We start from the raw sequence: 105,756 nt of genomic DNA on the forward strand, positions 1-105,756 counted from the left end.
CTTGGCGGCGATCAGCGCCAGGATCTGCTGCTTCTTCTCGCGGTTCGCCGCGGTCTCGGCAGCCTTCTCGGCCTCGGCCTTCTTCGTCTCGACGACGTGCTTGACGATGTCGAAGGCGAGCTGCAGCTCGTTGTCGGCCTTGGATGAGCTGCTGAGCCAGGGCAGGTCATCGTCGGTGCTGCTGTCCTTGAGCCGGCGGTTCAGCTCGCGGGCGATGCTGGTCAAGTCCGCGCTGTTCTTGGCCCTGCTGCTGATCTGCAGGTCCCACAGCTGCTCGACCGTCAGGCCGCCACCGCCGAGCGGGGAGGGGAAGCGGAGCTTCAGGCGAGAGGCCTTCTCGAACAAATCTGACATTCAGTTCTCCTTCAGAATACGACCTTGACGGTCCGGGTGAAATTGCCCTTCACTTTGGCCAGGATCTCGTTGCGCTGTGTGCTGGAGAAGCCGAGGCCGCTGATCTGGTCGGCCGACTCGGCCGTCCTCATCTTCGAGCCGACGATCTCGATGACCTTCCGATGCTTGGAGAGATCTTCGCGGAGGAACTCGTTGAAGAACCCGCGCGCCTGTCCGTCGTTCAGGCAGCCTTCGAGCATGAAGAAGTAGTGTTTGTTGCCGACGCCGTGACCGTCCCAATAGTTCGGTGACAGCATCATCAGGTTGACGGGGTGGAAGGTCTGGGTTGCGATGTTCCAGACCGTCTTCGTCGACTGCGTGGATGGCATGGAAGAGACGATCTCGATGCCCTTGGCTCGGGAGTATTTGAGCTTCGCTACGGAGATCTTCTCCTTGTGGCGAACCGCCTTGGGATAGGCGAACCGCGTGATCTGGCCGAGCCAGTCGATCTCGACCTCGAAGCCGACATCAACCGACTCTCGCTTGCAGAAGTTCTCCACGATCAGCTCGTAGACGCCCTCCCGCATCGTCGATTGCGAGCTGTAGAAGATGTTCTCGACCGGATGTCGGCTCTGCCCGCCGCCGGCATTCATATCGACGTCCAGCATGCCGCCGCAGCGGGATCGCTGACCCTTGTTGCCGAAATAGATCTCGTTCCCATCCGGCTCGCGCATGTGGAAATCGAGATCGTCATAGTTGGACCATGCGAGACGGCAACACAGGTCACCGCTGACGTTGCCGCCGGCCTGCTTGACGCGCTCACGAACGCCGTCCGCCATGTCGCCGTTGTAGGACCAGGAGAAGTTGTTGTCCCACTTGAACAGTCGGGCTGCACCTGGATCGACCGGCGCGATCAGGCTGACCAGGTTCGAGATGTGCTTGTTCTCGAACATCACCTCGATCGACTGGGCGCTCGGAACGACCTGCGAGATGAACTTCTCGATCGGCAGCTCTTCGACTTTGTCGATCTTCCGGGTGCTTGGCTTGACCTGGATGGAGTCGAACACGTCACCGTCGATCACCTTCCTTGTCGCATTGTCTGCGAACAGGATGTTGGCCGTCGAGATGTCCGACGTGCGGGCGTAGCGCCGCTCCAGGGCGCCCGTCAGCCCCAGCTCGGTGATCGTGGCCTTGGCCTTCTCGATCATGGCCTTGGTCACCAGGGCAGTCGGCCGCTTGTAATTGGCCGGTGCCACCATGGCCTCGAACTTGCGGACCGCGCCGTCCATGTCCATGCCCTCGGACAAATCGATGAGCAGGGTGCCGATCGAGGTGTTGCGGATGCCCGTCACAGACCCCGGATTGGCCTTCACAGCGAGCCAGACGAACGGGTCGCGCTGATCTTGCGGCAGCCGATCGAACGCCACCTTGGCCTTCCGGAAGGCCTCCACGGCGAACTTGTGCTCGTGGCCGCGATAGAGCGAGTTCTGGCCGATCAGCTCCAGAACGGTGTCGATCGAGTCCATGGAGAGGGTGGTCAGGGCGCGCTGGAACACGTCGTGCGACGAGCGGATCTCGGAACGCTTGGTCGCCAGCATGTCGCCACGCATGACGCGGCCGGCCGGCAGGTGCAGGTGGAAGTGCTCCCAGGTCTGAACCTTGCCGAGCACGTCCTCGAAGTTCTTGTCGGTTCCGACCGACGCCTCGTAGTGGAAAAACTCGTCCGCGATCGCCCGGGACTTCACGAGCCGCGACATCGCATCGGCGACGGTCTGGTAAACCGGGTCGGACACCTTGCCGTCCCAGATCGAGACCAGCTTGCCGTCGACGATCGCGACCACGTTGCCGACTGCACGGATGAACTGACGACAGCAGCTGCAGTCATGCTCCCTGCGCTCGCGAAATACCGGATTGGACCCGGCGGGGAAGCTTTCGAGATAGGCGTCCCACAGCTGGTCCTTGTCGACCGCCGTGCAGAACAGATGGCTGTCGCGCATCTTCTTGAACTGTGCCGAGACGGCGTGCTTGAACAGAGAGAAGTCCATGTGGTTTCTCACTCCTTGATGATCTCGATGATGGAGGTATTGGCGACGAAGCCGAAGAAATCCTCGTCGCTCTCGACGTAGACGCGCTTGTCGGCATCGGCATTGTCGACATCGCCGACCGTGTAGATGCCATCAGGCGCATCGGGATCGCCCTGGACGCGAACCCGGTCTCCCGGGCTCACGAGCAGGACTTTCATCGCATCCGGAGCCGCCTGAGCCTTTTGCTCCCACGCCTCCGAAAGCTTCTCGCCGTTCAGGAAAAGACCGTCCTCATTGAGGACGGCCGCTCCATCGGTGGCCGCTTCGACCGCCACCCGAACGTCAGCGAGACAAACGAGCTTGTTCGCGTCGGCCTCGCCGGCCTGCAACAGCTCCTTGACCTCGCAGAACTTCGGATGGTCCATCGCCAGGACCCACGGCCGGCCCTGTGCGATGAACGTGATCGAAGTGTCAGTGATGATGCTCGGGATCATGACGGTTTCCGTTGGTTTCAGGCCGCCTCGTCGAGGTCTTCGTCGAGGTCGAGATCGAGGTCTTCGTCGTCTTCGACCACGACCTTCTTGTCCTTCGGCGGCGCGACCTTCGCGAACTCCTGGCTGTCAACGAGGAGGCCGAAATAGTGGTCGAGCTGGCGATAGGTGTCGGCATCGAAGGTGTAGTAGCCGGCGCGATTGACGATCGTCCGGAGCAGCGGGTACTTGCGACACAGGTCTGCGTATTCCCGCTCCACCACAACCACGGGATCATCTGCCCTCTTCACCTCGACAGAGATGCCGAGCTTCTTGAGGGCGCCATGGGCGATGTCGGACGGCGTCGTCGTCCGGCTGCCGCGGTTCGCGAGCATGGACTGGGTCTGGCGCAGCTTGGCCCAGAACGAACCGACATCGTCCGGCATCCGCTCGATCTGACGGCTTTTGGCCCAGACCGAGAGGTTGTTGTCCATCGATGTACGGTTGTCCTTCTCGGTCAGATGCTCCGGATCGACCTTCGCCTTCAGGTCGGAGACGATGTCCAGCTCCGACCAGTTCTCCGGGGTCACCGCATCCTGACCCTTGATCAGGAACATCTGACCAACTTCCAGGATGCCGAGTCGCACGCAGTCAGAAACCACGCCGTCGAGATCGTAGAGGCTGATCGAACGACCGTTGACATAGAACCAGCTGTCGTGGCGCCGCCGCCGGCCGTAACCCGCGGTCGACTCCTCGATGTACTCGCCGCCATCGGCCAGATCGACGTCCTGTGTCATCTTGGTCAGACCGCTTGTGCTGACCACGAGGGTGCGGCGCTTGCGGACCGTCTTGCCGCGACGCTTCTCGACCGGAACCTTGAAGCTGTCGAGGTCGACAACGTTCTCGGGATTGCCGAGGCGAGCGAGCGTGGCATCGCGGTTGATCCGCTTGCAGCGGACCCAGAGCACCTTCTTGCCGACCAGCTCCGCCATCATGAAGCGGCTGAGCGAGTAGTTCGGATTGTGCTCGATGACGATCGTGGCGTCAGCAGCCCAGGAAGAGCGAACCTCGACGTCCTCGAACTTGTCGAACGTCCGCCAGTCCTTGCCCAACTTTGCCGTCTTGAAGTCCTGCTTCAGGATGTGCTGGTGGAGCCGGCGGCCGTTCCAATCGATCTGGCTGCGCAGCTTCTCCAGCCGGGTCATCCCCAGCTCTTCCTGCTCGGTCTCGAACACCTGGCAGGCCTCGAACAGCGTCTTGGCCGCATTCACCTTCCGGCGGACCTGGTTGATGAAGTTCTGCTCGAACGACGCGACCAGGCTCTTCAACGTCCCCTTGGTGTTCTCGTCGTAGGCCAGTTCCTCGCGGGACAGCGTGACCTTCAGCGAGCCGATCGGCGCGTCGAATAGCACGGTGTCGTCGTGATGCAGGAAGCCGGTGGTCTCGATCTGGCGCAGATCGATGGGGTACATGACGCAGCCCATACGGACCTGCGGACCGTAGAACGGCACCGTATCATCCTTGTACCAGGTCCAGCCTTCGCCAGAGGACGACACCTCAGCCTCGTTCCACTCCGGCGCCGGGGTGATCCTGGGGCGTGGATTGAACGACCACAGGATCTGGTGAGCCCGGTTGTTGAAGGCGTGGATGTCTTCACGGCGGACCGGGAACGACACGTCCAGTCCTGACGGCTCGTCGGACGGAAGCTCGGCGAGCAGGCGCAACACCGGAAAGCCGCCGGCGGCCAGCGACATCACGTAGGCCCGCATCATGCCGTCCGTGTAGGAGACGACGTTGTAAGAGCCAGCTCCGCTCTCGCCGATCAGATAGGCGAAGGGCGAGAAGCGACCGAGACCCCAGCCGCCAACGTCGTTGTTGCTCTCGCGCTTGGTCGACGCATACATCTTGGCGTAGACCTCCTGCATCTGCTCAGGCGTCATGCCAGGACCGAAGTCGCGGACGCGGAACACCGGGTTCAGACCGGTCGGCAGATAGACCTCGTAATTGCCGCGGGAGGCGTCCCAGGCGTTGGTCGAGATCTCGCGGATGGGGTAGCCGATCTTGTCCTTCGCCAGGCCCGACATCTGGGCGTAGAAGGCGACCGCGTTCATGTCGAACGTGACCTTGATCTCCGACTGCACACCGGACGCAACGTCGACGTGATCCTGCATTCCAAGCTTCATGGCGTGGTCTCTCTGTTTTCAGTGGTGTTGGTGTGGGTTGATCAGGAGGCGATCTTCGAGCCCAAGCCGAAGCCGAAATCGTTGTCGTCATCGAACCGGTCGGAGATCGAGAGATTGCCGCCTTGATCGATGTCTGGCTTTTGGTTCTGGCATTCGATGATCGTGCTCACCTCCTTGAAGGTGAGACCGACCTCATCCTGCAGAAAGCGAGCGATCGGACCCGGATTGTGATAGACTAGGTCATAGACCGTGGACGGTCGCTTGCTCCGGTAGTTGGACAGCTTGCTCAGGATCTGGCTGGGCAGCTCGGGCTTCTTCGGATCACGCTCGACCACGAACTTGCTCTGGTCGATCTTGATCATGTGGTCGCGCAGTTTGACCAGGTGATCAACATCCTGCTTCTCGGTCGGATGGTGCTCTTCGAAGTAGCCGACCGACAGGTTGCTGCACTCCGGCACCAGGTTGATGTATTTCTTAGTGTCGGTCAGGAAGCCGGTCGGGTCGAGCTTGTATCCCTCGGGCAGCTGAGCAGCGATCGAGTTGCCGAACGTATCCGAGCAGCAGCGCGGTCCCTGGTGAGTGATCACAGAGTGCGTGCGCCGACGATCGAACGCCACAGCGACTTGGATGCCTTCCAGGAACTTTGGGTTCTTCTCGGCGATCGCGCTGGAGCCGATGCAGCCGATCTCCTCTGCAGCATGGAAGATGTAGAGACCAGGCACCTTGGCCTTGATCATCTCCGTCATGATCCACACGCCAGAGGCGCAGTCGGCGCCGAGGCAGTTCGACTTCGATTTCTCCGGCAGGCGGAGGAACTTGCCGTCGTATTGGACCTTCTGGTAGCCGGTCCGATTGTGGACGCTGTCGGTGTGCGACGACCACAGGACAGTCGGGCTTTCCTCGCCGACGATGAGGAAATGATTGCCGAACTGGTCCTTCTTGACGCCGAGCGGCATCAGGAAGCGTTCGATGAACTCCGCTTCCGTTGGCGATCCCGCCGGCCGCCGATAGGTCAGCATCGCGGTGAGGGTTTCGAGGTCTTTGTTGCTCATTGCTCTGCTTTCTGATTAGGCGATGCGTCGACGGATCGTACGGCCATCGATCGTTTGGGCCGTCACGTACTCAACTTCGCGGGGTGGTGAAGCGGGAGGATCGAAGTGGCTTTCCATCAAGTCGCGGATGGTGAATTCCGGACGAGCCATGCGGCTGATCGGGAACTGCTCGTTCTCATCGACCCAGGCACGCAATCCGCGATACGGACTGAGACCGTATTCACGTCGAGCGCGCTCCTTCTCTCGCCGCACCCAATGGCGAGAGACCTTCTTGCCGTCGTGCTCGACGAGATCGGACTTTTTGCAAGGCCGATTTGACGCCTCGCAAATCGCTCCGTTCTCCTCGAACCACTTCTTGGAGACGCGCATGTCGTCGCCGTAGCGACCGCCGTCCGGGATGACGACCTTGTATTGCGCCTCGTCGGGCCACAGTTCCTGCGTGACTTCGCACCTGAAGGCGTAGCTCTCGATCGCTCCAGCCGACCATTGCTGCTCGACACCTTGGACCTGCTTGAAGGACCGCTTGCTGAAGTACCGAAGCATCTTCGGGCACCAGCGTTGGATCTCCGCATAGCCGTTCGTCCCGCCGCTCTTGACGATGTCGGGATGATCGGCCGCGTCGACAGACGGCTCCTTGTCCGCGGTGATCCAGTGATTTCCCGCATCGATGCAGACCTTGAGGTCGTCGAAGTAGGGCATCACCGCGTAGTTTTCGTCGTTGCGCAGGAACACCTTGAGCATCCTGGCGCCGACGAAGGTGGGGCCGTTGCCATCGGCGGAGTGATCCTCACGTGGCGTCTCGAAGCCATCTGCTTGAAGAGCAGACTCAAGACGCTGCACGTCGCCGTAGCAGCGGCCATAGACCTTGTTCGCCGGCCAGCAGACGGCACGGGACTGGATGCTGCCACGGCTATTCACCGTGTAAGCAACCGCCAGGTCGCCGGCCCCGTACACCGAGACCGGACGAACCGGAGTCGAGAACGAGTGGTCGCCGTCCATGCACGAGGAGGGGCCATTCGCGTAGACGTGGGCGATGTCTTCAGGAGAGGAGGCGAAGTGGATCTCGCCGCTGGGGTCGATCGCCGCGATCAGCTTGCGCCGCTGGTCGTCGGGGATCTTGCTGTCGCCGATATCGTAGTACCTGCTGATGTACCGGCCAGGGGTGATCGAGGTGAACTTGTCGAGGATCGCGTCCTCTTCGGTTGCGACGAAGGTGATCATGTTGGGGGCGCTCATCATCTGGATGTGAGCGAAGTGGTCGTCGATCGGCGGAAGATTCCATTTCGCCGGCAGCGCCTTGAGAATGCCGCGCTGGATGCCATCGGCGAGACGCTTGCGATGGCGCTCGCGCCAGTCTCCAGACTGGCTCATGCGCCGCGGTTGAACGCGGACGCCGAGATATTCCGCAACGCGCTTGGCCTCCTTGGCGGCCTCACTCCCCTTCTCGTAGGGGCCGTAATCCGGCAGCGGCACATCGGTGCAGACGCCGGGCTGGTTCGGATCCGGCTCAAGCCGGACGAGGTAGAAGGACATGCATTTCTCCGGTGTGCATGCAAATTGCATTCAAGCAAACGAGCTGACACACGTCTGCCGGCGAGGGGTCCTCTCCCGTTCGCTTTTTGCATTCAAGCAAACAAAAGAGCAAGCGAAAAGTTTGGGCGCTTCGAGCGCCTCTTATGGTCTGTCCCTAGATCGGTATCGAATGGTAGTCACGGGCAACGTCTCCTGTGTGCGGGATTTGGAGTTGTCGTTGTCCGATCCGGTCTGTCCCGTGAACGAAAAAGGCGGACCCGCCGAGCGAGACCGCCTGTCCTGTTGTGACGCATATCCTGTACTTTCTACTCTTCTCCGCCCGTCCTAGAAGAGTTCTCACTGTTGCTTATGTCCCTTCGTTACCGCGCTTTTCAGTCACCGGCCGCCAAGATCACGGCCGGCTTGAGTTCATTGTTCCTCCTCTATTCGTCCTTCCAGTCGATGAACAATTCACCGCCGAAGAAGTCGACGGCCTTGGCGATGTGCTTCATCACAGGGAGTCGGCGCTTGGCCTTCGATCCCAGGCAATGACTCGAGAAATACGCTCCTGTCTTCAGCTCGCGATCGAGGTCGCGGACGGCAATGCCGTCTTCCTCGCAGCGACGCCGGATTGCATCAACGAGCGCGTTGCCGGTCGTCGCATACTTCGAAACCTCGCTCTTGAACTTGATGCCGAGGGTTTCCGCTCGCGTCCTGACCGATCCTTGAGCGCGCCCCATCAGGCGAGCGATCTCGATCGCGCCCTTGGTCTTGGCATGTTCCATCAGCTGACGGTCGTCTGACGGATACCAATTCCTGTACTCACGCATGGCCGTGAGCCCCAGATCATTCCGCTTGCGCCTGATGGCCTCGACTGATCTGCCGGGGAGCTTCTTCCTCAGTTCTTTGACTGGCATCTGCGGATTGTCGCGCAGGATTTGCTGCTCGTGATCAGACCAGTATTTCACCTTCATAGCAGTCTCCGCGGATGGCGCGCTTCAGGCCGCCACCTTGCTCTCGTGCCGGTAGAACTGCGGCTTGGGTGCCTCGTACCAGAACATCACACGGGGCGGCTCCTCGAAGGCGACCACGACGGTTGGATCTGAGTCCTGGTAGCGTCGGGCCGCCTTTCGCAGCGTCCGGCCGCTCTCACGTGCGGTGTCGACGATCAGCAGCTTGAAGCCTGCCGGACAACGGGCGCCATACGGAATGTATGGGATGTGCAGGATATGAGAGGCATAAACGGCGGCGACGGCGCCTGATCGCCCGGGGCCGGTGACGGCGTTCACCTGGGAAAGATCGGTGCTCGACAGCGCCTCGCGAAGGCGAGCTGCGAAGGTCGGCTCGTCGATGACGCGGACTGGCTCTTTCATGCTATGGCCTCGTTGAATGGTCGAAGAGATGGTGGATGCCCGCCCTCCGTAGAGAGCGGGCAGGTCGCATCACCAGTTGCGGCTGATGTTCTTGTTCAGCGCCCAGTAGGGGTTCTCGCCATCCGCCTGGATGTAGAGCTGCTTGTGCGCCGGGTAGTGGCGGGTCTTGAGGATGGTGCAGGTACGCGAACCGCGGTTCTTGCGATACGCACGCACCTTGTCGCCGGCCTTCAGCGTCATGCCGGCGACGTACTTCGGGCCGGCATCGACAGCCTCGCCCTCGTCCTCCTCGTCGTCATTGGACGTGGCGGCGACCTGGACCGGCGGGATCTCCTGCTTGAGGGCAGGGATCGTGACCGGCAGGACTGCGAAGACATCGCTCTCGTTGCGCGCCACGTCGAACGCCGCCTGATCGGTGTCATACAGCTCGGCGCCGAGCGAGAACTCGCGACGGTCCTTGAAGATGATCACGAACTTCGTCTGCTCGACCGCGGGGCCGACGTTCTCGACGCTCAGGTCGCCGTTGAGGCTGTTCCCATCGGTGTCGAACTGGGTGACGACCTCCTCACTGCCGTCGTTCGAGACGACGACCACCGGATAGTTGTTGCCGGCCAGAACAGCCAGGACGCGAGCGTTGCTGTGCCGATCTTCGTCGTCGTTGGAGTCGAACACCTCGAACGGCTCATTGAAGTCGACGAGGCCGACCGGATAATTGGTCTCAGGAGCAGTTGCCGGCGACGCCGTAGTGACGACGGCGGTTTCATTCGCGAGCGCGGAAGCGGACTCGGAAACGTCGAAGGCGGTCTCGCCCATGGTGGGGTCCATTCAGTCTCTCCTTGGTGGTGGTTGGTGCGTGCCGTGCATTCCCACCCCCGTCAGAGGGCGGCGCGCTTTGCTCAACGGGGGTGTTGGTTAGGAGCAGCTGTAGTGGCTGCTCTGATAGAGCCGCCCGTGGTTGTCCCTCAGGATTCCGTTTTCAGGATCCTCGGAGAAGGCCTCGACGTCGTAGTCGCGGATCTCGACCGACATGCCGATCTTCATCTGCGCGACATGGGCGTTGCCGCCGAGCACGATGACGACCACGTCAGGGCCGACGTTGACGATGTCCCAGATGGACTGCTCTTCACCGCCGCGGTGGCACTTCGGATAGCGGCCGTCCTCCTCCCGGAAAGCGAGCCGCTCGATGCCGTCGTAATTGACAGCGAACAACAGCGGTCCGCAGTCGGGGCCATTCCAGAAGCCACGGCCGATGAGCCGGGCAGGGAGCCCCTCCCGGGTCTGCATGGGCTTGCTGAAGTCAAGCATCTTCGATCTCGAAGGACACATCGATGCCGCAAGCCTGCGGCCAATTCGGCTCGCCCGTGGAGAGGAAATTGTCGATCGCCGACAGCGCCGCGCCTGGCGTGATGTAGTCGTAGGTCATGCCGTTGAGGTCATCGAGCGGCGGATAGAACAGGAACTGAAGGCGATAGCTGCGATCATCCTTGACGTACCGTGATCCGTTCAGGCTCTCGGTGGCGCCATCTCGCTTCATGACAGCCCACATCCAGCCGCCGATGCAAGCGGTCGTCCCGCACTCGCGTTTGTCGAACAGGCACTCCATGTTGAAGCCGTTCGGCTGACCAAAATTCATCTCGTGGTCGTGGTGGAAGGCGCCGTTGGCGAACAGTTCCCGGACTTCGAGCAGCGCCTTGTGCTCGGCCGGCATGATCTGAAGGGCGTCAGCGGAAAGCACGGGCGGTCTATCGGTCATCTATCCCTCCTGAGTGGGTTTGATTTGCGTAATTTGCATTGTCGTCCGGCGCAAGCAAAATTTGCATTCAAGCGCACAAACCCCCATACTGGTGGAATGGGGAAATCTGAAATCGTAAACGGCCTGCCCTGGTTCTCGACGAAGCAGGAGCGCGAGATCTTCACGAAGCTGGGCTTCTGCTCCGTCTATGCGGTGGGGCCTGATGGCGGCCGGCCGCTGCGGATCGGCGTCTCAGCGAACTTGCAGAGCAGCCTAAAGACCATGCAGCTTGGCTGCTGGAAGGAGCTGCAGGTCCATCACATCATCTGGGTGGATGGGGAACTGCTCGCCAACCGGATAGCTGGCGACGTCTGCAGCGTGTTCGACAAGGGCAATCGCCGCCTCGCTGGCAGCTGGTTCGATGTCACGGCGGAGTTCGCCGTGCAGGCCATGCGTCTCTCCACGGACAAGTCCCAGATCAGGTTCCTGTCGCATGGCGAGATGCTGGAGCAAGTTCGGTTGGTGCGGAAGCGGAAGATCGAGGAAGCTATCGCTCGGGCTTGACCGGCGCGCAAACCTCGAACGGCCAGCCATTGTCCTTCTGACCGCAGGCTTCACCAGTCCAGGGTTGTCCGCAAGCGACGCAAACCGGCTCGCTCTCACCCTTGCAGTCCTCGATCGCAACTTCCCGGGTGCGCCGAAGCAGGAACTCCAGCGCTCCCTCGCCATCGTCCGGCCAACCCAGAGACTTGGCGGTCTCCAGCACATGCGCTCCGGTGCGCCGCTCGTGATCCCTCTGCTCTTACCGAGCAGCATGACGCGCCTTCACGGCATCGATCTGCGCTTGCGCCTGCCTCAATGCGGCGTTGCGCCGATCATCCATGGCCGCCTTGAACCATCGTCCCTTGCCGCTGTAGCTGACCCAGCACGCGGGATCGAGCGTGTAGGCCAGCTGCTTGACGTCGTGATCGAATGGCATCACAGAACCTGCTTCAGGTCGTCCGTGATGGACAGGATGCGGTTGTAGTCGTCACCGTTCGGTGGCCGGGAGTCGTCGCCGCGAGGCGGTTTGCCGTTAAGCCGACAGTCGTACTGGTCGATCTCGAGTGTAACAGCCCTTGCTGCCTGCTCAATCCGCATCAGCTGCCTGATGCGGAAGAGCGCGCGGATTGTGCGGAACATGCTGCAGGTCTCCTTTGTGCTGCGATCTGCAGCTCGAACCTTGCCTTCTCGACCTCATCGAACGCTGCGCGCCACAGCGGGTAGCAGAAGTTCCTGGCGTTCACGAGGACCGGCACCAAAGCTGTCTTCTCCGGGATGTAGACCTCGCGAGCGAACCTGTGATCGTGTTCGGCGATGTCGCGGGTGTTGCTGATAGTGTCGGCGCACTTGATCATCTGGCCGAAGGCGGAGGCTCCGGCCAGATATTGTCGATCGAGCCTCTTGCGCACCGGGCGCTTGCCGTGCTCGGGACGGCTCACGTCCGTCACCTCCAGCACCAGTTCGGCGATCGTGGCGTCGAACTCCGCAACCAACTGCTCGTATGTGGTCGAGGTGTCTTCAAGCGTGTCGTGCAGCCAGCCAGCGGCGACGACCTGCGGGTTCTGCGAATGGCGCAACAGGATCCCAGCCACCTCTTCCAGATGGTGCCAATACGGCACGCCGGTATACTTGCGGAGCTGCGCGCCGTGAGCGTGCTTGGCGAAGTCTCTGGCTTTGTGGATCCAGTGCAGGTCCATCAGGCGACCCTCTCGTTGTCGTTGTTGGCGGGGTGAATGGCGGCCAGGTCCAGCGCCGGAACGCTGACGCTCAGGTCCATCGGCTCGGTCCAGCTGAGGCTCTGGACGTCGCGATGCACATGGTTCTTCCGGAAGCGACAGATGGTGAATGTGCCGAAGGGCAGGCGGTACTCCGGACCGGTTACGAAGGCGAACATGAGCTTCTCCTGCCCTCAGTTTGCATCGCAATTCGTGCAAACGCAACACAAAACAAACGCAACCCGGGAGGAGATTGCTCCCCTCCCGAAAGTCACGATCAGCTGATCAGCGCGCCGAGGGGCTGAAGATGTACCAGGTCGACGGATCGCTCTGGACGACGGTGCTCTTGGCGTAGGCCTTCTTCGAGAAGTTGTGCGAGGGCCGGCTGTCGACCGAACCAGCGCCGATGCTCGGCCAGGTGTTGATGTCGCTCTCGACGATCGTCGACGGCGCCGTGTACTCGAGATGCAGGTTGCCGGTGCCGACCTGGCCGGTCGCCGAGTTGTAGACGGTGTAGTCGCCGGCAGCGGCCGGGGACGACATCACGGACAGCGCAGCGAGCATGGTGGCAGCGGCAAGAAAGGCGAACTTCTTCATGTAGTAGACTCCTTGTGATAAAACCGGAGGTTGTCCGGTAGAGCAACGCATGTCGCTCCGTGCTGCGCTCCGTGATGAAGCGCAGTGCGGAAGGTCAGCGATGTCGAGTGGATCGCAGGGATTGCACCGGGCGAGGGGTGACGTCCCCACGCACGCTTGTTGGCTACCGAGCCCAATTGGACTCGCCTGATCTCCGACGATCAGATCCGTCCCTCGGCCGATGCAATCTGCTTGCTAAGCGTTCTGGCGCTCCCGGAAGGAATCGAACCTTCCTTTCCACCTTGAGAGGATGGCGTCCTTACCGATAGACGACGGGAGCTTGCTCAGATCAGAAGCGGGAGACGAACGTCAGAGCACGAACGATTGACGATCAACGAGGAACAAACCACAAGCAACGAGCGCTCATAGGACCGGACGATTGACGAAGCTCCACACGATGGGGAGCGGGTTCAGCCGGGTAACGAGGAGCGTTGCGACCTCGGGTGAGGGCGATGTGTTTGCCAATGATGATCTTTCGATCGGTGTGCCTTCGGTAAGTCTCCCGCCCACTTGCGTCAGATGAGGCCTGTCTGCCGGAGCAGGTTGGCATCACCTTCTGCGAGTTCCAGATGCACCGCGGCGTTCAGCCCGGCGCGATTGTCTTCGATCGCTTCGAGCGACCGCTTGGCTTCGATGTAGCCCGCGGCGGCCTTGTCCCGCAGCTCGGGCAACACCACTGACACGTTCACAGCGCGGGTCACGCCATAGCTGCGCTCCGCGCTCTGCAGGGCGTTGAGGCTGAAAGACAGCTCAGCCTTCAGCTGCTCCTCGGCCGGCGTGACCCCAGCGGACGCCAGCTTCTTCAGGATCGCCATGACGCGGTTGTGGTGCGCCGCCTGGGCGAGGGCAGCCTCGACGCCCTGCTCGACGTTGGCCTTCGCAATCGCCTGGCGCAGGTTCGCCAGCACCAGCGAGAGCGCCATGTATTCGTCGATGCGCTGCGTCAGCGCCCGGACGCCGGGGACGATCACCGTGTCCGCCGGCTGATCGACGTTCTGCTGGATCAGCAGCGACACGCTGACGTTGGTCGGCAGCTCGATCTTGGCGAGCATCGCCTCCAGCTCCTTGCGGAGCTTCAGCGCTCGCTTCAGTGAGATTTTCATTTCGTCCTCCGTTTGCAGCAGATTTGCATTCATGCAAAGAAAAAGTCAAGAAAATTCACAGATCGTAGCTTCGCTCTCCTGCGATCTCGCGACAGATCGCCATCCGCTTATCGTCGATCTCCGTTGGAGAGTAATTGCTGGTCATCCATTCGACAGCGTCAGCGTAGCTGGCGCATTGCTGTGCATCTCGCTCTCCCTCGTAGCCGGCATTCTCGACCACGACATAGATCGGAGTCCTCGCCCGGGCGTCGGCGATCCTGTCGAGCGCCATATCGAGTTGGTCCCGCAGGTTGCGGGCGTCGATTGCGCTGAGAACGCCGCAGAACTTGGTCGCTCCTTTCGGACCGTAGATCGACAGGATGACTCGATCGTTCTCAGGCTTGTCGTAGGCCCAGCCTGAGCTGTTGCCGGACGCATGCTCAAGCGTTCCCATCCTCTTCCTCTTCCTCTTCATCGTCGTCCTGGGCATAGGACTCTGCAGGTGCCTGATCGGGAAGGCTTCGCAGCAGGCATATCAACGTGCCAGCCTCTTCAGCTTCGCTCTCGCGCTCGTTGTTGGCATCGCTGTCCCGCTTCTGCTCCAGGGCTGCGATGATGTGGACGAGATTGTCGCGCAACAGCGTCTCGATGCCCCGTAGCCTATCCACCTCGTTGATCGCAGCCGTGGCCTGTAGCTCGCAATCGTCGGTGTCGAGCGAGATGTTGAGCGCTCGATTGAGGTCGTCCATAAAATCGGGTGGCGTATAGCTCACAGCTCGCTCCGTTCGCTGATGGTTGCGCCAAAGGAATGAATGTCGCCCCAGCCGACAGCGGTCGATGTTGCGCCGGACGGCATTATCGGGACCTCGAACACACGGATCTTCTCCGACAGTCCGAGGACCGTGTCGTCCAGGCCGTCCAGCTCGTAGTACTTGCGCCAGAGTTGGATGGCCTCGCTGGCGTCAGTGGCCCAGACGAACAGATCTCGGCTGACTGCGCCGTCTTCGTCCCATTCGCATTGGTCGTTGGTCGGGGCGACCAGGTACAGCATGCGATCCATCACAGTTTCTCCGGCTTCTTGATCTCGGTGTCGATGGTCGGGTCGATGATGTGACCAAACCTGCTGCGCTTGCCGTATCGCTTCGCATCGACCAGGAAATACTTGATCACCTGGCTCTGGCTTCGGTTGACAGCGCAGACTCCGACCTTGCCGGCAGGAACCCAATCGGCCCATTCTCCCCATGCAGCGGTCACGACAAACTTGTCGCGAGTCTCGATCTCGAACAGCTGTTCATCTCGCTTGAGAGACTGACCTGGCTCCAGCATGATTCCGCTGAAGCGCTCGTATTCGCTCGGATACCAGTTTCGGAACGTCTCCATCGCTACCTCGAACTCGGTGCGGTCCGGCTTGCCCTCTATCTTGATGACGCGATGGAAGCCGATCGGATGCACGACGGCGGCCAGCGCCCAATCGCAATCCTCCTCGTACCACCCGCCTTCGCGCCGCATGTATTTCGGCACAGCGGCGTTGCGCTCGCGGGACAGCTTGATGCCGCCGTGGCCGGCTGTCGACACCTGCCAGATGCCGGGCGCCAGCTCCTTCTTGCCCTGAATTGCACCCCAGGGTGACGTCTTTGGGCAGGGGCAGCGTTCATATGGGCTCATCGCAATTCCCTCTTCGCGAAGCCCCGCACGCCGCCGCAATCCCCGTAACTCGGGTCTGTGCCGCAATGCGGGCAGATGTATCCATGAACGATTGGGCGACCGCCTGGGCAGCTCACGAATGTGAGGTATGCTTGAGCCAGGTAGGCGAGATCGCTCTTCCGGTTTGCCTCAATGTTCTCGATCTTGGCCATCACGCTTCTCCCGTGAAGCCGTAGACCAAGCGTTCCGCGTCGGCCGGCTCCAGATCATCATCTGTGCGACCCCACCGTTTATTCTCGGCGCAACGCACGATGTAACCGTCGTTGGTGAAGCCGGTGACCTGTCCTACGAACTCGCCTTTCGAGCCGACCGGAGCCGATCGGACCCAGTCGCAGAGTTTGAATTTGTGATCGTCGCTCACCACGACACCTCCACGACGTATCTTCCGCTCGGCATCCAGTTGCGCTCAACGGCCGCAAGCAGAAGCCGGCGCATCTGCCAACATTCGACGCGGCCCTCGACCTTCATGCGCTCAATCAGTCCAGCGCGATACTTGACCCAAAGATCAGCCCTGTCTGAGTCATTGAGGGTCGCGTTGACCGAGTAGACGGCATCATTCGATGCTTCTAGAAGCTCGATCTCGCCATCCCGTCCGACCATCCTCGCGAGGTGCTCGCCGAGACCGGTCTGTCCTTGGCTGTACATCGCCTGATTGGACAGCCATTCGACGAAATAGGCTCGTCTCTGCTCAAGTCGCAGCTTCATGGTGGAAGTCCTCAGCTGAAGTCGTAGAAGGCGACGATGTAGCCGTCAGCATCCAGCTTCTTGCGGTCGCCGTGATGCACGCGGTCTCCCTTCTTCCTCTCGACGATGCGCTTCAGCTCTTCGAGGGTGACGCTGTCGCCGTACTCGGTCTTGATCTTCCGGCCTTCGAGATAGGCGAACCAATCCTTGGCCGAAGCGAGAGCAGGGCTATTGCCATCAGCCTCGTACCCGTGGAATGTGAACGCCCATCCCAGGCTGCTCTTGCCAATGTGAACACGATCGTCGCTGCGTCCGCAGGTTGGGCAGCATGGCTGCGGCTCGACATAGTAGTTGGTTCCCATGGTGAGGATCCTCGTTTGCATGCAAGCAAAGCCCCAGGCACACCTCGGGCGTGAAAATGAGTTGGTGGGCTGGGCGTGCTTCATCGGCGGCGGGGCCGCCTCCACCGTGTCCAGCTGTCGCTACCGCCATCGCGTCCTCGGCTGAGGACCAGGCCGTTGAGCTTGTCAGGCCCTGCCGGGAGCGCCCGGCTTCTCTTCATGAGGTTGGCGGCCTCACTAGCCCGGAGCTACCCGGGCACGTCCGAAAGTCGGTGACGCTGTAGCCTTCGATGCCGTTGATTCTCGCGTTGGCTTCAGCTGCCTCGCGCGTCGGAAATGGTCCGAGCGACCATGTGACATCGTCGAACTTGAAGCGCTCGCAGATCCAGAAGGTCCAGCCCTTGATGTCGCCGTAGAGCGATATCGTGACAGTCCCTTTTCTCATGCCGGCCTTGAGAAGTTCGATCCTGGCATTTGTCATCTGGCAAAATCACTCCATCTGCAACGAGATGCTGCCGTCCTCGGCGATGATGATGTCCGCGTCACCATAGGCGATCTTGTCGATCACCGTGCGCTGTGCCGGCGTCAGCCCATCACACTCGTCGGTGTCGATGTCCTGAAGAGCCTCTTCCCGGCCATCGATCTTCAGGTAGAGATTGCGATAAAGGTGGTTATCGCCACACATCTTGACTACGCTCATCCGACTTCCTCCTGTGGGTGGCGCTCACAGCGCCGTGCTGTGATATTTCCAGCGATCATCGCAGTTCCAATGGTCGAGTAGCTCCAACATGTGGCGACGCGACATGAACCGCATCGTCTCTCGCGTGGATTGGCCGCTGGCCAGGTGGTGACGGATGATGGTGGCTTCGTAGGAGCAGGCAGCCGTATTGTGTGGAAGGCGCCTCAGCTCACTGAAGTTGTTGTCCATCATCCGTCACCACGAATTTCTCCAGCGGATGATGCGTGCCGCTGGTCACGATGTGGGTCCGGTCGCTCCCGGCTGATACCGGCGTTCTGGTTTCGCGAATGTCTCTATCAGGTTGTCAGAAAGTCTTGATTACAGCTTCATGATCATCCTCCTGGGCTTGAGTGCGAGCACATCATCCTGTGCTCGCCCTTCTGGGAGCGCGGCGATCATCCGATTTGGCAGCTACCGGCATATACAGCCGGGCTCGCTTGCTATGGGGTGAGGATGCCCGCGCTCGCAGAAGAGCGAGTGGCCGGATATCCCGCCGGCCTCGGTTCGCGATCTTGGCTCGCGGAGCCTCTTCATGAGAGCGGTGCTGTCTCTCCGCTCAAACGTCCTGCGTGGTCATGGGTGCCGTCACAGCCAGGCGCACGGTTGCACGCGCCTTTAGCTCGGGCTCTGAGTGAGAACCGTTGCGGATCTCCCCGTAAGACTGGCGTGCAGACCGCTTTACCGCACACCGGGGACCTCACCAGTTGATGTCAGACGCGAGCACGTTTCGCTTGGCATGCTTCCAGCTGTGGTGAAGTTGGCCGGACTCGACGCCGATCAGCCGGGCGGCGCGGCGGATTTTGCGGCGATCGATGGAAGTCTGATCTCGCTGCTTGAGCACCTTCCCGGCGCTGGTTACGACGAGATCAGATCTGGTGGCGTAGTCATGCGGCAGGCGGGCCAGCTCGCTGGTGGCCGGCGTCTGCACATCGACGATGATGACGAGCTTTGGGGCTGGCATGATCGATCCTCAGTGCCGGGTGCGTTGAATGATCCGGCGAGCCTCGCGCTTGTCAGCAGTGGAGAGGCGGTGGCCGGCGTGGTAGCGGCGGACCAGCTCGGCCTCGTAGGCGGCGGAGCGGGCTTCAATGGTGAGGCCTGGCGAAAGAGCACGCTCGATCTCGCGGAGGAGCTGGTTGACGGTCGGGCTGCTCATCGGGAGGTCCTCGCGTTGCTGACGTAGCCGGGGCCGTAGCACTGGCCGCATTCGAGGCGCGTCCAGTCGGTCAGGCCTTCAGGGTCGTCCCATGCCGCGGTCGGCCTGCCGGTCCAGCTCAGCCAGATGCGGCGGGTGGCGTTGTAAATGCGGCCTCCGACCCGCGGCTCAGGCTTGCCGTCGAGATCGTCGATGTGGGTGAGCGTGCCGCACGAATGGCAGGGGAAATGGTCTGTGCTGGACATGTCAGAGCCAATCCGGTGGGAGAGGTTTCCATTCGAGTGTCCGGCGAAACTCGCTATCGTGCGGCTCACGCTCGCCGAAATAGAGCGGCTCCAGCTCGTTGTCGGTGCTGTAGAGCTGGCCGTCGATGCGCTGGACCATCGTAGGCAGGAACTTCTTGCCCGTGACCGAGTGATGGCCCTGAGGACGCACGAGGAAGTAGTCGTGCGGCTCCGTGGGCGCCTTCGAGAGATCGGTGCTCCAGCCCGAGCCGATCTCGGGACGCACTATGGCGCGGATCTTCTCGTCGACGTCGGCGTGACCCATAGCGAACGCTAGGTCGGCAGCCTTAGCCATCATGTCGTACCAGCCACCGGCATAGCCGCGGCGATAAGCGATGTCGTCGTTGCTCATGTCAGCTCCTTGCCGGCAATGCCGCCGGTCATGACGTGGGCTTCGCAGTTGGGGTAGACCTTGGCGTGCGTCCGCAGCCACTCCAGCTTGAGCGTGGAGATCGCGGCCTCAGCCTCGGCGATGGTGGCGAACTGGCGGGCATTGCTGCGCCAGGTGTTCCACAGCTCGACTTCGCTCCACGGGGCGACTCGGCTGGTCAGGTAGCGGACGAGCCGTTTTCCGGAGTTGTCGGCGGGGATGCCGTTCCAGGTGGCGACGACGAATGTCGCGGGATTGTTGACCCGGTCGATCGTCTCTTGGCTCGGTGGCTTGAAGCCTTCGGGGAATCTCATGCGAACACCACGAACAGGAACGCAGCGAGCTTGGTGAAGCCGGCACAGGTGGCGAGGATGCCGATCAGCGGGCCGATGGTCACCGCGCCGACAAACGCCACGGTGAGCAGTAGGCCGACCAGCAGCTGAATGCGGGCCTGCCCGCGGCGCTGGCGGAAGCGGGCGTAGGAGCCCGGCGACGGATTGCGTCGGACCATGTCAGCCTCGCCAGATGTAGAGAAAGGCGCCGAGGGCGGAGAGGATCATCCCGCCGGTGATGATGTATTCTCCGATGTGTCCGTGCATCTCAGAGTCTCCGTTGGCATGTGCATTTGCGCGAAGGCTAAAGCAAACGCAAGGGCGTATGTGTGCCCTTGGCGTGGAACTTTGGATGGTGAGATGGCCAGGGCACGGATCGAACGTGCATGGTAGCCATCCGGCGTTTGCGACCCCTAAGCCCGTTACCGGGACGTGCCTTCACGCCTGGCCATCACACCATCCAAAAGGTGCAAGCCCTTGACTTTCCTTTGCGTTTCTGATAGAAAATGCAAACGGAGTCGACGGATTTGGCGCCAAGATCAGGGGCGGGAACAGCTGAAGTTCCAGTCCGGGAAATTGGTCAATTAATTCCCAGAAAACCCCGTCAGAAATTCCCGCGAGGGAATTTCGGCCTCATTTTCCGAAGGCCGCCTGAAGGTACTCGAACGCCATACGGACCAAGCCGGCCGAGGCGTTACCAGACCCCAGAAGGTAGGCTACCTCGTTCAGGGCGTAGCACTGTTCCAGGGTCTTCGAGGGGGCAAAGCGAAGCTCCTGGTAGAGCTTCTGAAGCATGTCGAGCATGATTGGCTCCGTGCGTTAGAGTTGACGAAACTTCCAAGAAACAGCCGAAATTCCAGGGGCCGCCCATTCGCGGGCCGCCGGACAAGCACACCCTCAAGAGAGAGCAGAGACAGGGGATGCAGAGGGGACAGGAGAGGGAGAAGGGGCAGGGAGACCAGGAGGGGGGAGGCTAACCACCCAATCGGACCCCACCATCGAAGCAGTGACATTCAGCCGGCAAATCGATGCAAATGGCAGGCAGAGCGCCGGGTTCGTCGATCGCCTCTTTCCCTCGCCATAAAAGGCAAATTTGCATTTCCACGCCTCAACACACCCTGGAAACACCAGATCTAGTGTGCTGAGGGGTCAAAATGGTCCCAAAACCGGGTCTGAGACCCCATTTTCGAGGCCTCAGACACCAGATGTTGTGTTCACCACCAAATTCCTCCGGTGGTCCAGCCGGCGATCGCGGCGCCGAGCATGATGATGGCGCTCCAGAACGGGTCGACGCGGTACGAGAACAGACCCATGATGCCCCTCACGCTGCAAACGGTTCCAGGACGGACTCTTCGTAGGCCCCGTCAGCGGTGACCTCGACGATGTGGAACCCGTAATCGGGGTGGAAGCCCTTGCCATTCTCGAAGGGACGGCCGGCGGCGTAGCGGGTCAGGTAGTAGTCGAGCCACTGCTCGGCCTCGAAGCGCTCGACGTCGTGGCTCAGCATCAGCCGGCCGGAGATGTCGCGAATGTTGTAGAGGCCGGGCAAGGGCACGTCGTCCTGCGAGACCAGCTTGAGCCAGTCCAGGTTGGTGACGATCGTCATGGTTGGAGTCCAGGGTTGGGGATGGCGCGACGGAAAACGCGCCGCAGAGCCTGCGACGCGCTAACCTGGTCGGATGATGGTGAGGGGGAAGAGTGCGCTTACGGGCGCAGCAGCCGGTCTATGACGCTCAGGAGCGTGACGCTGGCAGCAACCATGCCACCAATGCGTAAGGTCAAGCGCAGCACCGCGTTGTCGATTGCGGTGGTCAGGTCGGTCTTTGTCACCAGCTCACTCATGACGAAGTCCCGTGCGGCTTCAGCGTGTGCGTCAGCTTGGGGGCGGGGTACGCCTCCCTCCTGCAGACGCTTCGAGTAGCCGAGTGTATCAAAAGCGTAGGCCATAGTCATTCCTTCTGGTGGGCGGTGAGTCTCACCATTTCAGGGGGCGGTTCTGCTCGATCAGGTCGTCGACCAAGAGCACGCACTGGTGCCCTCTCTCGTCCTTCTCGAGTGCTTGCTGGAACATTGCCGCGTAGCCCCGCTTCTGTTTGCGGGTCAGGCGACAGCGGATGTGGCGACCGAGCCGGGACAGCCGGCCCTTCGCCTCCTCGAAGCGCGGGTGGGTCATGCGAAGCTGACCTCGATGCGCTTGGAGAACGGGTTGACCTTGATGGTCGCGGTCGGCTTGCCGCGCCCGTTGGTCACGGTGAGCGTCTGGTGCCGGCGCATGTCCTGCGGCAGCTCGCAATCGCGCTCGTTGCGCTCGGCTGCACGTCTCGGTCTGGGCGGTTCGCGGCGGATGCGTGAGGCCGGCGCTGGCGAGTAGATCGACTTCGGCTCGTGCTGGCCGGTCTTGCCGAGCCTGTCCGGGATCTCGTTGTGCTCCCACTCGTCGTAGAAGCGGTTGAAGGTTGCGACCTCCTCGGCTGCCTTCAACTCGGCCTTGGTGGGCAGGCGAGGCGCCGGGGGCGGGGCGTAGTTCGCCGCCAGCCAATCCTTGGCCATGTCCATCTTGCGTTCGAGCTGAGCCTCACGCTCGGCTCTGTCGACGATTTGGCGCGCAGTGGGGCGTTCGATGAAGCGCTTGGCCATCGCTTGACGTCCTGTGATTTGAGGGTGGAGGTCGCCTCACGCGGAGGCTTGGAATTTCCAAATCCGGCCAGCTCGCGCTGTGTGTCAGCGCCGGCCCCTGCCGGAAAAATCCAAAAAAAAGGGAGCACCGAAGCCCCACCGGTTGGAACCGGTAGGGCCTGGTCTACTCCGCGGGTTGCAGGCTTGGTGCTGGTCGAGTGCCGCGCTTACGCGGCCTCTTTCACCTCCGCCGGGATCAGGGTCGGGGCTTCCGCCGGGGCTTCGCCGAACACCGACTCGATGGTTTCGTCGGTCGCGGCGCGCTTGGCGACGATCTCGTTGAGCCGCCGGATGAGAACGGAAAGTTCCCCGTCCGTCATGCCGTCCGCCCGCTTGACGATCGACTCGATTGCGTCAACCGGCTTGGCCGGCTTGTCGGGCGAGAGTGCGGCCGTCAGCTTGGCGAAGGAACCGCCATAGGTGCGCTTCACGAAATCCGTGAAATTCTGCACCAAGGCATCGCCCGAAGCGCCGGCCTTCTGCTTTGCCAGCATGTCCCGGATGACGTCCGCGTGATTGGTGCAGACGTCCGCCATGAGCCGGAATGACCACGTCCGCAGCTTGGACAGCCCTTCGTTGAGCTTGGCGCCTTCCGGCTTGGCGAACTGCGTTTTCACGCTCTTGCCGCCGTCGATATATTCGGACACGGCCGCCTCACGCGCCTTCTTGTCGCGAAGCGCCATGAAACCGGAAACCAAATGATCCGTGTCGCGCCAGACCGGGTTTCCCTTGCTCGCGAAATACTTCAGGAAGGCACGGAACACCTTCTTGTTTTCCTTGTCGTCGATTCCCTTGTCGGACTCGGCGAGTTCCACTTGCTTGTTCGCCATGACAAGGGCCAGCGACACGGTTCCAGTGAAGGCCGCGGCGTCGTCCGCCTTGACAGCCTTGACGGCCGCATCAAGAACAATCTGGCCAAGCGTGCGGGCAGGGGTAGCATTCTGAGTCGTGGTCATTTGCAGTTCCTTTCCTTTGCTCTAGATGCCGTTTCCGGGAGGTGCCGGAAGATTTCGGGGTTTGGGCAAAGGTTTCCCGTGCTCTGGAAAGCTCTCTTTCCTGAGTTCCAGACGAGTCGAGCGACTCGTATCGCGTGAGAAACCTAGTCCGTTCCGAAGCCTCCGTTTAGCTCGTTTGCATCTGACAAATAGACAATAGTTGAGCGTGAAAATGGTTGCAAGAAAAGTGTTTCTCAATGAAATCAATGACTTAGTCTTCTGGAAATCAGGAGAAAACGCGCTCGACAAGTAGCTCGTGCGAAAAAGCGCATTGAAATCAATTGGTTGCAGAAAAGCAGAGAACTAATAGCTTTTGCATTTTGCTTCTATGCAAATGTGCATGCCTCGCATGCAAACAGTAGGTTCCCTCGATCGAGGTGCGGGGTGCGGAAAATCAGAATTTTTTTATGAGACATGGGGGCTGGCATGGCCGTCCCCCTCATACTTCGAACCGCCAAAAGGGCCTTTTCACTGGCCGAGGATCCTCCCTCGCCAAATGGGCTCGTCGGCTTGCAGAAACGGGGGCAGGAGAGCGCAATGGGCTCAGGCCGCGGCTCTGGGTGCCCCGGCTTGGTATGCTCACGGGCGGCCCGCGCTGCGCCACGGCGGCCCAGGAATGCAAATGGGGGTAGCCTTGAAAAAGACCACCCCTTTAGGGAGGTTCATCCCAGCGCCGCCACGCCTAAAAGGCCATTGCAGCGAGCGCTTCGCGCCGGCTTAGTCTTTGATGCGCGCCTTGACAATGGAGGTCGCGCCAACTGCCTGGTATCGGTAGTCGCCCCGAGAATTGCGCTCAGTGGACCAGCATTGCTCCATGCCCATTCGCTTAAGACCTTCCGGCATGCGTTCGCGGTCCTCTGTGCAGGTCCATTTGTTCACGATGACGACCGGCTTCTGGGCGTAGAACTCCTTGTCGTCGTCGATCGTATTGCTTACGGAGATCAGGCCGGCGAAGGCGAAGCCAAGATAGACGAGGAAACCCAGGCCGAGGAGCCTTTTGATCGGCAGCCACATGCCGAGGCGGTACTTGCCGAACTGGCGACTGACCCAGACGTTCTTACTCATGCTGCTCGATATCCAGCCGCTGGAGGAGTGGCCCTGAAAAAAAGGACCCCACCCCGTTCTGGAGGTTCACTGTAGCACGCGGCGCCCTAAAAGCCCATTTGCGGCGAGGGCTGCGCCCTGAAGGAATTATCCGATACGTCTGGCCCTCAGGATTGCTCGGCGAGTGCTTCGTCTTTACGGTTCAGCAGGACCGTGAGACTGGCCTGATGCCGCCGTGATCTGCCGGCCCGATCATGAGGAGGTTGTCGGTGAATATCTTCGATGATGCAATGCTGAAAAGGTCCGGATCTGTCACTGTGGCAGCACGTGAGGCAGCAGTCGATGTGGGAGATCAGCTGCTGGCGCACCTGCAGAACAGGCCGAAACCGGGAATTGAAGTCCTGGTATCAAACAACATCGTTGAAGTGAGAAAGACCGCAGCATTCCGGTTGCTGTGCATCACCTGCAATGGCCCAGATAGTTTTCTGCTGAAAGAATCTCGCTACGGCCAACAAACTCAAGTGTCGTACGAGATGCGGAGAGGTGTTCCGCCCGGCCAGCTCACTGCACAAGACATGGCGGCGTCCGTTATTGCTTGGATCGAGGAATAGATCGGTCCAAAGGCAGCTGAGCTAAACCACGGCACGTCCCAAGAGACCGTCCATCGGGCGGGGCTCATCATGCGGCGGTGCCAGAAGAGCCATTCGGCGGCGAGCGCTTCGCGCTATAGATAGCAAACGAGCGGCGAGAGTATGTCATGACTGACCTGCGGGATATCAAAGCCCCAGCCTACGTGATCGTGGTCTATGGAACGGATGCAGACCCACACGATCGCTCCTTCAAGGTCCGGGGTCCGGATCCTATTGCGAGCAAAGCTGCCGTCCAGATGCTCTGGCCGGGGCGCAATGTCGACATTGACCACAATCTCGGTGAGATCGACATCCACGGGATGGAGCCGGGCGAGATCCGTGAATACGCGCGCCTAGACTGAATATGCGAGAGCTTGGCGCTGAGATTGCAGTTTCGGACCTGCCGGTCAGTCTTAGAATGACCCTGGGGTCGCCTCGCTGTCAACCATAGACACAGAGAGGCTGGCGACAATGGAGAGCCTCGGCGTACTTCAGGATGCAACAAGTAGCCGGGGCAGGGATTGTCGCCGTGGTCGGCGCGTTGCCGCTCGAAGTGTCCGAGCACGTGGTAGGCCCTGGTCCAATCTTAGTTCATGCCCGGCGAGCGCTGCGCGCAGAATCAGTAAGGATGCATCCGCGCCTTCAAGAGAGAGATGATCTCCTCAGCCATCAGTGGGCGATCGCCGAGATCAGGCCTGATGTGTTCGAATAGCTCGTACATCCGGCGATAGCCGGGCATCGCTATCGAATGCGAGTTGAGACTGCGGCCCTTGAATTTCGAGAATCGACCGAGATCCTCAACGAGGAATTTCGCCAGGTGATAGTACTCTTCGTTATTGCCATCGAAGCCTGGAAACTTAACGTTCTTCCCGAACGGAGCGGCCTCGGCCTCAACCCTCTCTCGCTCGATGGGGGCGAGGCCGCCGTAGCCACTTTCAATGAAGCTCCACATGTCCAGGATGTCGATCGTGTCGCTTACGGCAGTCGGCAGGTTTTTGTCGTCCCATGGGATCCCTTGGTGCTCCATTTTCAGAGCCCATAGATTGTCATAAAGCACCGCTTTGGCGACAAGGTCTGGATCGAAGTTTCCCTTCAGCTTGAGGCCCCTCTGCAAGTCCGCAAGCATCAACACTATCAGCTTTTCGCCATCGGTTAGCTTCATCAGGCTCTCCATGAAAGTCGTGAGTGTATGCGGTTTAATCCACAACTCAAAATGACCGTCGCCGCCCCCTGAACCGAACCCGCAAGAAATTTTTGCGTGTTATCCCGAAATTGCCGGTCCGGCGCGAACGCTGCTCGCTAACTCGCTAGGGGAAGCGCCGCCGGCCGCAGATCCATTGCCGGTTGATTTGCCGGTTCGCCCTGCAGATCGACAGGGCGTCCGTGGTCGCCAATACCGACCGCGAAAATGGCCGGCGAGCGCTCCGCGCTACAAGTCTCGATTCCTGCTGCCGGCGAGCGCTCAGCGCTGATTCTCTTTGCGACTCCGGATGAGGACTCGATGCAACAATGAACTGTGAATTTGCTTGCTTGTTTCAATATTGTCACACTGTCGAAGTGAGTCTTTGCAGCGTAACGTGTTGACAACAAAGGCGAATTCGAGCCTCTCACAGTATGTTTCAGCAACCTGCCATAAGCACTACGATCCCTTGCGTATTTCCCAAATCCGCCTGATCATTGCTGTGTTCGTGTAACGAAACAGGGAGCCCTGAAGAAAAGTTAATAAAACATTGGTCCGAGCGATGCATTCTCCGTTAAGTATGGATTTTTCCAGGGCACCGAGATTGCTGGTCGAAAAGAGAAGCGGAATCAGTCGCTTGTCATATCAGCCCGTGGATCTACGGGGCCGGGGTTGCCCGAATGTTCGAGCCGTTTCCTACGGTGGTAGGATTGAGATCCGAGCTGGATCAACCAGCCGGTGCCTTAGGCAGGATGCCTCCGATGCCTGAGGTTCTCAACGCGGAGGGGAAAGGAGACATGTCCGATGGACATGCTTCAAGTGACGATCGGCCCCCTGGGGGTAGCCGGTACCGGAGTATTCGGGACCAGCTACACCCTGGTGGTGACCGTGATCGTCCTCATCCTGGTACTCAGGGCGGACACCCTGAGGCCGAAATGGGTGATGTGACGACACGCTGACAGAGTCCCGGCGCCGAGTGAGCTTTGGAACCGCTCGGCGCCGGCAGCGCATTTGAGCGCGATTTCGGCGGTAGATCAACCGATGATTTTACGGCTCGTTCCCGGACAGGAAGGAGCGAGGCCATCCTGGCGTCTCAATACCCGCCGCGTGGGCTCCGCGCTAATATTCCCAACTCAAGGCATCGGCACGGCCGGTGAACACCAACTACGCGGCATAAAAGCGATCGCTGAAGCTCCGGCGTGCGTAATGGTCATCTGGCAGACCTGAGCACCTTGGAACTTGTCCCGCAGGCGATCAGCCTTGCTCACTTCGATGATCTCGATCTCGTGATTTTGCGCATTGTGGAGCTGCATCCCGTCCCGTTGGCGTAAATGCAAATGAAATGCAAATGTGTCCCAACAGCAATATGTTACCTATGATCAAAAAAGAACATTGCGGGTACGAAATTCCTCTGGTACATTTCTGACATTCCGAACTGGAGATATTAATGTCTAGCCTGATCCAACGCATTCGCACCCACCTGATCGACGAGCGCATTCACAACCGCGTTGAGGCCAACGCCGAAATCGACCTTATGACCAACGTCGAACTGGTCGAGGTGATCAGCTTCGTGCTCGACGATCTGCTTGCAGGGCGGCCGACATGGTCTCCGCTTCAGGAGCGCCGTTGCCGGCAAGCGTTCCGCGCAAGACACAGGGGAAATCGTCGTCGTGGCCAGAGGCATTCTAGGCCTCAGCTCGCGGCTGTAAATCCACCGTCAGCGGTGTGAGCTACCGGATGATGCGATAGCTCTTCGCCCTTTTCTTCGGGGACTCGGGAGCAGGCTTGTCTTTGCCAAGAGCCTGCTTCATCGCGATCCAGGCGTGCAGCATGAAATCGCGTCCCTCGGCAGCTCCGATCAGAATTTCGATCGCCGTCTGCCACTCGCGCCGCTTCTGCACATGGCTGGGCAGCGAGAGGATATAGTTGGCAGCCTCGCGAAGCGTCCTCGCCACGTCTCCATCCGGCAAAGCGATCTCGTCTTCAAACTGATCAGACCACGCCAGGGTGGCGCTCCATGGTAACTATTTGTGAAACGAAGGTTGCCCAATCGGCTCTTGGCAAGAGCGTGAGCGCTGCTCAATTAAGCACTCGTTAACGCGGCTCAGGGAAGGTTAAGGTCAGAGACGATCAAGGAAAAGGCCCCGGAAACGTCCGGGGCCCTCCTAGCAGCTTGTGAAGCTGGTGGATTACCTGCTGCGTAAATACAGCAGGATGAGCTTCAAGATGTCGAGTACAAGCTCGATGAAGCTCCAGTAGTAGTCATCTTGTGGAGTGGGCATGGCACCTTGCCTCCATAAGGTGGACGGGAATGGGAGGGGGTGTTGACGCACTCTCTCCCGTTTCACCGGGCCAATGAACTACCTACCCGGCTTACCGTCGAGCCTGCACCGCATCCGTTAAGAACTTGTTCAAAGACAGCTTTAAATCTCGTTTGCCATAATGAGAGTATTCGTCCGAGCCGCCATCTTATTGATTGGATGAGCTTTTTGACTTCTCCACAAGCGCAGCCAGAACTTCCTCAACTTCATCGATATCTTGAAGATCGAGGAGTAGGTCGTCCCTGACCGACTCAGCAACGAATCCGTCCGGCATCAATGGGACCTCTCTGACATTGCAAAGCGGACATGGCTCGCCAGGTGCTCCACAGCCGCAGACGCCCTCTCCACCGCCCCACGGCAGATTGGGGTGGGCCTCACAGACCCAGCGAGCATTGCTACAGCGAAGGCAGATTTGCATCCGAATGATCCAGGATCCTCACATAGGTCCCGCTCTCATGGATTTCTAGGATGCCGCGGGCGAGCAAGAGGTCGAGGCCGGCTTTGTACTCAGCAGGCTTGCCACCATCGACGAACAGGAATGGCCCGTTGATCTTCTCGACATGGATGCGGCCGTCCTGAACTGGCACAACCGTCCTCGCGATCTCCATCAGCCGGCGAGCAGCAGCCTCTGGATTGGCGTACAGACGATCCTCGGTGAGCTTCATGTCCCAATCCCCTTGTGAGATGTGTGGATGTGCCGGCTGTAGTCGGCGTTCGTGATGGTCTCTCCGCAGAAGCAGCGCGAGATCCCGTTCGGGTTCTGCGTCGGCAGCCGGCACTTCTCGTCCCACATGCGCTGCTTCCAGGCAGAGAAATCCCGGTCTTTCCGCCAGGCCTCGAAGTCTCCCTCGGTCAAGGTCGGCAGTAGCTTCTGCCAGGCTTGCTCGAACGCAGCCTTGGCTTCCTCGAAACTCGATGCCGATCCGTTGGTGGTCTGGCCGGGACCGCAACCCGGGTAGAATCCGCAGCTCCATCCCCACTGCGGGAGGTCTGTCGGAACGCCAGATCGCCGGCCGATGTGGCCGACACGAACGTCACCGAAATAGACGTGCCAACCACCCTCATGTTGAGGGTTTCGATCGGGCCGGCGGGCAAGTTCCATGTACGTTCTGTCCGAGATGGTCTGAGTTTGCCCTCGACGATGCCCGGGTCAAAGCCGGGCATGGGGCGAGGGCGCTATCGCGCCCAGATCTGAACCGAAACAGGGCGCCGCGTAGGGTGGGGGTGTCAAACAGGCCGACACCCCCTGTCAAATACGCCGACACCCCCTGTCAAACTGGCCGACACCCCCTGTCAAACTGGCCGACACCAATAACCGTATACTAGAACCCTCACTTAACCCCCACTCCAACCATGTCATGCCGCCTGGCGGCGGGCGCCGGCCGTGTCATCCAGAGGTCGGCCATGGAACCTCCGGGTTCTGCGGTTTGCATTTTCATTTGCAGTGGACTTGACGAAAGGCGTATATTGGGGTACAGAACGGCTAGATTGGCATTCGTGCAAATTCAAGAAACCTGACAGTTCGCCCCGAACCCGGGAACGCCGGCCTCCATCGCTGGCGAGCCCGGGGCACGGCGCGGAAAGGATCTCCTGTGCCTCCCCTCGCTTCCCTCGTCCTGACGCCAGCTGTGTGTGCAGTCGTGCTCGGACTGTTCTGGCTCGCCCAGTGGATGGGGTTGCCGCCGGGAGCGTGGTCGTGACGTTCGTCGACATAGAGTTCCTCGCCGCCCTCAGCCGGCTGATGTTCAAACTCGTCACGATCGGCATCGGCGCGATGGCCATCATCACAATTCTCGCTCTCGGCATGCTCCTCGTCGAGAAGTCCAACGGGCGCTCCAAGCCGGACCAGCCCAAACGGCGTCGGCCGTTCTGAACCAGTTTCCCAGAGACCGGTGCTTGCCTACGGCAGCCCGGCTCACCCATTCAAAGCGAGAAGGCAGACCTCATGGGCGTGAGTGCTGATCTGACTGCGAAGGCGCAACTCGCTTTCCAGGATGAACTAAAGCTGTGGACGCGCCACGGCACCTGGCGCCGTGGTCACACCATGCTGCAACGGGACGAGTCACGTGAAATCTCGTGGCCGGTCGGCGCTGATGCCCTGCCACCCGAGACGATGACCGTCGAGCGACACGAGGTCACGGACGACATGGTCCACGATTACCTCTTCACCCGCGCGATGGAGAAGGCGCTCGAAGCCGTACAGAACCACCTGGCAGAGACTGCCCTCAATGCAGCAGCCGGAGCGGTTCTGTCGGAGGAGGCTGCCTGATGGAAGCGATCTACGCAGCGGCCAACGCCGCTGCGCGGGCGGCAGCTGCAAGGCCGCATGAACTCGCCAGGATCAGGACGCTTTCCTGCATGTCCCAGAAAGCTGGGCTGTCACAGCGCCTCAACCGCTTCTACGTCGACGACACCCTGCGCTGCATCGACGTCATCATCACGGAGATGCATCTTGGTTCCTGAGATCACCCAGCTCCTGATCGCGACTGCGATCGGCATTGCGTTCATGCTCGCCATCGCCGAGGCCGATGCATGACGACTTTGGCTTATCGGAACGGCGTGCTCGCCGCGGACACCCGGATGATCCAGGGCAGCGCGATCATCGGCAACGTCATCAAGATCGTCCGCCGTGACGATGGCTGCATGGCCGGCGGCGCTGGCGACTGCGCCTGGGTCCAGGGTTTCCATCGCTGGTTTCTGGACGGCGAGCAGGGAGATCACCCGACAGTCGACGACCACGCCAAGGGCATGATCGTGCGGCCGGACAAGACCGTCGAGATGTACGAGCAGGGCGGAATGCTGAAGTTCAAGCCGGCATTCGCCGCCATGGGCTCTGGCAAGGAGTTCGCGCTCGGAGCGATGTGGATGGGCGCCACGGCCGAGAAGGCCGTCCGGGCCTGCTTCGAGCTGGATCCGTCACGGGTGGCGACATCACAGTGCTGACCCATGCCGGGGAGTAACTCGATCTCGACCTCGCCGCTGGCGCTGCAGGCCTACCACATCATCAAGCATCTCGACCGGATCGTAGGTCCGGCCGAAGCGCAGTCATGGATGCTTCGCAGCAACGAGCTGCTCGGAGGCATCACGCCGGTCAGCGCCATCAAGGAGCGCCGGACCCGCGACCTGCATCGTGCGGTGTGGGCGGTCTGCATCGAGAAGGGCATCTTCGAGGAGCCCGTGCTCTCAAATTCGCCGAAGTAGTTCAGCGGGAGAATGCCCGTGGCCGCGTGCGGCCTGGGGGATGCGCTGGTTCGATCCCAGCCTTCGGCAACCCAAAATTCGGCATCAAAGGAAACAGTAAATGACGGGTCACTATCCGGCAGCGTATTTCGTGCTGCTCTACATCGCGAGCGTGATGACATCGGTAGCCGCCATGGCAACTCATATCATCACTTGCATCAAGGCAGGATCAATTGGGTTCATGATCCTCGGCGTGCTGCTGCCGTTCGTCGGCGTGATCCATGGCTGGGGCATCTGGCTGGGTTTGTGCCAGTAAAATTTGCTGGGGTAGCTCAACGGTAGAGCGCCACGCTTCCAACGTGGTGGTTGTGGGTTCAAGTCCCACCCCTCGCTCCAATCAGGGAAAACGAAGATGCTTCACAAGATCGCAATGCTGAAGACGCAGGTGCTCGACGAGATCGCGATGAAGCTTGCTTGGCTTCTCCCGCGCAAGGTCATCTACTGGGCTACAATTCGGCTCGGAGCCCATGCGACACAGGGGCAGTACAGCAATCAGGTCGTTCCCGAGCTGCGCTTCTTCGAAGCAATCGAGCGCTGGTGATACGATGAGGAACGCCATCGTCGCCGCGACTATCGCAGTTGCGGAGCAGTACATCTCGGCCTTCGGCCTCGACACCAAGCACTGGCGCGTATTCCGGCACAGCGACAATCCAGCCGGCCGCTGCTTCGATCGGCTCGTGATCATCCGCCCGCACTGGCGCGTCACTCCAGAGCAGATCGCTGCGTTCGAGGACAGCGTTCACAGCTGGTTCAGCCGCGTCGACAGCGACGGCCACATCACGGTCCTCTGACATGGCCACCGACAAGCTCTCCGGCATCGCGATCGCGGTGCTCCTCACCATCGCAGCTGCCATGAACCTGGTCTCAGCCATCAAGGCAAATCAGGCGACGGACAAATTCAATAGCATCTTTTGCATCGAGAGCATTCCATGACCTTTCTTGAGACCGTCATCATCGCCGCGGCGATCTTCTTCGGCCTGAAGTCCATCGGCGATGCCATGGACAACGTCGCGGTCGGCATCGAGCAGGCCGGCATCAGCATCGCCAATGCGCTGGAGCTGGCGCAGGACGGCGACGAGATGGTCGAGTTCTGATGCCGTTCCCGTTCTCCCTGTTCCTGTTCAATTACGTGATCTGGAAGACCTCGATCGAGCGCGCCTTCACGTTCAACCCTGTCGAGATGCGTTCGAGCATCTGACCGCTCGCTGATCCGAGCCGGAGTTCCCGACATGAAAGCCCTGGTTCGCCTGGCTCTGGCCGGGCTCTTTGCGCTCGTTATCACCCAGGCCAATGCCACTGTCGTCATCAAGAATGACCCCGGCGGAAAGATCGTCGACTTCATCGACAAATACTCGCGCCTGCGGGCCTCAGGAGAGGCTGTGGTGATCGATGGCGATTGTGCCTCCGCATGCACCATGCTGCTCGGAATGCTTCCCACGGGCCAGTTCTGCGGCACCAAGGCGGCAGCATTCGGCTTCCATACCGCGACCTCGCGCTGGCGCGATGAGGATGGCGCCATGAGGGAGGGGCATGCCGTCGAGATGTCGGCGCTGATGTGGAACATGTACCCGCCGCGAGTGCGCAAGCTCGTCAAGGTGATGGGCTGGAACGGCGACCAGCCGGAGATCCCACATCCCGACGTCGTCTGGGTCAAGGGCGCCAACGTCCGCCTCATCGCCCGCGGCTGCACCGGGGACGACTTGAAATGAGGCGCGGCGCCGTTCGAGATCGTCGCAAGCTGCCATCGACCATCAAGATCGGCATCTTCGTCTACCGGTTGGAGCACTGGGATCCAAAGATCGCGGACGAACAGGACCTCATGGGCCTGTGCGACCGCTTCAACTTCATCATCCACGTTCGAGATGACCTTCCGGACTCATCGTTCGCAGAGGTTCTCGAACACGAGATCAATCATGCCTGCTGGCACGCTGCGGCTCTCAAGACCCGCGCCCAGGAGGAGACGGTCGTGAACCGGCTGACACCGGTCATGATCATGGCTCGCCGCGACAATCCAGAGATCTACGCCTGGATCGATCGCGCCATCGCCCAGAAAGACTGACCATGCGCAACGCAATGGTTGCCGACACCAAGAAGCACGCTGAGGTGATGATCACCTGGCTGCAACTTGACCCCAAGGACTGGGAGCCCGTCACGTACGGGCAGAAGATCGCCAAGCTCTATTCGAACTCGCTGCTGGTCTACCCAGCTCGCGGCGTTTCGGAAGAGCATTATGACTGGGTTCTGGAGCAATTGATCCCGAGCACCAGCATGGCGATCGACGCGCTGCCGCAACACTGGCGGCTCCCGCAGGAGCGTACTGCCTGATGGCCAAGAAGAAGAAAAAGAAGAAGGTCTCCAGAGCGCGGATCATCACTGATCTGCGCCTGGAGCGCAAAGCACGGGCGCGTCGCAAGGCCGCCGGCTGAATAACACGAATACCCGGAGCTGTTGTGTAACAGGGAGTGGCGCATAGAGCGCCAACCGTCTGACCCAGCCCGGCCGCACGGCTGCGGGGTTTCCCTCCTTTACCCGCCCTGTGCCGCTCCGAGAACAAATCAGCCGGCGCCCACTGGCTGCAAAACCTCGGAGCCCCATAACGCCAACCAAGAAGAAGAACAATGGACAAGGTACGAGAGTTTCGGGCTCGAGTGCGGATTCGTTGGCATGCCTTCATCGCCGCTCTCACCTGCGCCACGCCGGTTCTGCTGCAGCAGCTCCAGGTTATCGACCTGAAGCCGCTCCTGACCCAGTATATGAGTGCAGAGCTTGCGGCAGTGGTGATCGGCCTGCTGCCGTTCTACATCGCACTTCTGCAGCCCATGATCCACTTCGAGGATCACAAGGACAAGTGAGCACCGCCGGCACGGCTCGGGTCGCCCCCGCTGCGTGCCGGCAGACCCTGAGCGCTCAGGGACATCGGGTGGAAATCCCGACATACAAGCCCCATCGAGCGACGATGCCAATCAAGCATCCAGCGCGGGAACCGCGCCGTGGCGTTGCTGACCCACAAGCCCCTAAAGACGATAGGAGTCGGGTCGCTCATGGGCATGGATTTTGAGGCCCACCATGGGACGAAGAACACGGTGGCGCTGCATGTGCCATCTCTGCACCGGAGACGTACGCCGCAAGCTGAGAGAGCGCGACGACGCCCGTTTGGCAGCGACTGAACTGGTCCCAGACGAAGATGAGATCTTCGACTCCTGGTTCGACTGGGACAAGCACTACGACACCTGAAATTCTCGGTGCCCACCGATTGTCACCTGAAGACATAGGGGTGGTGGGTCAAATGGGGCCATGCGCCAAGCCGAGCGCTCGCGTCTGCGAGCCGAGCCCGCCACTAGAACCCGAGTGCCAGACAAGCCCGACGTGGTAGCCACTCCAATAGGCCCTGGTCCGGAAGTACGTGGCGGGCATTTGCCATTCGTCAGGATAGCTCAGACGGAAGAGCTTCCGGTTGAAACCCGGAGCGCGGTGGTTCGATCCCATCTCCTGGCACCATCACAACAACATCACGGGGGAAGCGCGCATGGCGCGATACGCGATCGTCGATACCAGCACTGGAAACGTCATCAACGTCGTCGAATACGACGCCGATCCAGGAAATCCTCCGCCCGGCTTCAGCGATGGCGTGATCGCTGTCCAGTCTGATGTGGCTGATCCGACATGGCACTGGGATGGGGCGCAGCTGGTCCCGCCAGCTCCTCCGCCGCCCGCTACGTGGCAGCTGAACCAGTACGTGAACGGCAAGAGCGCTGCGATTGCAGGCTATGCCGTGACCATCGATGGCAATGAGGTAACGATCCCGACATCGGCAGACATTCTGGCGACGATCAACGGGATGTGGCTGCGCCTCAATCGGCCAAATCCCCCGTCGTCCGTGACTCTTCAGCTCGACTGGACGACCGTGGTCACGATTCCTGTCGACCAGTTCTTGGATCTGGCATCAGGCATCTACGACAATTCTCAGGCCGCTATCGCGAAAGCGAAGGTCGCATTTGCCGGCATAACTGCTGGCACTATCACGACGTACGCCCAGATCGACAGCATCTTCGCCTCGTAGGGCGAATACGGGCTGCTGATGCCGCAAGGGTTCAGCCAGCGCACCGCTCATCTGCGGAAGGCGAGGATAGCCGCCACGCTCCTCGCAGCCCATTTCCAATTCCCTTTGCACCGGGGTCCTCCGGCGTAGGCGGCCGGTCTCCAAAACTGTGCTGCGGGAGTTCAAGTCTCTCCTCCGGTGCCAACAATCAAAAAGAAGAAGAATGAGCACGTCACGGTACCGGGTATTGGCTCCGGCCGGCATCCACATTGGTACGGATTTCTATCCCTACAATACGATCCTCAATCTCACTGCGGGCGGCGCGAAATATCTCCTTCTCAGTCGTCAGATACAGCTTGCTTCACAGCAGCCGCCTGTTGTTCCTCCGCCGGTCCCGAGTGAAGACGATGCATACGTCGATGTGAAGATCGGCAAGGACCCAGCGAAATACGTCTCGCTCACCGAATTCCAAGCGATGTTCCCGAGCATCAAGGGTGATCAAGGCCCTGCTGGACCTGATGGCCCTGCCGGCCCACCCGGTCCCGTTGGCCCGAAAGGCGATCCTGGTCGCGGCTTCTCGTTTCACGGAGAAGTCGCTACGGCATCTGATCTTCCGAGTTATGGCGATGACGGCGAGGCCTATGTAGCCGCTGACACTGGTATCGGATGGGTCTGGTACCAGGTCAACTCCAACTGGGTCAGTATCGGCCTCTTCAAGGGGCCGAAGGGTGACTCCGGCCCGCCTGGTCCGCAAGGACAGCGCGGCGAGAAAGGCGATGTAGGAGACACTGGACCGCAAGGTCTTCGAGGTTTCCAAGGTCCTCCAGGTATTCAGGGCGATAAGGGAGACCAAGGCCTACAAGGTATTCAGGGTCCTAAGGGCGACACTGGCGCACAAGGCCTGAAGGGCGATCCAGGCCCCCAGGGACTGAAGGGCGACACTGGCGATCAAGGTCCGCAAGGTCTCCAAGGTATTCAAGGCATCCAGGGCATCCAGGGTCCAAAAGGTGATCCGGGAGATCCATCCACCTTCGCGGCTTCGGCAGTTCCTCTCGTAGATTCCGGCACCGGAAATATCGGGACCAGCACGAAATGGGCGCGTGCGGATCACGTACATCCCGCTGACGCGGCGACAGCCGATGCGCGCATCGCGAATGCGGCTGGCACCGCAATGCCACTTATGGATGGCGTTGCGGCGGTAGGCACTGGCACGAAGTGGGCTCGTGAGGATCACAAGCATCCGACCGATACCACACGGGCTCCGGTGGAATCTCCGGCATTCACGGGTAACCCGACTGCCCCGACGCCGGCCGCAGGAGACAACAGTAAAAGCATTGCAACAACCGAGTTTGTGAAGGCGAACTCATCGTATGCAAACGTTCGATATGACGTTGCTCAGTCGCTGGTTGACACCCAACAAACGCAGGCTCGCCGCAACATCAATGCTGCAGCTCCGAACCGGACTCGCACTGTCATTACCAGCGGCGTAGGAACCTACAACACGAAGGCTGGATGCCTGGCCATCAACGTCATCTGCATCGGTGGCGGAGGAGGAGGTGCCGGAGGACAGCCGAACGGCACCGCGGGATCATCTGGAGCAGCAACGACGTTCGGGTCGATGGTAGCGCCTGGCGGGCCCAACGGTGGTGTCTCGGGTAGTGCTCCAGGCGCGTCGTCGACAGTGGCGAGCGGCGGCGACATCAATATCAATGCGTCACTTTCGAACCTTGGTTTCCAGACCGGCGGATACGTCGGAACGGGGTCTGGTGGGACGCCTGGTATTCCTGGCTGCTTCGGAGGCGGTGGCCCAGGTGGATGGAATGGAGGGAACGCAAGCGCAGGAGCGGCGAACACAGGAAGCGGCGGTGGGGGAGGCGGCACAAACGCCGCAAGCCAAGGCGGCTGCGGCGGCGGAGCTGGTGGATACTGTGAGAAACTAATCGTCTCGCCAGCCTCATCTTACGCCTATGCGGTCGGCACAGGAGGATCCGGTGGTTCTTCGAGCGTCTCCCTGGGAGGTGCGGGAGGGTCCGGCATCATCATCATCGACGAGTTCTACTAATGAAGCGTTATGCAATCGTCGACACGGTGTCGATGAAACTCATCACCGTTGTCGAATCTGAGGCGGAGCTACCGCATCCTATACCTGGCTTCAGTGAAGGCGTTATCTCCATCCAGCACGATACAGCTGGCGGAGACTGGATCTGGGATGGAGAGGCGCTATCAGCTCCACCTGTGCCGCCACCCACGATTGAGCAGTTGATCGGTCATGCGAACAGCGTCCAGTGGTCCAAGGCGACAGGTGGATACGTCACGACGATCAACGGGGAGCAGGTCGCCTTCCCGACTTCGCCAGAGAGCCTATCTCTCATCAACGGCAAACACGCGCGGCTTCAGCAGGCCAACCCACCTGCGTCCGTGCTTTGGCAGGCAGGGGCTACCAGCTTCATCACGATTGCAGCCGCGGACTTTGAGCGGATCGCAGTCGAGGTTGCCGACTTCGTACAGGTGACATTCGAGGAACTCCAGCCGGTGATCGAGAAGATCCTGTCCGGAGAAATCTCGACGCTTGCGCAGATCGATAGCGCTTTCGCTTAGCGCGGACGATTCAGAAAATCATAGGAACAACACCTCATGTGGCAGGCCATCATCGGCTTCCTCGGTGGGCCGGTCATTCGCGGTCTGCTCGATGCCTATAACGCCAAGCTGAAGGCTGGCAACGTCGACAACAAGATTGCTTCCGACCTTGCTGCCGGCGAGATCGCAGCACAATCCGTAGAGATCCAGGAGCAGACCCGATACCGGGTCGCCGCTCTCGGCTACTGGTATGAGCCAGACAAGTTGATGGGTTACGCCGTCGCAATCTACTTTGGAAAGCTTCTGATCTGGGACAAGGTTCTTGGCCTTGGTGGGACCGACCCTCTCGGTATGAAGAACGATCCAACAGGCGGATTTGCTGCGACGACAGCCAATATCGTCGTCATGTTCTACTTCGGCAAGCGCGGCTTCGAAAACGTCGCAAACATCTTCGCAAGCGTCAAACGGAAATGAAATCCATCACAGACTCCACTGCCTTGGCAGAGATCCACGGCGCCATTCGTCCCATCGTCATCAAGTTCGAGGCGCGATGGTGTCAGCCCTGCAAGGCCATGAAGCCGATGCTGGATGACATAGAGAAGCAGCTCGACGGCAAGGTGGATTTCTACGTCGCAGACGTCGAGCAGTGCATGAATGCAGCTCAGCTCTACCGCGTCAACCAGATCCCAGCCCTCGTCGCGATCGACAAGGGTGTCGTGATCGCAAACCGGGTCGGCGCCGGCTCAAAGGCTGAGATTTTTCAATGGATCAGAACGGCGATCCCCGGGGCCAAGGAATAGGCTCCACGGTCGACTTCGACACGATGTCGATCGTCTACGACGGCGGGTTCGCCGTCCCGATCATCGCCATGTTCGACCGCTTCGACGATGAGACGGACGATCACAACGAGGCCGAATACATCCTGGTCGAATGGCCAGGGGAGGGGCTCGTGACCACGATCGCGATCGAGGACATCGTAAGCCAAGTAACGGCGGTGGTCGACGACAAGTCCCACTGAACAAGAAGAACAAAAATGACCGACCTGCCCAGACGTCGCCGCGGCCGGCCGACGAAAGAGGAAGCGGCTGCCCGCGAGGCAGCAGCCAAAGCCGCAGCCGAGAAGGACGCCAAGGAGACCGAGTTTCTCGATGAGCTTCTCGCTCGACCGATCGGTCGTCGCAAGACGAAACTTCAACCTGATGAGGACACGCTTCGTGCTCTGGCTGAGATCGCCCGCCTTTTCGGTACACAAGACGAGGCTGCCGCAATCCTCGGCGTAAGCCCTCGCACCCTGACAAACTTCTTCAACGTCTATCCTGAGGCGCGTGAGGTTTGGGATGACGGGCTGCAGCACGCCAAGGTCTCACTGAGACGCAAGCAGATGGCACTGGCCGACAAGAACGCGCCAGCATCGATCTTCCTCGGCAAGAACTACCTTGGCCAGAAGGACGAGAACCACACCAGCCTCAACGTCCGCAAGGAGGCCTCCGAGATGTCGGAGGACGAGCTGCTCGAACTTGCGAGCCGCGCGAAGAAGCCGAAGGCGGAGGAGAAGCCAGAGAGCGTTCACTGATGGGAAGCCGCCGTCCGCTTGAAGAAGATGTGCGCCGTCACAGCTTGGCGCCGTCTAAGGTCGCAGCGCTGGCCGCTCGGTTGCTTGCTCTGTAGGCGATGGCATTGAACATTAGGCCAAGAAGTACTGTACCCAGTATGGCTTCTATCGCCACCAACATGCGAGCAAAAGGTGTCATCGGAACGATGTCACCAAACCCAAGCGTAGTAATGACAACGACGCTGAAATAGATCATGCGTGCCTTTTCGCCACTTACTTTTAAGGGGTTGTTGTTTCGTCCCGCGATGTAATTGATCAATTGAGCGGGAGTCCCTTCCTCAAAATCGGAAAGCTTGCGCTCGCACGCTGGAGACGATCTTTCCATAAAGTCGCGAATAGACGGGTCTAGAGTCTGCGGATTAGGCTGTAGCAAATCTAGCTTGTAACGATTGAGTTCGATTCTGGTCGGATTCATCCCTGCTGGACCAATTCTCATCGGAATGGTGAAGCTCTTAGCAGGGGGACGTATAGGAATGGTTAGGTGCTCGAACTCGTCAGGCGTCCGCGGGGCGAAAAGGAGCAAGTGGACGTCAAACGTTAGATAGCCCCTATCGATCTCGAGCTTTGACGCAATCAGCTCCTTTGGATGAAAACGCGAGGCGCCGCTTACAAATCCCGCGCTGCCAACCTCTTCATCAATGCAATTGAAATAGTTCCAGAGCTTGTCGTCTACCATTGCAAGGATCTCGCGCTGATCGCGCTGTCCCGCTGGCTCTAGCTGAGCATAAGGGGCGTAAAATCCGTCATCCAAAGAACAGTAAAAGCCAGCAAACGTGGGAACGCAGATCAAATAACCAAGCATATAGAGAAGCGGATTTACCCGACTAACGAGTAGGTAAAACCGTTCAACTGCTCCCTGCAACGGTCGCAAGCTCTTTTCCCCTCGGAAGACCAAGCACCCCTCCAATCATCAAAATCGATTTGTCCCGGACGCGAAACCTGGATCTCTCAATTCACGGCGACGGGCGATCTTAGATCTGCTGAGCATTGTTGGCAAAAAAAGAATGAGTGACAGATCGATGTTTGCACTGCCCTCGTGGTGTTTTCAAGCTCAAGTTTTGGCCTTGAGATTGTCTTTGTGCTTACCCGTGGCTCGTTCGACTAGCGCAATATCCAAGACGGACGCCGTGTCCGCCACCGGCTCAGACAGAGCCTGAGATCAACCTCCCGAGAAACTAAGAAAATGTCAGAGCTAAGCATCGTACATAGCAAAATGAACCTTGAGGATGGCCGCCTAATCACTGTGTCCGATTTGGTTCAAGACCCCGTAGATGGGAAATGGCTCCGCACCGTCCGCTTCTACGGCGACCCGGTCACCAACGGCGCCCCCACCGTGATGTTTGAAGTCCAGTCGCGCTCCGCCAATAAGGACGATCTCACGATCCAGGCGCCGGGCTTCAAGTTCTAAAAGGCCTCAATCGTGAATTTGGTCACCGATGTCTCCCCTGAGGAGGCAGCGGCCGAGATCCTGCGTCGTAGGAGGGGCCGCGAGCACCTCATAGATTTCACCACCTACACGCTGCCGAAGTATTACGCCGATCCGTTCCACTACAAGGTCGCTGAAGCCCTTGAGCGTGTCGAACGCGGCGAGTGCAAGCGACTGATGATCTTCGCGCCGCCGCGGCACGGAAAATCGGAGCTGTCGACCAGGCGCTTCCCTGCCTGGTTCATGGCCCGAAATCCGTCGAAAAACATCATCTCGGCGTCATACAACGGCGACTTCGCCACCGGCTTCGGTCGCAACGTCCGTGATATCATCAAGGGAAAAGAGTTCGAGCGACTATTCCCGCACGTCAAGATCCGGCCAGACATCCGCGCTGCTGACGAATGGCAGCTCACCGATGAGTCTGGCGGTGGTCAGTATTACGCGGTCGGCGTCGGCACCGGCACTACCGGTAAGGGTGCCCATCTCTTCCTGATCGACGATCCGATCAAGGACCGCAAAGAGGTCAAGTCGGCAACGTTCCGTGACGACCAGTGGGACTGGTACCGCGACGTCGTCTACACCCGTCTGGAAGAAGACGCGCCGATCATTCTGACGTTGACCCGCTGGCACTACGACGACATTGCCGGCCGCATCATCGAGGCGATGGAAGATGGCAAGGGCCTCCCCTGGGAGATCCTGTATCTGCCGGCGCTTCCATGGGTGAAGAAGACGCCAGATGGTCAGCTGATCCTCAACGAGGATGGAACAGTTCCGGGCGACGCGCTCGGACGCAGGCCGAACGAGCCTCTCGCTCCGCACCGCTTCTCCTACGCAGCCCTGCAGGATCGTCTCGACGTTCTCGGCGAGCGCTCGTTCTCCGCCCTGTACCAGCAGCAGCCGATGTCCGACGACGGCGGCATGTTCCGCGGTGATTGGTTTGCTCCGATCGCCTTTGCCGAACTGCCTCCGCGACGGGCCAAGGTCCGTGCCTGGGATTTGGCGGCATCTGCTGACGGCGACTACACGGTCGGCGTCCTGATGTCGAAGGACTCCAACGGCGTCTTCTACATCGAGCACGTCATCCGCTTCCGTGGATCGCCGCTCGAAGTCGAGAAGAAGATCCAGGAGACCGCCAAGAACGACGGACGCTCCGTCCAGATCTTTCTCCCGCAAGACCCAGGCCAGGCCGGCAAGAGCCAGGTCCAGGGCTTCATTCGCCGGCTAGCCGGCTACATCGTTAAGACTGCCCGCCCCACAGGATCGAAAGAAGTCCGCGCTGCCGCATTCGCTGCGCAGGCGGAAGCCGGCAACGTCAAGATCGTCCCAGGTGCCTGGAACACCGTCTTCACGGACGAGCTGGAGACATTCCCGCTCGGCACCTACGACGACCAGGTCGACGCTGCTGCTGACGCATTCAACTCGCTCCTCGGTCCCAAGAAGGCGGCGGTCCTTGACTGGTAACGTCAGGACATCCCCCCACCATGGCAACCGCCACCCAACAGATCAAGTATACGCCGTCTCCGAAGGACGGTAACCCTGGACTGCTGTCGTCCGCCGCGACGACCATGCAGCAGCGCACGAGGATGCTCCGGGCCGTCTATGGCGGTACCGAGACCATGCGTGCTCAGGGCGCGACCTTTCTGCCGCAATACGAGAAGGAATCCGACTCTCGCTATGCGTCGCGTCTGGCCTCCACGTTTGCCCTCAACAAGCTGCGCGAGGCGGTGGATGCTGCATCGGCTAAGCCCTTCCGGACCCTGCTGAAGGTCATCAACGGCGATCCCAACCTTGATCTGTGGGTCGAGGACATCGACCTGATCGGCACGCATCTGCACGTCTTTGCCCACCAGTTCTTCAACAATGCCATGCTGGACGGCATGTGCCACATCCTGGTGGACCATCCGGACACCTATAACATGAAGAGCCTGGCGGACCAGAAGGCATCCGGTGCTCGTCCCTTCATGAAGATGTACAAGGTCGACGATGTGGCCGCAGCCTATGATGCGTATGTCGGCGGCGATACCAAGACAGTCCATGTCCGCATCCGCGGCCAGCGCGCCGATCGCGATGGCTTCAAGGAAGTGCTCTACAACCAGATGCGGGTCATTGAGATCGACCCGACGTCGAACGGCAAGGGCATCGTGCAGCTCTGGGAACAGCTCGCGACCTCTGGTGGCTCGAACTGGACCTTCGTCGAGGAGACCCCGCTCACCAACATGACCGAGGTGCCGTTCGTCACCCTGTTTGCCGGCGAGAAGGAAGCCGACTACCAGGTCCGTCCGGTCTTCATCGACCTAGCCTACAAGCAGATCGAGCACTGGATCTCCAGCTCGGATCAGCGGTCAATCCTGTCGGCGGCTCGGTTCCCGATGCTGGCTTGCTCCGGCGTCCAGATCGACCCGGAGGATGAGGCACAGTTCGCCATCGGACCCTACAAGGTGCTCTACGCACCCGAGGCCAACGGCCGTTGGTATTACGTCGAACCCAAAGGCACCGCGATCGACTCCGGCATGAAGGACCTGGAGAAGCTCGAAATGCAGATGGACATGATGGCCCTGAACCCGGTCACGGGCACGCACCGCCAGTATGTCCCGCAGAACGAGCGCGACATCCAGGAGACCCGAGTTCACTCGGTTGTCCATGACATGGCAATCAACTGCCAGGATGCGCTCGAACGCGCGATCCGAATGATGGGCAACTGGACTGGGTCCGACTACTCCAACGTCAACGTGGTCCTGAACACCGAGTTCTCGAACACGAAGGACCGTCTCGCTGAGGTCGCCCAGCTTGCTGCCCTGTGGGAGAAGCGCGGTCTGTCGCGCGAGGTTCTGCTGCAGGAAATCCGCGCCCGCAATCTGGTTGGTGACGACTTCGATATCGCCAAGGAACTGCAGTTATGGGCCGCGGTTGATGCGATCAACGCATCGGGTCAACAGCCGGGAGTCTCCAGCACTGGCACGACCGGTTCGGCTCAGCAGAGCGGATCAACGTCCGGCCAGGCCGACCCAGCTCAGCCCCTGCCGAACTTCCCGACCGGTTCGACGCGCCCGACGCCGCAGTTCTGATTGACTTGCATTCGTGCAAGTTGTAGGCGAACGAGTCCATGACCGAGAAGCTGTTGTTCAAATGCGAAGGCTACGTGTGCGAGCCCTGCACCAAGAGGCAGGGCACGCTCGTGCGCGAGCTAGTGCGGATGATCCCGCGCTCGGTCGTGGCCTTCGGCAAGCTGATCGGTGATGAATACTGGTGCTGCCCGATCTGCTTCGAGCCGAAGTTCACGGTGAAGGGGAGGAAGCCGGTCAATGGAACCAGTCAAGCTGAAGTGGTGGGAAAAGCTCCTGGGATTGCCCGAGGAAGGCGCTCTGCCTCCACCAAGGCCGGCCCCCGTCTCGTTGCCACCTCAGGCTCCGCAGCCGAGTCCTGAGCAGCTCGCCCTGGAGCGACTGGTTCGGGAGCAGGAAAAGACCAACTTCTGGCTCATGATGCAGCCGGTCCTGATGCATCCGTTCAAGGCGGTGATGGGGATTTTCATCCTCTACATCATCATCCACGTCTGGATCTACGGCTGAGAAGGCCTACTATATTACCGTTTGCGCGAGCGTTTGCATTTTTGCATTCTGGACTTGACAGAAGGCGTATATTGTGGTTCAACACTGGTGAAATGCAGATAGTGTGCAAATGAACCTGTTTCACCGCAAGATCTTGGTCCAAGCGTTCAAATTGCCCCTCTGGGGGCAGGCTGCCGAAGAGGTCGCGCCGCAATGGCTCGTCCGCCGTCTGCAGAGTGGTGAGCTGAAGGTCAACTCCCTCGGGGGGCTGACCATGTCGTCGGCGTGGGGCGTGCAATCCTGTGCCGCTGGCGACGTCATCCTCCTGACCGAGGATGACACCATCCAGTTCGCCAAGCCGGAGGAGTTCGACAAACTCGAACCCGTCACGGAGCTGCAGATCGCAGCGTAATCCGACGCTCTCCCTCAGAGGGCATCCAGAAGCCGCTCAGGACCTCCTGGGCGGCTTTTCTGCATTCGGTCACTCACTCACACTTGCCCGCCCGGTTAACGCCTGGCGGGCATTTTTTTGGCCCGGCGGGCCACCTCTTTCCGTTCCGCGCTCCCTTGAATGGTCGAGCGCGGCTTTCAGCGGTCTCAGCTCGCATCCCGCACAAGACGAGCAGAGATATCCAAGAGCGTGCCGCACGCCCGCGCCGCCGCTGAACAAATTCAGCCTGGATCAGATCGGCAGTCCGGCCGCTCGCCGGCAACGGATCCCTGGCCCATTGGCATGTAGCTCAGACGGTAGAGCGCCTCGCTGTTAACGAGGGTGTCGCAGGTTCGAGACCTGCCGTGCCAGCCAGCCTCTCCTGCCATGCGTAGGACGAGCATACGGGGCCGTTCAGCGGCCCCAGCCCAATTCGCCAGCAATGACCAACCGAGCGCCGGGATGGCCTCGGAACGATCGCTGCTGGCATCTCTGATTCCCCGGATCCTCGGGGATATCACCGGCCCTCAGGCGGGATGCTTGAGCGGTCTTTATCACGAGGGGCGGGATGCCCCGCATTTCCAGGGATTGGAATGCTCAAAGCAGTAGTCACCGATATCAACACCGTCGATGAAGCCCATCGCGCCTTCTACGTCGAGAAGAACGGGAAGTTCTTCCTGAACGTGACGCCGGCCGAAGGCTACGAACTCGACGACGTCAAGGGTCTCAAGACGGCTCTCGGCGGGGAGCGCAACAACGTTGCCATCCTCAAAGAGCAGCTGAAGCCCTACGAAGGCCTGGACGCCGCCGCGGCTCGCACCGCGATGGAGCGTGTCGCCGCCTTCGGAGACATCACCCCTGACGCAGCCAGGACGGCTGTTGAAACCGCTGCACGACTGTCGCAGCTCGATCCCGCGAAAGAGGCGGATCGGATCGCAAGCGAGAAGTTGGAGACCCTGAAGGGCCAGCTCACCGCGCAGTTGAACCTGCGTGAGACCGAGCTGACCACCCAGGTCAAGAACGCCAACGCCACGGTCGAGAGCCTCACGGGGCAACTGCAGACGATCATGGCCGACAGCCAGATCAAGTCTGAAGTCGCAAAAGCAAACCCACTGGACGACGCGCGGGATGCCGTCGAACTGCTGGTGTCCAAGTTCGTCAAGACGTCCATGAAGGACGGCCAGGTGATCGTTCAGGTGCTCGACACCAACGGCAACCCCCGCATCAAGGACGTGAATGGCACCCCCTTCACTGTCGCCGATCTCGTCACCGAGATCCGCGAGAGCCGCGCCTCGCTCTTCAAGCCGGAAGAGAAGCGCGGTCTGGGAACGCAACCCGGCACCCACGGCACTCCTCCGGCAGGTGGTGGTCAATCCAACCCCTGGATGAAGGATACCTGGAACATGACGCAGCAGATGCTGCTGTCGAATACCAAACCCGAACTGGCCAAGCAGCTGAAAGCAGCGGCCGGCGTCAAGTAACCCTTCGCGCCCATCCGAACCAGTGCATGCGCCCGGATTCTGTCCGGGCGTTTGCTTGAATGCAAACAGCCGCAAACGCCGTCTCAACAAAAGCAAGAGTGAGAAATGACTGAGACTCGTCTCGCGGACATGATCGTCCCGACCGAATTCAACAACTACGTGCAGGTGCTGTCGACGCAGAAGTCGGCCCTGTTCCAGTCGGGCATCATCACCGACCTGACCAGCGTCATCGACGCGGAGATCAGCGGCAAGACCGTCAACATGCCGTTCTTCAACGATCTGGACGCTGCGGACGCCGAGCAGGTGCTCGACGACAACAGCGACCTGACCGTCAGCAAGACCTCCACCGGCCAGGACGTGGCGGTGAAGCTGCTGCGCGGTAAGGCGTTCGGCGCCTCCGACCTGTCGTCCGACCTCTCCGGTGCGGACCCGATCCAGCTGATCGCCAACCGCTTCGCCGAGTGGTGGAACCGCCGCATGCAGACCGCGCTGCTCGCGACCCTCGCGGGTGCGATGGGTTCGGCCGGCATGGAAGCCAACGTCAACGACATCTCCGGCCTGACCGGCGGTGCCGAGAACTTCGACGCCGACTCGTTCATCGACGCCGCGTTCTTGCTCGGTGACGAGCAGGGCGGTCTGAACGCCGTCGCCGTCCACTCGCTGACCCTGAAGGCGATGGTCAAGGCAGACCTCATCGAGTTCATGCCGGACTCCGAGGGCAAGCTGACGATCCCGACCTACATGGGCAAGACCGTCATCGTCGACGACAGCATGCCGGTGTCGGGCAGCGGCGCGAACCGCGTGTTCACCACCTACATCTTTGGCCCCGGCGCGATCGGCTACGGCGAGAAGTCGCCGAAGACCCCGGTCGAGGTCGAGCGCCAGGCTCTGAAGGGCATGGGCCAGGAGTACATCGTGCAGCGCCGCCAGTGGGTCATGCATCCCCGCGGCATCAAGTGGCTCGGTGGCACCCAGGTCGGCGTCACCCCGGCGAACTCCGAGCTGGCAAACGTCAGCAACTGGCAGCGCGTGTACGATCCGAAGATCATCCGGATCGTCGCGTTCAAGCACAAGCTGGGCTCCTAATCGTCTGACATCAGACGGTAGGATCTGAAATCGACCCTCCTCGGTGAAAGCCGGGGAGGGCTTTTTCGTTATTGGAGACATCCATGATGGGAACGACTGGCTTCCGAGCCCGTGAGGCGGCTGCGAACATTCGCTTGCGCAAGCAGCGGATCGTGTCGCCTGAGGTGCGCGCCGCGCGCTTCGCCAACCTTCACGGCAATGCGTCGGCCGAAGATGCCGCAGCCGAGGCTGCTGCAAAGGCCGCTGCCGAAGCCGCCGCCAAGGAAGCTGCCGAGAAGCAGGCTGCTGAGGCTGCCGCCAAGGAAGCTGCCGAGAAGGAAGCTGCCGAGAAGGAAGCTGCCGAGAAGGCCGCTGCCGAAGCTGCTGCTGCAGCGAGCAAAACCAAGAAGAAGTAACCTGACAGAGGTTCATGATGGGCTACGCGAGCAAGGATGATATCGACAAGCTTTACGGCACTGATCTCCTCGTCCGCATAGCCGATTATGATCGTGACGGCACTCCTGATGATGCCGTTGTTCAGCGCGGTCTGGACGGCGCAGACGAGATCTGCGACGCCTACCTCTCTTCTCAGTACACTGTCCCGGTTGTCCCGACGCCGGGTATCGTCAAGAACTGCGCCATCGACATCGCGGTCTACAAGATCGCCCTCGGCCGAACAGGCCGGACCGATGAGATGCGCGTTCGCTATGAGGATGCGCTTGCAATCCTCGAGAAAATTTCCACCGGCAAGGTTGGCCTCGGCCTGCCGCCGGTCACCACGACCGGCACCGATGCCAACGGCAACCCGGTGACCACGACCACGAACCCGAACGTCACACGAGGTGGCCGATCGTTCGACTGCGGGAGGGCCTGATGGGCGCTTTTGCGGTCGATCTCAATACCGACGACCTCGCCCGCCTCAACGCCCGCCTCACCAAGCTGCTGCATGACGCCGAGCACCTCCATCCTGTGATGGAGCAGGCTGCCGAGTACATGCAGCGCGCTACAATCAATCGCATCCTGCGCACAAAGATGTCCCCGGAAGGGGAGCGATGGGCTGCGCTATCCGATGTGACTATCGCCCTGAAGGGGCACGACAGGCCGCTGTTCGACAGCGGAGAGCTGTCTCGCAGCATCGATGTGACTGATGTGGCCGATCACGGATTCGAGCTGACGGCGGACACCGAATACGCATCCTGGATGCAGAACGGCTTCAACCATGCCGGCCGGAAGGCGCGGCGCGGCGGCAAGCGCTACAGCAAATCCGACAAGGTGCCGGCGCGACCGTTCATGGGCTTCTCGGAAGAGAACGTCAAACGCATCTCGAAAATGATCCGCGACTATCTCGCGCACGGAGGCTGATGATGGGAAAAGTCGTCGACTTCCGGCAGAAGATCATCGACGGCGTCAAGGCGCTGTACCCGAACATGGATGTGGACTGGTACGACGGCCTGTTCGACGAGCAGGACATCGCCGACTGGACGCTGAAGACTCCATGCGCCCGCGTCGCGGTGATGGCCTCCAAGAGCGAGCCGACCTTCACGGGCGAGCTGAATGCTCTGCTCCGTGTCGTCGTGGTCTTGATCGACGAAAACAGAAATGTCGCCCTCGATGGCGACGCCAGGGCCTGGGACATGGTCGAGACCGTAGCCACCTGGGCTCATCAGAACCAGTTCGGACATCCCGACGCTGCTCCGGCGCAGAGCGTTCAGTTCAAGCGGATCAGTCAGCCGGTCTTGAGGCGCGAAGGCGTCTCGGTTGGCGTGGTCGAGTGGCAGAGTGATCTCATGATTGGCACCAACAAGGTGCTGCAGCGAGACTTCGTCTGGAACAACGGCCAGATGGTCACCAAGGTGCCGAGCACCAGGGCAACGATCCTGGGCCATGTTCATACAGAAGCGGGTCTGACTGGCGACGAGACGGTCGATGTCACACCCGAGGTACCGTAATGGTGCGTGCAATTCATGCGATGGAGCGCCGGCTCCAGGATTTGGAGCGGAAGTTCCAGAACAAGGAGCGGCTCGGCAAGATCGTCGCAGTCAAGTTCGAGAAGAATCGCTGGTACGTCAAGATGAACGACGGCGAGGATCAGACCCCGAGCGGGAATGAGACCTACTCGAAGCAGGACACCTTCAAGAGCGACTGGCAGCCATGGCAAAGCCATTCGCACGCGACGATCAAGTATTCGGTTCCGCCGAAGGTCGGGATGCATGGCATCCTGCGATCGGTCGGCGGCATTCCCGAGCTGGGGACAGTCGAGCCGTTTCATTACGGTCCCGACACGCCATCGCCGCATGGCAAGCAGGATGAGACAGTCGGCCTGATCCACGAGAAAGAGGATCAGCAGCACTGGCTGCACCAGACCAAAGACTCGAACCACCTGATCATCAAGACCAAGAAGAAGCAGCAGGGCGCCCCCACGGGCCTCGGCGATATCTCTGGTCTGGGAGATCTCGCAGGCATCAGCCAGATGGCCGGCCTGAGCGGCATGGACTTCTCCAGCATGCTCGGCGGCCTCAGCAATCTCGGCAACCTCGGCAATCTCGCCAACCTCGACATCTCGAACATCGCCAACATGGCTGGGATCTCGCAGCTGTCGGGCATCAACCTTGGACAGCTCGCCAATATCGGCTCGATGGCCAATCTGTCGGGTCTCCCAGGCCTGTCTCAGCTCGGCAATCTCGCCGGCATCGCCAATCAGGTCTCTTCTGGAAACCTGATGGGCGTCGTCGGTCAGATGATCGGCGGCGGCGCGGGCGGAGCGGCCGGCATCCCAGCGAGCCTCGCAGGAGGCGGCGGTGGAGGTAGCGGCGGTAGCTCTGGATCTGGCGGCTCGGACACGAGCGGCTCGGATGCCGCATCATCCGATCAGCAGCAGTCACAGCAGACGCAGCCGCCCAAACTTCCGGAAGTGCCGGAAGAGGGTGATGACGGCGTCACGCGGCAGCTGGCCGACAAGGAGAAGATCCTCAAGACGGTCGGCAAGAACAAGTCCTACTACCGGCAAGATGAAAAGCTGATCAACGTCCGCTATGGCGAAAAGGGAGCCAAGGGCGACGTCCTGATGGACGAGAACCAGGTCAAGATCCAGTTCAAGGACAAGAAGGCCAGCGTCAAGTGGACTGAGAACGACCTGAACGTCACCTATGGTGAGAACCAGGCCAACATCAAGCTGGACCAGGATGCGATTGTCCTGAAGCACGGCGATGGAACGACGGTCACATTCCACAAGGACCACGTCGAGGTGAAGGGCGCCAACAGCTGCTCAGCCGGCGTCGATGGCCGATGGGTCAACATCACCAAAGAGCGCGTCAACCTCGGGGTCTCCGGACCCAATGAGCAGGCTGATCAGCGCGTCATGACAGAGGCTGGGCCATCTCAGGTGGTCTGGGCCAAGATCGCGTAGCGAGAAAGAAGAAAAATGAAAACCTACGAAGTTATCAAGGATTTCTGGCGCAAGGGCGTCCTGGTGCCGGCCGGCTCCGTCATCACCGCGGTCGAGGCTGAGGTCAAGTATCTCGCGCACGCCGTGCAGGAGAAGGTCGAGGAGGCTGAGGCCGTCGTGGCCAAGGTCGAGGCGACCGTCACCAAGGCGGTGACCGCGGCAAAGGCTGTCGAGACCAAGGTGCTCGGTGCCGTTGCTTCGGAGAAGCCGGCCGATGGCAACGATTCCAACTGAACACCTGGTCGACATCGATCGTGAGACCGGTGAGCTGATCCAGGGCTGGCCCCGGATCAAGCAGAGCATCTTCGTCATCCTCACCACCCGCCTCAAGGTTCGCCTGATGCGGCTGTGGTGGGGATCGGCGTTCCAGAACATGCAGGACAAGCCCTCCAACGAGGAGACGATGATGTCCGGCATGATGGCCGCGATCGCTGCGATCAACACCTACGAGCCGGAGTTCAAGGTCACGCGAGTGGCCATCGACGAGGCTGATGCATCCGGCGCGATTACGATCACCATCGATGGAATCGACCTCGTGGAACAGGTGCTGCGGAGAACTTCGGTCACCATCTAGCGAGGGTTGAATGCCCAATTACACGTCGCCCGCGCTGTATATCGACTTTGCGCGTCTCCCCCCACCCGATGTCATCGAGACCATCGATTACGAGGTTCTGCTCCAGCGCTACAAGGATGAGGTTCTCGAAAAGAACCCGAAGCTGAAGGCGGCGCTGGCCCTCGAACAGTCTCCGACAAACATCATCCTCGAGCCGCAGGCCTATGGCGAGGTCCTGGTGCGAGCGCGGGTCAACGCCGCTGCGCGCGCCGTCATGCTTGCCTTCGCCAAGGGTGCGGACCTCGACAACCTGGCCGCCTTCTTCGGCGTCGAACGCCTCGCGGACGAGTTGGACGACAGCCTCCGGCGCCGTGCGCAGATGGCCCCAGAGGCATTTTCGACGGCCGGCTCCGAGGGAGCCTACATCTTCCAGGCACTGAGCGCCGACGTCCGCATCCGCGACGCCACGGCGACCAAGGTCAACAAATTCGGTGGCGTCAAAGTTGCCATCATGCAGAGCGGCAACAACCCGATTCCGACCAAGGACATCATCGCCAACGTCGTGAAGCGCTTGAACCAGAAAGGCATCAAGCCGCTCACCGACGTCATTTCGGTCTGTCCGGTCATGCCGCTCCGGACTCAAATCGTCGCCAACATCACGCTGTATCCAGGGCCCGATGCGGCCCTGGTCATGCAGGACATCGGCACGGCGCTGACGAATGTTCGCACCAACGTCTCCCTGATCGGACGAGATCTCACCCGATCGGCAATCATCTCGGCGCTCAATCAGAACGGGGTTCAGAACGTCGAGTTGATCTCTCCAGAGGCCGATATCGTGGCCGGCAACGACCAGTGCGTCGTCATCGAGTCCGCGAAGGTCACGCCGCTCCCGACCAGATTGGAGTAAGCCATGGCCCCGTTCCCGACGCGCAGGATGGATCACGTCCTGTCCACGAATGCGACGGAGTACGAGCGCACGCTGGCCTCCCAGGTCGAACGCCTGCTCGAAATCGACATCCCGATCCGGAAGCTCTGGAATCCGTGGACTTGCCCTGAGAACCTGCTGCCTTACCTGGCCTGGGCGCTCTCGGTCGATCTGTGGGATTCGGAGTGGCCGCTGACAAAGCGCCGGAGCGTGGTCGCGAATGCGATCAAGCACCACCAGATCAAGGGCACGCTGAAGGCCATCGAGACCTACGTCGAACTCGTCGACAGCAAGGTCCTGAAGGCCACGACGCCGCCGGCCAAAGTCTTCTCAGGCCCCTCGCTCAACAAGGAACGGCGGGAGGCATGGCTTGCCAAGCTGCCGCAGGTTCGGATCTACCAGAACTATCTGCGTGGCGCTGCCCGGCGCCGCATTTTCTCGGGCGGCAGCCGTTACAGCAGCTTCCTGGAGAGTAAGTTCCCGACGCCGAACGAGGCGATCACGCGGCTGTCGAAGCGGGCATCCTGGGTTGTGAACGGTGTCGAGACCGACACCAAGATCGACAACGAGGGAGCCTACTTCAGGCTCTACATCAAGGCTGTCCGGCCGTATTCGACCTTCTGCAACACGCCTCTCGGCCTGAAGAAGAAGTTCCCGATCCCGTCCACGGCATACAACCGGATCGTCACGATCGCCCCGATTGTCATCGCGCCCTGGCGTCGTGCGGTTGGGCCTCAGCTTGAGCCGGTGTCGACGACGCCGGAGATGATCACGATCCCTGGCAAGGAAGGCAAGGCCGTCTATTCTGGCCGTCCGATCTTCAAGCGGTTCTTCGTGCCATCAATGGCGCCGTACCACACCTACGAGCGGTACGCTGTCAATGACGGATCCGTAGCAGGGGCCAAGCGCCCCTCGATCCAGTTCATGGGTGTCGGCCGGTATGGCATCGAGCCGCACTCGGCCGAACTGAAGGTTCAGATGCAGACGCGGTGGAGCAAGTACAAGGCACGCCTTGCGCAGCCGTTTGCTCCGAAGACGCGCTTCTTCACGCCGCATGACGGCACGCTGATGACCAAGAACCGACAGGCCATCATCGCGGCCAAGCGCATGACCGACAAGATCCTGCTCGATACCGACACCAAGCCTGGCTTCGTCGCCGGCCTGCCGCGGTTCGCGGGCGACCCGATCATCATCTGACAACAACCAGAATGCATTGAGCCCATCGTCCGCGGGGACGGTGGGCCTTTTCGCGTTCGCAGCAAGAGGCCCTTAGATGGACCAGCAAGTCATCTTTCGCGACTATCAGGAACAGACCGCGACCGATCACAACAACATCCAGGAATACGTCCAGACGGCGATGGACCACATCGTCTCCGACGCAGTTTCGAGGACCCGGAAATACTCCGGACTGATGGTCACCAAGACCGGGCAGATCGAGGTCACGGTTGGCGCAGGTCGCGTCTACGACACGGGCGCCGTCTATGCGCTCCGATCGGTCCTGACCCAGTCGCTCGCCACCTACGTGGCAGCTGCCGCCCGACGCATCGTGACGATCTCGGCTTATGGCCAGGAAGTCGAGACCGACGTCGAGCAGCGCGATTACCTGACGGACGTCGACACCGGAACGGTCGAGCCGCGCTCGGTCGCCATGACCCGCTCGCGCAATGTCCAGATCGTGTTCACGGCCGGCGCCGAGGCTGCCGACCCTGTCCCGGCGGCTGTGCCGGCCACCCATGTGGTGATCGCCAACGTTCTGCTGGACACCACGCAGATCGTCTCGATCGACATTCAGGATCAGAACCAGGTCGTCTCCACGGACGCGCTTGATATCCGCACGGACCTGCTCGAAGCGTTCCGCTCGATCATCGAGCCGCGCGTTACCTCGCTGGCATCTGACCTCGCCGACCTGGCGAACCGCATGAGCGGCCTGAGCAGCGCCTCGGACCTGTCCCGCGTCTATCTCGATCTGGCCCGCGTCAAGGAAAGCCTCCGCTATCCAGCCGATGCATCCGGCTTCGACACCGACTTCTTCCTCGATCAGACAAAGTCGGACATGACCAACAGCAAGCTGTTGGGCTTCGACGCCAGGGTCGAGGAGGGCATCCGTTTCGCCGATGCCAACAAGAACCAGTTCGAGATCTCGCTGTTCTCTGCGAACGACCCGAACGCGGCGCTGGCCGGCGGCTACCTGATGCCGAAGTACAGCAATGTGCTGAAGATCCAGACCGGCAATTACACCGAGTCGCTCGGCATCGCGCAGTACGGCTACCAGGTGCATTCGATGAAGGTCGGGTACATGTCCCGCACCCGCATCAGGTACGGCGGAAGCTACACGGTCTGCACCAATGGCAACGCCTGGAGCACCCCCGGGAACCCGTCCGACATCTCGAATCTCTACGACTTCAACACGATCGAGTATTCGACGGTCACCACGATCCGAGACCCACACGGAAATGGTGACGGTACCGTCGCCTGGCGCACGGACTATTACTGGCTCGACACCTGGGAAGAGCCGTACATGTACGAGGTCACGACGAACCTCGCCGTGACCGGTGCTCAGGTTGCGCAGACCTTCCTGGTCTCGAACGACATCATCGCGACTCAGCTGGGTTTCTACATCACCCAGAAGGCTGCGAACGAGGATATCCACATCGCTCTGTGCGAGGTGACCGCCGGCCAGCCCGACCTCGAAAAGGTCGTGCTCAAGACGGTCTATGCGCAGCAGAACATCGTCACAGGTTGGAACCTGTGCCCGATCCAGCCGACCTTCCTCCAGAAGGGCAAGCGCTACGCTTTCGTGTTCATCTCGAACGCGAACCACCAGATCGGCATGACCAACGGTCAGTCCTATCTGGACGGAACGTTCTTCTACTCGACGGACGGCATCTACTACATGGGCGACCTGACCAAGGACATGATGATCCAGGTCTATGGCGCTCAGTTCGCCTCATCCCAGGTTGCGATCGAGTTCGCTCCGATCAACCTCGACGGCGGCTTCCGCGACATCGACATCCTCGCTGAGCAATGGGTGCCCGGTTCGTGCGAACTCGTTTTCGAGATGCGACCGAACGGCACCGGCGAATGGCAGCCGCTGATCCACGACAATGCGGGGGTCCTCGCTGTAGCTCCGCCTCTGGCTCAGTTCAGGGCTCGCTTCGTCGGTACCCGGGATATGATGCCGATCCTGCATCTGACGGGTTCTCGCGTTAGCGTCTCCCGGCCGAAGACGGCTTTCAAGCATGTCTCGAAGACGATGACCGTGCCGGCGCTGTCCAACGTCACGCACAACGTGACCTTCGTCAACCTGCTCGAAATGTTCGATCCGACTCCGCACACCTACGCGATGACGGTTCGGGTCGGCTCGACGGAGTACTCGCCCGACACCACCGTCACGGTGCTGAAGGACGCGGAGGCGAAGCGCTACGAGAAGACCTACACCTTCAGTCTGCCGGCCGGAACCACGCAGTTCACGATCGAGCAGACCGGAACGACCAACTCGCCACAGGTCACGTACCACGTCGCCGAGCGGTCGTTCTATACCAAGTAAGGAACCAACTTTATGGCCGACACTGATAACGCAGCCGCTCCGGCGGCTGCTACGCCCGTCGTTTCTCCGGCTGCTGCCCCGAAGCTACCGATCGACCCTTCGAAGAGCTATCGCCTCAAGCTCTCTCGTGCCGTCGAGATCGCCCCTAAGGTCTGGGCGCGTCCGGCCCACGAGGCGGTCGTCAAGGGAAGCCTCATCGCTGATCTCGGTGATGCCGTCATCGGCTACGAAGAGGTCTAAACCAGATGGCGCGCAGGTACGATCAATTCTACCGGGTCAAGGCGAGGGATAATCTCGGTGACCCCGAGTATTGGAACCAGCGCTTCGAAGACCTCGACCGCCGAATCAACTCGAACGAGGACGGTCTTGCTGCCATCGGTGGCCTGACCGCCTACGTCGAGGGACTCGCCCTCAACCGTCTCGATCTCGTTCTGGCGCCAGCGCTCGACAAGATCGCCCTGGTTTCCGAGCAGGGCTTCCTGCTCGCCCACGCCAACAACACGGTGACGCTCAACGTCACCACGTCGCAGACCTTCGCAATCCCCGACGCCGCGGAGAGGGAGCTGTTCGCTCCGTCCCCGTTCGTGACGGTCACCCGACAGGCGAACAATACCGACTATGCGTTCTGCAAAGTGCTCGCATGGGACCGTGATGCCGGCCAGCTGACTCTGCAGCCGATCCAGATCTTCGGCAATGCAGGTCCATTCAGCGACTGGGTGATCTATGTCGGAAGCGCGATCCCGCAGGTAGCGGCACAGGCTGTGACGGATGCTCAGGCGGCACGAGATGCTGCCAAGGGCTACCGCGACACGGCGTCGGCAAACGCAACGCAGACCGGGCAGGACAAGTCAGCGGTCGCTCAGATGAAGTTGGACGCCCTCGCGGCTCGCGATCAGTGCGCGACGTATGCGGCGAACGCCCAGATCTTCGATCCATCCTTTTACATCAAGAAGGATGAGGGCGGCACCTATACTGCCTCTGTCAACTTCACGGTCAGCCCGACCGTTCCGACAGCACTGGCTGGCGACAACACGCAGAAGGTTGCATCGACTGCCTTCGTGAAGAATGCTCTCGACGCGCTGATCAACGGTGCCCCAGGTACCCTGGATACGCTGAAGGAGATCGCCGACAAGCTGACGGCCGATGAAGGCATTGTTGGCGCACTGACCACCACGGTGGCCGGCAAGCTGCAGAAGGACCAGAATCTCGGCGACCTTCCGGACAAGGCGGCTGCGAGGACGAGCCTCGGCCTGGTTGGTGCAATGCCGACCGGCAAGGCGACCGTCAACGCCAGCGCTGGCAGCGCAACAAGCTATATGCGCTCCGATGCCAGCATCCCGATCGACACCGCGATGTCGCCGACATGGACTGGGACTCACATCTTCCAGCACAATTCTGGGACGACGTACGGTTTCAACACGGCGGTGGATGGAGCTATCAGGGTCTACGCTCCCGACCAGGGCGCTGCGATCATGTCATTCCACCGACAGGCCTATGCTGTCCAGGTCAGCCTCGATGGCGACAACTGGATCCGCATCGGTGGATGGTCTGATGGTGCAAACTGGCGGTTCGGTGTCGACGCGAGCGGAAACGGATACTTCCGGACCTCTCTTGGCGTTGGCGCGACTCCGGTCGGCGGCGGCTCGATCATCGCTACGGGGGACGTCACCTGGGGTTACTCGGATATTCGTCTGAAGGATGACATCAAGGTCATCGACAAGCCGATCGAAAGAGTCAGGAAGCTCAAGGGTGTCACCTACATCCAGAGCGAGCTGGCGAAGCTTGTTGGCGCTCCTCCGCAGGATCGGCGCAAGGCGGGTCTGCTTGCTCAAGACGTTGTCGAAGCACTTCCGGAGGCCCTTTCACTGGCTCCGTTCGATCGCGATGAGAACGGCAAGAGCAAGTCGGGCTACGAGTTCAAGAACGTCGATTACATCCAGACCATCGCTCTCCTCGTCGAGGTGACGAAGGTGCTGGCTGACAAGATCGAAGCTTTGGAGGGCGCATAATGGCTGTGCCCTCCTCAGGTCAGGTCTCATTCTCGACCGTCAGTTCCGTGTTCGGATGGGGGCATAGCGGAAGCAACTATGCTGGCCGCGTCGCTTACAGATCATCTGGGGCGTTTACGTTCCCTTCCAACAACTTCCACATGTCGGCGTTCTACGGGACGTCGCCTACCAACGAATGGAATTGCGCCTGCGCAAGCGATTGCACGGGCGCCTGCGGCAAATGAGGACAATATGGATCAGGCCCTGAGTGCAACGTTCAGCTACAACGTCCTGGATTGCAGTCCGGACGGCTGGGCGCGCGTCGAGTTCTCGCACGACACACTCGGGAGCCTGATCAAGTCTCTCGTCTTCATTCCACTCAACCATTCAGCTGAGGAACAGCGTGGCGCAATCGTCATGCAGTTCCCAGCACAAGCATTCCACTCGCGATACCTCGCCCAATTGGCGCGAGAGGGAAAGCACCTAACGCCGGCCTCGCCGGAGGGGAGGTTCACATATCGCATCGACAAGCCGATGGAAGACCCTGTCGGCCTGCCTCTGGAAACTCACAAGGTGTGACGATGCAGTTCAGGCGACTCCGTTTCGAGAATTTCACGATCACGATCTTCACGGCCGACGCAGGCCAGGAGCGGATATGTCCTCCTTCAGAGTTGACGCGCGGACTGACTGCTGCGGACGCTCCGGCTATCGCTCACCTGCTCGAAGGCAAGGACGACGCAAGGCCGCTGCACACCATTCCGGTTTACACCAAAGGCGGCTTTGAGGCTCTCGGCGGCGATCACGCCCCAGACCCTCGGCCGGCCGGCAGCGGCGCGACCCAGTTCGTCCGTGGCATCGACAATTACAGGCTCAGGGCTACGGCTGATGGCAGCGAATACCACTGCATTACGCCAAAGAGCCAGACCCCAATCTTCTGGCAGCGCGCTTTCGTGTCCGGGAACGCCGGAGACACATTCGAGGTGCAGCCCGGAAATTTCGTCTACCTCGCAGAGGGCGCGATCGAGCTGTCTCACCATCAGTTCCGCGGACCCACGATGCTGGAGATCACTCGGCCGCTGACTGCAACCGTCATCGAGCCGGTCATGGGCGCCAAGCTCTGGCGCTGAAAGGACACTCATGCCCACGATCCGTTTCCTGACGCCAGCTGACTTCGGCGACATGTGCGACATCATCGATAAGCACAGCAGCGGAATGGGCGCCTGGTGCAACGATCCAACTGCTCCCGTCAGGGCGTATTTCCGCCGCTTGGCAAAGGACCATGTTGACCAATGCTTCGGGCACGGGATGACAAACTTCTGGGGATACTTCGACTACGCTGGAAGGCTCGTCTCCTGGGTCAACTTCATCCGCTGGGCTGACGACACGAACATCACGATTCGCTCTGTGATCGAGGATCCAGACGCAGCTCTGCCTCGCCAGGATGGTGCGGTCTGGTCCAATGCAGCGGTCGATCTCGTGAATTGGGGCATAGGATACTTCTGGTCCGAGGGGGTCTCGGCCTTCTGGTGCAGGATGTTCGCCGGCAAGGAAGATCGACACATCTCGGTCCATCCCAACTGCATGCTGATCGAATACCAGCGGGAGAAGATCGTTGACATCCCGGGCGGCAAGCTGCCGCCGGAGGAATACCGGAGAGTCTCGTGGTCGCCGTTCGATGACGACACGGCGATCTATCGGTTCTCGGACCCGCTGCCTCTGGCGGCATACCTTGAAAGCGGAAAATGATCCGACTGGAATTGCTGGGTAAGGACGGAGAGGTCGTGCCTCTGTTCTACGATCAGCACACCTCACGTCTGCTCGACAACGATGGCTTCCGGGCTGTCGACTTCACGGGAAACCCGATGCTTGAGAGCGAGCCTGTGCAAGCTCGCCCATTCATCGCAGTCGATTACGATCAACCTGGCCGAAAGGTGCGGGAAGTCAAGAAGCTGAAGATCCAGCTCGGTCTCGGGTGCCAAAAGTCCTGCCTCTACTGTTTGCAGGCGGCCCAAGTTCAAAAGGCGGCGCTGTCATCGACCCGCGATGCCAGCGAGTTTCTGGCGAACATCGACAGCTGGATCGAAAATCCGCAAGGGATGGAGAAGGTCGAGCTTTGGGGCGGAGAGCCGTTGCTCTACTGGAAACATATCGAGATCCTGGCGCCTGCGCTGATCGAGAAGTTTCCGAATGCGCGCTTCTCGATGATCACCAACGGCGAGCTGCTCACGCGGGAGATCGTCGATAAGCTGAAGTCCTGGGATTTCTCGATTGCGATCAGTCACGATGGTCCCGGCCAGCACATCCGCGGCGACGACCCGTTTGAGGATCCGCACAAGTTCGCGATGATCCAGTATGCGCAGAGAACATTCCATCCGCGCTTCTCGTTCAACGCGGTGTTGACGCCGGCAAGCAACGACGTCAACGCTATCATCGACTGGTTCCAGGATTACTTCCCTGGCTGCAATGTCGGGTTCGAGGGCGTCGTTCACAGCTATGCCAGCGACCCATCGTCGATCTTCTCGGAAGAGCAGCTCAACGAGTTTAGCGAGCGGCTGTCGTATCAGTTGGTCGACGGCTCTGCGATCAGGTCGGGCATGTTGCACCACAAGCTGAGGCAAGCGGTCTCTTCCATGGTGAACGAGCGCTCCTCGGAGGTGCTGTTCCAGAAATGCGGGATGGACATGCCGGAGTATCTGGCAGTCGACCTGAAGGGCAACGTCATGACCTGCCAGAACGTGGGAGCCAACGGCAACCACAAGATCGGGCACGTCAGCGACTTTGATAAGATTGCCCTCAACACCTCCCGGCACTGGAGCAAGCGGCCTGAATGCCAAAGCTGCCCCGTGCTGCAGCTCTGCCAGGGCGCCTGCATGTACCAGGGCGGAGACAACTGGACGCATAGCTGCAACGCCGAGTTCTTCTACAACCTGGCCTTCTTCAGGGCGGCGCTGTTCATCCTCACCGGCCGCTGGCTGGTTGGGTTCAGCGGCGACATCGTGCGTCCGAAACTGAAAAAGGACCTCAATGTCGAAGTTCGCTGATCTGGCGTCGAAGCTGGAAGCGATCCCGCACCTCAACCTCTGTAAGAAATTCGACACTGATCTCTTACAGTGGGAGCTGTCGAAGATCGATCAAGCTCTGTTCGTTCCATTCCGATCCAAGAGCCGGCACAAGGAAAAGATCGCGGAATGCTGGCACGGCCTGTCATTGGTCGCACCGCACGGATCGATCCACGACGATCTGACAGAGGAGAACTATGCCGGCCGGACGGACAGCACCTGGACGCCGGTCGCAGACAGCTCCCCATACATCAAGCAGGTCGTCACCGAGCTTGGTGGTGAAGGGCAGCGCGTTCGTCTCAATCGCCTCGGGGCAGGAAAGAGCCTGACCTGGCATCGACACGGCACCGAGTTGTCGATGATCGCCGGTGTCGTCCCAGCAGGCCAGAGACGGCCGAACTGGTACGAGCTGATCGTGCATGTCCCGATCGTCTCAAGCGATCGCGTCAGCTACGAGGTGATCCCGACTCAGGCTTACGAGTTGGCAGATTTCGCAGCAGGCGGCTTGGAGATCCACCAGAAGACATATCCGCAAGGCGAGGCGTGGTGCTTCAACAGCGCCCACTATCACAACGTCTTCAACCGCTCCGCCGATGATCGCTACGCGATCATGCTGACGCTCGACATCAGGATGCGGAAAACCTTCGAGATCGTTTCGAGAGCCGTCGATCGATACATCGAAAACCAAGAAGGGCCGCTGATCACCTGATCTGCGACCACCACACCATCACTCCATGCAGCCGCCCCTGACCGGGCGGCTTTTTTGTTGGGAGAACCCTACGTGACTGTTCAATATCTCCACGGCATCGAGACGATCGAACTCGACAGCCCCTCGGGTCCGGTTGAGACCGTCAAGTCGAACGTGATCGGCTTGGTTGGCACCGCCCCGAACGCCGATCCGGATCTCTTCCCGCTCAACACTCCGGTCCCGGTGTTCGCCGACGCCCTGAAGGCAGGCCAGCTCAAGAGCGATGGCACCCTGCTCGACGCCGTGGACGCCATCTACAGCCAGAAGTCGGCTGTGATCGTGGTGACCCGCGTGGCCGAAGGTCAGAGCATGGAAGAGACCTGGTCGAACGCGGTTGGCTCGCCGACCGGAAAGACCGGCATCTGGTCGCTGCTCAAGGCACGTCCGCTGCTGCAGGTCATCCCCAAGCTGCTCTGCGCTCCTGGCCTCACTTCCGGTCGCCCCACCAACGGCGTCAAGAACCTGGTCATCGGCAACACGGGCGGGAGCTACGTGCTCAACACGACCTCGATCACCATCGAGGCTCCCCCGGCCGGTGGCCGGCAGGCGAAGGCGGTGCCCCAGGTGGTCGGCGGCAAGCTGACCGGCGCCATCATCACCGACCCGGGCTACGGCTACACGGACGTTCCGGCCGTGACCGTGACCGGTGCCGGCGCAGGCGCCACCGTCACCGCGACGCTCGGTCATGTGGCCAATCCGGTCGGCGTGGCGTTTGCCTCGATCGTCGATCGCCTCCGCGCTGTCGCCTTCCTCGACGGCCCCGGCACCTCCTACGAGGATGCGGTCGAGTACCGCGGCGACTTCGGTAGCCAGCGCATCTCGATCATCGACCCGGGCGTCCTGTCCTGGGACACCGAGAACTCGGTCTACGTGCAGAAGCCTGCTTCGGCTTACGCGGCCGGCATCCAGGCTCGCGTCGATGAGGAGAAGGGCTTCTGGTACTCGTTCTCGAACGAGCTGATCCAGAACATCGGAGGCCCCGCACGTCCGGTCGACTTCATGCCGAACGACCGCGACAGCGAAGCCAACATGCTCAACTCCAACCAGATCACGACCATCATCCACGATGATGGCTTCCGGTTCTGGGGCCTGCGCAACACCGGCACCGACCCGCTCTGGGCGCAGCTGTCGGTCCGACGCACCGCGGACATGGTTTACGAGAGCCTGGAGCGCGCCGAGCGTGTCCGTCTCGACAAGCCGTTCAGCTACCAGCTGCTCTCCGGCATCCAGGGCGACGTCAACGCCTACCTCCGACTGCTCCGCTCGCGCGGCGCGCTGATCGGCGGAAAGTGCTGGATCGACCAGTCCATCAACACCCCGGCGACCTTCGCCAACGGCGAGCTGACGGTGGACTTCGATCTGGAGCCGCCGGCCTGCTTGGAGCACCTGCAGTTCCGCGCCCGCCGCAACCCGAACTACTACACGAACTTCATCGAGGAGTTCGCTCGGCAGGTTGCGAACGGCTAAGCGCTGCTTCGTCTCCGCAACAACCACAACACCAAGAGCTATTCACGAGCCGCTCGGTCCTTCTGGGCCGGGCGGCTCTGGCATGGCCGGAGAGCTAAATGGCAAACAACAACCTTCGCGACTCCAACATTCTCCAGGACTTCACGGTCTGGATCCAGGATATCGGCAAGATCGGCGAGTCGCCCGAGTTCCAGCCGCCCGAGATCAACATCGAGGTCGAGCAGTTCCGCGGTGGCGGTATGGACGGCACGGTCGAGATCCCGATGGGCATCGAGAAGATCGAGTTCGACTTCCAGCTCCACACCTGGGACGAGCAGATCTGGCAGAACCTCGGTTACGGCCCCGGTTCGCTCGATGTTCCGGTCACCTTCCGCGGCTACATGCTGTCCGCGGCCGGCGCCGAGAAGGGCGTCATCATCGAGACCCGCTCACTCATCAAGTCGATCAAGCCCGGCAAAGCGACGCCCGGCAAGAAGGTCGAGATGACCGTCAATCTGTGTGCGAACTACTACGCGCATTATATCGACAACAGTCTCGTCACCGAGATCGACGTCTTCAACAAGATCACGAACATCGGCGGCGTCGACAAGACCGCCAATGCCCGGCAGATCCTTGGCTTCACCTACTAAGCCCTGATCTCCCGAACTCCAGGCCTCGCCATCCGGCGGGGCCGTTTTCTTTTCCAGTCACATAGGTGTGCAAACCAATGACCCAGAAAGTCTTCAACCTCACCCAGCCCTTCGAGTATCGCGGCGCGAACTACATCGAGTTCAAGGCCCGCCGGCCGAAGGTGCGCGACCTCCGCAATTTCGTGAAGAACGTCGATCGCGACAGCGTCGCGGCCTTCGAGAAGGCGCTCGCCGACTTGTGCGAGGTCGATGAGAAGATCATCGCCGAGATCGACATCGAAGACTTCGGCCCGATGAAGGCGTGGTTCGAGGGTTTTTTGAAGCCCATGCTGAACGGATCGGACGAATAATCGAGGACTCGTTCCCAATCTTCGAGCGCTTCGGCTGGACGCTTGACGCCGTCGAGGCGCTCGAATGGGACGACTTCCTCCTAATCGCCGATGGCGTTCAGTTCCTGAACAAGCGCGATCAGGAAGCGATGGAAGCAGCGCAAAAGGCCCGGGGGCGTTAACCCCGGGTCACCCTTTCCATTTTCAGGAGCGGTGATGGCCGACGAAACTCTCGACATCAGGGCCAGGCTTACGGCCGAAGACCAGGCCTCAGCCAATATCAAACGGCTCCTCACCCAGATCAAGCAGCTCGAGACTCAGCTCAAGAAGAGTTTCGCTGCCGCCCCGATCAAGGGGTCCATCATCGACCCCGAGATCCAGACCAAAGCGCAGAAGGCACTCGGTGTCACCGAGAAGAGCTTCAACCGCCTGACCGACGAGCAGAAGCGTTGGGGTCGCGAGCAGAGAATGGTCGGCCGGATGAACACCACGGTCTGGACCAAGATCACTAACGATATCAACAACTCGGTCAGCGCTTTTCAGAAGTCGACCGGCAAGAAGCGCGTCGAGATGGCGCGTCAGCTCCGCGATCAAATCGGGTATGCCCGTGCCTTCCGATACATCTACATGCAGGAGCACGAGCGGCATCAGCGCTCCGTCTCGCGACACCATCAGGCTCTTAACCGGTTGGAGCTGGCAAAGCAGCGCCGAGACGAGCTGGCTGCCAAGAGGAAGAAGCAGGCAGACGATCGAGCTTCAGCCGAGGAAAAGAAGAATCTGGATCGAAAGATCCGGCAGAACAAGCAGTTCCTCGAAAAGCTTGAGCGTGAAGAGAGGCGATCCGCCCGTGAGAGGGCTCGCGCCGAGAAGCAGGTGCTGGAAGAGCGGGCTCGCGTCCGCCGCGGCCTGAGGCGTGGGTTCAATCGCTTCCGGGAAGCTCCTGGTCAGCTGGCTCGCGCTGGCCGTACGATCGGAATCGGCGGAGCGCTATCTGCCGCCGGCCTCGCCATGGGTACCAGGTCCGCGGTACGCGCAGGTGTTGACGTCGACGCCGCAGAGACCTCCGCGCGCATGAACATGGACCAGTCCAAGCTCAATGCCCGTGATCTCCGTGACAACTGGGCTCTCCCCACCGCCGTGAAAATGGGTATCGACCCTGGCACACTGATGGGCGGCGCGGTCGAGGCGGCAAAGGCCGGCGTCCCCGAGGCCCTGTCCAAGGTTGCCGCAGAGATGTCGTTCAAGACAGCGAAGCGGTTCGGCATCGATCCCAGCGAGATGATGACGGCCATCGGTCGTGCGGTTGCCCAGGAGATCGGCTCCGGACGTATGCAGGGCAACGACATCAGTGGCCTGACCCGCAAGTTCAACATCGCATCCACCCTGGCGGCGGAGACCGCGACCGACCCCGCCGAAACCCTGTCGTTCCTGCGATCTGGTCTCGGTGCTGGTGCATCGGTCGGCATGTCCGACGTCGGCACCATGGCGTTCGGCAACTCCGCAATCCTGGCCGGCGCTCAGGCTCGTCAGGCCTCGCGCTTCCTGTCCCATCTCGGCGAGCAGTTCTCCGAGCTGGAGATGAAGCGAAAGATGATCAACAGCAAGGGTCATCGTACTGAAGAGGATCGCCTCTTCATGTCGATCCCGAGTAGACTTGGCTTCGGATCGCTCGGCAACATGCGAGCGATGCTCAAGAACGACCCCGACGAGGGCTTGTTCAAGATCATCGAGTCCTTCCGCAACATCAAGGATCTCGAAAAGCGCAGCCAGGCGCTGCATGCCTTCTTCGGCTCAGAGTTCGGCCCGATCATCAAGAACATGATCGATGCGCCGGGCAACATGTGGGAGAACCTGAAGATCGCCCGCAGGGCGGCAGCCGAGAGCCCAGAGAACAACGGGATCACTCGGGCCTGGGCAGATTACCAGAAGGGTCTTGAGAACATGATGGACCGCCTCGGCGCGGTCTGGAAGGTTCTGAAGGCAGAGATCGGCGACACGCTGAAGCCGTTCATTGAGCAGATCAGCGTCTGGGCCGGCGACATGTACGAGTCGCTGAAGACCGGCGGCCTGAAGGAGCGCCTGAGGGCGTTCATCAATGGTCTGATCGAAGGCTTCACCGGGAAGAATGGAGCAACCCTCCGAGATCTCCTGGATCAGGTCTTTGGGAAGCCCGGCAGCCAGAGCGGCTGGAGTGCCGAGAACATCGGCAAGTTCGGCAAAGGCTTGGCCGAGGGCATTACCTCAATCGTTTCGGCGATTAGCTCTGCCGGCAAGGCGATCATCACGATCTTCGGAGAGAACTCGTCTGATCCCGAGGTGATCGGCAAGTTTGCGGGCCGGATCACCGCACTAGTGGTCGCGCTGACGATGCTCGCTCCGGTCATGAGCGTATTCTCGTCGCTTGTCGTCGGTATCGTTGCCATCGGCGCTGCCCTCAAGGGCGTCGGCAAGGGCGTGATCAGCAAGAGCGTCTTGGCGCTGCTTGCCAAGCTCGGAGTTGGCGGCCTCACTGGCGGCATGCTCGGCGGTCTCATGATGGGCGACGGCCGTGCTGACAACAGCGCCGAGGATATGGATGCTCTCCAGAAGGAAGCAGGCAAGAGCAGGGGGCAGCCCAAGAGCGACAAGTTCAAGGGTAAGGGCTGGATGCCGCCTCCGGCGATGAAGTCCGGGGAGAGCACCGAGGAGTATCTCAAGCGCCTGGAGCTACTGAAGCGGTCGAGCTACAGCGGCCCGACTGAGTTCTCCGGTCGTCGTCGCACCAGCGAAGTCGATGAGCTGACGGATCAGCTGAAGAAGCTCGGCGGCAACGTCGAGAGAGCCGCTTTCATCGGCGGCGGCATCAGCTCCACTGGCAGTGCCATCGCATCCTCGTTCGGAGGCGGCGGCTCCGGCGGCCGTATCGCGGCCCTTGGTTCGGGTAGCGGTCCCACCGCGCTTTTCAACAGCACGCCGGGTGGCGCACTGCCTGACTTCGGTGTCAGCTCCAGCGGCTCGATATTGCATCGTGGCGGCGGACTCATTCGAAATGGCTCTAACGGACGCATCATCAGCCCGAGCAACGTCCCAAGCTTTAGCGGCGGGGGAGGTTCATCGGCAAACGATGGTGTCGGAGCTGGTCTGGCTGGTTCTGAGTTCCTGAAAGCCCGTCGTGCTCGGTTTGCCCAAGAGCTGAAGAACGATCCGACCCTAAGGATGCACCTCGCGGCCATGCAGATGACCGAAGGCGCGAGTGGCGGCGGAACGGTTGAGGCTCTGATGAATCGCATGGACATGACGGGGCAATCGCTCCGTCACGGCCTCGGTGCAGGCCAGGACGGTCTCCCGAACACGAAGTTCCAGTTCTACGGGCCGATCAAGCGGCACGAACTGCCGGGGGCAATCCGGAAGCTTCAGAACGATCCGAAGCTGTTCGCGAAGTTCGATCGTTACACGCAGCAGGCGCTCGAAGGCAGTCACAAGATCGGTGGCTTCACCGACCAGGGGCTGCCGACAGATCCGAACGGCACCGTCACGCGGCGTCGTAAAGGATTGCCCGCGCTGCCGACCGTGAACTACGGCGGCAACGAGTTCACTGAATGGCTCGGCAACCAGCGCTCTCGCAATTATCGCCAGATGATCGAGAAGGGCATCGCAGGCGAGACCTCCAAGGTTCCTGCTCCTGCTGATGCAACGAGCAAGGTGCCGATGCCGGCAACTCCCGGTGCTGGTGCAGGAGATGTTCGCATGGGCGGAGGTGGCCAGGTCGCGATCCACATCAATGGTGGCTCGCATGATCCGGAGGCTCTCGCGCTGCTGGTGCAGCGCCGCATCGACGAGTCGATGAACTATCGCGCTCACGACAGCGAGTCCGAATACACCTAACGCACCTGGCCCCACGGGGCCGGGACACAACTTCCACCGATAGAGGCCTCGCCATCCGGCGGGGCCTTTTCATTTTGAGAGGATTCCATGGCTTCTGTGCTCATGGGTTTGGGTTCGCTCGAACCTACTGCGAGCGAAAACGTGATCCTTTTCTACGTCCCGCTGCCGAACAACGACACCCCTGGTTTCGAGCAGCTGCAGCGCGATCGCCAATACACCTGGGTCTCGAACGACCGCCTGTCGCGCGATCCTGCGATGCAGTTCACAGGTCCTGGAGAAGAGCAGTTCGTTGTCGAAGGCCGGATGTACCCGTATCACTTCGGCGGTCTCTCAACCATCAAGCTGCTTGATCAGGCTGGCCGGTCCGGCAAGCCGCACATCCTGGCGCGCTTCTATCCGCTGACGCAGCCGGGCGGCTCACTGTCCTATGGCAGCGAGAACCTCGGCAACTTCGTCATCAAGCGGCTCCGCACAGTGGAGTCCAAGATCGGTGCTGTCGGTATCGCGCACAAGATCGACTTCCAGCTGGAGCTGTCGCGGTACGGCGACGACCTGAACACCGCAGCAGTTCAAGATTTCTGGGCCACCTGATGTCGATTTACGTGACCAAGATGTTCGACCGGCTCGACCGTGTCGTCTACGCTCGATACGGCTCGACCAGCAACCGGCTCGTGGAGTGGGTCATCGAGCAGAACGACGGCATCGAGCTTCATGGCATCGTTCTGCCGATGGGCATCAGCATCAACCTCCCGGAGCCTCCGGTGAGGGTTACCGAGGTGCCTGTCCTTCCGCAGCTCTTTCTTTGGACCTGACGCATACGCAGTCGCGTATAGCGCCCAATTATACGCTTTCGCGCATAGGCCGCCCCTCGGGGTGGCCTTTTGCGTTTTGGAGGTGCGCGTGCCCACTGGCTACACCCCGATCTACCGCATCTATAAAGGCGGGGTCGATATTACCGATCACTTCAACGATCGGACCACCAAGATCAAGGTCGAGCTGACGTCCGGCGGGGGCGAGGGCGACCGATGCGAGATCGCAGTCGATGACCGTGACTGGCGCATTGCCAGACCATTCGGCGGCGAGATGATCCAGGTCTGGCTCGGCTACAAGGAAATCGGCCTCGCTTATCTCGGAACCTATACGATCGACGACGTCATCTTCGAGGGTATGCCGCGGAGCATCCAGCTCACCGGCACGTCGACCGGCTTCAACGACATTAAGAAGGCCCCGCAGATCGCCAATTTCAGCAACAAGACCGTTGGCGACATCCTCGGCGAAATGGCCTCACAATCCGGACTTCAGCTGTCGATTCCGAGCGACCTCGCTGGCCGGCAAATTCCGTTCAAGAACCAGCAGGTCAGCAACCTGCACATGATCCACGAGCTGGAGCGCATGTTCGGCGCCATCGGCAAGGTGGCTGACGGCAATCTGGTCTTCGTCCCCCGCGACTCGACCGAGAGCGTCAGCGGCGTCGCATTGCCGACGCTGGTGCTCCATCCGGAGCACTTCGGAACGTGGCGCGTCCGCTACTCGGGTCGCAATGAAGCCTCCGAGGTCAAGGCCGCCTACTGGGACAAGGACAATCACATCCGAAAATGGATCTCGTCCGCTCTGCCTGGAGGCGATGGCGATCCCTTCACCATCGGCCAGATCTTCAACTCGCAGATGGAGGCTGAGGCTGCCGCTGCGGCCAAGGCTGGCGCGATCAAGCGTGCGTCCGTCGAGGCGATCTTCGATCTTGCCAAAGGCGACCCGTGGATCCGAGACGCGCAGACGATCCTAGTGACCAATATGCGGGACGGCATCAACGGCTCCTACGTCGTTGAGAAGGCTACCCACACATACATCAAGAGCACCGGCATCCGCTCTAACCTGCAGTGCCGAGCGCCCGGAGACGGCGTCGACTACAGCGACCGCGCTGACGATGAGTTCCTGAAACCGCTCCCGGGCGAGCCGATGGGATCGGTCATTCCTGACGGCACCTTCAACGGCCCATTCTAACCGAAAGCATCAAATGTTCAGTCAAGAGATCATCGACGCCATCGTGGCGGCGGCGAACGCGCACGGCTGGCCCGCATCTTCGCTGCTGGCCGTCGTCGAGTGCGAGACCTCCGGGAAGCCCTTCGAGGAGGACAACCACACCCCGACGCTGCTGTTCGAGCGCCACAAGTTCTATTCGGAGATGCAGTCGCATCAGCCGAGCAAGCTGAAGTCGGCGATCGCCGCCGGCCTCGCGATCGCGAAGTGGTCGCCGAAGACCCAGTACAAGGATCAGGGCAAGTCGGCCAGCCGCCTGTCGCTGATCGCCAGGGCTCGTCAGATCGACGAGGAGGTCGCCAACCGGGCGGCATCCTGGGGCCTCGGCCAGACCATGGGCTTCAACGCCGAGGGCCTCAAATACGAGAGCGCCACGGCGATGGTCGCCGAGCTGTCGAAGGGTGTCGCCGAGCAAGTCGACGCGCTCTGCCGCGAGATCCGGCACGCGAAGCTCGACCGGTTTCTGGTCGCGAAGGACTTCACCAGCTTCGCCCGTGGCTACAACGGTTCCGGATATGCTCAGAACCACTACGACACCCGCATGCAAGCTGCCGACACCGCCTGGGCGCGGCGCCTGGCGAGCGGCGACTACGAGGCCAAGCCCGGCAAGTCGATCACGCTGGTCTACCAGCAGAAGCTGAAGGGCTTGAATTACAACGTCGGCAAGGTCGACGGTGACTGGGGAGACCTCACCACAGGCGCCTGCGCGGCGTTCCAGAAGCGTGAGGGCCTCAAGATCACCGGTCACCCGAATGCCGAGACCACGGAAGCGCTGGACAAGGCCATAGTGCCCCGCCCGGCCTCGCCTGAGCGCGCAAACGCCACGGCCGATGATCTGGCAGCCTCCGGCTCCAAGACCATCCAGGCCGCTCGGAAGGGCTCCACGCTGACCAAGGTCATCGTCGGTACCGGCGCAATCGGAGGCGCCAACATGTCCGGTGTCCTCGATAAAGCGAAGGACGTGGTCAGCCAGGTGCAGGCAGCCAAGGGCATCTTGGACTCAGCCCACGACGTGATCGTCGGTCTCCTGCCGTACTGGTGGGTCGGTGCAATCGTCGTCGGGTTCGTGCTGTGGCGCTGCTACGGCGATGTCATCGAGGCCCGTCTGAAGGACCACCAGACCGGCCAGAACCTCAACAGGTAACCATGTCCATCATCGAGAAGATCGTGGGGCTCGTCCCCACGGTCCGGGAGAAGGCGAAAGCTGTCCTGGACTTCCTCGCCTCCAAGGAAGGCAAGATCGGCCTCGTCGCCATTGCCGCCCTCGTGGCGCTTGGATCCGCGCATGCCATCGGCGTCGCCAGTCAGCGCGGCACGATCGAGTCACTGCGCAGGGATCTCGGCGTCATCAAACTGCAGCTCGCCGCTGAGCAGGCCCGGCCACGTGCCGTTCCGGTCTGCCCCGAGACTGCGCCCGCAGACGTCTCTGCGCCTGAGCCGGTCAAGCCAGCCCAAGTCACCAAACCCAAGGTCAGGACCCATGCACCTGCGAAACATCCTGCGCGCAGCGGCGCTCGCCTCACTCCCGCTGAGTCTGGGTGGCTGTCTGACATCCGTTAGCGATAACTTCGGCGCCATTCCACCCTCCCTGGCCGAGTGCGAAAAGGTCGCTCACAAGGTGGCGCTGCCGCCGATCGCTCCTGGCATGGACAAGGTTGCCGTCATCGCTCGCTACCGAGCTGCCCTCATCACCGCAAACAACCGCATCGACGGCGTGGCTCAATGCCTGGCCGAGATCGATGCTCTACAGATTGGAACACGATAATGGTCGCGCCGCCCCCTCCGGTTGACGCTATCACCATGGAAGGCATCGTCAGCGTTGCCGGCCCCTTCATCGCTGCCGTTGGCCTCATCCTTGGCGTCTGGTGGCGCGTGGACGGGAAGATCGACGAGGCGGCCAAGAAGGCCCTCCAGAACGAGCGAGATCTTGCGGCTTTCAAGCTGAAGGTCGCCGAAGAGTACGCATCCTGGGAGACTGTGCAGGCTATCGAGAGTCGCCTGACTGCCCGGATGGACGACATCTCCGATCAGGTGATGAAGCTGCCCGATGTCATGGTCGATAGGATCATGAAGTTCCTGAATTTTAAACCGGGCACCTAAGAACCCGGTACTTGGCCCCAGCGCAGTCCTCAGTGGCTGGCTGGGGCCTCTTTTTTTGTGCCCGATAGATGTCTACGGAGGGCCTTGGTGGCCTCGCTCTGGCACCTCTCCTCGCGTAATCTTTCCGATCCACTCATTGATCTGAGCTATCGTCAATCCCTCAGCATCAGGAGGAAGATCCAGGTTAGGGTTGAGTCTGATCTTCTCCTCCAGCTCAGCCGCAGCCTGCTTCAGCTCGTCTTCGCTAGGCACCGTTCTCCCCTTTCATTCGCCTTCTAAGTCAACATACGCCATCCAGTCCGCTACGCCAGCATACTCGCGTGCGAGGCCGTCCAGTAGGATTTGACGATGCCCCTCCGCAGGGAGGTAGGAAGGAAGCAGCCGCAGAAAGTGCTGCTGCCGGGGGTGGTCGCTGTCGGACATGAGTGTCGCGAACAGGTCGCCGCCGTTCTTCTGTTCGTCCGAGCTATTGACGACGATCCTCGCCAGCGGATGAACTTTGCCCTTCATGATTGCGTATAAATCAGCCATTCAGGTTCCACTTTCCTTCGTTACTGGTGGTCCGCATTGCGCCAAAAGCTCATTCTTCCGCTTCCGTGCGCCCTCCAGATCCATCCTGACCGAGTACGAGCGGTCCTCAACTTCGAAGTAAAGCCGGCGCCCGTCGTGCCAGATGTCCCGGGCAAGCTTTGGGGAGTTGGCCTTAAATTCCTCGGTCAGAGGCCCTGAGACGATTTCGATCTCCCGGGAGATGCCAAAGATCTTCTCGTCTAGCCAAGCTGCAAACCCTTCAATTTTCCCTGAAGCATTGTTCGCTACAGGCGAGAGCAGCTTCCCTCCCAAATACGCGATTGGCTTTGACAGCACCCAAACGATGAAGAGAAGGGCCGCTGTTCCCTGGATGAGGAGGTAGCCCGCCAGGATCGCAAAAAGCGCGCCAATAATCAGAGCGAAGATCCAAAACATCGCCCGGCCATCGCATCCAAGTGGGCCGTTTGTCAACTGAAATTTGCATGAATGCAAATGATGTGCTAGTGCAAATCCACAGATATTCCCTCCGAATTGGGGTTCCATGATACTTTCGAACGAAGAGCGTGCGCGCAGGAAGAAGGTCGTCGAAGACCTGCTGCGGCTCGGCTATCACCCTCAGGGATCGCGCGGTGGACTGGCTTCTGCCACGAAGACCGCAGAGCGCCGCGAAGGCATCAACTATCCGAACTGGGTTCGCTCCGAAGAGGCTTTGAAGCGGAAGCGTAAGCCGCATTTCTCCGTCGACTGGTCTCTCTACGTTGCGCCGCAGCCCGCCGCCACCGTGACCCGCGGCTCGGACGAGGCTGGCGAGGAACTGTCTGCCAAGGATCACGCGCATATGCGTGCCCAGGATCTGTCGATGGAGGTGACCAGCCTCATCACCAGATCCCGCTATCCCGTCGTCAATCCCGACGCCATCATCATCGACTCCTACATGGTCCGAAAGTACGACCGCAATCTGCGCGGCTACCTGACCAAGGAGGGGACTCCGCGAACCTGGATGACCGACACCCTGCGTGTCGCTCCCATCAAGGACTCCCGCAACCGGAACTTCATCTTCACGGGCGCGCAGAACGATGCGCTGCTGCATGAGGAGTTCTGGGCCAACCTTCTGGTCTATGCGGCGCATATCCACGCCGAGATCGTTGTCGGTCCCTGGACCTACGAGACCCAGTGGTGGGCCGAGAACAACCCGACCGCCCGCGCGTACTCGAGCGAGCTGACTGAGTATCTGTGCTTCGGCCAGATGAAGATCGGCGACAACTTCATGTTCTGCGGTGAGATGAACACGCTGCCGACCGCGTCGCAGCCGATCTCGGATCTCGTGACCTATAGCCGAGGCCGCTGGGCCGTGTTCCCGCACGCCAAGCGCCAGCTGAAGAGCGTTCCGTCCACCGATCCGAACATCCAGGCGCACCAGGTCATGACGACCGGCGCGGTGACCAGGCCGAAGGTGATCCCGCGCAAGGCGGGCGTGAAGTCCATCTTCCATCAGGTCATCGGCGCAACCGTGGTCCAGTTCGACGGCGACGGCGACGTCTTCTGCCGGCAGATCACGGCGAACGAGGACGGTTCGTTCTATGACCTCGACGCCCATGTGGCGGATGGCGAGGTCACGACCGGGCACCGTGCTCGGGCGATCACCTATGCCGACATCCACGTCCGCAAGCTCGACGCCGCCAACACCATGGCGACCTTCGGCTGGGACATGCGCGGCAACGTCGCTCGGTATCGCAACAGCCTGACCGACGTGCTCAATCCGCAGTACCGGATCTACCACGACATCTTCGACAACGAGCCGGGCAACCATCACCACGTCCACGACGTCGCGTATCATTACGAGATGGCATTCCGGGGCCGTGACAAGGTGGAGGATGAGGTCGACCAGTGTGGCGACTTCCTGCACCGCACGATCGGTGACGACAGCCAGGGCATCGTTGCCGAGGGTAACCACGACATCGCGCTGGAGAAGTACGTCCGAGAGGCTCGCTATCGCGGGCACGGCACCAACCTGCGCTTCGGCCTGCAACTCGAAGACGCCTACATGGCGCATGTCGAAGAGCGATCCCGCGCAATCGACAACGGCCTGCCGATTCCGCGCTTCTCTTTGCTCGAATATGCGATCCGTCAGAAATTCCCGCAGATCGGCGACAAGATCGAGTGGTGCCACGACGGCTACAGCAAGCTGATCGACGGCATCGAGGTCGGAAACCACGGCTTCCGCGGCGCGAACGGTGCCAAGGGCACTGTGGCTGGCTTCGCTCGCATGGGCCGCAAGATGACCATCGGCGACAAGCACAGCCCCGAGATCAACGAGGGCGTGTACGTGGCCGGCGCGATGAACCTGCGGCACGGCTACAACAAGGGGCCTTCCGGCTGGGCTGTCTCGCACGTCGTCCAATACCAGGACGGCAAGCGCGCTCTGATCACGCTGCAGAAGGGCAAGTGGCGTCCGGAGAAGCCTGTCATCCGCATGCCGGCGACTTTTGCCGCCTAGAGATTTGCGCGAATGCAAATGGAGAGAGTTGATCAGATGAATTTCCCGTATCGTATGATGGTTGTCGGCCACGGCCGGCATGGCAAGGACACCGCAGCCGAGATCCTGCGTGACGATTTCGGCGCGACGTTCGTGTCGTCGAGCTGGTTCATGGCCGAGCGGGTCGTATCCCCGTGGTTCAAGGAGAAGTTCCCAGGCAAGTACGCATCGGTGCAGGAATGCTACGACGACAGGGCGAACCATCGGTCGACGTGGTTCGATCTAATCGCCGAGTCCAACAAGGCAGACCTCACCACGCTGGGGCGCGCGATCTTCAACGAATACGACCTCTATGTCGGCAACCGCAACGCCCGTGAATTTCACGCGCTGAAGAACGCTGGGGTGTTCGACGTCTCGATTTGGATCGACGCATGCGAGCGTCTGGAATATCGCGAGCCACGCACATCGCTGACGATCGAGCCCTGGATGTGCGACTTCGTGATCGACAACAACGGGACTCAGGATGAGCTGAAGCGGAACATCGCTTCGCTCATGCGCGGAGCCCTGAAGCTCAGGGCGGCGGCCTGATGGAGCAATCCCGGGTGATGTCTATGGTGGAGGTCGTCACGAATGCCATGGTCGGCTTCGTCACCTCCGTTCCGGTGAACTTCGCGATCCTCCCGCTGTTTGGCGCTCCGGTAAAGCTGGGGGCGTCCATGGGGATCACGTTGGCATTCACGGTCGTCTCGGTCGTGCGCTCATACCTGGTTCGCAGATTCTTCGCGGTCTACATCAAGAGGTTCGCTCACTGGTGTCAGGATTTCCACGATGACATGCGCAGTCTGGGGATGATGACCTGATGGCTGAGCAGGTGGAAATTAGAGACCTCTATAGGCGCCGGACTGACCTCCGACGTGAGCTGGAGGCTCTCAATGTCGCGATCGAGCGTTGCAACCACGACTTCGCCTGGACGCCTGACGCCGCCTTCGAGGACAGGGATGGTGCCTGGGCTCAGGTCTCCTACCGCACCTGCAAGCGGTGCGGGATCGTCCATGAGAGGGTCACCACGGCGCCTCGCGGCCCGCTCGGTGAGTGGCAACGGACAGCGAAATTCAAGGAAGAGGCGTGATGGCAATAGATCTAAAGGAACTGATCAAGAGCTTCTTCATCTGGCTCGGGATCCTGATCCTCATGTTGGGCCTCGGGATTTCCATGGCCCTGATCCTGATGCGAGCGACGGGGATCCTGGGATGAACCCGTTCCTGATCTACTGGCTGCTCACGCGAGACCGCCGGGACGACGTCGAGCTTGATCCAAAGTTCTTGTGCATCATTCTGGCGATCGTCGCTGTCCTGTCGATCGCGCTCGACATCAAGATGCTCTGGCGTTGACTTGAAAATTGCTCTTGCAAAGCTGCGAGAGCGGAGCGAACAAAAGCCCCGGCGCCGGCTTCTAATGAAGCTGGTGCCGGGGTATTGTTTGGATCAGATCATATTCTTCACATATGGGGCACGGGGGCGCCAACCACCGCCCAAATGATGAAGATGATCACGACGACCAACACCACAGCACCGGTGCCGGTATTCTCGGCACCGGTGAACCGGAGTCCTGACGGGCCGATTTCGATAGAGATTTCAGGACGTTCTCTGCTCTTGCTCCTCATTCAAGTTCCTTTATCTGGTTGACGACACATTCTCGCCGTATCTGTGGCGGGGTGCCGAGCCAGCGTTTGATGTGTAATTGAAGCGTGAATGGGGCAGTAGAATTGGTTCCATGCGTTCGCGGTTCCAGCGCGATAAAGCATGTCGCTGATGTTGCAGGGAAATCGGCTTCCTAATATGCAGTCCCGCCGCGCTGCCATGCATGCGGCGCATGGCTTTTCTGAAAGGTATGCACGACGATTGCGTCTGTTCATCCGTCCTTGGCAACCATCTCGTCAGGGTTCAGGCTAAAGCGAGCTACAAGTTCGGCTGAGCCCGATGCTCATCGGAACACCCGGAGCAGGGCGGTATGGATGGGCTTCTCAACCAGCTTGTCGCCCTCGAAATTCTGTCCAGGCCGGGTGATGAAGTCGAGGTGCTCCTCCGTGAGCTGTCGGCGGATGCTCATGACAGCCTCTTTCCGGAAGTCTGTGCAGGGAGGGAATGGCTCAATGCGATTCCAGGAGAGAATCGTACGTGACCGGCTCTTCGGGAACACCCTGTATGCTCGCCGTTCGAGTTCCTTGATCAGGTTCGCGTCGCTGTGAAACATCAGCTCATAGGGATAGCTCATTTCAGCTCGGCCTCCTTATTCCCATCTCGTACAGCTCACGTCTGTCCATGCTGTTGTGGATGAAGACGTCGTCATCTCTGTTGGATTGCACCAGCACGGATTGTGGGAGTCCGTGCTATGTGGGCGGTAATCATCGATCGGAACGACGTGATATTTCTCGACCTCCCAGCTCAAAGCTTCACCAAATCACCATCGCAGATGATGGCGATCCATTCGTAGGGCTCGGCGAAGTACGGGTGGTCGTAGTAGAGCTTCCCGCAGCCCTCGCAGACACAGTCACCGCTGGCCCTGTTCCAGTCGTGTGACTCGATACGAACGAGCTGTTCGGGTGTCGGCGTCGGTCGTGGCCTTAGCGGCATTCGGTCAGCTCCCTGCGCCAAAAGTCCTTAATCCAGCGATAGCCTTGGTCGTCTCCGTGAGCCCGCAGCTGGTTGAGTTGGTAGGTTCGGGTCACCTTTCCTCGGTACCAAACGTTCCAGAACCGCTTCTCTCGCTTCCGTCCAGCCCAGAGCAGAACATGGTTCGCGTATTGTTTGGTGTAGTATGGGTTGAGCCAATACGGGTGCCGCATCAACGGAACTCCGTTGATGGATGGCTGTGCCCCTCGATGCAGAACGTGTAGCCGTTCGGCCGCTTCTCCATCATGTGGCCTGGCTCTCCGCAGGTCGGACAGCGACCGAGTCCGATCTTCTTCTCGCGGACCGTGAACCACCCCTCGATGAAATGGTGGAGATTCGGAGCACGCTGCGGCAGCTGCGATAGGCCTGTGCCGATGCCATCTGTCGGCACCACGACGGTCTTGCCGGCTCGCAGCCGGTCGTCGATCGTCAGCAGATCGCGCTCGACGATGGCCCTGCAGGCCAGGGTGTCATCGAAAAAGGCGCGAGAATCCATGCTGGGAGACCACTTGGTAGCGACGCCGATCGCGTTCGGCTCGCCGCGCATCTCCTTTGCCTGGCCGCCAAAGCCAGAGCGTTGGACGTTGTCGCCGAAGACGTAGAACTGGTTGGGATTGTCCCGGAGGTCTTTACGGGTGATCCATTTCTGCCGCACGATTGACATCAGGGATGCTCCTTCGTTCCGTAGGCGCAGTCGGCGCAGTGGATCGCCCGCTTGTCGCCGATAAACTGCTCGTCGCAGGAGAAGCAGCGCGAGATGTAATCGCCTGGTGCCCAGCCGTGCAGCTTGGGTCTCTTGTCACCGTCCCAGTTCTTGATCTCGACCTTGTTGAGTTTGTTGACCTGCTCAGTGACGTAACACATGGGATTCCCTGTCAGAAAACGTCGGTCTCAGATGCTTCTTCGGTCTCGTACTCGGGCACGTCGGGCACGATGATCGGCTCTCGGCGGAGCAGGCTGACAACGAGCGGCCAGGACGGACCGTCCTTCGACCTGATCGGTGCCGGCACTATGGTTTTGAAGGTGCCGTACGGACCCCAGAAGTATCTCTCGTCCGGCTCCAGCAGCCCGGCCCAGTCCGGAATCTCTTCCGGCTTGAGCAGGCCAGGCGGAGTCACGAAGAAGAACTGATCCGAGAACAGGCGGGCGCCGCGCTGCTTCAGTGGCTGCTGCACGTCCTTCAGGAAGTCGGAGCGCGAAATCTTGATCTCGTAGCTCGTCGCCGAGCAGCCCTTGGTCGCATTCGGTTCGATCACCCACAGGTCGATCGAGCGCTCAGCACCCCCGGCATAGCCGCATCCGACGCGCAACTCAGGAATAGCGATGTGGCCCTTGCTGTGACGCTTTGGCAGCTTCTGCTTGAAGACCTCAGAGGTGTATTTTCTCTCGGCAGGCATCGTCTTTCACCGTCCAAATTCTTCAACCAACTTCTCCCGCGCTTCATCGCGGAACGCTTCTGCTGCGGCCACCGCCTCCTTGCTGGTGCGGTAGCAATCCTCCTCGTACTCCGAGATCTGGCAGACCATCCCGGCCACGGTGGGCACGTATTTGGTCCTGTTCTCGAAGTGGCGGACCGCAGCACGGCATTTGCCGGTGGCCACAATCCGCAATCGCTCTTCGCGAGACTCTGTCACGTCGGCGAGACCCAGGCCCGGATGCGCGAGCGCGGATAGACGCTCTCCGCCACGCGATGGCCGTGGTTGCCGCTGATGACAATCGGGTCACCCTTCGGGGTGAAACCTGAGACGATGCCGACATGCCCGCCGCCACGGCGACCCATGGTCACGACGGCGCCAACCTGCGGCGCGACGCGGCGATGACTCTCCCAAGACAGGGCGCGATCATCGACGCCCGTGGCGCCCGTGATTCTTCGCAGGAAGGCGGAGCACCACAGGGTGCTGCGGACGCCAACCTGGTGAGCGGTCTCACCAACGAACTGGCGAGCGCGCTCGACGAAGCCCGTGCCGGCGTTGAAGCCTTGCTGGAAATCGTTCTGGATGCCGCCGAACAGGCTCGGATGCTCCTCCTGCACGGCAGCGGCATGATGCAGGCGATGGTGGTGATGGCGATGATGAGGACGGGCTTCAGCCGCACTGACTGTCGCGGCCAAGGCAGCGGCGCAGAGCAGCGCCGAAATAGCTCTCTTCACGTTGAACTCCGGGTTATGCGGGGAGGATTGCGATCTGATCGCCCGCAGGCTTCAGCTCAGGCTCAGCGGCCGGAGTGAACTTCTCTGTCTCATGGCCCCAAGCATCCCAGCCCGGCCGCGCCTGACGACTGAAGATGTCCGCCTTCGGGTAGATGCCGGCCATCTCGTCAGCCATGGCGTAGGCTTCGTCCGGCTTGCGCGAGTGCTCGCGGCGCGGCGACAGGATTGCCGAGCGGATGGAGCGGCTGTGGATGGAAGGCTTACCGACCTTCCCGATCAGGAAAGGCTCATGGCAGTTGCGGAGGGCGTAGCCTGTGCCGAATGTCGGCTTCTGACCGTTCTTGGTCATCTTCACCCAGACGCCCTGGGTGACGTACTTCACCTCCCAAAACTCGAAGCACATGCGGGCCTGGTCGTACATCGGCGCGGTAGCCCACAGCCAAACGTACATTCCATCGGGATGTGCGAGATCCTTGATCGGCAGCGCGAGGATGTCCTCTATGGACATCGTCTCATAGTGCTGCTCGGCGCTCTTGCCGCGACCCTTGTCGGAGTAGGTCGCGAACTTCCACGGCGGGTCTATCATGACCAGGCCGTAGTGCAGTCTGTGGAGCGGGCTTAGAAGGAACTCTGTCATTTGCATTTGCTTTCTTTGCATTCATGCAAATGACAGAGCGAGCGAGTCCTGTCAACTTTTAGTTTTTAATCGGTGACCTGTTGTAGCTGCTCAGGATTGTAGATGTGCAGCGCGCCAGCGACCTCAGGAACCGTGCATTCGACGACCAGGCGCCGCTCGCCCTTGCTCGTTTCGAAGTCCGCAACGATGACGCCGGGCCACTTGTAGCCCTTGACCTTCTCGACCTTGTCTCCGACGTTCAACCCTCGTCCTCCTCTTCCGGCTTGGCATAGCCGACGATTTCGCAGATGCCTGCAATGAACTCGTAAGCGTTCACGATCACGTGGTCAGACTGGTAGACATCCTCGGTGCATTCGATCCGCTGCGTCTTGATGAAGGCAGCGCAGTGCTCCATCAGGCGACCACTCTTCTGCATCTCTGCGATCAGCTCGTGGACTTGCTGGCTCATTGGCTGGCCTCTGAGTAGGCCTCACGGCCGGCCTCGGTGATGCGCCACTGCATGCCGTAGGATTGATGTTTCTGCTTCGCGAAGTAGCCACGGGCCGCGAGCGCGGCTGTGGTCTTTGGGTTGAACAGGCCCCAGCCCTCGGGGTGTTCAACCGCGTCCTTCAAGGCCAATTTCTCCCTGACCGTCAACTTCATCAGTCATCCTCCTTCAGCCACCGCGGCTGGTATTGCATCGCTTCCTCGATCAGCTCCGGCTTGAGCACGTCTTCCTTGCGCTCAGCGAGGATTGCCTGGACGAGCATGGCATCCGGTAGGATCGACATGCAGGGCTGCTTCTTATCCTTGCGATCGCAAGTCGGCTCCGTCAGCTTGGCCCTGACCACGAACATCTCGCGGTCATGACCGAAACGCTCCAGCAGCTTGACCTTGCTCACACGACCTTCGCGGTCGCACTGCGCGCATTTCACGCGGACATGCGCCAATGGCCAATCTTCAAGTCGCATCGACGCGCTCCGTAGCTGCCTTCACTCGGATGCGGGGCTTCGTTTTGGTAGGCCCCCAGTTCTGGACGAGATGGTAACGGTAGCAGTCATCGCCCTTGCGGATGGCGCACTCACGAAAGTCCCATCGCTCGTTGCCGCACGGGCAGCCGCGATCATGCGACATCTTCGTCCTCCTGCAGGTCGACAACATCGCACTGGATGCCGCATTCGTCGTAGATCGAGCGAGACTTTGCCATCGAGTCCTTCCACCGTTCGCGCTTGTCTTCCGGCAGCTCAGGCGCGACGACGCGCTTGATGCCTGCCTGCACCATATGGAGGGCGCAGCGGTCGCACGTGAGGAACGGCCAAGTGTAGAGCGTGTAGCCGTGGAGCGGCTCGCGAGCGGTCAACACTGCGTTGATCTCAGCGTGGATGACCAGGGAGATCTTGGTGTCACGGTCATGCAAGCGCTCGAAGGTGTCGGCGATCCCACGCGGGAAGCCGTTGTATCCCGTTCCCGCGATCGTCCTGTCCGGTCGCACGATCACAGCGCCGACTTGCGTGCTCGGGTCCTTCGATCCGCTGGCGATCTCGCGAGCCACGCGCAGGTGGTAGCGATCCCAGTCGAGGTTGTTGCGCTTGATCTCGGTCCTAACTGGCGCAGCGACCGGAGCGATTCCGGACGTCTGGCAGCAGATGTCACAGATCGAATTTGGATCGCGCTGCTGATGGGAGCAGGGACTTACGGCGGAACAGCAACCCAGCATCAACCGGCTCAACACCTTGCCTCTCCATTTGCGTGGTGTATTCGCAATACAACAATAAATGCAAATAAGCAAATTTCGGATTGGAGCAAAATGAAGGGGACTCAAGCTGGAAATGCTGGGCTTTTGCTGTTTTCACTTCCTGTCGAACAGCATTGTAGCCGTGGCGAAAACTTGCATTTTGACGCAAGTCTAGATAATGCAAACGACGGAGCCGGGACGTTGGGGTCTCGGCTATGGTCTGGCGGCGGAACACCATGAAGCGTTCTTTTTGTTATCGGGGTTACGAAATTTCGGCTGAAGACGGCCGTTACCAGGCGAAGTCCTTGGATGGGGACGATTTTTTGATGACGTCCAACCACCTCTTGCGGGTCCTGAGAAGCGTGGATGCGCTCTGGGTCGCAGCAGAGGAAGTCCTTGATCAGCATGTCTCAAAAAATGAACAGCCGTCGTGGATCCGCGACCTGCTCGAAAAGCCCATGTGCCGTATGGATCTCGATCTCGCTGATGGTGCCGCGCCAGTAAGCAGCCCGGCCGGAGTTGTCGCATTCCGCAGCCGCTTTACCGTCAAGTCCGGCCCTGCCAGCAGCAACGGCGATTGCACAGCCGCTTCGGGATTGTCTGGGGCTTATGGGCGGCGATCGTCGTGACCATGCTCGGTGCCGTCTGCTACAACTGGTGCATCGTCCTGCCAATCAACGGGGTGAGCGCGCCGACCGCCGCGGGGTTCATCTATATCGCTCTCAACGTCATCGTTGCTGTCTCAGCGCCAAGCTTGATCAGGTGGGCTTCGGAAGCAGAGGGGCGAGTCCGTATTCCCAACACCTGATCGTCATGTCCCGGGTGCCGGTCCCGCCAGGGAAGCCTACCGCATAGTCCGGCTTACCCTCGCGAAGCATCTTCTCGTTCCGGAATGGGCCGGCAGCTGCATCATACAGCTTGCCGGCCTTGTTGCGTCGGACCACGGCGCCGGGACGGGTGATGTCGTTCCATGCAGCCGGGTATGGGTCGAATAGAATACCTCGGCTTTTGGCCCATTCCCGGGCCATCCTATCGGCTCCTGACGCCTCACCCTCAATGATGCAGCTGATGGTTGAACGCGCATCCAGCTCGTACAGGACGCGATAGAGCCATCTTCTATCAGCGAAGTCCCGACCGCCGTAGACCAGGACTCGCATTACGGGGTTCCGTCCATCTTCTTGCACTTCGTCAAGTCGCTCTTCTGGACCCAACCATAGGTGCCGTCGTGAATGACAAACCACCAGCCCTGATACTCGTCGCGGAAGGCAACCTTGTCGCCCTTCGCCACAGGCTCGAACCTGGGATCGGTTTTGCCTTCCGGCCGGTTGAGCAGTTCGAGTTCCTTGATGGCCGTGCATTCGGTGTAGAACGCGCTGGCCGGGGAGGTGGTAAGAACAGCAGCCGCTGCAAGCAACAACATCATCTTCGACATCTTAAATCCTCCCAGCGAGCCAACTCATCTGCCGGCCCATCGTCAGTCCGAACATCGGAACTTCAACGACCCAGAAATACCCTAACAGGTGTTTGTCGACAAATGTCTGATAGCGCGATCGCATGCTGATTTGGGGAGCCTCCATGCGTAGTCCTACTCACAGCCGAATCAGGTAAGGGGCGCCGGCCGCAACAAGACTCGTCCATTGTCCACAAGAAAATCTTCCCGAAGTTGCATTGATTCGGTGGCTCACGATATGGTTGATCGCGGGCGGGTTCCCTACATAGGGATGTATGAAAAATCTTCAGAGATTTATCACTAGCCTTTTCGGCGGCGACGAAGGCGTGCCGCTGTACGGCAAAATCGCGCTACCGCTTCTCCTGGTCGGAGTGGCCCTTCTCTCACCGGGATGGAAGGACGCCGCGCTCGCGTATGTGAATAAGACAAACGGTCTAGGTCTCTCGCTTGACACTCCTTGGTGGGTCGGCGCTGGCTGCGTTTTCCTCGCTGTCGCCGTCTTCCTAGTTGGACACCTGACGACGTCCCGGAAGCCCGCCGGGCAATTCGTCGCTATCCGACATCAGTCATTTCAACCGCTCACCTCGCCTCTCCCTGCTGAGGCCCTGCCGCTCAAAATGCGAGGCCGAAGGGTCGTCACTTATGACTGCGACCAATCGAACTTCCTCAGCCTTGGCGTCTTCGATCCCGTAGGAGCGGTGAGACAGCAGCAGCGGATGATCACTGAGATCGCCGGCATCCTAAAGGCCGACGCCTCGGCGGCCCTCGGCTACTATGGAATCGTGCACATTCCGCTTCAATTTCTTGCAGGATGCGGTGTGTCGTCGTTTCCGCAGGTTTCTCTTTTCGACCTTCACCGCGAGACGGGCACCTGGCGCGAGCTTCAGGGGGGGAGCGGACCGGATCTTTTCGTGAAAACGGTGCGGACGATCGATCCTGCCCATCCTATCGCCTGCGCGATTCGCGTGGAGGTGAGCTATGCAGTGCGGGCCGAAGACGTGTCCGAGGTCGTCGGCAGCCCCTATCGCGACTATTCCATTTCGATCGGGAAGCCGGGCATTGACAAGATCACTCACTACGGTCAGGTCGAAGAGATTAGCTCCGCATTCCGCAAAATCCTCGACGAGATCCACGCCGAACTCCCGAGCAACCTCGTCGTACACGTCTTCTACTCCGGTCCAGTGGGGCTAGGTTTCACACTCGGCCGCCGCATCAGCAGGACGATCCACAATCCGGTAGTCGTCTACAACTACACCGCAAGCACGAAGCCCGCCTACGCCTGGAGCGTCGAGGTAACGAAGGAAGGCCGGCCGGAAGAAATGGTGGCGATCCACATATGATCATGTTCGACCTGTCCGCGGATCTCCAGGCCTTTTACGACAAGTACGTCCGACTCGGCAGCGACCGACGGAAGAAGCTTGCCGACCACCGGGACCTCAACATCGTTCGATTGAAGAACGGGCTGGACGATCTCGCCCAAGAATCGAAGCGTCCACGGCCGCATCCCTACAGTTGGCAGAATCAGGGGGGCTACGCGATGCACACCCTGAATCAGGATCCGCGAGACGACAACGACTACGATATCGACGTGGCACTGCTGTTCGAACGATCCGCGCTTCCGGAGGACCCGCGCGCGGCCCGGCAGCGCGTCGCGGACGCACTGTGCAAGCGATGCACCAACTTCACTCAGGAGCCGACCGCACGAACCAACGCCGTTACGGTCTGGTACGCGGAGGGCTATCATATCGACTTCGCCGTCTTCCGCACCTATACGGACGATTTCGGTCGGGAGAAGATCGAGCACGCCAGCACCGATTGGAAGGAGCGCAATCCTCAGGAGGTAAATGAGTGGTTCAGAAGGGCCGTCAGCACGAAGAGCCCCGCTTTAGGTCTACTGACCAAGGTGCCGGAGGGGCAGCTCCGACGGATCGTGCGCTTTCTGAAATGGTTCACGCGCTCGCGACCGTCGTGGAGCCTGCCCGGAGGCCTGATCGTCTCGACGCTCGTCGTCGAATGCTACAGGCCGAGTTTCGAGCGCGACGACGTCGCCCTGTACGATACGATCGTCGCGCTGAGGAATCGTCTGGCTTCCGACACGACGGTCTACAATCCTGTCGATCGATCGGAATTTACGGCCAGCTCGGAAATTGCGAGCCAAGTGAAGCGGTTTAAGGCGCAGTTGGACATGGCGGTCGGAAAGCTCGCGGCCTTGTTCGAGAGAGACTGCGATCGGGCGAGGGGCCGTAGCGCTTGGGACTGGGTCTTCGTTCACCACTTCTGGGGCGACAAGGAAGTGGCCAAGGTGGCCTTGGACGAGGCGCTTACGGCCACCGCTCTGCCGGCACCTTACTTCGTCAAGATCCGCTGCGATCTGGCCCGGAGCCAGGGTGCGAATACGTACAAGCGCTACGAGAGCGGTTCGTCCGTGCTGCCGAAGAACGTTGCCCTTAAATTCACCGTCGAATCCACGAATGTGCCCGCTCCCTACAAGATCGTCTGGCATGTGGACAACCACGGCGACGAGGCGGCCGAGCACAAGCAGCTGACCTGGGAGACGCCGCCGTCCGAGAGCTTCGAGAGGTGGACAAACACGGCCTTCAAGGGCTCCCACCGCATGATCTGCCGCATCGTGAAGGATGGGTGGGTCCAAGCTGAGACATCGCACATCGTCAAGATTGCGCCCGGTCGCTGGTGGAAGCGCTAGGAGGGCAGAACTAGAGCGCCTCCCATTGGTGAGGCTCCAATTCCTCGTCATCGGAATGCCTTGCAGTAGTCCCCGCTGGCGAAGGTGCCAGACGGGCACGCGGCGTCCTTGATCTTGGGGTAGGCGCGCGGGTATGGCTTCCTTGATCAAAGGAAAAGTATCCGCTTCAGGCCTTAACTGGCCCGTCGCGCATCGACGATGCGCAGCAGATGACTGGCAAGCATCACTTGCTCGCGAGCCTCGGCTGGATCATTGAGATTTACTGTTCGATGAGAATGGGGATTCTTATAAGAACCGATAGCACCTGCGAAAAGGTGCGAGAGCGCCTCTCGCTCTCCCAAAGGATGAGTGCGATTCGTCAGTCTACCGCGGTTGTCTTTAGGTGCGTCGCTTGGATCGAAAGCCTTCCGCATTAGGTCTGCCCCAAGGTCTGTCGCCTCGTAACCACCTGCTTCGCGCACTGAGACCTCAACCGCTTTGAAGGCGGCGAACACCGCGTCGTCGAGATCTCCTCTTGCCAGTGCTGCCCAAACCTTGTTTCGGATGGCGGGGTGTATCAGTTCTTTTGGGAAGAGCATCGCCGCGCGCGTTGCTTCCCAGTCTTGTCCATTGGCGATACTCAGGCCAGCTTCGGTGAATGTTCTCCATCCATTCGTGCCGTTCAAGCCCGGAGCGGCTTCAATATAGCCTTCACGCTCCAATAACCGCCAGGCTCTGTTCAGATGCTCGTCGACCTGTTGCTTCTTGTGGAACGGGTATGCACTCCGTCGTTCGGATGTCATTCCGGTGCCAAACGTCTCTGTCGTTATCGCTTCATAGGTGAAGCCGGCTCCTTGCCGTACGTCTTTTGCGATCATCAGCATGAGGCGACCTACATCAGCTGGCGACATGGCCAGAAGTGCGTCAGCGTCTGGTACGTGCTGGAAGATCATAGTCTACCCCGCTCGGATTGTGGCTTCGGCTTGGCTCCGTGAACGGGGCGACTTTAACACACGTGGAATGTTCCTGAGCGCCTCGGGCCGGGCATACAGACGAGTCAGCTGACAATTCTGCCATCACCGAAACCCCTTGCATGCATCGCCGCTCCTGAAGGTGCCGGATGGGCAGGGCTTGCCAGGGATCACAGGGTAGGCCCTGGGCGTGTCCTGGTGGAGGGCTTCACAGAAGTCCCCCTTTCCAACATACCCCGTAGGGCAGGTGCCGGTCCGTAGGATGCGCTCGCGGCCGTCGCGGGTGGGTGTGGGGTAGGGGCTCTCGGCCTGTGCTGCAGTGGCGCATAGAAGGGCGATTGCCAAGGCGATCTTGGTCATGATTTGCTCCAAAGAACGGACGGTGGACGATTGGGTTAGGGTACAGATTGGGTACAGATTGAACGTGAACAAACGAGGAAGATTACCGTTCAAAACGACCAAAAAGCCCAATGATTTCAATGGTGGATAGGGGTGACCCTATGTTCGGGACGCAGGGGTCGCAGGTTCGAATCCTGCCGCTCCGACCATTTTTTCCCAGAGTTTCTCTCCTGCGTACGATCTTCGATGGGGCTGGCCACCGTTTTGGCCACCGAAACATTGAAGCCCTTTTGACCGATCGCAACCGCCGCACCTTGCAGGTAGTCGGGGTGATGGTGGCCATAGGTGTCTTGCAAGATCTCCGGGGACATTCCTAGGAACCCGGCTGCTTCCCAGATTGATACGCCCCGCTGCATCAGCCAGGTCGCGGCGGTATGGCGCAAGGTATGCGGGGTGACTTTGCCGGGCAGGCCAGCCAGCCCGACGGCTCTGCTGAACCCCTTCTTTACCGATGCGACTGGCTTGCCGTTGAACTCGACGAAGCACGTGGCGATCAGCTTGCGATCTTTCCACCGCCGCAGGTGGGCGAGCAGCCGCGGGGGTATGGGCGCTGGAGTCTGGCGCTTCTTGGTTGCACGCTTCCCGATCGGCTTTCGGTAGAATATCCCGTGCTCAAGGTCGACGTAAGAGCGGTCCCGCTCCGTATACGGCGAGGCTGACGCAATAGCCCCAGCCCGAGTGCCAGTGTAAAGGCCGATCAGAATAAATCTGGCCACATGTCTCAGTGGCCGACGGTTCGTGCTGACCGGATCACCTTTCGACGCTCCTGAATGGATCGTCTGCTTCTCTCGATGCCGCCAGCAATGCCAAATAAGCGCCGCAGCTTCCTGTCGCGTAAGCCATCGGTCGCGCGGAACTCCCTTCGGCGGAAGTGATACGCGCACTAAGCCCCGGTGAAAGCCTTCTTTCGCATGATGGTTGATGGCAGCACGAAATGTCTCCAGGTCCCGGCGTGCACCACCGCGGTTGCCACGATGCCTGACATATGCGGCGCAGGTCTGGGCATTGACCGCGGACAGTCTCTTGCCGCCCCAGAATTCATTGAGGCGGTCAATCCTAGCTCCGATCTCGAACTGGTCGCTCGGTTCGCCAATATCGGTCAGATAGATCGACAGTACGTCAGCACAGTCGATATCCTCGATATCCTGCCGGCGGCGTTCGGGTTGATACTTTTCGGCGATGTAATCCGCTAGGGCCTGCTCTGCCTCTCGAGGCGGTTTCGTTTCAGTCGGGCTTGCAACGCATCCCGTGGCGATGTGGCGATCTCCATCTTTGATAATCCAGACCGCCTGGTGAACAAGTTTTCCGTCTCGGTATCGGGCCTTTCTCTTGTAGAGTCTGATCCCTTTGCTTGGACGCGACATAACTCCCTCATGGCCTTGATAGCTTCAAGGGTAGTATAGTCTCTATTCGCGATCCGTTCGAGAGTCAGTCGACCTCTAGCGCCTTCTCTTCGCAGGCCAGAAGCGGTCATAGATCCATCCGGGAAGGCTATTTTGGCGGCAACATCTAGACGTAGCGGCGCAGATGGGTCGATCGTGTCAGCCGTAGGCTGCATGACTCGTTTCGACATTAAGGGCCTCAATCTCGACAGCCGCGGCAGTCGTATGGATTCCAAGCGCAGTTCGTGGGACTTGTCCGGTCACAAGCGACCTACATCTATCATCGCCAGACTTCCCAAATCAGAGACGAACTTGCCAGGTCGAAGCTTGTCGCAGATTTTCGCGCGCAAAGGACGGGCAATTCTGACTAAGAGCCCCGAGAGGGGAAGCAGAACACCTATCCGATGCACGAAGAGGCGCGGCACCAGTCCGATCTCGAAGCAACCCGACTTACCGCAAATTGGTGCGTTCCTGGTGTCGCACCCCATCCGCCGGGCCTCCACTCACCCGCAACCGATTGTACACACGGGAAGCCCGGGGAATTGAACTTGCAACCAGATCGTTATGAGCGGCGGTATATTGGTCGGGTTCGTTGGTCTTGCTATAATTTTGCTTGCTTTCGATCGCTTTCGTTGCGTTTCGGTGTCGTCGTTTCTGGTGCGAAACTGGGACGGTAGGGCGGTCTCGGCTATGGCGCAGAACGTGCGGAACATTCCACTTTGTCTTTTGAAATCTACGTAGTAGACCGTCTCGGAGCACGTAATTTTCGTCTTGTTTTGCCCCCGGGGTTCTCCCGCCCTGAACGTAGAGTAGGGATGCGCAATGTCTCCCTCACTCAACGACGTTCAGAGATCGCCGAGGGCAAATATGGAGTTTCGGAAATGACATCCGTGACTGAGGCCAAGATCGCAGCCAGATGGGGTATGCCTCCGGCGGCATTTCTTGAGCCCTTGCCGAAATCCGGCATCAGCCTCGCTCGTTGGCGGCGAACGGAGGCGGGCAGTCCATTCAGTCAGAAGGCTCCGCGAGCGAACCACTATCTCCTGTCGCTCGTCTTGAAGCCTATGAAGGCCCGATCGTTCGTCGACCGACGTCAGATCTGGGCTGGACCGATCCCCGCAAATTCGGTGCGAATTGTCGATCCGGATTGTGAACGGGAATGGTCCACCGACGACGGCTTCGATTTGCTCCACTGCATGATCCCAAGGACCGCTATCGCGGAAATGATCGATAGTGAGGAGAGGATCCGTTTCGTCGATCCGCTCTACTCGCGCGACGACAGGATTCTTCAGATCGGAAATCAACTGCTGTGGGCCATGCAGCAGGACGGCCGCTTTGGCGTTGAGTTTGCCAACGGGCTCACACATGCCCTGCTGGCCTATCTGCTGCAACAATACACGCGGAATAGCCTGCCGCATTCGGCGTCCGGCTTGCGTCCAGCGCAGCTCAGACGGGTGATGGATCTCATCGCCTCCAGAATCGCGAGCGGCGTATCGCTGCACGAGATGGCCAGGGAAGCCGGAATGAGTCCGTTTCACTTCTCGCGCCAATTCCGTTCGTCGACGGGCCTATCTCCTGCTCGATATGCGCTCGTCAAGAGGATCGAGTGGGCCAAGGAACAGCTGCTGGATCGTCGTGCCGACATCTTGGAAGTTGCGCTCGACTGCGGATTCAAGGATCCCTCGCATTTCAGCCGATCCTTCAAATCCGTCGTTGGCCAGTCTCCACGGGATTATCGTCGCCTCAACTGATCGCGGCCCTCTGCTGCACGTTCAGGGCGCGCTTGACGAGCGCCCCCTGGATGCGGGCGCTAAGCCTCGCTCCACCTACAATGAGATCATCCAGTCCGTCAGGGAATTTTGTCAGCATTTCCGCGCCGTCTCGGGTGACCAGTATCGTGTCCGAGTGACGAACGCCGCCCTCTCGCTTGTCGTAGATGCCGGGCTCGATGCTGATCACCATGTTCTCCTGCAGAGTCTCCTGGCTTCCTTCCGAGATCCACGGGCCCTCGTGGTTACCCAGGCCAAACCCGTGACCGACCCGGTGCAGGCGAGCCTCGTCGCCGGAATACCCCTCGGTTTTCAGGAAATCCGTTACGCGCTTGTCGACTTCCGCGCATGGAATGCCAGGACGCACGAGGGAAATTGCGAGCTCGCGCGCAGCCATCATCGCCTTGAAGGCGCCAACCGACCAGCCTTGCGGTCTTGAGGTGAAGAAAGTCCGCTCGCACTCGGCAGCGTAGCCGTTGCAGCGCGTCAGCGCGAGCGCTACGTGCGGACCCTCGAGGGTTCTGTCCGATAGCGCGGGGATGGAATGGGGCTGAGCGCTTTGGGGAGCTGCCCAGGTCGCCATGAGAACGTTGGAGTCGGCCAGTTCGAAATCGGATGTTTCGCGGATCATCGCGGCGGTCACGTGTCGGGTGCGGGCGATCCCTTCGGCGACTGTTGAACCGAAATAGGCCGCTGCGATGAGCTGCTGCACGGCAGTATCGGCATATCGCGCTGCGCGGCGGATCATTTCGATCTCGGCCGGCGATTTGATCAGCCGTAATTCCTCGACGAGCGGCAGCACCTGTACCTCGTGAGGAAGTGCGGCCCGGATCTCCATGCGGAGGCTCGCTTCGACGCCGATGGCCGAATGCGAGCCGATCAACTCCAGCAATGTCTCGCGCCAACCTCTGCCATGGGGCGCCGGGTAGTCCCAATAGGCCTTCAGGTTCGCCGGCCTGATATTGTGCGCCTTACCGAGGTGATCGAGGTCGAGCATCGGCGTCAGCAGCGTGGGAGAGCCGCTGCTCGGTACGAGAAGGAAGAACGGCCGTTCCAACGGCTCGAAACCTGCGCCGGTCAGGTAGTAGATGCTCTCGCGTGAAGTAACGATGAATACATCTAGGTCGCGAATTCTGTCTTGCAGACGCTTCAGCCGGTGAGCGTATTCCGATTTCGAGATCATTGGAGAGTCCATCCAAAGGGCGGCATTGCCGGCTCGACGGTCGGCATTCATCCGTCGTGGTGCATGGTTGCAAAACCGCTGCGACCGCCGAATTCGTGCGGGGCACCGAACAGGAATTGACGATGACCGTAAAGTGACGCGGTCGAAAATAAATTGGCAGGATCGGGCAACATTCCGCACGAAACGGCCATTCGACCGGCGCGTGCGCCTTCGGCGGAAGCATATTGCAGGGAAGAACGCGACGATCCCTTGGGTGAAAAAAGCAGGAATTGGCCGGTCTCAGCAGGAATCTGCCGGATGCTTTCGCCCCTTCACACCCATTATGCCAACGTCATTTGAAGGCAGGTTCGCGGGTGCGGGCGGGGCCCCGCGTTCGGGCCGCGTCGATTGGGCGATGAGCCGGGACAATCGATCGCGCGACTGGGAGAGTTGGAGAATCATGAAGTTTCTGAGCCGTTCGGTCTGGGACTATCGACGAAAACTGATGCGTGACGTCATGGCCCGAAATCGCCTCGACGCGCTTCTGTTCTCCACCGCCGACTTCTTTCAGTTTGCGACCAATTTCAACGTCGATGTGCAGACATGGGAGCGCCCGATCTTGGTTTGCGTGCCGTTCGATGGCGAGCCGCGCGCGATCATGAACGAACTGTCGACGCACCACGTCCGCATGGCGCGCGAGCGGGAGCAATTCTGGGTCGACGACGTGCAATTCTATTTCGAGCATCCGAAGCTGACGGAGCGCGGCTTCTCGCTGCCTCAGCTTCCCGAGATGATCCACGATCTGTTGAGTCGCTGCGGATTGAGGGCATCTCGCATCGGTATTGATGCGAGCCAGCCTAGTCTTGCCCGCGCCGCCGGAATGTCGCCCGAGGTCAAGCTGATCCCGTGTCTGGAGGACATGCGGGCAATGCGCTGGGTCAAGCATGCCGAGGAGCTCGAGATCATGCGGCAGGCAGCCTCGCTGTCGGACTACATCCAGGATCGCTACCGGGAAAACATAAGGCCCGGCCGCCTGGTCCAGGAGCTGGACTGTCAGATGGCGGTCAGCATGGTCGAGGAGGGGGCGCGGCGCTTTCCCGGTGCAAATCTCGAAGTGCTGAGGTGCTGGACGCTGAGCGGTCCCGCATCGGCGTCTCCGCATGGCGACGGTGCTTCATGCGGAGCGAAGATCGGCAAGAGCGACGTTCTGGTCAACATCGTCATTCCGCGCCTGAACGGCGTCGTGATCGAAAACGAGCGCACCTGGTTTGCAGGCGAGCCTTCGCCGGATCAGCGCAAGTACTACGAGGTCGCTCGCGCGGCCAATGAAGCCGCATCAGCAGCGGCCGTGACGGGTGCGCCGGTGTCATCGATCGATGCAGCCGCGCAGAAGATCATCGAAGAGGCTGGATGCGGCAGCTTCATTCGTCACCGAACGGGCCACGGAATGGGGTTGCTCGGTCACGAGTACCCGCATGATATGGCCTTCAACCATCGGCCCCTTCTGGACAATGAAGTGTATTCGGCGGAGCCCGGCATCTATGTCTATGGTCTCGGGGGCTTCCGCATGGATGACACCGTCGTCGTGGGGCGCCAGCCGGAGATCTTGACCAAGGCGCCAAGAGACATCAAGAGCCAGATCGTCAATTGATGTCCGAGGATGCACTCCGAAGTCTGGCATCGTCACCCTCGACAGGTCGGGGATACCCGAGACTTGGGCGCCTGGTCTTCGCGGCGAGCGTCGCCGGCGCATACCTCTTGGTGTTCGCTCCGGTGGCGATGATCGTGCTGATAAGTTTCTTCGCCCAGGAGATCGTGAGTTTTCCTGCGGATGGCTTGACGCTGGGCTGGTACGAAAACGCGTGGTCCAGGCCGGAGTTTTCGCGTGGGCTTCTGACCAGTCTCCAGATTGCGCTGGCGACGACCGCGGTTGGGGTTCCCATCGGGGTTGCGGCTGCATTGCCGCTCGTGCGTTCGAAGTTTCCGGCAAAGGGTGGCATCAATGCGCTCCTGCTGGCCCCTTTGGCCTTGCCCGGTGTCGTCACCGGTGCGGGAATCTATATGACGTACGTTGCCGTCGAAGATGCCCTCGACACCGATATCAAGGGGACGATGGCCGGTCTGGTGGCTGCCCACACTATGCTCACCATCCCGTGGACGGTGCGGCTGGTCGTCGCCAGCCTTCAAGGTATCGACCAAGCCATCGAGGAAGCTGCGGCAAATCTCGGAGCCGGACCATTCACGGTCTTCCGGCGGATCACGCTGCCGGTGATGAGGCCGGGCATTGTCGCCGCCGCCATGTTCTCGTTCATCCAGAGCTTCGAGAATCTGGATCTTACGCTTCTCCTGGTCGCGCCCGGACGCATCACGTTGCCCGTGGCCATGCTGAATTATTTGGAATTTCGCATGGACCCGACGCTCGCGGCCGTGGCGACGGCTCAGATTGTGCTGGTCGGCGCGCTCATGCTCGCAACCGATCGATTCGTGAAGCTTTCGAGGATTGTTTGATGGCCAGGCTGACAGTCGAGCGGCTCACGAAGCAGTTTGGAGCCTCGGTCGCGGTGAATGATCTCAATCTAGAGATTGCTCAGGGGGAGATGGTGGCGCTGCTCGGGCCATCGGGCTGCGGCAAGACCACCACGTTGCGCATGATCGCGGGTTTCGTGACGCCGACGAGCGGCCGAATGCTGTTGGCGGAAACCGACATCACACGAAGCCCGCCGCATGCGCGTGAAACGGGTCTCGTGTTTCAATCCTATGCGCTGTTTCCGCACATGACCGTTGCCGAGAACGTCGGCTTCGGTCTGGAGATGCGCGGCCTTGGCCGTGCGGAGCGCGCACCGCGCATTGCGGACGCGTTGAACCTCGTCAGGCTGTCACATCTGGCCGACCGTTTCCCGAAACAGATGTCTGGAGGACAGCAGCAACGTGTCGCTCTTGCCCGCGCACTCGCGATCAGCCCGAAGCTGTTCCTGCTGGACGAGCCACTCTCCAACCTCGATGCCAAGCTCCGGGCGGAGGTCCGTACCGAGATCCGCGCGCTTCAGCAGCGGCTCGGCCTGACGACCTTGATCGTCACGCACGACAGAGAGGAAGCGCTGACGATGGCCGATCGGCTGGTCGTGATGGAAGGAGGGCGGGTTCGGCAGGTGGGCTCCGCGCGCGAGCTCTATGAAGAACCTTGCGATGCATTCGTCGCCGAATTCGTCGGACGCTGTAATCTGTTGCCGGCGAGGCGGGAAGACGATGAGCGCGTCAGAACGCGCGGCGGTCTTCTGCTGCCGTCCAGGAAACGACAGGACGAACGTTCCACGGCAGACACGATTGCCATCCGCCCCGAGCGCATCGCGATCGAGCCCGGCCATCGCGCGGCGATCCAGGGGCGGCTCGAGGCTGTGACTTATCTCGGCGCGCAGACGGAGTACCAGGTGCTGCTGGGCGAGGCGGAACGGGTGGTCGTTACCCGTTCAACGCCGGTCCGGGACGACCCGATGCTCTCAGTGCGCCCGCACGATCCGGTCTCGCTGAGCTGGGACATGGATGCTCCTCGGCTGATTCCCGAAACCGCGAAGGATTAGGCAAGATGAGATACTCACGGCGTAACTTTCTATCGCTGGGCTGCGGCACCGGAGCCACCTTTCTCTTCGGCAACCCCCGATCGGTCGCAGCGGCGAATGGACCCATCGTGGTAGGAACATGGGGAGGCGACTACGGCCAGCTGTTGGGTGATCTCCTGGACAAGCCGCTGGCTTCGGTCAAGGGCGTCGAGGTCGTTCAGGACGTCGCCAATGTCGATCCCAGGAAGACCAAGTTGCTGGCCGAGCGAGGCAGCCGCCGTGGCTCGATGGAGATAGCCTGCCTGTCCGATACGGACGCCTACCTGATGTCGCAATCGGAGGTCCTGGAGGAGATCCGGCCCGAGCAACTGTCCAGACTTGACGCCGTGTTTCCGGAGTTGCGCAAGCGATATTCGATTCCGCACATCTACTCGGCGCAGGTCATCCTCTACAATCCGACCAAGGTGACCGTTCCGCCGCAGTCATATGCGGATCTATGGGATCCGAAATGGCGTGGTCGTGTCGGGCTTTCCGATATTCTTTATGGGGCGAACACGCTTGCTGCAGCGCTCGCGGGCGGCGGAAGCGTCAACGATTTCGAGCCGGCCGACAAGAAGCTCCTGGAGCTGCGGTCACTGGACGCGAGGATATATCCGTCCAACGAAGCGCTGGCAGCGGGCCTCAAATCGGAGGAAGTCTGGATCACGATCATGTGGCTGGCGCGTGGCTTCATGTGGAAGAAAGCCGGAATCCCCCTCGCCCATGTGGTGCCGAAGGAAGGAACTCCTTCCGTTGTGTTCGAGGCGGGTATTCCCCGGAACGCCAGGAACAAGGCGGGAGCCTTCGCTTATCTCGATGCGATGCTGGACGCCAAGGCGCAAACGGGCTTCGCCGAAAGGATGGGATATGCCCCGACGGTGCGCGATGCGGTGCTCCCGGAAGATCTTGCCCGGGAGGTGCTTCTCACCGAGGAGGAGCGGACCAGGCTATTGAAGCTCGACTACGCCTACTCGACGGGGCGCTCGCAACGTACCCTCGATTTCTGGAACAAGCAGTTCAAGGCCTGATCATGGCGATCCTGCTCGTTCCCGCATGTCTTCTCATTCTCGGCTTGCTCGTCGGTCCGCTCGTTCTGATGTTCAGGATCTCGTTGAACGAGCTAGGTCCGACGCAGATGATGGTAGAGGCGCTGACCGCCGGCAACTACCTACGCGCAGCGACCGATCCGTACTATCAGCAGATCGTTCTCACGACGCTTGGCATTGCGCTGCTGTGTACGATGGTCACGCTCATCATCGCATTTCCGGCAGCCTATTGGCTGGGACGCATCGAGAGCCGGTGGAAGAGCATCGTTCTGATCGCTACTCTGTTTCCCCTGCTTGTGGGCAACGTGGTCCGGTCCGCGGGCTGGATGGCATTGCTCGATCGCGACGGTCTCATCAACTGGGGACTTGCGCGGCTGGGTCTGATCGCACAGCCTATGCAACTCATATATACGCCGAAAGCGGTCGTATTCGGCATCATTGCGGTGGTGTTGCCGTACATGATCATAACCATTTCGTCGGTGATCGAGAGTATTCCCCTCCAATTGGAAGAAGCGGCCGCCAACCTCGGAGCGTCCCCGGTCGTGGTCTTTCGGCGCATCGTTCTTCCGCTCGCGCTGCCGGGCGTCGCAGCTGGATGCACGCTTGTGTTCGTTCTGTGCATGAACACCTACGCGACTGCGGTTCTCCTGGGCGGTCCCAGGTTCAAGATGATGGCGCCTGCCGTGTACGACCAGTTCATAAGGAGCAACAACTGGCCGATGGGAGCGGCGTTGGCGTTCTTGCTTCTGATCTTCACCATGGCCTTCACCGTGCTCGGGAGCGTTGGTTTCGCTCGGCGCTACGGCAAGCTGTCTCGTGCTCCGCCGGAGCGACTTGCGCCGGCGTGAATGTTTCAATCTGGATTCCGCTCCGCGGTCGTTGGCGCCTCTCGGGAGAGAAGCTTCTATTGTCAATTTTTGATGGAAAGGAGATACGCAATGCTGTCGATCAGCTCACCGGTCTTCGCGCGCCGTGGCCTATTGACAGGAGGACTGGGGACGGTTCTTGCGACGCCGATATGCGGTTCAGCTCGGGCCGCGACGGAGGCGAGCATCGCGCCTGATTCGAAGGTTCGTCTGGCTGCGATAGACGAGGTTGCGCGGGCGGGGACAGAGCCGGGGCAGCCCAATGTCATTCTGGCCAGCCTCAACCTCGCGTTGGCGCAAACGGTTGGACACAAGCTGTTCACCGTTCTGGTGCTCAACGAGGATGTCGGGCAGAACCAGCGCTACTATTCCAACCAGCCAGGGGCCTATCCCGTCGGCGGAAGCAAGCCCATCGATCGATCAAGCGCATTCTACAAGGAGATCGTGCTGACCGGTAAGCCGCGCATCTGCTACGACTACGAAGACATGAAGCGCGCATTCTTCGATCATGAGCTTATCCGGTCGCTCGGCTGCGAAAGTGCCGTCAACTATCCCGTGCGCTGGAACGGAAAGACAATCGGATCGCTCAATTTACTTCACCAGGCCGGATGGTATGACGAGCACAAGGTCGCCGCGATCGGTGCCTTCGCTGCACTGTCGGCTCCGGCCCTCCTCGATATTGTGCGCGGCTGGAAGTGACGAACGCTTGCGTCGGCATTTCTGGCGCGGAAGCCGACTTCGGCGACAGTCCGTCTTCGCTTTCTCTCGCTCCTCGGTCTCCGCATGGCTGCGCCACGCGTAGCCCGAAGGACGAAGCGTGGTGGGCCCGGCAGGACTCGAACCTGCAACCAGACCGTTATGAGCGGCAGGGTATTGATGAGGTTCGTTGGTTCCGCAGAAATTTCATTCGATTTCGAGGAGTTACGCTCTACTTCGTTCACCAGATCGAGCAAGCGAGCGCGGAAATCATCGTCAACAGCCGGGCAACGCACGTCTCGACTCGCTTAGCGAGTTTCAACCAGGGTTTGCGATGAAGTCTGAAGGATCAAATTGAAACTTCGTCAGATCCGCTTAGCGGACGCAAGAAGCCGATGACCAATCAACTACCATTTGAGCGGCAAGCTTCTCTATGCTGCGAGCCGGCGACCGAGCGATCAGCTTCCTTGCTCTTGCTAGCTTTCGTTCAGGTTGATCGTGCTTTTTGCGCCTGGTTCTGGTGCGAAACAGGTTCGCGGACCATGGCGTCTTTCTTAGATAGTTTCTCTCAGTGGAGCAGGCATTTCGCCGCTGGGGTCTCGAGAAAAGAAGCCAGAATACGGCCGGCACCTTACAAGCACCGGCGTCAGAACAGCCTGATTGGGCGGCTCAACGAGGGGCCTGGAGGAATGCTTCGGACTGAGACTTGGCGACCCCGCTGATTTCCGCAGCCAGCTCGACGACCATCGGCGAACGGGATTGCCAGATGGGATGCAGGAAGCCGTATTGGAGCGGAAAGGCCGGACGAAATGGCCTGAGAACCAGATCCGGCACACCGCTGGAGCGGGCGACGAAGGGGTCGGACAGGCAACATCCGAGTCCTCTCCCGGTGAGCTGACAGGCGATCACGCCATTGGTGGCTTCAAATCGCACCTTTAACGGCTTGCGGGCTTCACGGCTCAGGCGTTCGAGATGTTGTCGCAGGATCGAGCGCGGATGCGTGACGATGACGTCCTCGGCGGCGAACTGATCGAAGGTCACGATCTGCTGCGCCGCGAGCGGATGATCCGGGCGCATTGCGACCATGGCTTCGACGCGCAGGAACTCCTCGGTCCCGAAAGCCGCATGCGAGAGCGGCAGGATGGTGACCCCGAGATCGAAGGTTTCCTGGCCGACCCAGGTCTCGATATCCAGGCGCACCCGGGATTCGATCGAAGCCGTGAAGTTCGGAGAGCGCTTGGCCACGGTGGCTACGGCATCGGCAACCATGGCGTGAGCAATGAAGGGAGCAGTGAGGATTCGCAGATGATGGCGCGTTCCGCGGCTCATCTGCACCGCAAAACGTTGCAGTCCATCATGGCCAAGGAGAACGCGCTCCGCATGGGCGTAAAACTCCCGCCCCTCGCGCGTCAGCGTCAAAGGACGGCTGTCGCGTCCGAACAGAGGAAAGCCCACCTCCTTCTCCAGCGCGCTGAGCAGCCGCCCGACCTGGGGCTGCGTGCGCCCCAGCCGCTCGGCCGCCCGCGACACGGACCCTGTTTCCACAAACGCCCGGAGGGCTTCCAGACCACGGTGATTGGGCAAATCCAGCTCCTGAATGCGCATTCCGCATATAATACGACATATTACGCATTTGACGCATGAAATTTGCAATGTTTCTTTGCAGCTCAAGTGGAAGCCCAAATGATGGGCATGTGAGAGCCGCAATGACCGTGTGTGCCGAAACCGATCGCGCCTGGCAGATGGCCCCGGGCGACTATGTTGAGCGTCGACCAGTGACGTCCCGCTTGACGGAGCCTGTCTCGTGCTACGTCACGATGCGCGATGGTTGCCGCATTGCCGTGGACGTCTATTTGCCCGAAGCCATCGACGGCGCGGCACCCGACAAATCGTTCGCAACGATCGCTCTGTTCACCCCGTATTATCGCCGCTTCAAGCTGCGGCCGGGCGGGAGTGGCGAGGTCAATCCCAACACCGGTAAGTTCCGCGATTTCTTCGTGCCACGCGGGTATGCGGTGGTGGTGGTCGATGTCCGTGGCACGGGCGCCAGCTTCGGCACCCGCGACAGCTTCCGCTCCCCCAAGGAGCGCGAGGACAGCCGCGAGATTGCCGATTGGATCGTGGCCCAGCCCTGGTCCAACGGCAGCATCGGCGCCACCGGCGTGTCCTATCTCGGCGCGGCGTCGGACTTCCTGGCCAGCACGGGTCATCCGGCCGTCAAGGCCATCGCGCCGCTGTTTTCGGTGTGGGACACCTACACCGACAACTACTTCCCGGGCGGCCTTCAGGTCACGTCGCTGACGCAGATCTATGATGAGCTGCTCATCGGCCTGGATCATGATCGGCGCGACGTGCTCCAGAAGTTCTCCTACTACAGCAATCCGGATTTCGAAGGCCCGCAGCCGGTCGATGCGGATACCGACGGCGTTCTGGTGCGGGAAGCGGTCCGTGAGCATCTGGCGAACTTCCGCCAGACCGATTTCATGGCGGAGTTCAAATTCCGCGAAGAAGCGCTTGTCTACGATCCCGGCTTCAGCTCTGCCTCGTTCAGTCCCTATGCGTTGTCTGCGGGCGTGCGGCGCGACGTGGCGATCCTGTCGGTCTCCGGCTGGTGCGACGGGGCCGGCTACATGAATGGTGCGATCTCGCGCTTCCTGACCATGAAGGACAATCCGCGCCATCTCCTGCTCGGCCCCTGGGACCATGGCGCCCGGATCGACATCTCGCCCTGGCGGACCTCCGAGGTCGTGGATTTCCCGCTTCTCGGCGAAGTCTTGCGATTCTTCGATACCTATCTTCTCGGGTGGGACACAGGCCTTAAGAACGAGGCCCCGATCCACTATTTTTCCCTCCATGCGCAGGCATGGCGAGCGTCTCGCGCCTGGCCGCCGATTGAAGCGCAGCGGACACTGTTCCTCACGTCCGGCCACGGTCTCGGCGACACCGCCACCCATGGCGGCGCGGAGTCCTACAAGGTCGACTTCACCCTCGGCACGGGGCAGCAGACGCGCTTTGAGCGCATCGCGGGCGTCGATAGCCGGAGCTACTACACCGACTGGCAAGGACGCACCGATCGGATGCTGAGCTACACCTCGGCGCCCCTGGTCGAGGCCATGGAGCTCGCCGGTCATGGCGTTGCGGATATCTGGCTATCCTCCAGCGAGCCCGATGCGGCGCTGTTCGTCTATGTGAGCGAAATCGAAGCGGATGGCACCGAGCGCTACGTGACCGAGGGACTGCTGCGGGCTCTGCACCGCAAGGAAACCCCGGCGCCGGACAGCTATAGCACCACCTGGCCATTCCGGAGCTTCTCGCGGGCCGATGCGGCACCGCTGGTCCCCGGCGCCTGGGAGTGCATCCGCATTCCATTGCTGCCGACCGCCTGGCGTTTCGCAGCCGGCAGCCGCATCCGTCTGTCGATTGCCGGCGCTGACGCCGATCATTTCGCGCAGGTGCCGCACGGCAGGCCTCCGCTCCTCACGGTGGCGTTTGGCGGCGAGCGCCCATCGGCACTGCATCTTCCGCTTGTTGCAAGCCGGGGACCTGGCGCATGAGCACCCGCGACGCGCTTCAGTATAGTAGCTCCATGGCGCCGCTCGCGGCATTGGCGACTGCGCTGGCCGAGCGGGACCAGCCCGGCGCGAGCCTGCGCGTGCTGGACCGCCTGCTCGCCGCGGCCGTCGGCCACAAGCTGTTTACGGCTCTGCTCTACCGGCCGGCGGACGGTGTCGCCGATCGGCTCTATAGCAGCGCGCCGGATCGGTTTCCGGCCCAGGGTTCAAAGGCCTTGGAAGAAGCCCCCACCATGCGCCGCGTGCTCATGTCGGGCGTGCCCTATATTGGTCGAAACGCCAGCGACATTGCACGCGACTTTCCTGATCATGAGAAAATCCTCGCGCTCGGATGCGCAAGCATCCTGAACATGCCCGTGCGCTGGAACAGCGAAGTCATCGGCCAGATCAACCTGCTGCACGAGGCGGGGCATTTTCACGACGGGCATTTGCCCATCGTTGAAATGCTGGCGCAAATGGTCGTCCCGGCATTTCTCCTCGCAGCTCAGCAGGCACGGAGGGGCGGGCCATGACGTCGAGCCGTCTCGCTCATCGCACATTGGTGGCGATCGCCTATGTGCTGATGCTTGCGCCAGTGGTCATGGTGATCATGACCAGCTTCTTCCGCGACGAGATCGTGTCGTTTCCACCGAGCGGCCTGACCTTTCGCTGGTACTTCAATGCCTGGACCCGGCGCGAATTCGCCAATGGCTTTCTGCTCAGCCTGCAAGTGGCGCTGATCGCAACCGCAATTGGCGTCGCGTTCGGCACGGCAGCGGCGCTTGCGCTGTCGCGCAGCACCATCGCGGCGAAGTCGGCCATCAATACGCTTCTGCTCGGTCCGCTGGCGGTGCCCGGCATCGTCGCCGGAACGGCGTTGTATCTGTTCTATCTCAAGCTGGAGAACAGGCTCGACCTCGACATCGTCGGCACCCTGCCGGGCCTGATCGCGGCCCACGTCCTGCTCACCATCCCCTGGACGGTGCGGGTGGTGACCGCCAGCCTGCAGGGCTTGGACACCATCGCCGAAGAAGCGGCCGCCAATCTCGGCGCGCGCCCCTGGACCGTGTTTCGCCGCGTGACTTTGCCGATGCTGCGGCCGGGGATCGTTGCGGCGACCATGTTCTCCTTCATCCAGAGCTTCGAGAGCCTCGAGCTGACCCTGCTCCTGGTGGGCGCTGGCAAGACCACGCTGCCCGTCGCGATGCTCAACTATCTCGAATTCCGCATGGATCCGACCCTTGCCGCGGTCGCGACGGTGCAGATCCTGGTCGTCGCGGCGCTGATGCTCGTCACCGACCGTTTCGTGAAATTGTCCCGGGTCGTCTGACCCTTTGAGGAGGATACACCGTGGGCACGCTCCGTCTCGAGGGACTGCGCAAGGAATACGGACTATCCGTCGCCGTCGAGCGCGCGGACATCGCGATCGCCGAAGGTGAACTGGTTTCGCTGCTCGGCCCCTCCGGCTGCGGCAAGACCACTACGCTGCGGATGGTCGCCGGCTTCATCGAGCCGACCGCCGGCCGCGTCGTCATCGCGGGGCAGGACGTCACGCGCACCGCGCCCTACGCTCGCCAGACCGGCATGGTCTTCCAATCCTACGCGCTTTTTCCGCACATGAGCGTCGCCGACAACGTCGGGTTCGGCCTCGAAATGCGCAAGGTCAATCGCGCCGACCGCGATCGGCGCATCGCCGAGGCGCTGAAGCTGGTTCGGCTCGACCATCTGGCGGATCGCATGCCACGCCAATTGTCGGGCGGCCAGCAACAGCGCGTAGCGCTTGCGCGAGCGCTGGTCATCAATCCCGCCGTCTTTCTACTGGACGAGCCCTTGTCCAATCTCGACGCCAAGCTGCGCGCCGATGTGCGTACTGAGATCCGCGCCCTGCAGCAGCGTCTCGGTCTCACTACCCTGATGGTGACGCACGATCAGGAGGAGGCGCTGACCATGTCCGACCGTCTGGTGGTGATGGAAAGCGGGCGCGTGCGGCAGATCGGGACCGCTGAAGAGCTCTACGAGCAGCCCGCGGATGCCTTCGTCGCGGATTTCGTCGGACGCTGCAACATCATCACCGGCACCATCGAGGGCCAGGCGCTGCGAAGCGCAGGCGGCAGCCTGCTGCCCTGCGATGTCGCGGCGGCTCCCAGCAATGCCAGTGTGCTGGCTCTGCGGCCGGAGCGCGTCGCGGTCCACGCCGCTCCCGACGCTGTCGGACTTCCCGCGCGGATCTCCGGCATCTTCTATCTCGGTGCTCAAACCGAGTACCGGCTCGAACTCGACGGCGTAGCGCTCACCGCCATTCGAGCGACGCCGGCCGCCGGCGATGCCATGCGTCAGCTCAAGACCGGAGACGTGGTTCGCGTGAACTGGGAGCCGGCTGCTGCACGGCTGATCCTCGCCTGAAAATAGAAAATCCAATCCAGAAGGTTACGACAATGACCGCACTCACCCGTCGTGGATTTCTCGGCGCTGCCTCAGCCGCCGCTCTGCTGCCAGGCATGGCATCGGCCCAAAGCCGCCAGGTCACCGTTGGGACCTGGGGCGGAGACTTCGGCGATCTGCTGCGCGAAAGCGTTGACATCGCCATCATGAAGCCGACGGGTATCGACGTTCTTCAGGACGTATCCAGCCCTGTTCCGCGCCGGACCAAGCTGCTCGCCGAGCGTCAGAGCCGGCGCGGGAGCATGGATGTCGCCTGTCTCGCAGATTTCGACATGTTCGCCGCCGCTCAGCGCGACGTGCTCGAAGGCGTCTCGGAGCAGGTCGTGCCGCGGACCGCCAAAGTGCTGCCGTTCCTGCGCAAGCCGAACTCCATTCCTCATATCTATTCGGCCCATACCATCGTCTACAACACGAACCGCGTGCCCACGCCGCCCAGGTCGATCAACGATCTCTGGGATCCGAAATATCGGGGCAGGGTCGGCCTCTCCGATTTCCTCTTCACCACCAATATGGCGTTTGCCGCGATCGCCGGCGGCGGCTCAATGAACGACTTCGAGCCCGCCAAGAAGAAATTGATGGAATGGCGGTCCCTGGACGTGAAGGTATTGGCCTCCACGGAAGCCGTCGCCGCGGCCCTGAAATCCGAGGACATCTGGTTCACCATCATCGCGGCCGCGCGGGGCTTCATGTGGAAACAGGCCGGGATCCCGCTGGGCCATGTGATCGCCGAAGAGGGGGCTTTCCCGACGATCTATGAGGCTGCGGTTCCCAAGAACGCACGCAACAAGGAAGATGCTTTCAAATATCTGAACTCCATGCTCGAGCCCTCGTCGCAAATCGCCTTTG

148 protein-coding genes and 6 tRNA genes (2 of these 154 cut by a window edge) are annotated in these 105,756 nt (G+C 60.6%); 85 read left to right on the forward strand and 69 right to left on the reverse strand.

Annotated elements, in window-relative coordinates; translation table 11 throughout:
• The 11 genes from QX048_RS03995 to QX048_RS04045 all read right to left on the reverse strand — a co-directional run.
• On the reverse strand, nt 1–354 hold the 5' portion of the coding sequence (locus QX048_RS03995) for a hypothetical protein (protein ID WP_315740045.1). 63 nt of this gene lie to the left of the window's left edge; the window shows 354 of its 417 coding nt (coding positions 1–354); its start codon is at nt 352–354; the stop codon falls past the left edge of the window.
• 11 nt (nt 355–365) lie between these two features.
• Entirely contained in the window at nt 366–2,378 is a 2,013-nt protein-coding gene (locus QX048_RS04000; RefSeq protein WP_316200984.1) for a hypothetical protein, read from the reverse strand.
• Between the two features lie 8 nt (nt 2,379–2,386).
• Complete coding sequence (locus QX048_RS04005; protein WP_316200983.1) at nt 2,387–2,851, reverse strand: hypothetical protein; 465 nt, start codon at nt 2,849–2,851, stop codon at nt 2,387–2,389.
• A 17-nt stretch (nt 2,852–2,868) separates the two neighbouring features.
• Complete coding sequence (locus QX048_RS04010; RefSeq protein WP_316200982.1) at nt 2,869–5,010, reverse strand: ATP-binding protein; 2,142 nt, start codon at nt 5,008–5,010, stop codon at nt 2,869–2,871.
• A gap of 41 nt (nt 5,011–5,051) precedes the next feature.
• Nucleotides 5,052–6,062, reverse strand: a complete 1,011-nt coding sequence (locus QX048_RS04015; RefSeq protein WP_316200981.1) for a M28 family peptidase — start codon at nt 6,060–6,062, stop codon at nt 5,052–5,054.
• A gap of 15 nt (nt 6,063–6,077) precedes the next feature.
• Nucleotides 6,078–7,595: a hypothetical protein gene (locus tag QX048_RS04020; RefSeq protein ID WP_316200980.1), complete on the reverse strand. Its 1,518-nt coding sequence runs from the start codon at nt 7,593–7,595 to the stop codon at nt 6,078–6,080.
• A 422-nt stretch (nt 7,596–8,017) separates the two neighbouring features.
• Nucleotides 8,018–8,548 carry a hypothetical protein gene (locus tag QX048_RS04025; RefSeq protein ID WP_316200979.1) on the reverse strand — a complete coding sequence of 177 codons (531 nt, stop codon included), beginning with the start codon at nt 8,546–8,548 and terminating at the stop codon, nt 8,018–8,020.
• 24 nt (nt 8,549–8,572) lie between these two features.
• Entirely contained in the window at nt 8,573–8,947 is a 375-nt protein-coding gene (locus QX048_RS04030; protein ID WP_316200978.1) for a hypothetical protein, read from the reverse strand.
• Nucleotides 8,948–9,016: 69 nt separating this feature from the next.
• Nucleotides 9,017–9,772 carry a hypothetical protein gene (locus tag QX048_RS04035; RefSeq protein WP_316200977.1) on the reverse strand — a complete coding sequence of 252 codons (756 nt, stop codon included), beginning with the start codon at nt 9,770–9,772 and terminating at the stop codon, nt 9,017–9,019.
• An 87-nt stretch (nt 9,773–9,859) separates the two neighbouring features.
• The gene (locus tag QX048_RS04040) at nt 9,860–10,252 is read right to left on the reverse strand and encodes a hypothetical protein (RefSeq protein ID WP_316200976.1); all 393 of its coding nucleotides are present in this window, start codon (nt 10,250–10,252) and stop codon (nt 9,860–9,862) included.
• Nucleotides 10,245–10,700 carry a hypothetical protein gene (locus QX048_RS04045; protein WP_316200975.1) on the reverse strand — a complete coding sequence of 152 codons (456 nt, stop codon included), beginning with the start codon at nt 10,698–10,700 and terminating at the stop codon, nt 10,245–10,247. The genes QX048_RS04040 and QX048_RS04045 overlap by 8 nt, the downstream gene beginning before the upstream one ends.
• Nucleotides 10,701–10,724: 24 nt before the next feature.
• Here QX048_RS04045 and QX048_RS04050 point away from each other — a divergent pair, with 24 nt between their 5' ends.
• A complete protein-coding gene (locus QX048_RS04050) occupies nt 10,725–11,243 on the forward strand; it encodes a hypothetical protein (RefSeq protein WP_316200974.1) in 519 nt (172 codons plus the stop codon).
• Nucleotides 11,244–11,481: 238 nt separating this feature from the next.
• Here QX048_RS04050 and QX048_RS04055 read toward each other — a convergent pair whose 3' ends face one another.
• The 30 genes from QX048_RS04055 to QX048_RS04200 form a co-directional block, all read right to left on the reverse strand.
• Nucleotides 11,482–11,658 carry a hypothetical protein gene (locus tag QX048_RS04055; RefSeq protein WP_316200973.1) on the reverse strand — a complete coding sequence of 59 codons (177 nt, stop codon included), beginning with the start codon at nt 11,656–11,658 and terminating at the stop codon, nt 11,482–11,484.
• Complete coding sequence (locus tag QX048_RS04060) at nt 11,658–11,861, reverse strand: hypothetical protein (RefSeq protein ID WP_316200972.1); 204 nt, start codon at nt 11,859–11,861, stop codon at nt 11,658–11,660. The genes QX048_RS04055 and QX048_RS04060 overlap by 1 nt, the downstream gene beginning before the upstream one ends.
• Nucleotides 11,819–12,418 (reverse strand): HD domain-containing protein, encoded by a 600-nt coding sequence (locus QX048_RS04065; protein WP_316200971.1) that lies wholly within the window; start codon nt 12,416–12,418, stop codon nt 11,819–11,821. Before QX048_RS04065 ends, QX048_RS04060 begins: the two co-directional genes overlap by 43 nt.
• On the reverse strand, nt 12,418–12,615 hold the full coding sequence (locus QX048_RS04070) for a hypothetical protein (RefSeq protein ID WP_316200970.1): 198 nt from the start codon (nt 12,613–12,615) through the stop codon (nt 12,418–12,420). Before QX048_RS04070 ends, QX048_RS04065 begins: the two co-directional genes overlap by 1 nt.
• A 106-nt stretch (nt 12,616–12,721) precedes the next feature.
• Nucleotides 12,722–13,033: a hypothetical protein gene (locus QX048_RS04075; RefSeq protein ID WP_316200969.1), complete on the reverse strand. Its 312-nt coding sequence runs from the start codon at nt 13,031–13,033 to the stop codon at nt 12,722–12,724.
• A gap of 244 nt (nt 13,034–13,277) precedes the next feature.
• Nucleotides 13,278–13,352 (reverse strand) — tRNA-Glu (locus QX048_RS04080).
• A gap of 235 nt (nt 13,353–13,587) precedes the next feature.
• Entirely contained in the window at nt 13,588–14,175 is a 588-nt protein-coding gene (locus tag QX048_RS04085) for a hypothetical protein (protein WP_316200968.1), read from the reverse strand.
• Between the two features lie 55 nt (nt 14,176–14,230).
• On the reverse strand, nt 14,231–14,608 hold the full coding sequence (locus QX048_RS04090; protein WP_316200967.1) for a hypothetical protein: 378 nt from the start codon (nt 14,606–14,608) through the stop codon (nt 14,231–14,233).
• The gene (locus QX048_RS04095; RefSeq protein ID WP_316200966.1) at nt 14,595–14,927 is read right to left on the reverse strand and encodes a hypothetical protein; all 333 of its coding nucleotides are present in this window, start codon (nt 14,925–14,927) and stop codon (nt 14,595–14,597) included. The genes QX048_RS04090 and QX048_RS04095 overlap by 14 nt, the downstream gene beginning before the upstream one ends.
• Nucleotides 14,924–15,214 (reverse strand): hypothetical protein, encoded by a 291-nt coding sequence (locus QX048_RS04100; protein WP_316200965.1) that lies wholly within the window; start codon nt 15,212–15,214, stop codon nt 14,924–14,926. The genes QX048_RS04095 and QX048_RS04100 overlap by 4 nt, the downstream gene beginning before the upstream one ends.
• Complete coding sequence (locus QX048_RS04105; RefSeq protein ID WP_316200964.1) at nt 15,214–15,858, reverse strand: DUF7007 domain-containing protein; 645 nt, start codon at nt 15,856–15,858, stop codon at nt 15,214–15,216. The genes QX048_RS04100 and QX048_RS04105 overlap by 1 nt, the downstream gene beginning before the upstream one ends.
• 151 nt (nt 15,859–16,009) lie before the next feature.
• Entirely contained in the window at nt 16,010–16,219 is a 210-nt protein-coding gene (locus QX048_RS04110; protein WP_316200963.1) for a hypothetical protein, read from the reverse strand.
• Complete coding sequence (locus QX048_RS04115) at nt 16,216–16,563, reverse strand: hypothetical protein (protein ID WP_316200962.1); 348 nt, start codon at nt 16,561–16,563, stop codon at nt 16,216–16,218. Before QX048_RS04115 ends, QX048_RS04110 begins: the two co-directional genes overlap by 4 nt.
• Nucleotides 16,564–16,574: 11 nt before the next feature.
• Nucleotides 16,575–16,904 carry a hypothetical protein gene (locus QX048_RS04120; protein WP_316200961.1) on the reverse strand — a complete coding sequence of 110 codons (330 nt, stop codon included), beginning with the start codon at nt 16,902–16,904 and terminating at the stop codon, nt 16,575–16,577.
• Nucleotides 16,905–17,100: 196 nt separating this feature from the next.
• Nucleotides 17,101–17,328, reverse strand: a complete 228-nt coding sequence (locus tag QX048_RS04125; RefSeq protein WP_316200960.1) for a hypothetical protein — start codon at nt 17,326–17,328, stop codon at nt 17,101–17,103.
• Nucleotides 17,329–17,373: 45 nt separating this feature from the next.
• Nucleotides 17,374–17,583: a hypothetical protein gene (locus QX048_RS04130; protein ID WP_316200959.1), complete on the reverse strand. Its 210-nt coding sequence runs from the start codon at nt 17,581–17,583 to the stop codon at nt 17,374–17,376.
• 24 nt (nt 17,584–17,607) lie between these two features.
• Nucleotides 17,608–17,811 (reverse strand): hypothetical protein, encoded by a 204-nt coding sequence (locus QX048_RS04135; protein ID WP_316241292.1) that lies wholly within the window; start codon nt 17,809–17,811, stop codon nt 17,608–17,610.
• A 508-nt stretch (nt 17,812–18,319) separates the two neighbouring features.
• Nucleotides 18,320–18,583: a hypothetical protein gene (locus QX048_RS04140; RefSeq protein ID WP_316200957.1), complete on the reverse strand. Its 264-nt coding sequence runs from the start codon at nt 18,581–18,583 to the stop codon at nt 18,320–18,322.
• A 9-nt stretch (nt 18,584–18,592) separates the two neighbouring features.
• Nucleotides 18,593–18,778: a hypothetical protein gene (locus tag QX048_RS04145; RefSeq protein WP_316200956.1), complete on the reverse strand. Its 186-nt coding sequence runs from the start codon at nt 18,776–18,778 to the stop codon at nt 18,593–18,595.
• The gene (locus QX048_RS04150) at nt 18,775–19,023 is read right to left on the reverse strand and encodes a hypothetical protein (RefSeq protein ID WP_316200955.1); all 249 of its coding nucleotides are present in this window, start codon (nt 19,021–19,023) and stop codon (nt 18,775–18,777) included. Before QX048_RS04150 ends, QX048_RS04145 begins: the two co-directional genes overlap by 4 nt.
• Nucleotide 19,024: 1 nt before the next feature.
• Nucleotides 19,025–19,414, reverse strand: a complete 390-nt coding sequence (locus tag QX048_RS04155) for a hypothetical protein (RefSeq protein ID WP_316200954.1) — start codon at nt 19,412–19,414, stop codon at nt 19,025–19,027.
• Nucleotides 19,411–19,746 (reverse strand): hypothetical protein, encoded by a 336-nt coding sequence (locus QX048_RS04160; RefSeq protein WP_316200953.1) that lies wholly within the window; start codon nt 19,744–19,746, stop codon nt 19,411–19,413. The genes QX048_RS04155 and QX048_RS04160 overlap by 4 nt, the downstream gene beginning before the upstream one ends.
• Nucleotides 19,743–19,943 (reverse strand): hypothetical protein, encoded by a 201-nt coding sequence (locus QX048_RS04165; RefSeq protein ID WP_316200952.1) that lies wholly within the window; start codon nt 19,941–19,943, stop codon nt 19,743–19,745. Before QX048_RS04165 ends, QX048_RS04160 begins: the two co-directional genes overlap by 4 nt.
• A gap of 454 nt (nt 19,944–20,397) precedes the next feature.
• The gene (locus QX048_RS04170; protein WP_316200951.1) at nt 20,398–20,568 is read right to left on the reverse strand and encodes a hypothetical protein; all 171 of its coding nucleotides are present in this window, start codon (nt 20,566–20,568) and stop codon (nt 20,398–20,400) included.
• A gap of 517 nt (nt 20,569–21,085) precedes the next feature.
• Nucleotides 21,086–21,370 (reverse strand): hypothetical protein, encoded by a 285-nt coding sequence (locus QX048_RS04175; protein WP_316200950.1) that lies wholly within the window; start codon nt 21,368–21,370, stop codon nt 21,086–21,088.
• Between the two features lie 98 nt (nt 21,371–21,468).
• Nucleotides 21,469–21,606, reverse strand: coding sequence for a hypothetical protein (locus QX048_RS04180; protein WP_316200949.1), 138 nt, complete (start codon nt 21,604–21,606; stop codon nt 21,469–21,471).
• A 133-nt stretch (nt 21,607–21,739) separates the two neighbouring features.
• Nucleotides 21,740–21,937: a hypothetical protein gene (locus QX048_RS04185; protein WP_316200948.1), complete on the reverse strand. Its 198-nt coding sequence runs from the start codon at nt 21,935–21,937 to the stop codon at nt 21,740–21,742.
• Nucleotides 21,934–22,401 carry a hypothetical protein gene (locus tag QX048_RS04190; protein WP_316200947.1) on the reverse strand — a complete coding sequence of 156 codons (468 nt, stop codon included), beginning with the start codon at nt 22,399–22,401 and terminating at the stop codon, nt 21,934–21,936. The genes QX048_RS04185 and QX048_RS04190 overlap by 4 nt, the downstream gene beginning before the upstream one ends.
• A 206-nt stretch (nt 22,402–22,607) precedes the next feature.
• A complete protein-coding gene (locus QX048_RS04195; RefSeq protein ID WP_316200946.1) occupies nt 22,608–23,396 on the reverse strand; it encodes a hypothetical protein in 789 nt (262 codons plus the stop codon).
• Nucleotides 23,397–24,152: 756 nt separating this feature from the next.
• Entirely contained in the window at nt 24,153–24,500 is a 348-nt protein-coding gene (locus tag QX048_RS04200; RefSeq protein ID WP_316200945.1) for a hypothetical protein, read from the reverse strand.
• Nucleotides 24,501–24,748: 248 nt separating this feature from the next.
• On the opposite strand from QX048_RS04200, the gene QX048_RS04205 reads away from it, so the two are divergent.
• Together QX048_RS04205 and QX048_RS04210 are read left to right on the forward strand one after the other, a co-directional pair.
• Nucleotides 24,749–25,090 carry a hypothetical protein gene (locus QX048_RS04205; RefSeq protein WP_316200944.1) on the forward strand — a complete coding sequence of 114 codons (342 nt, stop codon included), beginning with the start codon at nt 24,749–24,751 and terminating at the stop codon, nt 25,088–25,090.
• A 146-nt stretch (nt 25,091–25,236) separates the two neighbouring features.
• Nucleotides 25,237–25,470: a hypothetical protein gene (locus QX048_RS04210; RefSeq protein WP_316200943.1), complete on the forward strand. Its 234-nt coding sequence runs from the start codon at nt 25,237–25,239 to the stop codon at nt 25,468–25,470.
• A 257-nt stretch (nt 25,471–25,727) separates the two neighbouring features.
• Here the strand turns inward: QX048_RS04210 and QX048_RS04215 are convergent, their stop codons facing one another.
• The gene (locus QX048_RS04215; RefSeq protein ID WP_316200942.1) at nt 25,728–26,270 is read right to left on the reverse strand and encodes a YfbU family protein; all 543 of its coding nucleotides are present in this window, start codon (nt 26,268–26,270) and stop codon (nt 25,728–25,730) included.
• A gap of 822 nt (nt 26,271–27,092) precedes the next feature.
• Here QX048_RS04215 and QX048_RS04220 point away from each other — a divergent pair.
• Nucleotides 27,093–27,236 carry a hypothetical protein gene (locus tag QX048_RS04220; RefSeq protein WP_316200941.1) on the forward strand — a complete coding sequence of 48 codons (144 nt, stop codon included), beginning with the start codon at nt 27,093–27,095 and terminating at the stop codon, nt 27,234–27,236.
• A 185-nt stretch (nt 27,237–27,421) separates the two neighbouring features.
• Here the strand turns inward: QX048_RS04220 and QX048_RS04225 are convergent, their stop codons facing one another.
• Nucleotides 27,422–27,601, reverse strand: coding sequence for a hypothetical protein (locus QX048_RS04225; protein WP_316200940.1), 180 nt, complete (start codon nt 27,599–27,601; stop codon nt 27,422–27,424).
• 134 nt (nt 27,602–27,735) lie between these two features.
• Between QX048_RS04225 and QX048_RS04230 the strand changes: the two genes are divergently transcribed.
• Nucleotides 27,736–28,017 (forward strand): hypothetical protein, encoded by a 282-nt coding sequence (locus QX048_RS04230; RefSeq protein WP_316200939.1) that lies wholly within the window; start codon nt 27,736–27,738, stop codon nt 28,015–28,017.
• 1 nt (nt 28,018) lies between these two features.
• Here the strand turns inward: QX048_RS04230 and QX048_RS04235 are convergent, their stop codons facing one another.
• The 3 genes from QX048_RS04235 to QX048_RS04245 form a co-directional block, all read right to left on the reverse strand.
• Complete coding sequence (locus QX048_RS04235; RefSeq protein ID WP_316200938.1) at nt 28,019–28,243, reverse strand: hypothetical protein; 225 nt, start codon at nt 28,241–28,243, stop codon at nt 28,019–28,021.
• A 761-nt stretch (nt 28,244–29,004) separates the two neighbouring features.
• Nucleotides 29,005–29,274, reverse strand: coding sequence for a hypothetical protein (locus QX048_RS04240; protein ID WP_316200937.1), 270 nt, complete (start codon nt 29,272–29,274; stop codon nt 29,005–29,007).
• Nucleotides 29,271–29,711, reverse strand: coding sequence for a hypothetical protein (locus QX048_RS04245; protein ID WP_316200936.1), 441 nt, complete (start codon nt 29,709–29,711; stop codon nt 29,271–29,273). Before QX048_RS04245 ends, QX048_RS04240 begins: the two co-directional genes overlap by 4 nt.
• Before the next feature lie 594 nt (nt 29,712–30,305).
• On the opposite strand from QX048_RS04245, the gene QX048_RS04250 reads away from it, so the two are divergent.
• From QX048_RS04250 to QX048_RS04365, 24 genes are all read left to right on the forward strand, one after another.
• Nucleotides 30,306–30,482: a hypothetical protein gene (locus QX048_RS04250; protein ID WP_316200935.1), complete on the forward strand. Its 177-nt coding sequence runs from the start codon at nt 30,306–30,308 to the stop codon at nt 30,480–30,482.
• Between the two features lie 72 nt (nt 30,483–30,554).
• Nucleotides 30,555–30,878, forward strand: a complete 324-nt coding sequence (locus QX048_RS04255) for a hypothetical protein (protein ID WP_316200934.1) — start codon at nt 30,555–30,557, stop codon at nt 30,876–30,878.
• 263 nt (nt 30,879–31,141) lie between these two features.
• Nucleotides 31,142–31,552, forward strand: a complete 411-nt coding sequence (locus QX048_RS04260; protein ID WP_316200933.1) for a hypothetical protein — start codon at nt 31,142–31,144, stop codon at nt 31,550–31,552.
• Nucleotides 31,553–31,555: 3 nt separating this feature from the next.
• Nucleotides 31,556–31,810, forward strand: a complete 255-nt coding sequence (locus QX048_RS04265; RefSeq protein ID WP_316200932.1) for a hypothetical protein — start codon at nt 31,556–31,558, stop codon at nt 31,808–31,810.
• Nucleotides 31,801–31,879, forward strand: a tRNA-Thr gene (locus QX048_RS04270). The genes QX048_RS04265 and QX048_RS04270 overlap by 10 nt, the downstream gene beginning before the upstream one ends.
• A 31-nt stretch (nt 31,880–31,910) precedes the next feature.
• On the forward strand, nt 31,911–32,105 hold the full coding sequence (locus tag QX048_RS04275; protein WP_316200931.1) for a hypothetical protein: 195 nt from the start codon (nt 31,911–31,913) through the stop codon (nt 32,103–32,105).
• 5 nt (nt 32,106–32,110) lie between these two features.
• Nucleotides 32,111–32,185, forward strand: a tRNA-Gly gene (locus QX048_RS04280).
• A 16-nt stretch (nt 32,186–32,201) separates the two neighbouring features.
• On the forward strand, nt 32,202–32,390 hold the full coding sequence (locus QX048_RS04285; protein WP_316200930.1) for a hypothetical protein: 189 nt from the start codon (nt 32,202–32,204) through the stop codon (nt 32,388–32,390).
• Between the two features lie 4 nt (nt 32,391–32,394).
• Complete coding sequence (locus tag QX048_RS04290; protein ID WP_316200929.1) at nt 32,395–32,640, forward strand: hypothetical protein; 246 nt, start codon at nt 32,395–32,397, stop codon at nt 32,638–32,640.
• Between the two features lies 1 nt (nt 32,641).
• Nucleotides 32,642–32,782 (forward strand): hypothetical protein, encoded by a 141-nt coding sequence (locus QX048_RS04295; RefSeq protein WP_316200928.1) that lies wholly within the window; start codon nt 32,642–32,644, stop codon nt 32,780–32,782.
• Nucleotides 32,779–32,943 (forward strand): hypothetical protein, encoded by a 165-nt coding sequence (locus QX048_RS04300; RefSeq protein WP_316200927.1) that lies wholly within the window; start codon nt 32,779–32,781, stop codon nt 32,941–32,943. Before QX048_RS04295 ends, QX048_RS04300 begins: the two co-directional genes overlap by 4 nt.
• 135 nt (nt 32,944–33,078) lie before the next feature.
• The gene (locus QX048_RS04305; protein ID WP_316200926.1) at nt 33,079–33,558 is read left to right on the forward strand and encodes a hypothetical protein; all 480 of its coding nucleotides are present in this window, start codon (nt 33,079–33,081) and stop codon (nt 33,556–33,558) included.
• On the forward strand, nt 33,555–33,908 hold the full coding sequence (locus QX048_RS04310; protein ID WP_316200925.1) for a hypothetical protein: 354 nt from the start codon (nt 33,555–33,557) through the stop codon (nt 33,906–33,908). The genes QX048_RS04305 and QX048_RS04310 overlap by 4 nt, the downstream gene beginning before the upstream one ends.
• A 2-nt stretch (nt 33,909–33,910) precedes the next feature.
• Nucleotides 33,911–34,174 (forward strand): hypothetical protein, encoded by a 264-nt coding sequence (locus tag QX048_RS04315; protein WP_316200924.1) that lies wholly within the window; start codon nt 33,911–33,913, stop codon nt 34,172–34,174.
• A 293-nt stretch (nt 34,175–34,467) separates the two neighbouring features.
• Nucleotides 34,468–34,701, forward strand: a complete 234-nt coding sequence (locus QX048_RS04320) for a hypothetical protein (protein WP_316200923.1) — start codon at nt 34,468–34,470, stop codon at nt 34,699–34,701.
• A gap of 571 nt (nt 34,702–35,272) precedes the next feature.
• Nucleotides 35,273–35,347: transfer RNA gene (locus tag QX048_RS04325), tRNA-Phe, on the forward strand.
• A gap of 28 nt (nt 35,348–35,375) precedes the next feature.
• Nucleotides 35,376–35,909: a hypothetical protein gene (locus QX048_RS04330; RefSeq protein ID WP_316200922.1), complete on the forward strand. Its 534-nt coding sequence runs from the start codon at nt 35,376–35,378 to the stop codon at nt 35,907–35,909.
• A gap of 109 nt (nt 35,910–36,018) precedes the next feature.
• A tRNA-Trp gene (locus tag QX048_RS04335) sits at nt 36,019–36,092 on the forward strand.
• A gap of 19 nt (nt 36,093–36,111) precedes the next feature.
• Nucleotides 36,112–37,950, forward strand: a complete 1,839-nt coding sequence (locus QX048_RS04340; protein WP_316200921.1) for a hypothetical protein — start codon at nt 36,112–36,114, stop codon at nt 37,948–37,950.
• Complete coding sequence (locus QX048_RS04345) at nt 37,950–38,486, forward strand: hypothetical protein (protein WP_316200920.1); 537 nt, start codon at nt 37,950–37,952, stop codon at nt 38,484–38,486. Before QX048_RS04340 ends, QX048_RS04345 begins: the two co-directional genes overlap by 1 nt.
• 36 nt (nt 38,487–38,522) lie before the next feature.
• The gene (locus QX048_RS04350; RefSeq protein ID WP_316200919.1) at nt 38,523–38,939 is read left to right on the forward strand and encodes a hypothetical protein; all 417 of its coding nucleotides are present in this window, start codon (nt 38,523–38,525) and stop codon (nt 38,937–38,939) included.
• A complete protein-coding gene (locus QX048_RS04355; RefSeq protein WP_316200918.1) occupies nt 38,936–39,265 on the forward strand; it encodes a thioredoxin family protein in 330 nt (109 codons plus the stop codon). Before QX048_RS04350 ends, QX048_RS04355 begins: the two co-directional genes overlap by 4 nt.
• Entirely contained in the window at nt 39,229–39,483 is a 255-nt protein-coding gene (locus QX048_RS04360) for a hypothetical protein (protein ID WP_316201039.1), read from the forward strand. Before QX048_RS04355 ends, QX048_RS04360 begins: the two co-directional genes overlap by 37 nt.
• A 15-nt stretch (nt 39,484–39,498) precedes the next feature.
• The gene (locus tag QX048_RS04365; RefSeq protein ID WP_316200917.1) at nt 39,499–40,038 is read left to right on the forward strand and encodes a hypothetical protein; all 540 of its coding nucleotides are present in this window, start codon (nt 39,499–39,501) and stop codon (nt 40,036–40,038) included.
• A 37-nt stretch (nt 40,039–40,075) separates the two neighbouring features.
• Here the strand turns inward: QX048_RS04365 and QX048_RS04370 are convergent, their stop codons facing one another.
• Complete coding sequence (locus tag QX048_RS04370; RefSeq protein ID WP_316200916.1) at nt 40,076–40,948, reverse strand: potassium channel family protein; 873 nt, start codon at nt 40,946–40,948, stop codon at nt 40,076–40,078.
• Between the two features lie 342 nt (nt 40,949–41,290).
• Here QX048_RS04370 and QX048_RS04375 point away from each other — a divergent pair, with 342 nt between their 5' ends.
• The 35 genes from QX048_RS04375 (at nt 41,291) to QX048_RS04545 (ending at nt 72,718) form a co-directional block, all read left to right on the forward strand.
• Nucleotides 41,291–41,485, forward strand: coding sequence for a hypothetical protein (locus QX048_RS04375; RefSeq protein WP_316200915.1), 195 nt, complete (start codon nt 41,291–41,293; stop codon nt 41,483–41,485).
• Nucleotides 41,486–41,497: 12 nt separating this feature from the next.
• Nucleotides 41,498–42,964: a phage terminase large subunit gene (terL, locus tag QX048_RS04380; protein ID WP_316200914.1), complete on the forward strand. Its 1,467-nt coding sequence runs from the start codon at nt 41,498–41,500 to the stop codon at nt 42,962–42,964.
• A gap of 20 nt (nt 42,965–42,984) precedes the next feature.
• A complete protein-coding gene (locus tag QX048_RS04385) occupies nt 42,985–44,568 on the forward strand; it encodes a DUF4055 domain-containing protein (protein ID WP_316200913.1) in 1,584 nt (527 codons plus the stop codon).
• Between the two features lie 38 nt (nt 44,569–44,606).
• Complete coding sequence (locus QX048_RS04390) at nt 44,607–44,927, forward strand: hypothetical protein (protein WP_316200912.1); 321 nt, start codon at nt 44,607–44,609, stop codon at nt 44,925–44,927.
• A gap of 254 nt (nt 44,928–45,181) precedes the next feature.
• Nucleotides 45,182–45,463: a hypothetical protein gene (locus tag QX048_RS04395; protein WP_316200911.1), complete on the forward strand. Its 282-nt coding sequence runs from the start codon at nt 45,182–45,184 to the stop codon at nt 45,461–45,463.
• A 317-nt stretch (nt 45,464–45,780) separates the two neighbouring features.
• A tRNA-Asn gene (locus QX048_RS04400) sits at nt 45,781–45,856 on the forward strand.
• Nucleotides 45,857–46,017: 161 nt separating this feature from the next.
• Nucleotides 46,018–46,962: a hypothetical protein gene (locus QX048_RS04405; protein WP_316200910.1), complete on the forward strand. Its 945-nt coding sequence runs from the start codon at nt 46,018–46,020 to the stop codon at nt 46,960–46,962.
• Nucleotides 46,963–47,067: 105 nt separating this feature from the next.
• Entirely contained in the window at nt 47,068–48,048 is a 981-nt protein-coding gene (locus tag QX048_RS04410) for a major capsid protein (RefSeq protein WP_316200909.1), read from the forward strand.
• An 83-nt stretch (nt 48,049–48,131) separates the two neighbouring features.
• Entirely contained in the window at nt 48,132–48,443 is a 312-nt protein-coding gene (locus QX048_RS04415; RefSeq protein WP_316200908.1) for a hypothetical protein, read from the forward strand.
• A 14-nt stretch (nt 48,444–48,457) separates the two neighbouring features.
• Nucleotides 48,458–48,901 (forward strand): DUF1320 domain-containing protein, encoded by a 444-nt coding sequence (locus QX048_RS04420; RefSeq protein ID WP_316200907.1) that lies wholly within the window; start codon nt 48,458–48,460, stop codon nt 48,899–48,901.
• Entirely contained in the window at nt 48,901–49,389 is a 489-nt protein-coding gene (locus QX048_RS04425; RefSeq protein ID WP_316200906.1) for a phage virion morphogenesis protein, read from the forward strand. The genes QX048_RS04420 and QX048_RS04425 overlap by 1 nt, the downstream gene beginning before the upstream one ends.
• A gap of 2 nt (nt 49,390–49,391) precedes the next feature.
• Entirely contained in the window at nt 49,392–49,976 is a 585-nt protein-coding gene (locus QX048_RS04430) for a hypothetical protein (RefSeq protein WP_316200905.1), read from the forward strand.
• Nucleotides 49,976–51,433 (forward strand): hypothetical protein, encoded by a 1,458-nt coding sequence (locus QX048_RS04435; RefSeq protein ID WP_316200904.1) that lies wholly within the window; start codon nt 49,976–49,978, stop codon nt 51,431–51,433. The genes QX048_RS04430 and QX048_RS04435 overlap by 1 nt, the downstream gene beginning before the upstream one ends.
• Nucleotides 51,434–51,448: 15 nt before the next feature.
• The gene (locus tag QX048_RS04440) at nt 51,449–51,706 is read left to right on the forward strand and encodes a hypothetical protein (RefSeq protein ID WP_316200903.1); all 258 of its coding nucleotides are present in this window, start codon (nt 51,449–51,451) and stop codon (nt 51,704–51,706) included.
• Complete coding sequence (locus QX048_RS04445) at nt 51,687–52,046, forward strand: GPW/gp25 family protein (RefSeq protein WP_316200902.1); 360 nt, start codon at nt 51,687–51,689, stop codon at nt 52,044–52,046. Before QX048_RS04440 ends, QX048_RS04445 begins: the two co-directional genes overlap by 20 nt.
• Nucleotides 52,047–52,056: 10 nt before the next feature.
• On the forward strand, nt 52,057–52,932 hold the full coding sequence (locus QX048_RS04450) for a baseplate J/gp47 family protein (protein WP_316200901.1): 876 nt from the start codon (nt 52,057–52,059) through the stop codon (nt 52,930–52,932).
• 3 nt (nt 52,933–52,935) lie between these two features.
• The gene (locus QX048_RS04455; protein WP_316200900.1) at nt 52,936–54,147 is read left to right on the forward strand and encodes a phage tail protein I; all 1,212 of its coding nucleotides are present in this window, start codon (nt 52,936–52,938) and stop codon (nt 54,145–54,147) included.
• A gap of 76 nt (nt 54,148–54,223) precedes the next feature.
• Nucleotides 54,224–56,497 carry a hypothetical protein gene (locus tag QX048_RS04460; RefSeq protein ID WP_316200899.1) on the forward strand — a complete coding sequence of 758 codons (2,274 nt, stop codon included), beginning with the start codon at nt 54,224–54,226 and terminating at the stop codon, nt 56,495–56,497.
• 12 nt (nt 56,498–56,509) lie between these two features.
• Nucleotides 56,510–56,737: a hypothetical protein gene (locus tag QX048_RS04465; RefSeq protein ID WP_316200898.1), complete on the forward strand. Its 228-nt coding sequence runs from the start codon at nt 56,510–56,512 to the stop codon at nt 56,735–56,737.
• A 5-nt stretch (nt 56,738–56,742) separates the two neighbouring features.
• Nucleotides 56,743–58,506 (forward strand): tail fiber domain-containing protein, encoded by a 1,764-nt coding sequence (locus QX048_RS04470; RefSeq protein WP_316200897.1) that lies wholly within the window; start codon nt 56,743–56,745, stop codon nt 58,504–58,506.
• Between the two features lie 231 nt (nt 58,507–58,737).
• On the forward strand, nt 58,738–59,064 hold the full coding sequence (locus QX048_RS04475) for a hypothetical protein (RefSeq protein ID WP_316200896.1): 327 nt from the start codon (nt 58,738–58,740) through the stop codon (nt 59,062–59,064).
• Nucleotides 59,061–59,612, forward strand: coding sequence for a hypothetical protein (locus QX048_RS04480; RefSeq protein ID WP_316200895.1), 552 nt, complete (start codon nt 59,061–59,063; stop codon nt 59,610–59,612). Before QX048_RS04475 ends, QX048_RS04480 begins: the two co-directional genes overlap by 4 nt.
• A 10-nt stretch (nt 59,613–59,622) precedes the next feature.
• On the forward strand, nt 59,623–60,231 hold the full coding sequence (locus QX048_RS04485; protein WP_316200894.1) for a hypothetical protein: 609 nt from the start codon (nt 59,623–59,625) through the stop codon (nt 60,229–60,231).
• Nucleotides 60,228–61,526 carry a radical SAM/SPASM domain-containing protein gene (locus QX048_RS04490; protein ID WP_316200893.1) on the forward strand — a complete coding sequence of 433 codons (1,299 nt, stop codon included), beginning with the start codon at nt 60,228–60,230 and terminating at the stop codon, nt 61,524–61,526. Before QX048_RS04485 ends, QX048_RS04490 begins: the two co-directional genes overlap by 4 nt.
• Nucleotides 61,510–62,253 carry an aspartyl/asparaginyl beta-hydroxylase domain-containing protein gene (locus tag QX048_RS04495; RefSeq protein ID WP_316200892.1) on the forward strand — a complete coding sequence of 248 codons (744 nt, stop codon included), beginning with the start codon at nt 61,510–61,512 and terminating at the stop codon, nt 62,251–62,253. The genes QX048_RS04490 and QX048_RS04495 overlap by 17 nt, the downstream gene beginning before the upstream one ends.
• Before the next feature lie 72 nt (nt 62,254–62,325).
• A complete protein-coding gene (locus QX048_RS04500) occupies nt 62,326–63,759 on the forward strand; it encodes a phage tail sheath subtilisin-like domain-containing protein (RefSeq protein ID WP_316200891.1) in 1,434 nt (477 codons plus the stop codon).
• A gap of 98 nt (nt 63,760–63,857) precedes the next feature.
• Entirely contained in the window at nt 63,858–64,388 is a 531-nt protein-coding gene (locus QX048_RS04505; protein WP_316200890.1) for a phage major tail tube protein, read from the forward strand.
• A 77-nt stretch (nt 64,389–64,465) separates the two neighbouring features.
• The gene (locus QX048_RS04510; protein ID WP_316200889.1) at nt 64,466–64,738 is read left to right on the forward strand and encodes a phage tail assembly protein; all 273 of its coding nucleotides are present in this window, start codon (nt 64,466–64,468) and stop codon (nt 64,736–64,738) included.
• A 195-nt stretch (nt 64,739–64,933) separates the two neighbouring features.
• Nucleotides 64,934–68,581: a hypothetical protein gene (locus QX048_RS04515; protein WP_316200888.1), complete on the forward strand. Its 3,648-nt coding sequence runs from the start codon at nt 64,934–64,936 to the stop codon at nt 68,579–68,581.
• Nucleotides 68,582–68,668: 87 nt separating this feature from the next.
• Nucleotides 68,669–69,172: a phage tail protein gene (locus QX048_RS04520; RefSeq protein WP_316200887.1), complete on the forward strand. Its 504-nt coding sequence runs from the start codon at nt 68,669–68,671 to the stop codon at nt 69,170–69,172.
• Entirely contained in the window at nt 69,172–69,393 is a 222-nt protein-coding gene (locus tag QX048_RS04525; RefSeq protein ID WP_316200886.1) for a tail protein X, read from the forward strand. Before QX048_RS04520 ends, QX048_RS04525 begins: the two co-directional genes overlap by 1 nt.
• An 88-nt stretch (nt 69,394–69,481) precedes the next feature.
• Nucleotides 69,482–70,582, forward strand: coding sequence for a hypothetical protein (locus QX048_RS04530; protein WP_316200885.1), 1,101 nt, complete (start codon nt 69,482–69,484; stop codon nt 70,580–70,582).
• Between the two features lie 13 nt (nt 70,583–70,595).
• A complete protein-coding gene (locus QX048_RS04535; RefSeq protein ID WP_316200884.1) occupies nt 70,596–71,762 on the forward strand; it encodes an N-acetylmuramidase domain-containing protein in 1,167 nt (388 codons plus the stop codon).
• A gap of 2 nt (nt 71,763–71,764) precedes the next feature.
• Nucleotides 71,765–72,178 carry a hypothetical protein gene (locus tag QX048_RS04540; RefSeq protein WP_316200883.1) on the forward strand — a complete coding sequence of 138 codons (414 nt, stop codon included), beginning with the start codon at nt 71,765–71,767 and terminating at the stop codon, nt 72,176–72,178.
• A gap of 240 nt (nt 72,179–72,418) precedes the next feature.
• Nucleotides 72,419–72,718, forward strand: a complete 300-nt coding sequence (locus QX048_RS04545) for a hypothetical protein (protein WP_316200882.1) — start codon at nt 72,419–72,421, stop codon at nt 72,716–72,718.
• Between the two features lie 264 nt (nt 72,719–72,982).
• Here QX048_RS04545 and QX048_RS04550 read toward each other — a convergent pair whose 3' ends face one another.
• Both QX048_RS04550 and QX048_RS04555 read right to left on the reverse strand, forming a co-directional pair.
• Nucleotides 72,983–73,249, reverse strand: coding sequence for a hypothetical protein (locus QX048_RS04550; RefSeq protein WP_316200881.1), 267 nt, complete (start codon nt 73,247–73,249; stop codon nt 72,983–72,985).
• Nucleotides 73,250–73,684 (reverse strand): hypothetical protein, encoded by a 435-nt coding sequence (locus QX048_RS04555; RefSeq protein ID WP_316200880.1) that lies wholly within the window; start codon nt 73,682–73,684, stop codon nt 73,250–73,252.
• A gap of 106 nt (nt 73,685–73,790) precedes the next feature.
• Between QX048_RS04555 and QX048_RS04560 the strand changes: the two genes are divergently transcribed.
• From QX048_RS04560 to QX048_RS04585, 6 genes are read left to right on the forward strand one after another with little or no spacing between them, the layout of a single operon-like run.
• Nucleotides 73,791–75,746: a hypothetical protein gene (locus QX048_RS04560; protein WP_316200879.1), complete on the forward strand. Its 1,956-nt coding sequence runs from the start codon at nt 73,791–73,793 to the stop codon at nt 75,744–75,746.
• Between the two features lie 36 nt (nt 75,747–75,782).
• Complete coding sequence (locus tag QX048_RS04565; RefSeq protein WP_316200878.1) at nt 75,783–76,313, forward strand: hypothetical protein; 531 nt, start codon at nt 75,783–75,785, stop codon at nt 76,311–76,313.
• A gap of 23 nt (nt 76,314–76,336) precedes the next feature.
• Nucleotides 76,337–76,585 carry a hypothetical protein gene (locus QX048_RS04570; protein WP_316200877.1) on the forward strand — a complete coding sequence of 83 codons (249 nt, stop codon included), beginning with the start codon at nt 76,337–76,339 and terminating at the stop codon, nt 76,583–76,585.
• Nucleotides 76,585–76,854 (forward strand): hypothetical protein, encoded by a 270-nt coding sequence (locus QX048_RS04575; RefSeq protein WP_316200876.1) that lies wholly within the window; start codon nt 76,585–76,587, stop codon nt 76,852–76,854. The genes QX048_RS04570 and QX048_RS04575 overlap by 1 nt, the downstream gene beginning before the upstream one ends.
• Nucleotides 76,854–76,979 (forward strand): hypothetical protein, encoded by a 126-nt coding sequence (locus QX048_RS04580; protein ID WP_316200875.1) that lies wholly within the window; start codon nt 76,854–76,856, stop codon nt 76,977–76,979. The genes QX048_RS04575 and QX048_RS04580 overlap by 1 nt, the downstream gene beginning before the upstream one ends.
• Nucleotides 76,976–77,116 carry a hypothetical protein gene (locus QX048_RS04585; protein ID WP_316200874.1) on the forward strand — a complete coding sequence of 47 codons (141 nt, stop codon included), beginning with the start codon at nt 76,976–76,978 and terminating at the stop codon, nt 77,114–77,116. The genes QX048_RS04580 and QX048_RS04585 overlap by 4 nt, the downstream gene beginning before the upstream one ends.
• Before the next feature lie 107 nt (nt 77,117–77,223).
• Here the strand turns inward: QX048_RS04585 and QX048_RS04590 are convergent, their stop codons facing one another.
• The 14 genes from QX048_RS04590 to QX048_RS04655 form a co-directional block, all read right to left on the reverse strand.
• The gene (locus tag QX048_RS04590; protein ID WP_316200873.1) at nt 77,224–77,388 is read right to left on the reverse strand and encodes a hypothetical protein; all 165 of its coding nucleotides are present in this window, start codon (nt 77,386–77,388) and stop codon (nt 77,224–77,226) included.
• A gap of 320 nt (nt 77,389–77,708) precedes the next feature.
• Entirely contained in the window at nt 77,709–77,999 is a 291-nt protein-coding gene (locus tag QX048_RS04595) for a hypothetical protein (RefSeq protein ID WP_316200872.1), read from the reverse strand.
• A 570-nt stretch (nt 78,000–78,569) separates the two neighbouring features.
• The gene (locus QX048_RS04600) at nt 78,570–79,061 is read right to left on the reverse strand and encodes a hypothetical protein (RefSeq protein ID WP_316200871.1); all 492 of its coding nucleotides are present in this window, start codon (nt 79,059–79,061) and stop codon (nt 78,570–78,572) included.
• On the reverse strand, nt 79,061–79,261 hold the full coding sequence (locus QX048_RS04605; protein WP_316200870.1) for a hypothetical protein: 201 nt from the start codon (nt 79,259–79,261) through the stop codon (nt 79,061–79,063). The genes QX048_RS04600 and QX048_RS04605 overlap by 1 nt, the downstream gene beginning before the upstream one ends.
• An 11-nt stretch (nt 79,262–79,272) precedes the next feature.
• Nucleotides 79,273–79,794, reverse strand: coding sequence for a hypothetical protein (locus QX048_RS04610; protein WP_316200869.1), 522 nt, complete (start codon nt 79,792–79,794; stop codon nt 79,273–79,275).
• A gap of 6 nt (nt 79,795–79,800) precedes the next feature.
• Complete coding sequence (locus QX048_RS04615; protein WP_316200868.1) at nt 79,801–79,998, reverse strand: hypothetical protein; 198 nt, start codon at nt 79,996–79,998, stop codon at nt 79,801–79,803.
• Between the two features lie 29 nt (nt 79,999–80,027).
• Nucleotides 80,028–80,546, reverse strand: coding sequence for a TIGR02594 family protein (locus tag QX048_RS04620; RefSeq protein WP_316200867.1), 519 nt, complete (start codon nt 80,544–80,546; stop codon nt 80,028–80,030).
• 13 nt (nt 80,547–80,559) lie between these two features.
• On the reverse strand, nt 80,560–81,183 hold the full coding sequence (locus QX048_RS04625) for an MT-A70 family methyltransferase (RefSeq protein ID WP_316200866.1): 624 nt from the start codon (nt 81,181–81,183) through the stop codon (nt 80,560–80,562).
• A gap of 65 nt (nt 81,184–81,248) precedes the next feature.
• Nucleotides 81,249–81,425, reverse strand: a complete 177-nt coding sequence (locus tag QX048_RS04630; protein WP_316200865.1) for a hypothetical protein — start codon at nt 81,423–81,425, stop codon at nt 81,249–81,251.
• Nucleotides 81,422–81,631: a hypothetical protein gene (locus QX048_RS04635; RefSeq protein ID WP_316200864.1), complete on the reverse strand. Its 210-nt coding sequence runs from the start codon at nt 81,629–81,631 to the stop codon at nt 81,422–81,424. The genes QX048_RS04630 and QX048_RS04635 overlap by 4 nt, the downstream gene beginning before the upstream one ends.
• Nucleotides 81,628–81,825, reverse strand: a complete 198-nt coding sequence (locus QX048_RS04640; RefSeq protein ID WP_316200863.1) for a hypothetical protein — start codon at nt 81,823–81,825, stop codon at nt 81,628–81,630. The genes QX048_RS04635 and QX048_RS04640 overlap by 4 nt, the downstream gene beginning before the upstream one ends.
• Nucleotides 81,825–82,133 carry a hypothetical protein gene (locus QX048_RS04645; RefSeq protein ID WP_316200862.1) on the reverse strand — a complete coding sequence of 103 codons (309 nt, stop codon included), beginning with the start codon at nt 82,131–82,133 and terminating at the stop codon, nt 81,825–81,827. Before QX048_RS04645 ends, QX048_RS04640 begins: the two co-directional genes overlap by 1 nt.
• Nucleotides 82,134–82,285: 152 nt before the next feature.
• The gene (locus QX048_RS04650; protein ID WP_316200861.1) at nt 82,286–82,891 is read right to left on the reverse strand and encodes a deoxycytidylate deaminase; all 606 of its coding nucleotides are present in this window, start codon (nt 82,889–82,891) and stop codon (nt 82,286–82,288) included.
• The gene (locus QX048_RS04655; protein ID WP_316200860.1) at nt 82,812–83,135 is read right to left on the reverse strand and encodes a hypothetical protein; all 324 of its coding nucleotides are present in this window, start codon (nt 83,133–83,135) and stop codon (nt 82,812–82,814) included. Before QX048_RS04655 ends, QX048_RS04650 begins: the two co-directional genes overlap by 80 nt.
• On the opposite strand from QX048_RS04655, the gene QX048_RS04660 reads away from it, so the two are divergent.
• Nucleotides 83,134–83,526, forward strand: a complete 393-nt coding sequence (locus QX048_RS04660; protein ID WP_316200859.1) for a hypothetical protein — start codon at nt 83,134–83,136, stop codon at nt 83,524–83,526. The two genes, QX048_RS04655 and QX048_RS04660, sit on opposite strands and share 2 nt — an antisense overlap.
• A gap of 129 nt (nt 83,527–83,655) precedes the next feature.
• On the opposite strand, the gene QX048_RS35195 is transcribed toward QX048_RS04660, so the two are convergent.
• Both QX048_RS35195 and QX048_RS04665 read right to left on the reverse strand, forming a co-directional pair.
• Nucleotides 83,656–84,054 (reverse strand): DUF2493 domain-containing protein, encoded by a 399-nt coding sequence (locus QX048_RS35195; RefSeq protein ID WP_410052186.1) that lies wholly within the window; start codon nt 84,052–84,054, stop codon nt 83,656–83,658.
• Nucleotides 84,054–84,329: a hypothetical protein gene (locus tag QX048_RS04665; RefSeq protein ID WP_316200858.1), complete on the reverse strand. Its 276-nt coding sequence runs from the start codon at nt 84,327–84,329 to the stop codon at nt 84,054–84,056. The genes QX048_RS35195 and QX048_RS04665 overlap by 1 nt, the downstream gene beginning before the upstream one ends.
• Nucleotides 84,330–84,622: 293 nt before the next feature.
• On the opposite strand from QX048_RS04665, the gene QX048_RS04670 reads away from it, so the two are divergent.
• Both QX048_RS04670 and QX048_RS04675 read left to right on the forward strand, forming a co-directional pair.
• Nucleotides 84,623–85,687, forward strand: coding sequence for an SAVED domain-containing protein (locus QX048_RS04670; protein ID WP_316200857.1), 1,065 nt, complete (start codon nt 84,623–84,625; stop codon nt 85,685–85,687).
• Nucleotides 85,684–87,051, forward strand: a complete 1,368-nt coding sequence (locus QX048_RS04675; protein ID WP_316200856.1) for a nucleotide-binding domain-containing protein — start codon at nt 85,684–85,686, stop codon at nt 87,049–87,051. The genes QX048_RS04670 and QX048_RS04675 overlap by 4 nt, the downstream gene beginning before the upstream one ends.
• Nucleotides 87,052–87,224: 173 nt before the next feature.
• Here QX048_RS04675 and QX048_RS04680 read toward each other — a convergent pair whose 3' ends face one another.
• Both QX048_RS04680 and QX048_RS04685 read right to left on the reverse strand, forming a co-directional pair.
• On the reverse strand, nt 87,225–87,983 hold the full coding sequence (locus QX048_RS04680) for a TIGR02391 family protein (RefSeq protein ID WP_316200855.1): 759 nt from the start codon (nt 87,981–87,983) through the stop codon (nt 87,225–87,227).
• A gap of 494 nt (nt 87,984–88,477) precedes the next feature.
• Nucleotides 88,478–89,764 (reverse strand): site-specific integrase, encoded by a 1,287-nt coding sequence (locus tag QX048_RS04685; protein ID WP_316200854.1) that lies wholly within the window; start codon nt 89,762–89,764, stop codon nt 88,478–88,480.
• An 833-nt stretch (nt 89,765–90,597) separates the two neighbouring features.
• Between QX048_RS04685 and QX048_RS04690 the strand changes: the two genes are divergently transcribed.
• Nucleotides 90,598–91,533, forward strand: a complete 936-nt coding sequence (locus QX048_RS04690) for an AraC family transcriptional regulator (protein WP_315754057.1) — start codon at nt 90,598–90,600, stop codon at nt 91,531–91,533.
• Here the strand turns inward: QX048_RS04690 and QX048_RS04695 are convergent.
• The gene (locus tag QX048_RS04695) at nt 91,526–92,734 is read right to left on the reverse strand and encodes a Xaa-Pro peptidase family protein (protein WP_315754059.1); all 1,209 of its coding nucleotides are present in this window, start codon (nt 92,732–92,734) and stop codon (nt 91,526–91,528) included. The genes QX048_RS04690 and QX048_RS04695 overlap by 8 nt on opposite strands.
• A 253-nt stretch (nt 92,735–92,987) precedes the next feature.
• Between QX048_RS04695 and QX048_RS04700 the strand changes: the two genes are divergently transcribed.
• From QX048_RS04700 to QX048_RS04725, 6 genes are all read left to right on the forward strand, one after another.
• Nucleotides 92,988–94,364: a M24 family metallopeptidase gene (locus tag QX048_RS04700; RefSeq protein WP_315754061.1), complete on the forward strand. Its 1,377-nt coding sequence runs from the start codon at nt 92,988–92,990 to the stop codon at nt 94,362–94,364.
• 128 nt (nt 94,365–94,492) lie between these two features.
• On the forward strand, nt 94,493–95,221 hold the full coding sequence (locus QX048_RS04705; RefSeq protein ID WP_315754154.1) for an ABC transporter permease: 729 nt from the start codon (nt 94,493–94,495) through the stop codon (nt 95,219–95,221).
• On the forward strand, nt 95,221–96,291 hold the full coding sequence (locus tag QX048_RS04710; RefSeq protein ID WP_315754063.1) for an ABC transporter ATP-binding protein: 1,071 nt from the start codon (nt 95,221–95,223) through the stop codon (nt 96,289–96,291). Before QX048_RS04705 ends, QX048_RS04710 begins: the two co-directional genes overlap by 1 nt.
• Nucleotides 96,292–96,296: 5 nt before the next feature.
• The gene (locus QX048_RS04715) at nt 96,297–97,337 is read left to right on the forward strand and encodes a PotD/PotF family extracellular solute-binding protein (protein ID WP_315754065.1); all 1,041 of its coding nucleotides are present in this window, start codon (nt 96,297–96,299) and stop codon (nt 97,335–97,337) included.
• Nucleotides 97,338–97,339: 2 nt separating this feature from the next.
• Nucleotides 97,340–98,203: an ABC transporter permease gene (locus QX048_RS04720; RefSeq protein ID WP_315754067.1), complete on the forward strand. Its 864-nt coding sequence runs from the start codon at nt 97,340–97,342 to the stop codon at nt 98,201–98,203.
• A 90-nt stretch (nt 98,204–98,293) separates the two neighbouring features.
• On the forward strand, nt 98,294–98,920 hold the full coding sequence (locus QX048_RS04725; protein ID WP_316159595.1) for a GAF domain-containing protein: 627 nt from the start codon (nt 98,294–98,296) through the stop codon (nt 98,918–98,920).
• Nucleotides 98,921–99,586: 666 nt separating this feature from the next.
• Here the strand turns inward: QX048_RS04725 and QX048_RS04730 are convergent.
• A complete protein-coding gene (locus QX048_RS04730; RefSeq protein WP_315754070.1) occupies nt 99,587–100,522 on the reverse strand; it encodes a LysR family transcriptional regulator in 936 nt (311 codons plus the stop codon).
• A 182-nt stretch (nt 100,523–100,704) separates the two neighbouring features.
• Here QX048_RS04730 and QX048_RS04735 point away from each other — a divergent pair, with 182 nt between their 5' ends.
• The 5 genes in view from QX048_RS04735 to QX048_RS04755 are tightly spaced (at most 32 nt apart) and all read left to right on the forward strand, a layout consistent with a single transcriptional unit that may run on beyond the window.
• Nucleotides 100,705–102,471 carry a CocE/NonD family hydrolase gene (locus QX048_RS04735; RefSeq protein ID WP_315754072.1) on the forward strand — a complete coding sequence of 589 codons (1,767 nt, stop codon included), beginning with the start codon at nt 100,705–100,707 and terminating at the stop codon, nt 102,469–102,471.
• Complete coding sequence (locus tag QX048_RS04740) at nt 102,468–103,001, forward strand: GAF domain-containing protein (protein ID WP_315754074.1); 534 nt, start codon at nt 102,468–102,470, stop codon at nt 102,999–103,001. The genes QX048_RS04735 and QX048_RS04740 overlap by 4 nt, the downstream gene beginning before the upstream one ends.
• Nucleotides 102,998–103,798, forward strand: a complete 801-nt coding sequence (locus QX048_RS04745; RefSeq protein ID WP_315754076.1) for an ABC transporter permease — start codon at nt 102,998–103,000, stop codon at nt 103,796–103,798. Before QX048_RS04740 ends, QX048_RS04745 begins: the two co-directional genes overlap by 4 nt.
• 20 nt (nt 103,799–103,818) lie before the next feature.
• Entirely contained in the window at nt 103,819–104,871 is a 1,053-nt protein-coding gene (locus QX048_RS04750; protein WP_315754078.1) for an ABC transporter ATP-binding protein, read from the forward strand.
• Nucleotides 104,872–104,903: 32 nt separating this feature from the next.
• Nucleotides 104,904–105,756: the 5' portion of an extracellular solute-binding protein gene (locus tag QX048_RS04755; protein ID WP_315828349.1), read on the forward strand. It continues 176 nt past the right edge of the window; only the first 853 of its 1,029 coding nucleotides appear in the window; its start codon is at nt 104,904–104,906; the stop codon falls past the right edge of the window.

The organism is Bradyrhizobium sp. SZCCHNS30572, from assembly GCF_032484415.1.
Lineage (GTDB): Bacteria > Pseudomonadota > Alphaproteobacteria > Rhizobiales > Xanthobacteraceae > Bradyrhizobium.

Bases quoted from the DNA above. Each gene is read 5' to 3' on its own strand.
- QX048_RS04000 (WP_316200984.1), bottom strand. From the start codon at position 2,378: ATGGACTTCTCTCTGTTCAAGCACGCCGTCTCGGCACAGTTCAAGAAG.
- QX048_RS04005 (WP_316200983.1), bottom strand. From the start codon at position 2,851: ATGATCCCGAGCATCATCACTGACACTTCGATCACGTTCATCGCACAG.
- QX048_RS04010 (WP_316200982.1), bottom strand. From the start codon at position 5,010: ATGAAGCTTGGAATGCAGGATCACGTCGACGTTGCGTCCGGTGTGCAG.
- QX048_RS04015 (WP_316200981.1), bottom strand. From the start codon at position 6,062: ATGAGCAACAAAGACCTCGAAACCCTCACCGCGATGCTGACCTATCGG.
- QX048_RS04020 (WP_316200980.1), bottom strand. From the start codon at position 7,595: ATGTCCTTCTACCTCGTCCGGCTTGAGCCGGATCCGAACCAGCCCGGC.
- QX048_RS04025 (WP_316200979.1), bottom strand. From the start codon at position 8,548: ATGAAGGTGAAATACTGGTCTGATCACGAGCAGCAAATCCTGCGCGAC.
- QX048_RS04030 (WP_316200978.1), bottom strand. From the start codon at position 8,947: ATGAAAGAGCCAGTCCGCGTCATCGACGAGCCGACCTTCGCAGCTCGC.
- QX048_RS04035 (WP_316200977.1), bottom strand. From the start codon at position 9,772: ATGGACCCCACCATGGGCGAGACCGCCTTCGACGTTTCCGAGTCCGCT.
- QX048_RS04040 (WP_316200976.1), bottom strand. From the start codon at position 10,252: ATGCTTGACTTCAGCAAGCCCATGCAGACCCGGGAGGGGCTCCCTGCC.
- QX048_RS04045 (WP_316200975.1), bottom strand. From the start codon at position 10,700: ATGACCGATAGACCGCCCGTGCTTTCCGCTGACGCCCTTCAGATCATG.
- QX048_RS04055 (WP_316200973.1), bottom strand. From the start codon at position 11,658: ATGCCATTCGATCACGACGTCAAGCAGCTGGCCTACACGCTCGATCCC.
- QX048_RS04060 (WP_316200972.1), bottom strand. From the start codon at position 11,861: ATGTTCCGCACAATCCGCGCGCTCTTCCGCATCAGGCAGCTGATGCGG.
- QX048_RS04065 (WP_316200971.1), bottom strand. From the start codon at position 12,418: ATGGACCTGCACTGGATCCACAAAGCCAGAGACTTCGCCAAGCACGCT.
- QX048_RS04070 (WP_316200970.1), bottom strand. From the start codon at position 12,615: ATGTTCGCCTTCGTAACCGGTCCGGAGTACCGCCTGCCCTTCGGCACA.
- QX048_RS04075 (WP_316200969.1), bottom strand. From the start codon at position 13,033: ATGAAGAAGTTCGCCTTTCTTGCCGCTGCCACCATGCTCGCTGCGCTG.
- QX048_RS04085 (WP_316200968.1), bottom strand. From the start codon at position 14,175: ATGAAAATCTCACTGAAGCGAGCGCTGAAGCTCCGCAAGGAGCTGGAG.
- QX048_RS04090 (WP_316200967.1), bottom strand. From the start codon at position 14,608: ATGGGAACGCTTGAGCATGCGTCCGGCAACAGCTCAGGCTGGGCCTAC.
- QX048_RS04100 (WP_316200965.1), bottom strand. From the start codon at position 15,214: ATGGATCGCATGCTGTACCTGGTCGCCCCGACCAACGACCAATGCGAA.
- QX048_RS04115 (WP_316200962.1), bottom strand. From the start codon at position 16,563: ATGAAGCTGCGACTTGAGCAGAGACGAGCCTATTTCGTCGAATGGCTG.
- QX048_RS04120 (WP_316200961.1), bottom strand. From the start codon at position 16,904: ATGGGAACCAACTACTATGTCGAGCCGCAGCCATGCTGCCCAACCTGC.
- QX048_RS04125 (WP_316200960.1), bottom strand. From the start codon at position 17,328: ATGAGAAAAGGGACTGTCACGATATCGCTCTACGGCGACATCAAGGGC.
- QX048_RS04130 (WP_316200959.1), bottom strand. From the start codon at position 17,583: ATGAGCGTAGTCAAGATGTGTGGCGATAACCACCTTTATCGCAATCTC.
- QX048_RS04135 (WP_316241292.1), bottom strand. From the start codon at position 17,811: ATGGACAACAACTTCAGTGAGCTGAGGCGCCTTCCACACAATACGGCT.
- QX048_RS04140 (WP_316200957.1), bottom strand. From the start codon at position 18,583: ATGCCAGCCCCAAAGCTCGTCATCATCGTCGATGTGCAGACGCCGGCC.
- QX048_RS04145 (WP_316200956.1), bottom strand. From the start codon at position 18,778: ATGAGCAGCCCGACCGTCAACCAGCTCCTCCGCGAGATCGAGCGTGCT.
- QX048_RS04150 (WP_316200955.1), bottom strand. From the start codon at position 19,023: ATGTCCAGCACAGACCATTTCCCCTGCCATTCGTGCGGCACGCTCACC.
- QX048_RS04155 (WP_316200954.1), bottom strand. From the start codon at position 19,414: ATGAGCAACGACGACATCGCTTATCGCCGCGGCTATGCCGGTGGCTGG.
- QX048_RS04160 (WP_316200953.1), bottom strand. From the start codon at position 19,746: ATGAGATTCCCCGAAGGCTTCAAGCCACCGAGCCAAGAGACGATCGAC.
- QX048_RS04165 (WP_316200952.1), bottom strand. From the start codon at position 19,943: ATGGTCCGACGCAATCCGTCGCCGGGCTCCTACGCCCGCTTCCGCCAG.
- QX048_RS04170 (WP_316200951.1), bottom strand. From the start codon at position 20,568: ATGCTCGACATGCTTCAGAAGCTCTACCAGGAGCTTCGCTTTGCCCCC.
- QX048_RS04175 (WP_316200950.1), bottom strand. From the start codon at position 21,370: ATGACGATCGTCACCAACCTGGACTGGCTCAAGCTGGTCTCGCAGGAC.
- QX048_RS04180 (WP_316200949.1), bottom strand. From the start codon at position 21,606: ATGAGTGAGCTGGTGACAAAGACCGACCTGACCACCGCAATCGACAAC.
- QX048_RS04185 (WP_316200948.1), bottom strand. From the start codon at position 21,937: ATGACCCACCCGCGCTTCGAGGAGGCGAAGGGCCGGCTGTCCCGGCTC.
- QX048_RS04190 (WP_316200947.1), bottom strand. From the start codon at position 22,401: ATGGCCAAGCGCTTCATCGAACGCCCCACTGCGCGCCAAATCGTCGAC.
- QX048_RS04195 (WP_316200946.1), bottom strand. From the start codon at position 23,396: ATGACCACGACTCAGAATGCTACCCCTGCCCGCACGCTTGGCCAGATT.
- QX048_RS04200 (WP_316200945.1), bottom strand. From the start codon at position 24,500: ATGAGTAAGAACGTCTGGGTCAGTCGCCAGTTCGGCAAGTACCGCCTC.
- QX048_RS04210 (WP_316200943.1), top strand. From the start codon at position 25,237: ATGACTGACCTGCGGGATATCAAAGCCCCAGCCTACGTGATCGTGGTC.
- QX048_RS04215 (WP_316200942.1), bottom strand. From the start codon at position 26,270: ATGAAGCTAACCGATGGCGAAAAGCTGATAGTGTTGATGCTTGCGGAC.
- QX048_RS04220 (WP_316200941.1), top strand. From the start codon at position 27,093: ATGGACATGCTTCAAGTGACGATCGGCCCCCTGGGGGTAGCCGGTACC.
- QX048_RS04225 (WP_316200940.1), bottom strand. From the start codon at position 27,601: ATGCAGCTCCACAATGCGCAAAATCACGAGATCGAGATCATCGAAGTG.
- QX048_RS04230 (WP_316200939.1), top strand. From the start codon at position 27,736: ATGTCTAGCCTGATCCAACGCATTCGCACCCACCTGATCGACGAGCGC.
- QX048_RS04240 (WP_316200937.1), bottom strand. From the start codon at position 29,274: ATGAAGCTCACCGAGGATCGTCTGTACGCCAATCCAGAGGCTGCTGCT.
- QX048_RS04245 (WP_316200936.1), bottom strand. From the start codon at position 29,711: ATGGAACTTGCCCGCCGGCCCGATCGAAACCCTCAACATGAGGGTGGT.
- QX048_RS04255 (WP_316200934.1), top strand. From the start codon at position 30,555: ATGGGCGTGAGTGCTGATCTGACTGCGAAGGCGCAACTCGCTTTCCAG.
- QX048_RS04260 (WP_316200933.1), top strand. From the start codon at position 31,142: ATGACGACTTTGGCTTATCGGAACGGCGTGCTCGCCGCGGACACCCGG.
- QX048_RS04265 (WP_316200932.1), top strand. From the start codon at position 31,556: ATGCCGGGGAGTAACTCGATCTCGACCTCGCCGCTGGCGCTGCAGGCC.
- QX048_RS04275 (WP_316200931.1), top strand. From the start codon at position 31,911: ATGACGGGTCACTATCCGGCAGCGTATTTCGTGCTGCTCTACATCGCG.
- QX048_RS04285 (WP_316200930.1), top strand. From the start codon at position 32,202: ATGCTTCACAAGATCGCAATGCTGAAGACGCAGGTGCTCGACGAGATC.
- QX048_RS04290 (WP_316200929.1), top strand. From the start codon at position 32,395: ATGAGGAACGCCATCGTCGCCGCGACTATCGCAGTTGCGGAGCAGTAC.
- QX048_RS04295 (WP_316200928.1), top strand. From the start codon at position 32,642: ATGGCCACCGACAAGCTCTCCGGCATCGCGATCGCGGTGCTCCTCACC.
- QX048_RS04300 (WP_316200927.1), top strand. From the start codon at position 32,779: ATGACCTTTCTTGAGACCGTCATCATCGCCGCGGCGATCTTCTTCGGC.
- QX048_RS04305 (WP_316200926.1), top strand. From the start codon at position 33,079: ATGAAAGCCCTGGTTCGCCTGGCTCTGGCCGGGCTCTTTGCGCTCGTT.
- QX048_RS04310 (WP_316200925.1), top strand. From the start codon at position 33,555: ATGAGGCGCGGCGCCGTTCGAGATCGTCGCAAGCTGCCATCGACCATC.
- QX048_RS04315 (WP_316200924.1), top strand. From the start codon at position 33,911: ATGCGCAACGCAATGGTTGCCGACACCAAGAAGCACGCTGAGGTGATG.
- QX048_RS04320 (WP_316200923.1), top strand. From the start codon at position 34,468: ATGGACAAGGTACGAGAGTTTCGGGCTCGAGTGCGGATTCGTTGGCAT.
- QX048_RS04330 (WP_316200922.1), top strand. From the start codon at position 35,376: ATGGCGCGATACGCGATCGTCGATACCAGCACTGGAAACGTCATCAAC.
- QX048_RS04340 (WP_316200921.1), top strand. From the start codon at position 36,112: ATGAGCACGTCACGGTACCGGGTATTGGCTCCGGCCGGCATCCACATT.
- QX048_RS04345 (WP_316200920.1), top strand. From the start codon at position 37,950: ATGAAGCGTTATGCAATCGTCGACACGGTGTCGATGAAACTCATCACC.
- QX048_RS04350 (WP_316200919.1), top strand. From the start codon at position 38,523: ATGTGGCAGGCCATCATCGGCTTCCTCGGTGGGCCGGTCATTCGCGGT.
- QX048_RS04355 (WP_316200918.1), top strand. From the start codon at position 38,936: ATGAAATCCATCACAGACTCCACTGCCTTGGCAGAGATCCACGGCGCC.
- QX048_RS04360 (WP_316201039.1), top strand. From the start codon at position 39,229: ATGGATCAGAACGGCGATCCCCGGGGCCAAGGAATAGGCTCCACGGTC.
- QX048_RS04365 (WP_316200917.1), top strand. From the start codon at position 39,499: ATGACCGACCTGCCCAGACGTCGCCGCGGCCGGCCGACGAAAGAGGAA.
- QX048_RS04375 (WP_316200915.1), top strand. From the start codon at position 41,291: ATGAACCTTGAGGATGGCCGCCTAATCACTGTGTCCGATTTGGTTCAA.
- QX048_RS04385 (WP_316200913.1), top strand. From the start codon at position 42,985: ATGGCAACCGCCACCCAACAGATCAAGTATACGCCGTCTCCGAAGGAC.
- QX048_RS04390 (WP_316200912.1), top strand. From the start codon at position 44,607: ATGACCGAGAAGCTGTTGTTCAAATGCGAAGGCTACGTGTGCGAGCCC.
- QX048_RS04395 (WP_316200911.1), top strand. From the start codon at position 45,182: ATGAACCTGTTTCACCGCAAGATCTTGGTCCAAGCGTTCAAATTGCCC.
- QX048_RS04405 (WP_316200910.1), top strand. From the start codon at position 46,018: ATGCTTGAGCGGTCTTTATCACGAGGGGCGGGATGCCCCGCATTTCCA.
- QX048_RS04410 (WP_316200909.1), top strand. From the start codon at position 47,068: ATGACTGAGACTCGTCTCGCGGACATGATCGTCCCGACCGAATTCAAC.
- QX048_RS04415 (WP_316200908.1), top strand. From the start codon at position 48,132: ATGATGGGAACGACTGGCTTCCGAGCCCGTGAGGCGGCTGCGAACATT.
- QX048_RS04420 (WP_316200907.1), top strand. From the start codon at position 48,458: ATGATGGGCTACGCGAGCAAGGATGATATCGACAAGCTTTACGGCACT.
- QX048_RS04425 (WP_316200906.1), top strand. From the start codon at position 48,901: ATGGGCGCTTTTGCGGTCGATCTCAATACCGACGACCTCGCCCGCCTC.
- QX048_RS04430 (WP_316200905.1), top strand. From the start codon at position 49,392: ATGGGAAAAGTCGTCGACTTCCGGCAGAAGATCATCGACGGCGTCAAG.
- QX048_RS04435 (WP_316200904.1), top strand. From the start codon at position 49,976: ATGGTGCGTGCAATTCATGCGATGGAGCGCCGGCTCCAGGATTTGGAG.
- QX048_RS04440 (WP_316200903.1), top strand. From the start codon at position 51,449: ATGAAAACCTACGAAGTTATCAAGGATTTCTGGCGCAAGGGCGTCCTG.
- QX048_RS04445 (WP_316200902.1), top strand. From the start codon at position 51,687: ATGGCAACGATTCCAACTGAACACCTGGTCGACATCGATCGTGAGACC.
- QX048_RS04450 (WP_316200901.1), top strand. From the start codon at position 52,057: ATGCCCAATTACACGTCGCCCGCGCTGTATATCGACTTTGCGCGTCTC.
- QX048_RS04455 (WP_316200900.1), top strand. From the start codon at position 52,936: ATGGCCCCGTTCCCGACGCGCAGGATGGATCACGTCCTGTCCACGAAT.
- QX048_RS04460 (WP_316200899.1), top strand. From the start codon at position 54,224: ATGGACCAGCAAGTCATCTTTCGCGACTATCAGGAACAGACCGCGACC.
- QX048_RS04465 (WP_316200898.1), top strand. From the start codon at position 56,510: ATGGCCGACACTGATAACGCAGCCGCTCCGGCGGCTGCTACGCCCGTC.
- QX048_RS04470 (WP_316200897.1), top strand. From the start codon at position 56,743: ATGGCGCGCAGGTACGATCAATTCTACCGGGTCAAGGCGAGGGATAAT.
- QX048_RS04475 (WP_316200896.1), top strand. From the start codon at position 58,738: ATGGATCAGGCCCTGAGTGCAACGTTCAGCTACAACGTCCTGGATTGC.
- QX048_RS04485 (WP_316200894.1), top strand. From the start codon at position 59,623: ATGCCCACGATCCGTTTCCTGACGCCAGCTGACTTCGGCGACATGTGC.
- QX048_RS04490 (WP_316200893.1), top strand. From the start codon at position 60,228: ATGATCCGACTGGAATTGCTGGGTAAGGACGGAGAGGTCGTGCCTCTG.
- QX048_RS04495 (WP_316200892.1), top strand. From the start codon at position 61,510: ATGTCGAAGTTCGCTGATCTGGCGTCGAAGCTGGAAGCGATCCCGCAC.
- QX048_RS04505 (WP_316200890.1), top strand. From the start codon at position 63,858: ATGGCAAACAACAACCTTCGCGACTCCAACATTCTCCAGGACTTCACG.
- QX048_RS04510 (WP_316200889.1), top strand. From the start codon at position 64,466: ATGACCCAGAAAGTCTTCAACCTCACCCAGCCCTTCGAGTATCGCGGC.
- QX048_RS04515 (WP_316200888.1), top strand. From the start codon at position 64,934: ATGGCCGACGAAACTCTCGACATCAGGGCCAGGCTTACGGCCGAAGAC.
- QX048_RS04520 (WP_316200887.1), top strand. From the start codon at position 68,669: ATGGCTTCTGTGCTCATGGGTTTGGGTTCGCTCGAACCTACTGCGAGC.
- QX048_RS04525 (WP_316200886.1), top strand. From the start codon at position 69,172: ATGTCGATTTACGTGACCAAGATGTTCGACCGGCTCGACCGTGTCGTC.
- QX048_RS04535 (WP_316200884.1), top strand. From the start codon at position 70,596: ATGTTCAGTCAAGAGATCATCGACGCCATCGTGGCGGCGGCGAACGCG.
- QX048_RS04540 (WP_316200883.1), top strand. From the start codon at position 71,765: ATGTCCATCATCGAGAAGATCGTGGGGCTCGTCCCCACGGTCCGGGAG.
- QX048_RS04545 (WP_316200882.1), top strand. From the start codon at position 72,419: ATGGAAGGCATCGTCAGCGTTGCCGGCCCCTTCATCGCTGCCGTTGGC.
- QX048_RS04550 (WP_316200881.1), bottom strand. From the start codon at position 73,249: ATGGCTGATTTATACGCAATCATGAAGGGCAAAGTTCATCCGCTGGCG.
- QX048_RS04555 (WP_316200880.1), bottom strand. From the start codon at position 73,684: ATGTTTTGGATCTTCGCTCTGATTATTGGCGCGCTTTTTGCGATCCTG.
- QX048_RS04560 (WP_316200879.1), top strand. From the start codon at position 73,791: ATGATACTTTCGAACGAAGAGCGTGCGCGCAGGAAGAAGGTCGTCGAA.
- QX048_RS04565 (WP_316200878.1), top strand. From the start codon at position 75,783: ATGAATTTCCCGTATCGTATGATGGTTGTCGGCCACGGCCGGCATGGC.
- QX048_RS04570 (WP_316200877.1), top strand. From the start codon at position 76,337: ATGGTGGAGGTCGTCACGAATGCCATGGTCGGCTTCGTCACCTCCGTT.
- QX048_RS04575 (WP_316200876.1), top strand. From the start codon at position 76,585: ATGGCTGAGCAGGTGGAAATTAGAGACCTCTATAGGCGCCGGACTGAC.
- QX048_RS04580 (WP_316200875.1), top strand. From the start codon at position 76,854: ATGGCAATAGATCTAAAGGAACTGATCAAGAGCTTCTTCATCTGGCTC.
- QX048_RS04585 (WP_316200874.1), top strand. From the start codon at position 76,976: ATGAACCCGTTCCTGATCTACTGGCTGCTCACGCGAGACCGCCGGGAC.
- QX048_RS04590 (WP_316200873.1), bottom strand. From the start codon at position 77,388: ATGAGGAGCAAGAGCAGAGAACGTCCTGAAATCTCTATCGAAATCGGC.
- QX048_RS04595 (WP_316200872.1), bottom strand. From the start codon at position 77,999: ATGAGCTATCCCTATGAGCTGATGTTTCACAGCGACGCGAACCTGATC.
- QX048_RS04600 (WP_316200871.1), bottom strand. From the start codon at position 79,061: ATGTCAATCGTGCGGCAGAAATGGATCACCCGTAAAGACCTCCGGGAC.
- QX048_RS04605 (WP_316200870.1), bottom strand. From the start codon at position 79,261: ATGTGTTACGTCACTGAGCAGGTCAACAAACTCAACAAGGTCGAGATC.
- QX048_RS04610 (WP_316200869.1), bottom strand. From the start codon at position 79,794: ATGCCTGCCGAGAGAAAATACACCTCTGAGGTCTTCAAGCAGAAGCTG.
- QX048_RS04625 (WP_316200866.1), bottom strand. From the start codon at position 81,183: ATGACAGAGTTCCTTCTAAGCCCGCTCCACAGACTGCACTACGGCCTG.
- QX048_RS04635 (WP_316200864.1), bottom strand. From the start codon at position 81,631: ATGAGCCAGCAAGTCCACGAGCTGATCGCAGAGATGCAGAAGAGTGGT.
- QX048_RS04640 (WP_316200863.1), bottom strand. From the start codon at position 81,825: ATGAAGTTGACGGTCAGGGAGAAATTGGCCTTGAAGGACGCGGTTGAA.
- QX048_RS04645 (WP_316200862.1), bottom strand. From the start codon at position 82,133: ATGCGACTTGAAGATTGGCCATTGGCGCATGTCCGCGTGAAATGCGCG.
- QX048_RS04660 (WP_316200859.1), top strand. From the start codon at position 83,134: ATGAAGCGTTCTTTTTGTTATCGGGGTTACGAAATTTCGGCTGAAGAC.
- QX048_RS04655 (WP_316200860.1), bottom strand. From the start codon at position 83,135: ATGGTGTTCCGCCGCCAGACCATAGCCGAGACCCCAACGTCCCGGCTC.
- QX048_RS35195 (WP_410052186.1), bottom strand. From the start codon at position 84,054: ATGCGAGTCCTGGTCTACGGCGGTCGGGACTTCGCTGATAGAAGATGG.
- QX048_RS04665 (WP_316200858.1), bottom strand. From the start codon at position 84,329: ATGTCGAAGATGATGTTGTTGCTTGCAGCGGCTGCTGTTCTTACCACC.
- QX048_RS04670 (WP_316200857.1), top strand. From the start codon at position 84,623: ATGAAAAATCTTCAGAGATTTATCACTAGCCTTTTCGGCGGCGACGAA.
- QX048_RS04675 (WP_316200856.1), top strand. From the start codon at position 85,684: ATGATCATGTTCGACCTGTCCGCGGATCTCCAGGCCTTTTACGACAAG.
- QX048_RS04680 (WP_316200855.1), bottom strand. From the start codon at position 87,983: ATGATCTTCCAGCACGTACCAGACGCTGACGCACTTCTGGCCATGTCG.
- QX048_RS04685 (WP_316200854.1), bottom strand. From the start codon at position 89,764: ATGTCGCGTCCAAGCAAAGGGATCAGACTCTACAAGAGAAAGGCCCGA.
- QX048_RS04690 (WP_315754057.1), top strand. From the start codon at position 90,598: ATGCGCAATGTCTCCCTCACTCAACGACGTTCAGAGATCGCCGAGGGC.
- QX048_RS04695 (WP_315754059.1), bottom strand. From the start codon at position 92,734: ATGATCTCGAAATCGGAATACGCTCACCGGCTGAAGCGTCTGCAAGAC.
- QX048_RS04705 (WP_315754154.1), top strand. From the start codon at position 94,493: ATGATCGTGCTGATAAGTTTCTTCGCCCAGGAGATCGTGAGTTTTCCT.
- QX048_RS04710 (WP_315754063.1), top strand. From the start codon at position 95,221: ATGGCCAGGCTGACAGTCGAGCGGCTCACGAAGCAGTTTGGAGCCTCG.
- QX048_RS04715 (WP_315754065.1), top strand. From the start codon at position 96,297: ATGAGATACTCACGGCGTAACTTTCTATCGCTGGGCTGCGGCACCGGA.
- QX048_RS04720 (WP_315754067.1), top strand. From the start codon at position 97,340: ATGGCGATCCTGCTCGTTCCCGCATGTCTTCTCATTCTCGGCTTGCTC.
- QX048_RS04725 (WP_316159595.1), top strand. From the start codon at position 98,294: ATGCTGTCGATCAGCTCACCGGTCTTCGCGCGCCGTGGCCTATTGACA.
- QX048_RS04730 (WP_315754070.1), bottom strand. From the start codon at position 100,522: ATGCGCATTCAGGAGCTGGATTTGCCCAATCACCGTGGTCTGGAAGCC.
- QX048_RS04740 (WP_315754074.1), top strand. From the start codon at position 102,468: ATGAGCACCCGCGACGCGCTTCAGTATAGTAGCTCCATGGCGCCGCTC.
- QX048_RS04745 (WP_315754076.1), top strand. From the start codon at position 102,998: ATGACGTCGAGCCGTCTCGCTCATCGCACATTGGTGGCGATCGCCTAT.